The 113658-nt window shown below is 61.4% G+C and carries 111 protein-coding genes (2 of these 111 running past the window's edge); 77 read left to right on the forward strand and 34 right to left on the reverse strand.

Going from position 1 to position 113658, the window contains the following annotated elements; genetic code table 11:
* The 10 genes from regB to hslU all read left to right on the forward strand — a co-directional run.
* On the forward strand, window positions 1–1097 hold the 3' portion of the coding sequence (gene regB, locus ACP15N_RS11150; RefSeq protein WP_425092349.1) for a sensor histidine kinase RegB. The gene continues 295 nt to the left of window position 1, outside the view; 1097 of the gene's 1392 nt are visible here — the last part of the coding sequence; the start codon falls outside the window, past its left edge; the stop codon is at window positions 1095–1097.
* 78 nt (window positions 1098–1175) lie between these two features.
* Window positions 1176–2474 (forward strand): PAS-domain containing protein, encoded by a 1299-nt coding sequence (locus ACP15N_RS11155; protein ID WP_425092350.1) that lies wholly within the window; start codon window positions 1176–1178, stop codon window positions 2472–2474.
* Between the two features lie 63 nt (window positions 2475–2537).
* Window positions 2538–3038 carry a tRNA (adenosine(37)-N6)-threonylcarbamoyltransferase complex ATPase subunit type 1 TsaE gene (gene tsaE, locus ACP15N_RS11160; protein ID WP_425092351.1) on the forward strand — a complete coding sequence of 167 codons (501 nt, stop codon included), beginning with the start codon at window positions 2538–2540 and terminating at the stop codon, window positions 3036–3038.
* Window positions 3035–4030, forward strand: a complete 996-nt coding sequence (locus ACP15N_RS11165) for an aminoglycoside phosphotransferase family protein (protein ID WP_425092352.1) — start codon at window positions 3035–3037, stop codon at window positions 4028–4030. Before tsaE ends, ACP15N_RS11165 begins: the two co-directional genes overlap by 4 nt.
* The gene (locus tag ACP15N_RS11170) at window positions 4015–4698 is read left to right on the forward strand and encodes a nucleotidyltransferase family protein (RefSeq protein WP_425092353.1); all 684 of its coding nucleotides are present in this window, start codon (window positions 4015–4017) and stop codon (window positions 4696–4698) included. The genes ACP15N_RS11165 and ACP15N_RS11170 overlap by 16 nt, the downstream gene beginning before the upstream one ends.
* The gene (gene addB / locus ACP15N_RS11175; protein WP_425092354.1) at window positions 4689–7628 is read left to right on the forward strand and encodes a double-strand break repair protein AddB; all 2940 of its coding nucleotides are present in this window, start codon (window positions 4689–4691) and stop codon (window positions 7626–7628) included. Before ACP15N_RS11170 ends, addB begins: the two co-directional genes overlap by 10 nt.
* The gene (addA, locus tag ACP15N_RS11180; RefSeq protein ID WP_425092355.1) at window positions 7625–11017 is read left to right on the forward strand and encodes a double-strand break repair helicase AddA; all 3393 of its coding nucleotides are present in this window, start codon (window positions 7625–7627) and stop codon (window positions 11015–11017) included. Before addB ends, addA begins: the two co-directional genes overlap by 4 nt.
* Window positions 11018–11082: 65 nt before the next feature.
* A complete protein-coding gene (trxA, locus tag ACP15N_RS11185) occupies window positions 11083–11403 on the forward strand; it encodes a thioredoxin (RefSeq protein WP_425092356.1) in 321 nt (106 codons plus the stop codon).
* A gap of 119 nt (window positions 11404–11522) precedes the next feature.
* Window positions 11523–12080: an ATP-dependent protease subunit HslV gene (gene hslV / locus ACP15N_RS11190; RefSeq protein ID WP_425092357.1), complete on the forward strand. Its 558-nt coding sequence runs from the start codon at window positions 11523–11525 to the stop codon at window positions 12078–12080.
* A gap of 29 nt (window positions 12081–12109) precedes the next feature.
* A complete protein-coding gene (gene hslU / locus ACP15N_RS11195; protein WP_425092358.1) occupies window positions 12110–13432 on the forward strand; it encodes an ATP-dependent protease ATPase subunit HslU in 1323 nt (440 codons plus the stop codon).
* Here the strand turns inward: hslU and ACP15N_RS11200 are convergent.
* Genes ACP15N_RS11200 through ACP15N_RS11210 form a run of 3 tightly spaced genes read right to left on the reverse strand, consistent with a single transcriptional unit; the run spans window position 13429 to window position 15737 of the window.
* The gene (locus ACP15N_RS11200; RefSeq protein WP_425092359.1) at window positions 13429–14028 is read right to left on the reverse strand and encodes a Smr/MutS family protein; all 600 of its coding nucleotides are present in this window, start codon (window positions 14026–14028) and stop codon (window positions 13429–13431) included. The genes hslU and ACP15N_RS11200 overlap by 4 nt on opposite strands.
* A 3-nt stretch (window positions 14029–14031) precedes the next feature.
* Window positions 14032–15072: a murein transglycosylase A gene (locus tag ACP15N_RS11205; RefSeq protein ID WP_425092453.1), complete on the reverse strand. Its 1041-nt coding sequence runs from the start codon at window positions 15070–15072 to the stop codon at window positions 14032–14034.
* Between the two features lie 5 nt (window positions 15073–15077).
* Entirely contained in the window at window positions 15078–15737 is a 660-nt protein-coding gene (locus ACP15N_RS11210; RefSeq protein ID WP_425092360.1) for a Tim44/TimA family putative adaptor protein, read from the reverse strand.
* Window positions 15738–15839: 102 nt separating this feature from the next.
* Between ACP15N_RS11210 and ACP15N_RS11215 the strand changes: the two genes are divergently transcribed.
* Both ACP15N_RS11215 and secB read left to right on the forward strand, forming a co-directional pair.
* Complete coding sequence (locus ACP15N_RS11215) at window positions 15840–16325, forward strand: FxsA family protein (RefSeq protein WP_425092361.1); 486 nt, start codon at window positions 15840–15842, stop codon at window positions 16323–16325.
* A 74-nt stretch (window positions 16326–16399) separates the two neighbouring features.
* Window positions 16400–16903 (forward strand): protein-export chaperone SecB, encoded by a 504-nt coding sequence (gene secB, locus ACP15N_RS11220; protein ID WP_425092362.1) that lies wholly within the window; start codon window positions 16400–16402, stop codon window positions 16901–16903.
* Here the strand turns inward: secB and dnaQ are convergent.
* Genes dnaQ through ACP15N_RS11240 form a run of 4 tightly spaced genes read right to left on the reverse strand, consistent with a single transcriptional unit; the run spans window position 16894 to window position 19604 of the window.
* On the reverse strand, window positions 16894–17592 hold the full coding sequence (gene dnaQ / locus ACP15N_RS11225) for a DNA polymerase III subunit epsilon (protein WP_425092363.1): 699 nt from the start codon (window positions 17590–17592) through the stop codon (window positions 16894–16896). The two genes, secB and dnaQ, sit on opposite strands and share 10 nt — an antisense overlap.
* The gene (gene coaE, locus ACP15N_RS11230; protein ID WP_425092364.1) at window positions 17585–18175 is read right to left on the reverse strand and encodes a dephospho-CoA kinase; all 591 of its coding nucleotides are present in this window, start codon (window positions 18173–18175) and stop codon (window positions 17585–17587) included. Before coaE ends, dnaQ begins: the two co-directional genes overlap by 8 nt.
* Window positions 18172–19008 carry a shikimate dehydrogenase gene (locus ACP15N_RS11235; RefSeq protein ID WP_425092365.1) on the reverse strand — a complete coding sequence of 279 codons (837 nt, stop codon included), beginning with the start codon at window positions 19006–19008 and terminating at the stop codon, window positions 18172–18174. The genes coaE and ACP15N_RS11235 overlap by 4 nt, the downstream gene beginning before the upstream one ends.
* Window positions 19005–19604 carry a Maf family protein gene (locus tag ACP15N_RS11240; RefSeq protein ID WP_425092366.1) on the reverse strand — a complete coding sequence of 200 codons (600 nt, stop codon included), beginning with the start codon at window positions 19602–19604 and terminating at the stop codon, window positions 19005–19007. Before ACP15N_RS11240 ends, ACP15N_RS11235 begins: the two co-directional genes overlap by 4 nt.
* A 392-nt stretch (window positions 19605–19996) precedes the next feature.
* Here ACP15N_RS11240 and ACP15N_RS11245 point away from each other — a divergent pair, with 392 nt between their 5' ends.
* From ACP15N_RS11245 to ACP15N_RS11275, 7 genes are all read left to right on the forward strand, one after another.
* On the forward strand, window positions 19997–20437 hold the full coding sequence (locus tag ACP15N_RS11245; RefSeq protein ID WP_425092367.1) for a CopD family protein: 441 nt from the start codon (window positions 19997–19999) through the stop codon (window positions 20435–20437).
* 113 nt (window positions 20438–20550) lie between these two features.
* Window positions 20551–21822, forward strand: a complete 1272-nt coding sequence (rho, locus tag ACP15N_RS11250) for a transcription termination factor Rho (RefSeq protein WP_425092368.1) — start codon at window positions 20551–20553, stop codon at window positions 21820–21822.
* Window positions 21823–21828: 6 nt separating this feature from the next.
* Window positions 21829–23118 carry a tRNA uridine-5-carboxymethylaminomethyl(34) synthesis GTPase MnmE gene (mnmE, locus tag ACP15N_RS11255; protein WP_425092369.1) on the forward strand — a complete coding sequence of 430 codons (1290 nt, stop codon included), beginning with the start codon at window positions 21829–21831 and terminating at the stop codon, window positions 23116–23118.
* 4 nt (window positions 23119–23122) lie between these two features.
* On the forward strand, window positions 23123–24997 hold the full coding sequence (gene mnmG / locus ACP15N_RS11260) for a tRNA uridine-5-carboxymethylaminomethyl(34) synthesis enzyme MnmG (protein ID WP_425092454.1): 1875 nt from the start codon (window positions 23123–23125) through the stop codon (window positions 24995–24997).
* Window positions 24994–25611 (forward strand): 16S rRNA (guanine(527)-N(7))-methyltransferase RsmG, encoded by a 618-nt coding sequence (gene rsmG, locus ACP15N_RS11265; RefSeq protein ID WP_425092370.1) that lies wholly within the window; start codon window positions 24994–24996, stop codon window positions 25609–25611. The genes mnmG and rsmG overlap by 4 nt, the downstream gene beginning before the upstream one ends.
* Entirely contained in the window at window positions 25604–26419 is an 816-nt protein-coding gene (locus ACP15N_RS11270) for a ParA family protein (protein WP_425092371.1), read from the forward strand. Before rsmG ends, ACP15N_RS11270 begins: the two co-directional genes overlap by 8 nt.
* Window positions 26416–27321: a ParB/RepB/Spo0J family partition protein gene (locus tag ACP15N_RS11275; protein WP_425092372.1), complete on the forward strand. Its 906-nt coding sequence runs from the start codon at window positions 26416–26418 to the stop codon at window positions 27319–27321. The genes ACP15N_RS11270 and ACP15N_RS11275 overlap by 4 nt, the downstream gene beginning before the upstream one ends.
* Here ACP15N_RS11275 and ACP15N_RS11280 read toward each other — a convergent pair whose 3' ends face one another.
* The 5 genes from ACP15N_RS11280 to rph are packed head-to-tail and all read right to left on the reverse strand — an operon-like array spanning window position 27322 to window position 30545.
* Entirely contained in the window at window positions 27322–27675 is a 354-nt protein-coding gene (locus ACP15N_RS11280) for a YbaN family protein (protein ID WP_425092373.1), read from the reverse strand.
* Between the two features lies 1 nt (window position 27676).
* A complete protein-coding gene (gene hemW, locus ACP15N_RS11285) occupies window positions 27677–28834 on the reverse strand; it encodes a radical SAM family heme chaperone HemW (RefSeq protein ID WP_425092374.1) in 1158 nt (385 codons plus the stop codon).
* A 4-nt stretch (window positions 28835–28838) separates the two neighbouring features.
* Entirely contained in the window at window positions 28839–29222 is a 384-nt protein-coding gene (locus tag ACP15N_RS11290) for a RidA family protein (protein ID WP_425092375.1), read from the reverse strand.
* A gap of 1 nt (window position 29223) precedes the next feature.
* The gene (gene rdgB / locus ACP15N_RS11295) at window positions 29224–29832 is read right to left on the reverse strand and encodes an RdgB/HAM1 family non-canonical purine NTP pyrophosphatase (RefSeq protein ID WP_425092376.1); all 609 of its coding nucleotides are present in this window, start codon (window positions 29830–29832) and stop codon (window positions 29224–29226) included.
* Entirely contained in the window at window positions 29832–30545 is a 714-nt protein-coding gene (rph, locus tag ACP15N_RS11300; protein ID WP_425092377.1) for a ribonuclease PH, read from the reverse strand. The genes rdgB and rph overlap by 1 nt, the downstream gene beginning before the upstream one ends.
* 141 nt (window positions 30546–30686) lie before the next feature.
* Between rph and hrcA the strand changes: the two genes are divergently transcribed.
* Window positions 30687–31751, forward strand: a complete 1065-nt coding sequence (hrcA, locus tag ACP15N_RS11305; RefSeq protein ID WP_425092378.1) for a heat-inducible transcriptional repressor HrcA — start codon at window positions 30687–30689, stop codon at window positions 31749–31751.
* A gap of 14 nt (window positions 31752–31765) precedes the next feature.
* Window positions 31766–32365 (forward strand): nucleotide exchange factor GrpE, encoded by a 600-nt coding sequence (locus tag ACP15N_RS11310; protein ID WP_425092379.1) that lies wholly within the window; start codon window positions 31766–31768, stop codon window positions 32363–32365.
* Here ACP15N_RS11310 and mutS read toward each other — a convergent pair.
* Window positions 32349–34970 carry a DNA mismatch repair protein MutS gene (gene mutS / locus ACP15N_RS11315; RefSeq protein ID WP_425092455.1) on the reverse strand — a complete coding sequence of 874 codons (2622 nt, stop codon included), beginning with the start codon at window positions 34968–34970 and terminating at the stop codon, window positions 32349–32351. The genes ACP15N_RS11310 and mutS overlap by 17 nt on opposite strands.
* Before the next feature lie 154 nt (window positions 34971–35124).
* Here mutS and ACP15N_RS11320 point away from each other — a divergent pair, with 154 nt between their 5' ends.
* Entirely contained in the window at window positions 35125–37383 is a 2259-nt protein-coding gene (locus tag ACP15N_RS11320) for an NADP-dependent malic enzyme (protein ID WP_425092380.1), read from the forward strand.
* 59 nt (window positions 37384–37442) lie between these two features.
* Here ACP15N_RS11320 and msrA read toward each other — a convergent pair whose 3' ends face one another.
* Window positions 37443–38105 (reverse strand): peptide-methionine (S)-S-oxide reductase MsrA, encoded by a 663-nt coding sequence (gene msrA / locus ACP15N_RS11325; protein ID WP_425092381.1) that lies wholly within the window; start codon window positions 38103–38105, stop codon window positions 37443–37445.
* 183 nt (window positions 38106–38288) lie between these two features.
* The gene (locus ACP15N_RS11330; RefSeq protein ID WP_425092382.1) at window positions 38289–39509 is read right to left on the reverse strand and encodes an argininosuccinate synthase; all 1221 of its coding nucleotides are present in this window, start codon (window positions 39507–39509) and stop codon (window positions 38289–38291) included.
* A gap of 151 nt (window positions 39510–39660) precedes the next feature.
* Here ACP15N_RS11330 and ilvA point away from each other — a divergent pair, with 151 nt between their 5' ends.
* A complete protein-coding gene (ilvA, locus tag ACP15N_RS11335) occupies window positions 39661–40917 on the forward strand; it encodes a threonine ammonia-lyase IlvA (RefSeq protein ID WP_425092383.1) in 1257 nt (418 codons plus the stop codon).
* Here ilvA and ACP15N_RS11340 read toward each other — a convergent pair.
* Window positions 40914–41252, reverse strand: coding sequence for an Hpt domain-containing protein (locus tag ACP15N_RS11340; RefSeq protein WP_425092384.1), 339 nt, complete (start codon window positions 41250–41252; stop codon window positions 40914–40916). The genes ilvA and ACP15N_RS11340 overlap by 4 nt on opposite strands.
* Window positions 41253–41395: 143 nt before the next feature.
* On the opposite strand from ACP15N_RS11340, the gene ACP15N_RS11345 reads away from it, so the two are divergent.
* Window positions 41396–42679 carry a PP2C family protein-serine/threonine phosphatase gene (locus ACP15N_RS11345; protein ID WP_425092385.1) on the forward strand — a complete coding sequence of 428 codons (1284 nt, stop codon included), beginning with the start codon at window positions 41396–41398 and terminating at the stop codon, window positions 42677–42679.
* 14 nt (window positions 42680–42693) lie between these two features.
* On the opposite strand, the gene ACP15N_RS11350 is transcribed toward ACP15N_RS11345, so the two are convergent.
* Both ACP15N_RS11350 and ACP15N_RS11355 read right to left on the reverse strand, forming a co-directional pair.
* Window positions 42694–43800 carry an alpha/beta hydrolase gene (locus ACP15N_RS11350; RefSeq protein ID WP_425092386.1) on the reverse strand — a complete coding sequence of 369 codons (1107 nt, stop codon included), beginning with the start codon at window positions 43798–43800 and terminating at the stop codon, window positions 42694–42696.
* Window positions 43797–44246 carry an NUDIX hydrolase gene (locus tag ACP15N_RS11355; protein WP_425092387.1) on the reverse strand — a complete coding sequence of 150 codons (450 nt, stop codon included), beginning with the start codon at window positions 44244–44246 and terminating at the stop codon, window positions 43797–43799. The genes ACP15N_RS11350 and ACP15N_RS11355 overlap by 4 nt, the downstream gene beginning before the upstream one ends.
* A 124-nt stretch (window positions 44247–44370) precedes the next feature.
* On the opposite strand from ACP15N_RS11355, the gene ACP15N_RS11360 reads away from it, so the two are divergent.
* From ACP15N_RS11360 to ACP15N_RS11395, 8 genes are all read left to right on the forward strand, one after another.
* Window positions 44371–45369, forward strand: coding sequence for an Hsp33 family molecular chaperone HslO (locus tag ACP15N_RS11360; RefSeq protein ID WP_425092388.1), 999 nt, complete (start codon window positions 44371–44373; stop codon window positions 45367–45369).
* The gene (locus ACP15N_RS11365; RefSeq protein ID WP_425092389.1) at window positions 45356–45964 is read left to right on the forward strand and encodes an NUDIX hydrolase; all 609 of its coding nucleotides are present in this window, start codon (window positions 45356–45358) and stop codon (window positions 45962–45964) included. Before ACP15N_RS11360 ends, ACP15N_RS11365 begins: the two co-directional genes overlap by 14 nt.
* Complete coding sequence (locus tag ACP15N_RS11370; protein WP_425092390.1) at window positions 45961–47121, forward strand: CCA tRNA nucleotidyltransferase; 1161 nt, start codon at window positions 45961–45963, stop codon at window positions 47119–47121. The genes ACP15N_RS11365 and ACP15N_RS11370 overlap by 4 nt, the downstream gene beginning before the upstream one ends.
* Window positions 47122–47187: 66 nt before the next feature.
* Window positions 47188–49035, forward strand: coding sequence for an ABC transporter ATP-binding protein (locus ACP15N_RS11375; protein ID WP_425092391.1), 1848 nt, complete (start codon window positions 47188–47190; stop codon window positions 49033–49035).
* Window positions 49032–50864: an ABC transporter ATP-binding protein gene (locus ACP15N_RS11380; RefSeq protein WP_425092392.1), complete on the forward strand. Its 1833-nt coding sequence runs from the start codon at window positions 49032–49034 to the stop codon at window positions 50862–50864. Before ACP15N_RS11375 ends, ACP15N_RS11380 begins: the two co-directional genes overlap by 4 nt.
* A gap of 38 nt (window positions 50865–50902) precedes the next feature.
* Window positions 50903–52132, forward strand: coding sequence for a class I SAM-dependent RNA methyltransferase (locus ACP15N_RS11385; protein ID WP_425092393.1), 1230 nt, complete (start codon window positions 50903–50905; stop codon window positions 52130–52132).
* A gap of 17 nt (window positions 52133–52149) precedes the next feature.
* Window positions 52150–52944: an ion transporter gene (locus ACP15N_RS11390; protein WP_425092394.1), complete on the forward strand. Its 795-nt coding sequence runs from the start codon at window positions 52150–52152 to the stop codon at window positions 52942–52944.
* 94 nt (window positions 52945–53038) lie between these two features.
* Window positions 53039–53530 (forward strand): L,D-transpeptidase family protein, encoded by a 492-nt coding sequence (locus ACP15N_RS11395; RefSeq protein WP_425092395.1) that lies wholly within the window; start codon window positions 53039–53041, stop codon window positions 53528–53530.
* Window positions 53531–53537: 7 nt separating this feature from the next.
* Here ACP15N_RS11395 and ACP15N_RS11400 read toward each other — a convergent pair whose 3' ends face one another.
* Window positions 53538–54038 (reverse strand): CAP domain-containing protein, encoded by a 501-nt coding sequence (locus tag ACP15N_RS11400; RefSeq protein ID WP_425092456.1) that lies wholly within the window; start codon window positions 54036–54038, stop codon window positions 53538–53540.
* 218 nt (window positions 54039–54256) lie between these two features.
* On the opposite strand from ACP15N_RS11400, the gene ACP15N_RS11405 reads away from it, so the two are divergent.
* Both ACP15N_RS11405 and ACP15N_RS11410 read left to right on the forward strand, forming a co-directional pair.
* Window positions 54257–54865: a L,D-transpeptidase gene (locus tag ACP15N_RS11405; protein WP_425092396.1), complete on the forward strand. Its 609-nt coding sequence runs from the start codon at window positions 54257–54259 to the stop codon at window positions 54863–54865.
* 147 nt (window positions 54866–55012) lie between these two features.
* Entirely contained in the window at window positions 55013–55192 is a 180-nt protein-coding gene (locus ACP15N_RS11410) for a hypothetical protein (RefSeq protein WP_425092397.1), read from the forward strand.
* A gap of 82 nt (window positions 55193–55274) precedes the next feature.
* Here ACP15N_RS11410 and hemH read toward each other — a convergent pair whose 3' ends face one another.
* Window positions 55275–56339, reverse strand: coding sequence for a ferrochelatase (gene hemH, locus ACP15N_RS11415; protein WP_425092398.1), 1065 nt, complete (start codon window positions 56337–56339; stop codon window positions 55275–55277).
* Between the two features lie 23 nt (window positions 56340–56362).
* Complete coding sequence (locus ACP15N_RS11420) at window positions 56363–57223, reverse strand: methyltransferase domain-containing protein (protein WP_425092399.1); 861 nt, start codon at window positions 57221–57223, stop codon at window positions 56363–56365.
* A gap of 101 nt (window positions 57224–57324) precedes the next feature.
* Between ACP15N_RS11420 and ACP15N_RS11425 the strand changes: the two genes are divergently transcribed.
* The 5 genes from ACP15N_RS11425 to bchO all read left to right on the forward strand — a co-directional run bounded on the left by ACP15N_RS11425 (window position 57325) and on the right by bchO (window position 62424).
* Window positions 57325–58035 (forward strand): ComF family protein, encoded by a 711-nt coding sequence (locus ACP15N_RS11425; RefSeq protein ID WP_425092457.1) that lies wholly within the window; start codon window positions 57325–57327, stop codon window positions 58033–58035.
* Window positions 58036–58101: 66 nt separating this feature from the next.
* Window positions 58102–58827: a spheroidene monooxygenase gene (gene crtA / locus ACP15N_RS11430; protein ID WP_425092400.1), complete on the forward strand. Its 726-nt coding sequence runs from the start codon at window positions 58102–58104 to the stop codon at window positions 58825–58827.
* Window positions 58824–59828, forward strand: a complete 1005-nt coding sequence (bchI, locus tag ACP15N_RS11435) for a magnesium chelatase ATPase subunit I (RefSeq protein ID WP_425092401.1) — start codon at window positions 58824–58826, stop codon at window positions 59826–59828. The genes crtA and bchI overlap by 4 nt, the downstream gene beginning before the upstream one ends.
* A complete protein-coding gene (locus ACP15N_RS11440; protein WP_425092402.1) occupies window positions 59825–61543 on the forward strand; it encodes a magnesium chelatase subunit D in 1719 nt (572 codons plus the stop codon). The genes bchI and ACP15N_RS11440 overlap by 4 nt, the downstream gene beginning before the upstream one ends.
* Window positions 61540–62424, forward strand: a complete 885-nt coding sequence (gene bchO, locus ACP15N_RS11445; RefSeq protein ID WP_425092403.1) for an alpha/beta fold hydrolase BchO — start codon at window positions 61540–61542, stop codon at window positions 62422–62424. Before ACP15N_RS11440 ends, bchO begins: the two co-directional genes overlap by 4 nt.
* Here the strand turns inward: bchO and ACP15N_RS11450 are convergent, their stop codons facing one another.
* From ACP15N_RS11450 to grxC, 3 genes are read right to left on the reverse strand one after another with little or no spacing between them, the layout of a single operon-like run.
* Window positions 62425–62868 carry a MarR family winged helix-turn-helix transcriptional regulator gene (locus ACP15N_RS11450; RefSeq protein WP_425092404.1) on the reverse strand — a complete coding sequence of 148 codons (444 nt, stop codon included), beginning with the start codon at window positions 62866–62868 and terminating at the stop codon, window positions 62425–62427. It abuts the gene before it with no gap.
* Complete coding sequence (locus tag ACP15N_RS11455; protein WP_425092405.1) at window positions 62865–63698, reverse strand: carbon-nitrogen hydrolase family protein; 834 nt, start codon at window positions 63696–63698, stop codon at window positions 62865–62867. The genes ACP15N_RS11450 and ACP15N_RS11455 overlap by 4 nt, the downstream gene beginning before the upstream one ends.
* Window positions 63698–63955: a glutaredoxin 3 gene (grxC, locus tag ACP15N_RS11460; protein ID WP_425092406.1), complete on the reverse strand. Its 258-nt coding sequence runs from the start codon at window positions 63953–63955 to the stop codon at window positions 63698–63700. Before grxC ends, ACP15N_RS11455 begins: the two co-directional genes overlap by 1 nt.
* A gap of 144 nt (window positions 63956–64099) precedes the next feature.
* Here grxC and ACP15N_RS11465 point away from each other — a divergent pair, with 144 nt between their 5' ends.
* From ACP15N_RS11465 to tspO, 3 genes are read left to right on the forward strand one after another with little or no spacing between them, the layout of a single operon-like run.
* Window positions 64100–65647 (forward strand): phytoene desaturase, encoded by a 1548-nt coding sequence (locus tag ACP15N_RS11465; protein WP_425092407.1) that lies wholly within the window; start codon window positions 64100–64102, stop codon window positions 65645–65647.
* Window positions 65644–66690, forward strand: coding sequence for a 15-cis-phytoene synthase (gene crtB / locus ACP15N_RS11470; RefSeq protein WP_425092408.1), 1047 nt, complete (start codon window positions 65644–65646; stop codon window positions 66688–66690). The genes ACP15N_RS11465 and crtB overlap by 4 nt, the downstream gene beginning before the upstream one ends.
* A gap of 5 nt (window positions 66691–66695) precedes the next feature.
* On the forward strand, window positions 66696–67184 hold the full coding sequence (gene tspO / locus ACP15N_RS11475) for a tryptophan-rich sensory protein TspO (RefSeq protein WP_425092409.1): 489 nt from the start codon (window positions 66696–66698) through the stop codon (window positions 67182–67184).
* Here tspO and crtC read toward each other — a convergent pair.
* Together crtC and crtD are read right to left on the reverse strand one after the other, a co-directional pair.
* Window positions 67181–68047 carry a carotenoid 1,2-hydratase gene (gene crtC / locus ACP15N_RS11480; protein ID WP_425092458.1) on the reverse strand — a complete coding sequence of 289 codons (867 nt, stop codon included), beginning with the start codon at window positions 68045–68047 and terminating at the stop codon, window positions 67181–67183. The genes tspO and crtC overlap by 4 nt on opposite strands.
* Entirely contained in the window at window positions 68002–69585 is a 1584-nt protein-coding gene (gene crtD, locus ACP15N_RS11485; protein WP_425092410.1) for a 1-hydroxycarotenoid 3,4-desaturase CrtD, read from the reverse strand. Before crtD ends, crtC begins: the two co-directional genes overlap by 46 nt.
* A 109-nt stretch (window positions 69586–69694) precedes the next feature.
* Here crtD and ACP15N_RS11490 point away from each other — a divergent pair, with 109 nt between their 5' ends.
* The 14 genes from ACP15N_RS11490 to dxs all read left to right on the forward strand — a co-directional run bounded on the left by ACP15N_RS11490 (window position 69695) and on the right by dxs (window position 82891).
* Window positions 69695–70570, forward strand: a complete 876-nt coding sequence (locus ACP15N_RS11490) for a polyprenyl synthetase family protein (protein WP_425092411.1) — start codon at window positions 69695–69697, stop codon at window positions 70568–70570.
* Between the two features lie 10 nt (window positions 70571–70580).
* The gene (locus ACP15N_RS11495; protein WP_425092459.1) at window positions 70581–71702 is read left to right on the forward strand and encodes a methyltransferase; all 1122 of its coding nucleotides are present in this window, start codon (window positions 70581–70583) and stop codon (window positions 71700–71702) included.
* Window positions 71703–71824: 122 nt separating this feature from the next.
* Complete coding sequence (gene bchC / locus ACP15N_RS11500; protein ID WP_425092412.1) at window positions 71825–72763, forward strand: chlorophyll synthesis pathway protein BchC; 939 nt, start codon at window positions 71825–71827, stop codon at window positions 72761–72763.
* Entirely contained in the window at window positions 72760–73767 is a 1008-nt protein-coding gene (locus ACP15N_RS11505) for a chlorophyllide a reductase iron protein subunit X (RefSeq protein ID WP_425092413.1), read from the forward strand. Before bchC ends, ACP15N_RS11505 begins: the two co-directional genes overlap by 4 nt.
* Complete coding sequence (locus ACP15N_RS11510; protein WP_425092414.1) at window positions 73754–73951, forward strand: hypothetical protein; 198 nt, start codon at window positions 73754–73756, stop codon at window positions 73949–73951. The genes ACP15N_RS11505 and ACP15N_RS11510 overlap by 14 nt, the downstream gene beginning before the upstream one ends.
* Window positions 73952–73954: 3 nt before the next feature.
* Window positions 73955–75535: a chlorophyllide a reductase subunit Y gene (gene bchY, locus ACP15N_RS11515; protein ID WP_425092415.1), complete on the forward strand. Its 1581-nt coding sequence runs from the start codon at window positions 73955–73957 to the stop codon at window positions 75533–75535.
* Window positions 75535–77025 (forward strand): chlorophyllide a reductase subunit Z, encoded by a 1491-nt coding sequence (bchZ, locus tag ACP15N_RS11520; RefSeq protein WP_425092416.1) that lies wholly within the window; start codon window positions 75535–75537, stop codon window positions 77023–77025. Before bchY ends, bchZ begins: the two co-directional genes overlap by 1 nt.
* A complete protein-coding gene (gene pufQ, locus ACP15N_RS11525; RefSeq protein WP_425092417.1) occupies window positions 77022–77243 on the forward strand; it encodes a cytochrome PufQ in 222 nt (73 codons plus the stop codon). Before bchZ ends, pufQ begins: the two co-directional genes overlap by 4 nt.
* A gap of 127 nt (window positions 77244–77370) precedes the next feature.
* Window positions 77371–77520 carry a light-harvesting antenna LH1, beta subunit gene (gene pufB, locus ACP15N_RS11530; protein WP_012180177.1) on the forward strand — a complete coding sequence of 50 codons (150 nt, stop codon included), beginning with the start codon at window positions 77371–77373 and terminating at the stop codon, window positions 77518–77520.
* A gap of 13 nt (window positions 77521–77533) precedes the next feature.
* Window positions 77534–77692, forward strand: a complete 159-nt coding sequence (gene pufA / locus ACP15N_RS11535; RefSeq protein WP_425092418.1) for a light-harvesting antenna LH1, alpha subunit — start codon at window positions 77534–77536, stop codon at window positions 77690–77692.
* 147 nt (window positions 77693–77839) lie between these two features.
* Window positions 77840–78679, forward strand: coding sequence for a photosynthetic reaction center subunit L (gene pufL, locus ACP15N_RS11540; protein ID WP_425092419.1), 840 nt, complete (start codon window positions 77840–77842; stop codon window positions 78677–78679).
* A gap of 3 nt (window positions 78680–78682) precedes the next feature.
* Window positions 78683–79675: a photosynthetic reaction center subunit M gene (gene pufM, locus ACP15N_RS11545; protein WP_425092420.1), complete on the forward strand. Its 993-nt coding sequence runs from the start codon at window positions 78683–78685 to the stop codon at window positions 79673–79675.
* Window positions 79675–80781, forward strand: a complete 1107-nt coding sequence (gene pufC, locus ACP15N_RS11550; protein ID WP_425092421.1) for a photosynthetic reaction center cytochrome PufC — start codon at window positions 79675–79677, stop codon at window positions 80779–80781. The genes pufM and pufC overlap by 1 nt, the downstream gene beginning before the upstream one ends.
* Before the next feature lie 166 nt (window positions 80782–80947).
* Window positions 80948–82891 (forward strand): 1-deoxy-D-xylulose-5-phosphate synthase, encoded by a 1944-nt coding sequence (gene dxs, locus ACP15N_RS11555; protein WP_425092422.1) that lies wholly within the window; start codon window positions 80948–80950, stop codon window positions 82889–82891.
* 65 nt (window positions 82892–82956) lie between these two features.
* Here dxs and idi read toward each other — a convergent pair whose 3' ends face one another.
* The 6 genes from idi to ACP15N_RS11585 form a co-directional block, all read right to left on the reverse strand.
* Window positions 82957–83487: an isopentenyl-diphosphate Delta-isomerase gene (gene idi / locus ACP15N_RS11560; protein WP_425092460.1), complete on the reverse strand. Its 531-nt coding sequence runs from the start codon at window positions 83485–83487 to the stop codon at window positions 82957–82959.
* Complete coding sequence (locus tag ACP15N_RS11565) at window positions 83484–84665, reverse strand: geranylgeranyl diphosphate reductase (RefSeq protein ID WP_425092423.1); 1182 nt, start codon at window positions 84663–84665, stop codon at window positions 83484–83486. The genes idi and ACP15N_RS11565 overlap by 4 nt, the downstream gene beginning before the upstream one ends.
* 15 nt (window positions 84666–84680) lie before the next feature.
* The gene (locus ACP15N_RS11570; protein WP_425092424.1) at window positions 84681–85979 is read right to left on the reverse strand and encodes a BCD family MFS transporter; all 1299 of its coding nucleotides are present in this window, start codon (window positions 85977–85979) and stop codon (window positions 84681–84683) included.
* Window positions 85976–86881, reverse strand: a complete 906-nt coding sequence (chlG, locus tag ACP15N_RS11575; protein ID WP_425092425.1) for a chlorophyll synthase ChlG — start codon at window positions 86879–86881, stop codon at window positions 85976–85978. Before chlG ends, ACP15N_RS11570 begins: the two co-directional genes overlap by 4 nt.
* A 99-nt stretch (window positions 86882–86980) precedes the next feature.
* Entirely contained in the window at window positions 86981–88411 is a 1431-nt protein-coding gene (ppsR, locus tag ACP15N_RS11580) for a transcriptional regulator PpsR (RefSeq protein WP_425092426.1), read from the reverse strand.
* A 39-nt stretch (window positions 88412–88450) separates the two neighbouring features.
* On the reverse strand, window positions 88451–89251 hold the full coding sequence (locus ACP15N_RS11585; protein ID WP_425092427.1) for a cobalamin B12-binding domain-containing protein: 801 nt from the start codon (window positions 89249–89251) through the stop codon (window positions 88451–88453).
* A 281-nt stretch (window positions 89252–89532) separates the two neighbouring features.
* On the opposite strand from ACP15N_RS11585, the gene bchF reads away from it, so the two are divergent.
* The 16 genes from bchF (at window position 89533) to ACP15N_RS11665 (ending at window position 107118) form a co-directional block, all read left to right on the forward strand.
* Window positions 89533–90021 carry a 2-vinyl bacteriochlorophyllide hydratase gene (gene bchF / locus ACP15N_RS11590; RefSeq protein ID WP_425092428.1) on the forward strand — a complete coding sequence of 163 codons (489 nt, stop codon included), beginning with the start codon at window positions 89533–89535 and terminating at the stop codon, window positions 90019–90021.
* Window positions 90018–91301: a ferredoxin:protochlorophyllide reductase (ATP-dependent) subunit N gene (locus ACP15N_RS11595; RefSeq protein WP_425092429.1), complete on the forward strand. Its 1284-nt coding sequence runs from the start codon at window positions 90018–90020 to the stop codon at window positions 91299–91301. Before bchF ends, ACP15N_RS11595 begins: the two co-directional genes overlap by 4 nt.
* On the forward strand, window positions 91298–92869 hold the full coding sequence (gene bchB, locus ACP15N_RS11600; RefSeq protein WP_425092430.1) for a ferredoxin:protochlorophyllide reductase (ATP-dependent) subunit B: 1572 nt from the start codon (window positions 91298–91300) through the stop codon (window positions 92867–92869). Before ACP15N_RS11595 ends, bchB begins: the two co-directional genes overlap by 4 nt.
* Complete coding sequence (locus ACP15N_RS11605; protein ID WP_425092431.1) at window positions 92859–96443, forward strand: magnesium chelatase subunit H; 3585 nt, start codon at window positions 92859–92861, stop codon at window positions 96441–96443. The genes bchB and ACP15N_RS11605 overlap by 11 nt, the downstream gene beginning before the upstream one ends.
* A 34-nt stretch (window positions 96444–96477) precedes the next feature.
* Complete coding sequence (gene bchL / locus ACP15N_RS11610; protein WP_425092432.1) at window positions 96478–97377, forward strand: ferredoxin:protochlorophyllide reductase (ATP-dependent) iron-sulfur ATP-binding protein; 900 nt, start codon at window positions 96478–96480, stop codon at window positions 97375–97377.
* On the forward strand, window positions 97377–98060 hold the full coding sequence (gene bchM, locus ACP15N_RS11615) for a magnesium protoporphyrin IX methyltransferase (RefSeq protein WP_425092433.1): 684 nt from the start codon (window positions 97377–97379) through the stop codon (window positions 98058–98060). Before bchL ends, bchM begins: the two co-directional genes overlap by 1 nt.
* Window positions 98057–99505 carry a PucC family protein gene (locus ACP15N_RS11620; protein ID WP_425092434.1) on the forward strand — a complete coding sequence of 483 codons (1449 nt, stop codon included), beginning with the start codon at window positions 98057–98059 and terminating at the stop codon, window positions 99503–99505. Before bchM ends, ACP15N_RS11620 begins: the two co-directional genes overlap by 4 nt.
* A 23-nt stretch (window positions 99506–99528) precedes the next feature.
* Window positions 99529–100299, forward strand: coding sequence for a photosynthetic reaction center subunit H (gene puhA / locus ACP15N_RS11625; RefSeq protein WP_425092435.1), 771 nt, complete (start codon window positions 99529–99531; stop codon window positions 100297–100299).
* Window positions 100300–100325: 26 nt separating this feature from the next.
* Window positions 100326–101006, forward strand: a complete 681-nt coding sequence (puhB, locus tag ACP15N_RS11630) for a photosynthetic complex putative assembly protein PuhB (protein WP_425092436.1) — start codon at window positions 100326–100328, stop codon at window positions 101004–101006.
* A 13-nt stretch (window positions 101007–101019) separates the two neighbouring features.
* Window positions 101020–101502: a photosynthetic complex assembly protein PuhC gene (gene puhC / locus ACP15N_RS11635; RefSeq protein WP_425092437.1), complete on the forward strand. Its 483-nt coding sequence runs from the start codon at window positions 101020–101022 to the stop codon at window positions 101500–101502.
* A gap of 3 nt (window positions 101503–101505) precedes the next feature.
* Window positions 101506–101802: a hypothetical protein gene (locus ACP15N_RS11640; RefSeq protein ID WP_425092438.1), complete on the forward strand. Its 297-nt coding sequence runs from the start codon at window positions 101506–101508 to the stop codon at window positions 101800–101802.
* Window positions 101799–102923, forward strand: a complete 1125-nt coding sequence (gene acsF, locus ACP15N_RS11645) for a magnesium-protoporphyrin IX monomethyl ester (oxidative) cyclase (RefSeq protein ID WP_425092439.1) — start codon at window positions 101799–101801, stop codon at window positions 102921–102923. The genes ACP15N_RS11640 and acsF overlap by 4 nt, the downstream gene beginning before the upstream one ends.
* Window positions 102923–103708 carry a putative photosynthetic complex assembly protein PuhE gene (puhE, locus tag ACP15N_RS11650; RefSeq protein WP_425092440.1) on the forward strand — a complete coding sequence of 262 codons (786 nt, stop codon included), beginning with the start codon at window positions 102923–102925 and terminating at the stop codon, window positions 103706–103708. The genes acsF and puhE overlap by 1 nt, the downstream gene beginning before the upstream one ends.
* 279 nt (window positions 103709–103987) lie before the next feature.
* Entirely contained in the window at window positions 103988–105202 is a 1215-nt protein-coding gene (gene hemA / locus ACP15N_RS11655; RefSeq protein ID WP_425092441.1) for a 5-aminolevulinate synthase, read from the forward strand.
* A gap of 79 nt (window positions 105203–105281) precedes the next feature.
* A complete protein-coding gene (locus ACP15N_RS11660) occupies window positions 105282–105722 on the forward strand; it encodes a c-type cytochrome (protein WP_425092442.1) in 441 nt (146 codons plus the stop codon).
* A gap of 178 nt (window positions 105723–105900) precedes the next feature.
* Entirely contained in the window at window positions 105901–107118 is a 1218-nt protein-coding gene (locus tag ACP15N_RS11665) for a glycerophosphodiester phosphodiesterase family protein (RefSeq protein WP_425092443.1), read from the forward strand.
* Between the two features lie 58 nt (window positions 107119–107176).
* On the opposite strand, the gene ACP15N_RS11670 is transcribed toward ACP15N_RS11665, so the two are convergent.
* On the reverse strand, window positions 107177–107725 hold the full coding sequence (locus tag ACP15N_RS11670; protein ID WP_425092444.1) for a hypothetical protein: 549 nt from the start codon (window positions 107723–107725) through the stop codon (window positions 107177–107179).
* A 585-nt stretch (window positions 107726–108310) separates the two neighbouring features.
* Between ACP15N_RS11670 and ACP15N_RS11675 the strand changes: the two genes are divergently transcribed.
* Both ACP15N_RS11675 and ACP15N_RS11680 read left to right on the forward strand, forming a co-directional pair.
* Window positions 108311–108928, forward strand: coding sequence for a hypothetical protein (locus tag ACP15N_RS11675; RefSeq protein WP_425092445.1), 618 nt, complete (start codon window positions 108311–108313; stop codon window positions 108926–108928).
* Window positions 108918–109409, forward strand: a complete 492-nt coding sequence (locus tag ACP15N_RS11680) for a hypothetical protein (protein ID WP_425092446.1) — start codon at window positions 108918–108920, stop codon at window positions 109407–109409. The genes ACP15N_RS11675 and ACP15N_RS11680 overlap by 11 nt, the downstream gene beginning before the upstream one ends.
* A 475-nt stretch (window positions 109410–109884) precedes the next feature.
* Here ACP15N_RS11680 and ubiG read toward each other — a convergent pair whose 3' ends face one another.
* Window positions 109885–110634 (reverse strand): bifunctional 2-polyprenyl-6-hydroxyphenol methylase/3-demethylubiquinol 3-O-methyltransferase UbiG, encoded by a 750-nt coding sequence (gene ubiG, locus ACP15N_RS11685; RefSeq protein WP_425092447.1) that lies wholly within the window; start codon window positions 110632–110634, stop codon window positions 109885–109887.
* Window positions 110635–110697: 63 nt separating this feature from the next.
* Between ubiG and pip the strand changes: the two genes are divergently transcribed.
* From pip to acs, 3 genes are all read left to right on the forward strand, one after another.
* Window positions 110698–111690 carry a prolyl aminopeptidase gene (gene pip / locus ACP15N_RS11690; protein ID WP_425092448.1) on the forward strand — a complete coding sequence of 331 codons (993 nt, stop codon included), beginning with the start codon at window positions 110698–110700 and terminating at the stop codon, window positions 111688–111690.
* A 61-nt stretch (window positions 111691–111751) separates the two neighbouring features.
* A complete protein-coding gene (locus ACP15N_RS11695; RefSeq protein WP_425092449.1) occupies window positions 111752–113185 on the forward strand; it encodes an ABC transporter substrate-binding protein in 1434 nt (477 codons plus the stop codon).
* A gap of 383 nt (window positions 113186–113568) precedes the next feature.
* Window positions 113569–113658: the start of an acetate--CoA ligase gene (gene acs / locus ACP15N_RS11700; RefSeq protein ID WP_425092450.1), read on the forward strand. The gene runs 1887 nt beyond the window's last position; 90 of the gene's 1977 nt are visible here — the first part of the coding sequence; the start codon lies at window positions 113569–113571; its stop codon lies beyond the right edge, outside the window.

Genomic DNA, 113658 nt, shown 5'->3' on the forward strand with positions numbered 1-113658 from the left:
ACATGACGGGCGGCCTGAACAACCCGTTCGCGCTTCTGATCCTCGCGCCCGTCACGATCTCAGCCGCGACGCTTCGGCTGAAATCCACAATGATACTCGGGATCATGGCCCTTGCGCTGATCACGATTGTGGGGTTCTACCACGTGCCTCTACGCACGGCCGAAGGGTTCATTCTGCGCATGCCCGACATCCTGGCCTTCGGGTTCTGGATGGCCATTGTGATCGGGGTGCTGTTTCTGGGTGCCTATGCCTACCGTGTCACCGGCGAGACCCATTCCATGTCCGAAGCCCTCCTGGCAACGCAGATGGCGCTGGCACGCGAACAGAAACTGACCGACCTCGGCGGTGTGATCGCCGCCGCCGCGCACGAACTGGGAACGCCTTTGGCCACGATCAAACTGGTAAGCCAGGAGTTGTCAGAGGAGCTCGACGATCCGATCCTGCGCGAGGATGCGGAGCTTATCCGCGATCAGGCCGACCGGTGCCGCGATATCCTGCGCGACATGGGCCGCGCCGGCAAAGATGACTTGCACCTGAAAACCGCCCCCCTGTCCGCTATCGTGCGAGAGGCGGCAGACCCCCATTCCCAGCGCGGCAAGAGCCTGCATTTCGATATCTCGCCCGCGCCCGGCGGTGGCAATGAACAACCCACCATCCGCCGCCAGCCAGAGATCATTCACGGTCTGCGGAATTTCGTACAGAACGCGGTCGATTTCGCCGAGGCCAATGTCTGGATCGATGTGCATTGGACGGACGAGGTGATCCTGATCCGCATCATCGATGACGGCGAAGGCTACCCGACCCACCTGCTGGGGCGCATCGGCGATCCGTTCGTTCGCAAACGTCGCAGTCCCGCCGACCCGCGACGCCCGGGCTATGAAGGGATGGGATTGGGTCTGTTCATAGCCAAGACACTGCTTGAAAGGACCGGTGCCGAGTTGAGTTTTGCCAACGGGTCCGACCCCTTCCTTCCCAAGGAAGAACGCCCCGTCAGATCCGGTGCCATCGTGGAAGCGATCTGGCCCCGCGAGGGGATGGCCGAACCCCAGGAAGACCAGCGCCCCGCTTTGGGTGAGAACCAGAGGATCGAGGCTTAAGCCCGTTTTCATTAGATTTAACGGGCAATTAACCATTGTTGCGCAAGGTGCGCCGGTAATCTTTGAAAGGTGCCGGCGATGTTGGAACTGGATCTCACAGGATTTGCGACCCTGGTCGCCGTTTCTTTTCTGACCGCCGCAGCGGCACTCGCCGCGTTGCGCTTTCTCGGGCCGGACCCAGCCACGACGTCTCACTCCGACCAGGCCCTTGCCACACCCCCTGGCGCCGCAGTCAGCCCCGAAGTGTCCGCGGAACTTGATCGTTTGCGCGCCACGGTCGCCAACGTGCCTGTCCTTTTGTGGGTACAGTCCGAGGACGGCGCGATCAGCTGGGCCAACAAGGCCTATATCGACCGCGCCGATCAGTTGTTCCCCGACAAGGCGGGCACGTGGCCGCTGGCCCGGATCTTCAAGGCCACCTCGCTGGCGCACCCCGACACTGCCGGGTCGCGCCGCATCGCGGTGGAGGTGGAAACAGTCGAAAAGCATTGGTTCGATGTAGAAGGTTTCCGTGTCGGGGATGACTTTCTGTATTCCGCAACGCCGATTGACCTGACCATCAAGGCTGAACATAGCCTGCGCAGTTTCGTGCAGACCCTGACCAGTACCTTTGCGCATCTTCAGGTGGGTCTCGCGATTTTCGACAAGCGTCGCCAGCTTGTGCTGTTCAATCCCGCCCTGACCGACCTGACCACGCTGGAACCGGAATGGCTCAGCTCTCGCCCCTCGCTCGCAGAGGTGCTCGATCGCCTGCGCGACCGGAACATGTTGCCCGAACCCAAGGACTACAAGGAGTGGCGCAATCGTCTGACCTCGTTGGAGGCAGCAGCGAACCGGGGCGCATTCGAAGAAACCTGGGCCTTGTCCACCGGGCAGAACTTTCGCATTCGCGCCCGCCCGCACCATGACGGCGGCATCGCGATCACCATCGAGGATGTCTCCTCCGAGCTGTCCCTGACCCGGCGGTTCCGGTCCGAGATCGAGCTGGGACAGGGCGTGATCGACAGCGTGGCCCCCCCGCTTGCCGTGTTCAACGAAGGCGGCGTACTGGTCATGTCGAGCGCGGCCTATGACAGTTTCTTTTCCTATGAGTTCGGGCAGGAGTTGCGGCCGCAATCGGTCGTGGATGCAACAGCGCTCTGGCAGGAGGTGTTCGAACCCTCGCCTGTCTGGGGGGACATCCGCGACTTCGGCTGGACTGACCGCAGCCGGTCGCCTTGGGAAGACACGGTGTACCTGCGCGACGGGCACGTTCCCTACCGCTGTCGCATCTCGCCGCTCGCCGCGGGAATGACGATGGTTGCCTTCGACACGGTTGTGATCGAGCCGCGCAAGATCGCCCCCGTGGACTCGACGCCGCAAACCCTCGCCGGGTAATCGGAACAGAACGCCGAACGTGTCAGTGCTTGCGGCCCCGTCCTGCCCGGGTAAAACGGGGGTATGCAGCCACACCTGATCGGGCAAGTTCAGCTCTCCAGCACCGCGCAGTCCCAAGCTTTGGCCGCCGCCATGGCACCCCTGCTGCGCGCGGGCGACACGCTGCTGCTGGAGGGGGACATCGGCGCAGGCAAGAGCCTGATCTGCCGGGCGTTGATCCAGAACCGGCTCGCTGCCGAAAACCGGATGGAGGATGTCCCCTCCCCGACCTTCACGCTGGTCCAGGTTTACGCGCTGACGGATCTGGAGATCTGGCATTGCGATCTTTACCGCCTGACCACGCCGGACGAAGTCTTCGAGCTGGGACTGGACGACGCTTTCGACCACGCGATCTGCCTGATCGAATGGCCCGACAGGTTGGGCAGCACCGCGCCCCCGCGCGCACTGACACTGTCGCTGTCCATGGTGGAGGGTCAGGACGACGCCCGTAACCTTGTGCTGACGTCCGCGGACCCAAGTTGGAAAGATCGTCTTGCCCCACTGCTTGAGGACATTCTCACGTGACCGCATACGCCGCATTCCTGACGCGCGCCGGGTGGGACGGCGCAGCCTGTACGCCACTGGCCGGCGACGCATCCAACCGCCGCTACATGCGGGTGCGTCTTGGGAACAGACGGGCCGTCTTGATGGATGCCGCGCCGGAACGCGGCGAGGACACCGGTCCATTTCTGCAAATCGCAGCGCATCTACGGCACAGCGGTCTGCACGCACCCGAGGTGTACGCCACCGACCCCGAGCGCGGGATCGTCTTGCTCGAAGACCTCGGCGATGGGCTCTACGCCCGCGTTTTCGAAACCACGCCAGAGCTTCAAAACAGGCTCTATACAGCCGCAATTGACGTCCTGCTGCGCCTTCATGGAGCGCCTTTGCCGGGCACAGGCGTCCCCAATTATTCCGCAGAGCCGATGGCAGCGGCAGCAACCCTCGCCGCCACCTGGTATGCGAGCGCGCCTGACAGCGCGTCAAAGCTAAGCGCAGCGATGGGGTCTGCGCTCGCCACTCTGGACTGGAGCAATCCCGTTCTGGTCCTGCGCGACTACCATGCGGAGAACCTGATCTGGATGGACGGGTTCGAGGGGCTTGCGAAAGTAGGACTTCTGGATTTTCAGGACGCCGCACGCGGGCATCCTGTCTATGACGTGATCTCGCTGATGCAGGACGCACGCCGGGATGTGCCGGAGCCCGTGGCCGACGCGATGGCCACGCATTATTGCACGGCGTCGAACATGGATCGCGACCTTTTCACACGTGATGCCGCCGTTCTTGGGGCTCAGCGCGCTTTGCGCATCCTCGGCGTGTTTGCGCGCCTGTCTCTGCACTTCAACAAGCCCGACTACGTTGATCTGATCCCGCGGGTCTGGGCACAACTGGAGGCGAATCTGGCGCATCCGGCCTTGCAGGATTTGCACGCGGTGGCGCGAACCATCCTGCCGCCGCCCACGCCGGAATACCTGGACACCCTCCGGCAGAAAGCAGGAACATGCCCGACGCTGTGATGATCTTTGCGGCCGGGTTCGGAACTCGGATGGGCGCATTGACCCGGTCCTGCCCAAAGCCGCTCTTGCAGGTCGGGGGCCGCACGCTTCTGGATCATGCACTGGACCTCACCGACCACGCCCGGGTCACGCGCAGGGTAGTCAACGTGCATTACCGATCCGGCGATATCATGGCACATCTGGAACCCCGTACGGACATCGGGATCGCCGACGAATCCGATCGGATTCTCGATACGGGCGGCGGTCTGAAAGCCGCCAGAGCGGCGTTGAGCGCAGATCCTGTATTCACCCTGAATTCCGACGCGGTGTGGTCCGACCCGTCCGCTCTCGACACCCTGTCGCAGGCCTGGGACCCCGCGCGCATGGACGCTCTGTTGCTGACGGTTCCTCTGGACCGCGCCCATGGCCGCAACGCGCCGGGCGATTTTTCGCAGGCGGCCGATGGCGCGCTCTCGCGCGGTGGCGATCTGGTCTATACCGGTGCTCAAATCGTCTCCCTTGCGGGGCTGGATGGGATCGCGGCAGAGGTGTTCTCCCTCAACCTGCTTTGGAACCGGTATGCTGAAACCGGGCGTCTCTTCGGCGTGACCTATCCCGGGCATTGGGCCGATGTCGGCCATCCCGAAGGTCTGGTTCTGGCCAACAGACTCTGGGCCGAATGGCCGTGACCCCGCAGCTCTTTCACGAAGAAGGCACACCGCCCCGTGTCTATGCCCTGCCGCCAGGCGTGGATTTTCCGGCCGAGCTCGCGGCGGGTCTGGCGACCCGGCTTTCGGGACAGCCACCGGAGGCGATCGCGCGTGTCGAGCTGATCGTCAACACGACGCGGATGCGCCGCAGATTGCGCATGATCTATGCCCAGCGCGGTCCATGTTTCCTGCCACGAATCCGGCTCCTGACAGAGCTTGGGGTCAACGCTGGTCAACCCGCCCCCTCCAAACTCGCGCGACGGCTGGAGATCAGCCAACTGGTTCGCAGACTGATCCAACAGGAACAGACACTTGCCCCCCGCGCCGCCGTCTTCGATCTGGCCGCCAGCTTGCAGAAGCTGCTCGACGAGGTGGAGGGCGAGGGCGTTCCCCTGCACGTCATCGCCGATACCGATGTCGGTCACCTCTCCGCGCACTGGGCGCGCACACTCAAATTCATCAATATCATCGCCCCCTTCCTGTCGGGGGAGGAAAACCCGGGCCCGGAGGCCCAGCATCGCAACCGGGTTTTGTCGCTGATCGCCAGTTGGGTACAGCACCCGCCGCGTCACCCGGTGATCCTGGCTGGGTCCACAGGATCACGGGGAACAACTGCAGCATTGATGGAAGCGGTCGCGCTGCTGCCGCAAGGGGCGGTGGTCCTGCCCGGCTACGATTTCGACCAGCCCTCCGCGATCTGGGATGCGCTGCAGAACCCGCTCAAGGGCGAGGATCATCCGCAGTACCGTTTCGCAAAAACCCTCAAGGCGCTGGATCTCGACCCGTGCACGTTGCCACGCTGGACACAGGCACGCCCCCCCGCACCCGAGCGAAATGCGGTGCTGTCCCTCGCGCTGCGCCCTGCCCCCGTCACAGATCAATGGCTCACCGAAGGACCGCGTTTGGAGAACCTGCCGGACGCCTGCGCGGGCCTGACGCTGATAGAGGCGCCCTCGGCACGACAGGAGGCGCAGGCGATCGCCCTGACCCTGCGCAATGCGGCCGAGGCGGGGAAAACCGCCGCGCTGGTGACACCCGACCGCGTTCTTGCACGGCAGGTCACAGCGGCACTGGACCGGTGGCGGATCGTACCGGATGACAGCGCGGGAAAACCCTTGGCCTTGTCACCACCGGGTCGGCTGCTGCGGCAAGTGGCGCTGGCGCTTGGAACATCGATGCGCGCGGATGCCCTTATCGCGCTGCTCAAACACCCGCTGACCCATTCCGCCCCCGGAACCCGCGGACCGCACCTCCTGCTGACCCGCGACCTGGAACTCCATCTGCGCAAGACACGTGTCTCGCAGCCCGATCCGGACGCGATCAAGGCATGGGCCGCAGCGCGGTCGCAACCGGAGGCCCGAGCATGGGGTGCATGGCTCGCGTCCGTGTTGGTAGACCTGACTTCTGTCTGCTCCGGGCCTCTGGCAGAGCTTCTGGCGCAGCACCGGGCAGTGACCGAGACTGTTGCCGCAGGACCAGACCGGTCTGCGCAAAGCGGGCTATGGGACCTCGCCGCCGGGGAGGAGACCCTGAAAGTATTGGATGGTCTGGCCGAGGCTGCACCGTTTGGCGGCGCAGTGACCCTGGCCGAGTATGTGACGCTCCTCGATACACTTCTGGCCGAGAGCGAGGTGCGCGACCCCGCGAGATCCCATCCGAACGTGATGATCTGGGGCACGCTGGAAGCCCGAGTTCAGGGTGCGGACCTCGCCATTCTGGCCGGGCTGAATGACGGAACTTGGCCACCCCTGCCCGCCGCGGACCCGTGGATGAATCGCGCCATGCGCGCGCAGGCCGGATTACTGTTGCCCGAACGGCAGATCGGACTTTCGGCCCATGACTTTCAGCAGGCCATCGGCGCGCGGGAGGTGATCCTCAGCCGCGCCATTCGCGGGGATGAGGCGGAAACCGTGCCATCGCGCTGGCTCAACCGACTGACCAACCTCTTGTCGGGGCTCAGCGACGCAAGTGCATCCGAACTGGCGCAAATGCGCGCGCGGGGCGACGCGGTGCTGGCACAGGCCGCACGCCTTGATCTGCCCGCGTCGCCTGTACCCGCAGCGCCGCGCCCTGCCCCGCGCCCGCCGGAAAACGCGCGTCCATCACAACTGCCTGTCACGCGCATCGAAACCCTGGTCCGCGACCCCTATGCTGTTTATGCCCGGTCGATCTTGCGTCTGCGCCCGCTGCCCCTGCTGGGTCAGGATCCCGATGCCCGTGACCGCGGCAGCGTCTTTCACAAGGTGATGGAGGTATTCGTTCCAGGCGTTCTGAAAGGCACCCACACAGCAGATGCGGCCACGCTTGAGGCGATCACGGGCGATATCGTGAAGCAGACCGATTTTCCCGGTGCCATAACGGCCTTCTGGCGAGCGCATATGCGCCGGATCGCCCCTGATGTGGTGATGCGTGAGGGTCCGCGCCTTGCCCGCGCGGTACAGATCCTGTCCGAACAGGACGGCACCCGAACCACTGCGGACGGGTTCACGCTGACGTGTCGCGCAGACCGCCTCGATATCTGCCACGATGGGCAGTTACGGATCTACGACTACAAATCGACCCCACCTTCGAAGTCACAACTCAAGGTTTTTGATTTCCAGCTTCACCTCGAAGCTGCGATTGCAGCGGGCGGCGGGATCGCTGCCCTCGGACCACAACGCGTTGCGGAGATGGCCTACATCTCGCTCAGCACATCCGCACCAGACCTTGAGATCCCGTTCGACACCGCCGAGGCGGACGCGATCTGGGACCAGTTCGGGGGCCTGATCACGCACTGGCGGTCGCGCGGGGCCGGCTATACCGCACGCCGGATGATGAAAAACACCCACGATGCCAGCGACTACGATCACCTGAGCCGCCACGGGGAATGGGAGATTACCGACCCTGCCCAGCCGGAGGATGTCGGATGACCCAACCGGATGCCGCGACACGCGCGCAGCATGCGGCGGCTGACCCTGGCAGCTCGGTCTGGCTGTCGGCCAATGCAGGGTCCGGCAAGACGAAGGTTCTGACAGACCGCGTGGCCCGGCACCTGCTGCGCGGAGTCGATCCCGAACGCATCCTGTGTCTGACCTATACCAAAGCCGCCGCGAGCGAGATGCAGAACAGGCTCTTTGCGCGTCTCGGAGGCTGGGCCATGCTGCCCGATCCAGCCCTGCGCGATGCCTTGCACGCGCTTGGCGTGCCGGATCAGGATTTGACGCCATCCCTGATTTCAAAGGCACGCACATTGTTCGCCCGGGCGATCGAAACGCCGGGCGGTCTGAAAATCCAGACCATTCACTCCTTCTGCTCGGGGCTGCTGCGGCGGTTCCCGATGGAAGCCGGATTGCCCCCTCAGTTTCGGGAGCTGGACGAACCTGCCTCGCGCGACCTGCGCAAGGGTGTTCTGGCCGATCTGGCAAGCGGACCGCACCGGTCCGCACTCGAGGATATGGCCGGGATCGTTGCGGAGCCAAGTTTCGACGGCTTCCTTGCCGAAATGACCAGCCATGCCGAGGCCCTGCGCAATCCACACGCCGAAGATCACCTGTTGCGCACCCTGTCGCTGCCACCGGACACACGCCCCGAGACACTCCTCGGCCAAGTCGTCGTGCCCGGAAACCTCGATCTGCTCGGGCGTCTTTGCGATCTGTTGGCGACAGGCTCGAAAACAGACGCGAAACATGCAGAAACTCTCGCGGCCTTGTTGCAGACACCATCGAACCTTTCGTTTCTCGAAGGGTTGGAAGGCATCTTCCTGACGGGTGCCAGTTCGAGGAAACAGCCGCCCTTCTCAGCCAAGATTCCGGGTTTTCCGACAAATGCCACGCGCGCGAAACTCGGGCCTGAAGAAACAACTCTCGATGCCCTGATGCGTCGCGTCGAAGACACGCGCGATACGCGACTGGCGCTCGACCTGATGGACCGCACGCGAGTTCTCCTCCGGTTCGCGCGCGCGTATCTTGACCAGCTGGAAGCCACCAAGACAGCGCTTGGGGTGCTGGATTTCGACGACCTGATCCTGCAGGCCCGGGCCCTCCTGACAGATCGCGAGGTTGCGCAGTGGGTGCTGTTCCGTCTCGATGGCGGGATCGACCACGTGCTTGTTGACGAGGCACAGGACACAAGTCCCGCGCAATGGGATGTGATCCGGCTTCTTACGCAGGAATTCACGGCGGGTGACGGCGCAGGGGCCGACAGGGACAGAACGATCTTTGTCGTGGGCGACCCAAAGCAGTCGATCTACTCGTTTCAGGGTGCCGATCCCAAGGGCTTTGACCGGATGCGAGCCTATTTCGGCGACGCGCTCGGGCAAATCGGGGCGCCCTTCGGCGAGCATGCGCTTTTGCATTCCTTCCGATCCTCGCCCGGTATTCTCGGGTTCGTGGATCAGTGTTTCGAGACCACACAACACATGGGTCTCGGCCACCGGTCGGAGCATCGCGCCTTTCGCAGCGACCTTCCTGGGCGGGTGGATCTATGGCCACCTGTTCCGAAACCGGACATCCCTGAAAAACCCCCGTGGTATGATCCCGTCGATCTGGAAGACCCCAACGATCCCAAGCTGGAATTGGCGCGCAAGGTTGCGGAACAGGTCGACGAAATTCTGTCCAGTGGCACGCAGATCACGACAACCCGTGGCGACACGCGGCCCGTTCAGGCGCGGGATTTCCTGATCCTGGTGCAAAGCCGGTCTGCCATGTTCCACGAGATTATCCGAAGCTGCAAGGACAGGGGCATTCCGATTGCCGGGGCGGACCGCTTGCAGGTCGGGGCGGAGCTTGCAGTCAAGGACCTGATCGCATGCCTGTCATTTCTTGCCACACCGGAAGATGACCTTTCGCTGGCCTGCGTGCTGAAGTCACCGCTGTTCAACTGGTCGGAAAACGATCTTTACACCCTCGCCCAACCGCGCGGCGGGCAGTTCTTGTGGGCCGCACTCCGCGACGCCGCTGACCGGCACCCCGACACAGTCCGCATCCTGCAGGATTTGCGCGACGCGGCGGACTTCATGCGACCCTTCGAGGTTCTGGAACGCATCCTTACGCGCCACAACGGCCGCGCGAAGCTTCTGGCGCGTTTGGGGCATGAGGCCGAGGATGGTATCGACGCATTGCTGGCGCAGGCGCTCAGCTACGAGTTCACGAATGTTCCCAGCCTCACAGGATTCCTGACATGGTTTTTGTCTGACGATCTGACAATCAAACGGCAGATGGACAGCCAGCGAAACGAAGTGCGCGTGATGACCGTGCACGGCGCAAAAGGTCTGGAAGCACCGATCGTCATCCTGCCCGATTGCGGCAAGACCCGAGACCGAACGCATCAGAATACACTGCTTTCGATAGGTGATGCCCAATCGACGTTGCGGACATCCCGTGCTGTCGCCCCCCGGCCCTGCCTCACCGCGATAGAGGCCGAGCGCCAGGCAGCCGACGAAGAACGAATGCGTCTGTTTTATGTGGCCATGACCCGCGCAGAAAGCTGGCTGATCATCGCTGCAGCCGGGGAAACCGGCGCGGGTCTCGACAGTTGGCACGCAATCGCCGCCGCCGCGATGGACAATGCGACACCGCCCCCCGTCCCGCTTCTGTCGCCCGTAGGCGAAGGGCGGCGGATTTCCTTCGGCGTCTGGCCGGACCAGACAGAGAAACACGGCGCACCGGCGTCGGCGACCCGGACACCGCTGGTTCTGCCCGCGCTGAAGACACCGCCGACACAGCCCGACCCGGTTTCGCCATCGGATCTTGGGGGTGACAAGATCGTGGCGGGAGGCGGCGAGGGTCTGGATCGAGACAGCGCCATGGCCCGGGGTACGCATATTCACCTGCTGCTCGAACACCTGCCGGAGATGCCTCGTGCGAACTGGCCGGAACACGCGGACGGCCTGCTGCGCCCCTGGGTTGCGGATGCGCAAACGCGTGCCGCGATCTTTGCCGAAGCCGAAGCCGTACTGACGGCGCCCGCGCTCGTGCCCCTCTTCGCGCCGGATGCCTTGGCGGAAGTGGATATCACTGCCCATCTGCCGGAGTTGAGCCGCCAGATTACAGGCACGATCGACCGCCTGATCGTCACCGATCACGACGTGCTCGCGGTCGATTTCAAATCGAACGCCACCGTACCTGCCACGGCGGCGGAAACACCAGAGGGCATCCTGCGCCAGATGGGGGCCTATCAAGCCGCACTTGAACAGGTTTATCCCGACCGAGTCGTGACCGTAGCGATCATATGGACCCGCACAGCGACCCGCATGGACCTGCCCGCAGATCTGGTGCGTTCGGCGCTCGGGAACGCGGTCGTGACTGCGGGGGGTTCTTGACCTCCTCGCGCTGCGTTCCTACGTTGGCGGTCCGAGTTTGACGCCTGATATAGGAGGGCACACGAATGGCCACTGTTGCCGTGACTGACGATACGTTCGACGCCGAAGTGCGCAATTCCCAAGTCCCCGTCGTCGTGGATTTCTGGGCGGAGTGGTGCGGCCCCTGCAAGCAGATCGGCCCGGCGCTTGAAGAGTTGAGCGCCGAGTACGGCGACAAGATCAAGATCGCCAAGATCAACGTGGACGAGAACCCGAATTCCCCTGCCCAGATGGGTGTGCGCGGGATTCCCGCCCTGTTCCTGTTCAAGGATGGAGAGGTTGTCTCCAACAAGGTGGGCGCAGCCCCGAAAGCCGCGCTGCAAAGCTGGATCGACGGCGCCATCTAAGGCGGTTTGCCATTTGTTTCCAAGGGCGTCCCACGCGGGCGCCCTTGTCGTTTTCAACAAGCCCGCTTGTAGAGCCGCGGTCTGATCTTCATATATCTGGCAAGCGGACGGAGGCCCTGATGAGCGAGACTGAATTCCCCGGTTGGCATGGAACGACCATTATCGGCGTCAAGAAAGGCGGCAAGGTCGTTGTGGCTGGTGATGGCCAGGTCAGCCTCGGCCAGACCGTGATCAAGGGCACCGCCCGCAAGGTGCGGCGGTTGTCGCCGGGCGGGCACGAAGTGGTGGCGGGCTTTGCCGGATCGACGGCGGATGCCTTCACCCTGCTGGAACGGCTGGAGGCCAAGCTGGAGGCCACACCCGGCCAACTGTCACGTGCTGCGGTGGAACTGGCCAAGGACTGGCGCACCGACAAGTACCTGCAAAAACTCGAAGCGATGCTGATCGTGACAGATGGCGATGTTTTGCTCGTCATCACCGGGGCGGGCGACGTGCTGGAACCGGAACACAACATCGCTGCGATCGGTTCCGGCGGCAACTTCGCGTTGGCTGCCGCGCGGGGGCTATATGAGACCGAGACCGACGCGGAACCAATCGCCCGCAAGGCTATGGCCATCGCCGCCGACATCTGCGTTTACACCAATGGAAATCTGACGGTGGAGTCGATCAGCGGCTGATCCGCGATCCTCCCCGTGAAAGGACCCTCATGAGCGACCTGACCCCCCGCGAAATTGTCTCTGAACTCGACCGCTTCATCATCGGCCAGAAGGACGCCAAGCGCGCCGTCGCCGTCGCCCTGCGCAATCGCTGGCGCCGCAAGAAGCTGGGCGACGATCTGCGGGAAGAGGTCTATCCGAAGAATATCCTGATGATCGGACCCACCGGCGTCGGAAAAACCGAGATCTCGCGCCGCCTCGCCAAACTTGCCCGCGCGCCCTTCATCAAGGTCGAAGCAACGAAATTCACCGAAGTGGGCTATGTCGGCCGCGACGTGGAACAAATCATCCGCGATCTGGTGGAGGCCGCTATCACCCAGACCCGCGATTACATGCGCGAGGACGTCAAGGCCAAGGCCCATGCCGCCGCAGAAGAGCGCGTGATCGAGGCTATTGCCGGCGAAGGCGCGCGCGACGGCACACGGGAGATGTTTCGCAAGAAGCTGAAAGCAGGGGAGCTGGACGATACGATGATCGAGCTCGACCTCGCCGACACCTCGAATCCGATGAGCATGTTCGAGATCCCCGGCCAGCCCGGGATGGGCATGGGCGGGCCGATGGGCGGTGGCATGAACCTCGGCGATATCTTCGGCAAGGCCTTTGGCGGACGCACCGTGCGCAAGCGGATGACCGTTGCCGACAGCTACGATGTGCTGATCGGCGAAGAAGCGGACAAACTGCTAGACGATGAAACTGTCCAGAAAACCGCCATGAGCGCCGTCGAGGAGAACGGGATCGTGTTCCTCGACGAAATCGACAAGGTGTGCGCGCGGTCCGACGCCCGCGGTGCCGATGTCAGCCGCGAAGGCGTCCAGCGCGACCTGTTGCCCCTGATCGAAGGCACAACCGTTTCCACGAAGTACGGGCCGGTCAAGACTGACCACATCCTGTTCATCGCCTCTGGGGCGTTTCACATCGCCAAACCGTCTGATTTGCTGCCGGAATTGCAAGGCCGCCTGCCTATTCGCGTTGAACTGCGCGCGCTAACCGAAGGCGATTTCGTTCGTATCCTGACCGAAACGGACAACGCGCTGACCCGGCAGTACACAGCGCTTATGGCGACCGAGGAAGTAACTGTTTCCTTCACCGAGGATGGCATCGCCGCTCTGGCGAAAATCGCCGCAGACGTGAACCAGAGCGTCGAAAACATCGGCGCGCGCAGGCTCTACACCGTCATGGAACGCGTGTTCGAGGAACTCAGCTTCACCGCCCCCGAATGCGCCGGCGCGCAGATCGAGGTGAACGCAGGCTTTGTCGAGGAAAACCTTGGCGAATTGACCAAAAGCGCAGACTTGAGCCGTTACGTTCTCTAGCGCTTGCGCAGATAGACGTAATACGCCCCTGCCCCGCCATGGCGCAGATGCGCCGGGCTGACCTGCAGAACCGCCGCGCTCAGCGGCGGGATTTGCAGCCAATGCGGGACCTGATGGCGCAGAACGCCCAGTTTCTGCGGGATCGGCCCACCCTCGTCCCGGTCCTTGCCCTTGCCGGTGATCACCAGGACAAGCCGTTTTCCCTGCGCTTGTGCGCCCAGGATGAACCGGTTCAGCGCAGGATGCGCCTGGGCAAGCGTCATGCCGTGCAAATCCAATCGCGCTTCGGGTTTGAGCTTGCCGCGTTTGAGCTGCTGAAACGCCTTGCGGTCCATTTTAACCGGCGCGCGCGCGAGGCTTTCCTTCAAATCCGGGGCAAGATCATGGCGCGGCGCAGATTTGGTCTTGGACCCCACGCGAAATGGCTCCAACCCCGGCATCGGCATCACGGGATCGGTGCTGGGTGTTCGGCGCGGGGTCGGTTTCGGTTTCTCGATCGGGGCTGCGCGGGCATGCATCGGCTTGGCGTTTTCGATGACTTTCTGCCAAAGCGCCTCTTCCTCAGGGCGCAGCCCGCGTGACTTGCGCTTTGACATGGCTCATCCACTCTTCCGCACGGCATTGAGCGCCATCTCGACCGGCAGCAGGACGATCATCCGCCCGCCGTCGCGGATACGACCTGCGGCCTCTCCGGCCTCTGCCCCGGTTCCGTAGAAGACGTCCGCCCGCTGCGCGCCTTTGATCGCGGACCCTGTGTCCTGTGCCACCATCAGCCGACGGATCGGCGTGCGTCCGTCCTTTTCTACCCAGACCGGCGCGCCGAGCGGATTGTAATCGGGGTCAACAGCGATCGACCGGTGTGCGGTTATCGAACGGTTCATTGCGCCCAGCGGTCCCTTTTGCGGGGGCACGTGGTCGATCAGGCGGAAAAAGACAAAGGATGGGTTGTGATGAAGCATCCGGCGGCCCGCCTCGCCATTCGCGCGCACCCAGGCACGGATCGCCTGGGCGGACACCCGGTTTTCCGGAAGATGGCCCTGGCGGATCAACTCTCGTCCAACGGACCTATAGGAATGGCCATTCTTTGCATCGAACCCGATCCGCATCACATCACCATCGGGCAGACGCAACCGGCCAGACCCTTGAACTTGCAAGAAAAACAGGTCGACCGGATCAGCAGCAAAAGCTATCTCAAGCCCCTGCCCCGAAAGCGCCCCCTGATCGATTTGCGCCCGGGTCAGCCAAGGCTGTCCCCGCGGCAGGTTCGGCGGCGTGGCATATACCGGATACTGATAGGCCCCGCCGCGCGTGCGAGCAGCACGAATTTCCGGTTCGAAATACCCGGTGAAAAGCGGCTCGTTTCCATCCTCGATCAGAACGGGCAGAAACAGGGCCTCGAAAAAGCCGCGCGCGTCGGCGGTATCTTGTGCGATGGCACAGACCGGCGCCCATTCCGGGTCTTTCAGGTCGCCGCATGTTTCAAGGAACGCGCCCAAGGCCTCGTCATGCTGATCCAGCGTCCATCCGTCGAGATCGTCGAAAGACATGAGTGTCACGGAGGGGGCGCCATTCGCCCCTGCCCCATGGGCAAATACCGTCATCGCCGCAGCCGCAGCCAGCTTTCGCAGACCGCCCCGCACACGGATCACTCGCCGGTGGCTACAAGCCGCCAGTTCGGATCGTCGGACCCGAAAACGCGGGCAAAGGTCCAGACATCGCGCTGGCGTTTGATCTCGCCGGGGTTGCCCTCCACGACCTCGCCTTCGGCATTGCGCACCGCGAAGGCCAACTCGCCCACAAACCGCACAGTGACTTCTCCCTCTTTCGTGTCGCGGTTGAAGTCCGCATCCACAAGCGAGGTTTCCCGAACTCCGACAAACTCGGCCTCGACGGTCAGCCCGTCGGCAGCCCGGGCCTGAACCACGCTGTCCAATGCCTCGTAGACTTCATCCGACACGAAATCGCGGACCTCTTCCAACTCTCCGCGCTCGAACGCCATGAGGATCCACTCATAGGCACCACGCGCGCCGGTCAGAAACTCCGTTACGTTGAAGCCCGATTCGGTCATTTTCATCGCGCCGAGCGCCTTGGCGGCCGGCGTTCCGTCTTCCACGTGGTCGGTGATGTCCTTGTCCGGTCCACCTTCGATCACTTCGAAATCGCGGCGCGGAAGAGATTCGCGTTCGGACATCGGAATCGGCTTTTTCTCGAAACCTTCTCGCGTCCCCAACACGTTGCGCAGGCGCAAGATCAGAAAAACGGCCACCGCAAGCAGTACCAAAAGTTGGATAATGGGTTGGTTCATTCCGTCCTCGACGCGCGTGTTCATGGTATTTGACTGTTGACTGCATATGTAAGGTCGTGCCTGTGGCAAGTCCACCACCGGCACCAACAGGAGGGCAGGAAAGTGTGGCTGTTTGCGTTGTTCTTGGCGGTTCCGTTGATCGAAATCGCTTTGTTTATTCAGATCGGCGGGCTGATCGGACTATGGCCGACCCTGCTGATTGTTGTGCTGACCGCCCTTCTGGGCACGACATTGGTTCGCAGTCAGGGGCGCGAGGCGATAAACGGCCTGCGCCAGACCTTCTCCGACCTCGGCGACCCCACGGAACCCCTGGCACACGGTGCAATGATCCTGTTTTCCGGCGCTTTGTTGCTGACGCCCGGGTTTTTCACGGATGCTGTCGGCTTTGCCCTGCTGATCCCCGGCGTGCGCAGCGCGGTGTACCGCCATGTCCGCGCCCGGGTCACGGTCCAGCAGTTTTCTTACGGACCCGGGGGTCAGCGCAGCGCCCGAGATGTGATCGATGGCGAGTTCGAAGAGGTGGAAGAAGTCCCTCCGCGCCCGCGCACCGGCCCGTCGCGCTGGACAGACGACAAAAACACCCGCTGAGTTTGGTTGAGAGGGCCCGCGCTTCCTGTTAGGACGCCAGCAAAACCTGATCCGCAAGCAAAGAGACCTCATCAATGACCGATCAACCGCAAAACGGCGCTGCCGCCGAACCGCAGATGCCGCAGCTCAAGATCCTCGGCCAGTATATTCGCGACATGTCGTTCGAGAATATCGCCGCTCAGAAAGGGCTGGAAAACAACAGCCAGCCCGACATTCAGGTGCAGGTCAATCTGGATGCCAAGAAGCGCGCCGCGGAGAACCAGTATGAGGTCGCGACGAAGCTGAACATCACTGCCAAGACGAAAGAGGCAGGCGATGTGATCTTTGCGCTGGAGGTTGACTACGCAGGCGTGTTCCAGATCGAAAACATCGCCGACGAGCAGCTTCACCCGTTCCTGCTGATCGAATGCCCGCGCATGACCTTTCCGTTCCTGCGTCGGATCGTTTCGGACGTCACCCGCGACGGGGGCTTCCCACCGCTGAACCTCGACCTTATTGATTTCGTGGCACTTTACCGGCAGGAAATCGCACGTCGCGCCGCAGCCCAGCAAGCGGCGGCAGGCACGGCTCAGGCCTGATCCAGTTTCCGCCACAGGGCATCATCGCCCAGGGCATCGACAAACGCACGATGCGCAGTTTGTTCCGCCTCGGTTATCCGGGGCGGTAATTTCTTGGGCCGGATGCGCGCCGTTTTCTGCCCCATCGATCCGGCATCGCCCACCGGTGCGGAGGAAGCACCCAACATGAAGTCCGGCTGACGTCCCCCGATCAGTTCCAGATAGACCTCGGCGAGGATTTCGCTATCGAGCAGCGCACCGTGTTTTTCACGCGACGAGTTGTCGACACCGAACCGGCGGCACAGCGCATCCAGAGACGCCGGCGAGCCAGGAAATTTCTTGCGTGCAATCGCAAGTGTATCGATGGCCTGATCCCACGGGAGTTGCCGTTTCTTGACCCAGCCAAGCTCGGCGTTCAGGAATTTCATGTCGAACGCTGCATTGTGGATCACCAGATGCGCATCTCCGACGAAATCCAGAAACTCCTGCGCGATTGCGGCGAAAACCGGCTTGTCGGCGAGAAAGGCATCGCCCAGACCATGCACTTCGAATGCACCCTGGGGCATTGACCGTTCGGGATTGATATACTGGTGGTACACCCGACCCGTCGGCACGTGGTTGTGCAGTTCCACCGCACCGATCTCGACGATCCGATCCCCGGATTCGGGATCGAATCCCGTCGTCTCCGTATCCAGAACGATTTCACGCATCTGAAGCCTCCCTCAACGTGCTCAGGATGTGGTCCACACCACTGGCGGCACTCTCAAGTGTCGTCGTATCAATGACAAAATCGGCGCGCGCGCGTTTCTCTGCATCCGGGACCTGCTTGGACAGAATAAACTCGAAATGTGCGGCGTCCATATTTGGTCGGTCCAGAACACGCGCCTTTTGCCGCTCTGCGTCCGTTGAAACAACGGCGATCCGGTCCAGCCACGCGTCAGCACCGGTTTCAAACAGCAGTGGAATGTCGAACAGCACCACGTGCTCTTTGGAATTCGTGTTCACAAATGCCGCGCGTTCTGAGCGAAGCAGAGGATGGATCAGCCCCTCGATCCGTTTCAAAGCTTGCGGGTCCTCGGCGATGACGTCCCGCAGCACCGCGCGATCCACACCCTCGGGACCGACCGCCTCAGGATACACCGCTTCCAAAGCCCGGCTTCCTGCACCGTTGGCAGCGTACAGGTGATGGACCGCCGCATCGGCATCCCAAACCGGGACGTTCCGATCCCGAAACATCTGCGCCGTCGTTGATTTGCCCATACCGATGGAGCCGGTCAATCCAAGCTTGATCATTCCGCCAGAACAGCCGCGCGCAGGGCATCGGTCACCTTGGGCCGCGTGCCGAACCAGCGCGCAAAGCCCGGAACAGCCTGGTGCAGCAGCATGCCCAGGCCATCTACCGTCACATGCCCGCCGTCACGTGCCATCTGCAAAAGATGCGTTTCCAACGGGTTATAAACGATATCGGTCACGATCGCGTCTTTCGGCAACCCATCCAGCGCGATGGACAAGGGCGAATGCCCGCTCATCCCCAGTGACGTGGTGTTGACCAACAAGGCCGCCCCGTCCAGCGCATCCGGAATGCGATGCCAGTCGATCACCGTCACCTTCGGGCCAAAATCCGCGCGCAAGGCCTCTCCACGGACGCGCGTCCGGTTCGCGAGACGAATTTCAGGCGCACCAGCATCCAGCAGCGATGCCAAGACCCCCCGTGCTGCGCCACCTGCGCCCAGGACGACTGCGGGTCCAGTGGCGGCTGACCAATGCGGCGCGCCCGCACGTAGGTTTTCGATGAACCCTACGCCGTCAGTGTTATCCGCATGGATCGATCCGTCAGGCTGAAAGGTGATCGTGTTTGCCGCTCCGATCACAGCGGCCCGATCCGAGACCCGATCCGCGAGCGATAGCGCACGTTCCTTATGGGGCAGGGTGACATTTACGCCCTTGAAGCCAAGCCGGGGCAGGGTGGCAAAGGCCGCCTTCAGATTGTCGCTGGCCACATCCATCGGGATATAGTGCCCGGCAAGACCGTGTTCCGCCAACCAGTACCCATGGACCTTGGGGGACAAAGAATGCGCGACAGGCGATCCAATCACACCCGCCAGCGGAACCAGATCCGCACTCATCCTTCAATCTCCCCCCTCAGCGTCAGATAGCTGAGAATTTCCAACAACGGCAGGCCGAGCACAACGAAATAATCGCCATCAATCCGCGCAAACAGCCGGGCGCCCTCTTCCTCAAGCTTGTAGGCTCCGACGCTGTCCCGAATACTGTTCCAATTGCGCTCGATATAGGCATCCAGATATGCCTCCGATGGTTTCCGCATGGTCAGGCGCGCAACACCGACATGCCGCCACACCGGCTTGCCCTCATGATAGATGACAGCCGCGGAAAGCAGGCGGTGTGTGGATCGGGATAGCTGCGAAAGCTGGGCTTTTGCATCCTCCCGCGTGACCGGCTTTGACAACAAAACCCCCTTGTGATCCAGAACCTGGTCGCATCCGATCACCAGAGCTTCCGGGTACTTCACGCCGACCTTTTGCGCCTTCATCTCCGCGAGGGTATCGGCGATATCCTGAGGCGAGGCATCCTCCGCCAGAAGCGCGGCCTTGATCGCCTCCTCATCGATACGCGCGGGGTGCGCCTCGACAGCGACGCCCGCGTTGCGGAACAAATCCGCCCGAACCTGTGACTGCGACGCAAGAATGATCTGACTGGGCACGTGGATGATCCTGTGGACAAAACAGCCTGAACGCTGCGGGTTAATCTGGGGGCAACGTCCAGTGGCCGGGGCAGGGGTTACACTACGTGGAAAACCTGATCCTTCCAGAGGAAACTGTCCCGTGTTGAAAACTCCGCTAGAACGCCTGGGGCCTCGAACCTATCCTCAAGTTCTCGGAGTTTCCTGCAGATCTGTCCCCAGGGTTTAGCAGGTGTAAGTCTTTGATATATCACTTGAATATTTAATTTGTGCATAATGGATAAGATACCCACAAACCAGTCGGGATAAAGTTTGGAAAACAAAGAATTAGAGTTATCCCCAAGACCTACATCATCATCTCTTTTCTTTTCTTTAATTATTATTGATAGAAAGCAAAGAACGAGAAAGAACGCATGGCCGACCTGTACCCTTGGATCAAATCCCTGCATGTCATCTCCGTCATGGCGTGGATGGCGGGTCTGTTCTATCTGCCGCGGCTCTATGTCTACCATGTCGAACAGGATGCGGTACAAGGCCCGACTGAGGAAATGTTCCATACGATGGAACGTCGTCTTCTCAAGGCCATCATGAACCCCTCGATGATTGCTACATGGGTTTTTGGCCTCTGGCTGGCTCTAACCCCTGGAATTGTCGATTGGGGCGCTGTGTGGCCGTACACGAAGGCCGTGGCCATTATCGGCATGACGTGGTTCCACATGTGGCTTGCCAAGGAACGCAAGGCATTGTTGGCGGGCACATCCACTGTCACCGGCCGCGGGTTCCGGATCATGAACGAAGTACCAACGATCCTGATGATCGTGATCGTTGTCTCGGTGATCGCACGACCGTTCTGAGCAGAGATTGACTTTTCGCCTGCGATCACGATAATTGCGCACGAACCGCCGTCCGGCGGGGACTTTTCCAAACGAATGATATCGCGCCGTCCGGCGCCCCGGAGATCCCCTGAATGTCCCAAGAGCGTCTCGCTCTGGCTGACCTGAAAGCCATGAGTCCTGCCGATCTTCTGCCAATGGCGGAAGAGCTTGAAATCGAAAACGCGTCCACCATGCGCAAGGGCGACATGATGTTCGCCATCCTGAAGGAGCGCGCGGAAGAGGGATGGGAGATCTCCGGCGATGGCGTGCTGGAAGTGATGCAGGACGGTTTCGGGTTTCTCCGCTCGCCGGAGGCGAACTATCTTCCCGGTCCCGACGATATCTACGTGTCACCGGACATGATCAGACAACACAGTTTGCGCACCGGCGATACCGTCTCCGGCGTGATCCAGGCCCCACGCGAGAACGAGCGCTATTTTGCCCTGACCAAGGTCGTCGAGGTGAACTTCGAGGATCCGCAAAAGGCAAAGCACAAGGTCAGCTTCGATAACCTGACGCCGCTTTATCCTGATGAGCGGCTCAAGATGGAGATCGAAGATCCGACCATCAAGGATCGCTCGGCCCGGATTATCGACCTTGTTTCGCCAGTTGGGAAAGGCCAGCGGTCCTTGATCGTGGCGCCACCGCGGACGGGTAAAACCGTTCTGCTTCAGAACATCGCCCGCAGTATCGAAACGAACCACCCAGAGTGTTACCTCATGGTGCTTCTGATCGACGAACGCCCCGAAGAGGTGACGGACATGCAGCGCTCCGTGAAGGGAGAGGTCATTTCCTCGACCTTCGATGAACCCGCAACACGCCACGTTGCGGTCTCGGAAATGGTGATCGAGAAAGCGAAGCGTTTGGTGGAGCATAAACGAGATGTTGTGATTCTTCTCGATTCAATCACAAGACTTGGTAGAGCTTTCAACACTGTTGTTCCGTCTTCGGGTAAAGTTCTGACTGGGGGTGTGGATGCAAACGCCTTGCAGCGGCCCAAGCGTTTCTTTGGTGCGGCGCGGAACATCGAAGAGGGTGGATCGCTTACCATCATCGCGACGGCGTTGATCGATACAGGCTCCCGGATGGATGAAGTTATCTTCGAAGAGTTCAAGGGGACCGGTAACTCCGAGATTGTCCTGGACCGCAAGGTTGCCGACAAACGCGTTTTCCCGGCGATGGACATCCTCAAATCCGGTACCCGGAAGGAGGAGTTGTTGGTGGATGCCAAGGATCTTCAGAAAACATTCGTCTTGCGGCGCATCCTGAACCCCATGGGAACCACCGATGCGATCGAATTCCTGATCTCCAAACTCAAGCAGACGAAGACCAACTCGGAATTCTTCGACTCGATGAACACCTAAACGCTGATGGATACGATCTTTGCCCAGGCAACGGCGAAGGGAAAAGCGGGGGTCGCGGTCATTCGGATCAGCGGCCCTCGCGCTTTTTTCGCGGCGGAGCAACTGGCGGGTCGATTGCCCGCGCCGCGCATGGCAGGGTTGCGGACACTTCGAACGACAGATGGCGATCATCTCGACGAAGCCCTTGTCCTCGTTTTCCCCGAAGGAGCCAGCTTTACCGGCGAAGCGGTGGTCGAGCTACATCTGCATGGGTCCATCGCGGTGTTGCGCGCCGTGGAACGGGAACTCGGATCGCTCGAAGGTCTCAGACTGGCAGAGCCGGGGGAGTTTACGCGCCGCGCCCTTGAAAACAATCGCCTCGACCTCGCACAGGTCGAAGGCCTCGCGGATCTGGTTGAGGCGGAAACCGAAGCACAGCGCCGACAAGCACAGCTTGTGTTTTCCGGTGCACTCGGGGACCGGGTCGAGAACTGGCGTGCGGACCTGATCCGGGCCGCTGCCTTGCTGGAGGTGACCATCGACTTCGCCGACGAGGATGTTCCGGTGAATGTTACCCCGGAAGTCACTGATTTGGTTGAGCGCACGTACAGGGATCTCGGGGCAGAAATCTCCGGATCCTATGTGGCTGAGCGGCTGCGGGATGGATTCGAGATTGCAATCCTCGGTGCGCCGAATGCGGGGAAATCAACCTTGCTGAACGCACTTGCGGGGCGGGAGGCTGCCATCACATCCAAGACCGCAGGCACCACGCGGGATATTATCGAAGTCCGCCTGGATATGGACGGTATCCCTGTCACGGTTCTGGATACCGCCGGCTTGCGGTCATCGGATGACGAGATTGAGCAGATCGGCGTGTCCCGTGCCCTCAGTCGGGCGAAGAATGCGGATATGCGTATCGTGTTGACTGAGGACGGCGCTATTCCTTCGGAGCTGCGCGATCTTTCTATTGATCTGGTGATCAGGTCCAAGGTCGACCTGACGTCCGCGACGGAGGGGTTGGCCATCTCTGCGCAGACGGGGCAGGGGTTGGCGCGCTTGACGAATACGATCTCCGAAACCCTGGAGCACAAGATCAGCCATATTGGAACGGCGACTCACAAGCGTCACCGGGATGCGATGACCCTCGCCGTCGCACATCTTGAGACCGTGCTCGACCTTCTACCGAAGAACGCGCCGACCGAAGTGCTGGCAGAGGAATTGCGCTTTGCGATCCGGGCGCTTGACTCTCTTATCGGTCGTGTAGATGTAGAGGATCTTCTCGGGGAAATTTTCGCCAGCTTCTGCCTTGGCAAGTGATGGAGTGTTTCACGTGAAACATCTCGACTTCGATGTGATTGTTGTGGGTGGAGGCCATGCCGGAACTGAGGCGGCCCATGCGGCCGCACGGCTGGGCGTGCGGACAGCGCTTGTGACCTTGAACAAGTCGGGTATCGGCGTGATGTCGTGTAATCCGGCAATCGGCGGTCTCGGAAAAGGGCATCTTGTCCGAGAGATTGACGCTTTTGATGGTGTAATGGGGCGGGTTGCGGATGCAGCGGGCATCCAGTTTCGCTTGCTGAACCGGCGCAAGGGCCCAGCCGTACAAGGCCCGCGCGCGCAGCAAGACCGGGCGATTTATCAGAAAACGATGTTGGCGCTGATCGAGAACACGCCGAACCTCTCTATTCTGGAGGGCGAGGTGGCGGACCTCCAGCTTTCGAACGGGGCAGTCAAGGGCGTCGTTCTGGCGGATGACAGCCAGATCAAGGCGGCCGCCGTGGTGATTACGACCGGTACGTTCTTGCGTGGCGTGATCCACATAGGCGACGTCTCGCGGCCAGGAGGACGTGTGGGCGACGCGCCATCTGTCCGGTTGGCGCAGCGCCTGGATGGGTTTGGCCTGCCAATGGGTCGCCTGAAGACTGGCACGCCACCGCGCCTGGATGGGCGAACAATCGATTGGGATCGTCTGGAGCCACAGCCCGGCGATGAAACGCCGACGATGTTCTCATTCCTGTCGGACGGTCCCACCGCGCGCCAGATCTCCTGCGCGATCACCCACACCAACCTGGAAACGCATGACATTATCCGCAACAACCTCGGGCGATCTGCGATGTACGGGGGTCATATCGAGGGCACCGGACCGCGATACTGCCCTTCGATCGAGGACAAGATCGTTCGGTTTGCGGAGAAAACCTCGCATCAGATTTTCCTCGAACCGGAAAGTCTGACCGGCAACACCGTCTACCCCAATGGAATCTCGACATCCTTGCCAGTCGATGTTCAGGCCTCTTATGTGCGCAGCATCGTTGGGTTGGAGCAGGCGGACATTCAGCAGCCCGGCTATGCGATCGAATATGACTACGTTGACCCGCGTGCCTTGAACGCGGATCTTCAGTTGCGGGAGGTCCCTGGACTGTTCCTTGCCGGGCAGATTAACGGCACGACCGGCTATGAAGAGGCCGCAGCCCAAGGGTTGGTTGCCGGATTGAATGCAGCCCGGCTCTCGCGGGGGCAGGGGCCTTTCCTTCCATCGCGCCGGACAAGTTACATTGGTGTCATGATTGACGACCTTACGACACAAGGTGTTCTCGAACCTTATCGCATGTTCACATCGCGTGCGGAGTACCGACTGTCGCTGCGCGCGGATAATGCCGATCAACGTCTGACGCCGGAAGCCATAGCGCTCGGGTGTGTGTCACAAGCGCGCCGCGTGGCGTTTGAAACCAAGCGCGCGCGCTTGGAGGCGGCACGAGAGGGGCTCCAAGCACGTACAATCACACCGAACCAGGCCCACGCGCACGGTTTAAAAGTAAAGCACGATGGCAAGAAGCGCACGGCCTATGATCTTCTTGCCCTACCGGTTGTGAACTTCTCACAGCTACAAGAGATCTGGCCTGATCTTGATCTTGATCCGATGGCGGCCGCGCAGATGGAGAGAGAAGCGCTTTACGCGAACTATCTCGATCGTCAGAACGAGCAGGCGATAGCCTTGGAGAAGGATGAGGCGATACAGATCCCGACCGACTTCGAGTACGACAACATCTCCGGCCTTTCGAATGAGTTACGAACGAAACTCAACGCGGCGCGCCCTGGTTCTCTTGCGCAAGCAGCGCGTATTGACGGGATGACGCCTGCCGCGCTGACCTTGCTCCTTGCACTGATAAAGAAGGCCAACCTGCGGAAGGCTGTATGACTTTGCCATCCGAACTGGGGCTCGATGTTTCACGTGAAACAATGGACCGGTTGGAGGCGTATGTTGCGATATTGCAGAAGTGGAACCCCAAGATAAACCTTGTGGCCTCGAACACGCTTTCGGATGTCTGGGTGCGCCATATCTACGATTCGGCGCAAGTGTTCAAAGCTCTCCGCCCGACAACCCGACATTGGGTCGATCTGGGAAGTGGGGGCGGCTTCCCCGGTCTCGTGGTCGGACTCCTTGCTCACGAGGCTCATCCCGAACTTAACCTCACACTGATTGAGTCGGATCTTCGCAAAGCGACCTTTCTAAGGACAGTTATACGGGAGACCGGGATTTCCGCGCGCGTCCTGTCTGACCGCATAGAGGAAGCACCACCACAAGCGGCCGACGTTGTGTCGGCGCGGGCTTTAGCGCCGCTACCAAAGCTTCTGGGGTATGTCGCGCGCCACTTGGCGGAGGAGGGCGTTGCCGTACTTTTAAAAGGGGAAAACGCGAAATCAGAGGTGTCCGAGGCCCGGAAATACTGGCATTTTAGCTGTGAAGAAACGCCAAGTCTGACCGAGTCGCGGTCGGTTGTCTTGAAGCTCAGGGATCTCCGCAATGTCTGACCCCCAGAAACACCCCCCCAAGGTCATCGCGATCGCCAATCAGAAGGGGGGCGTTGGAAAAACGACAACGACGATCAACCTTGCCACAGCGCTGACAGCGCACGGAAAAAACGTGCTCATCCTTGATCTTGATCCTCAGGGCAACGCGTCGACCGGGCTCGGTATTTTTCCAGACAATCGCACCCGAACCACTTACGATGTGCTGATCGATGACGCGCCGCTCGTGGATGTTTCACGTGAAACAGCGGTCCCGGGGTTGATGATCGCGCCGGCCACCACGGACCTGAGCTCGGCGGATATGGAACTGGTGTCGAACAGTCGACGCGTTTTTCGGCTACGATCCGCTCTGACGCGCTTGCACCAGCTGCCAGTCGCGATGGACTACGTTCTGATCGACTGTCCGCCATCGCTCAACCTTCTCACGATCAACGCGATGGTTGCAGCAGATTCCGTGCTTGTACCGCTTCAGTCGGAGTTTTTCGCCCTCGAAGGATTGTCGCAGCTCATGCTGACCATCCGACAGGTGCGCGAAACGGCCAACCCGAAGCTCCGGATCGAAGGCGTGGTTCTGACAATGTATGACCGTCGCAACAATCTCTCGCGGCAGGTGGAGCAGGATGCCCGCGACACCCTCGGGGATCTGGTTTTCCACACCGTTATCCCGCGGAATGTACGGGTCAGCGAAGCACCGTCCTTTTCGATGCCGGTGTTGAAGTACGATCCGAATTCGCTTGGCTCGAAGGCCTACGTGAACCTGGCGGATGAAATCCTGAATAGGCACACATTGGTGGAGCAGGGGGCGACATGAACGATAAAAAAGGCAAGGACCGCAAGGGCTTGGGCCGTGGGCTGTCAGCCCTGATGGCGGATGTGAACATCTCGGCCCCTGATGTCACCGGAGAGGCACCAGCCCGCGCAACCGCTGAAACGGAACTCCCGATAGAGCTTTTGCGCGCCAACCCGGACCAGCCCCGTCGCCAGTTTGACGAAACACACCTCGAAAGCCTGACCGCCTCAGTCTCCGAGAAAGGCATTCTCCAACCCCTGATCGTCCGGCCGGACCCGAACTCTGCGGGTGAATACCAGATCGTTGCGGGGGAGCGGCGCTGGCGCGCGGCACAACGGGCGCGGCTCCATGCCGTTCCGGTCCTGATCCGCGAGTTGTCGGATACCGAGGTACTGGAGGTTGCGATCATCGAGAATATCCAGCGTGCTGACCTTAATCCGGTGGAAGAGGCGAGTGGATACCGCCAGCTCATGGATCGGTTCGGACACACGCAGGAACGTCTGGCCGAAGCGCTGGGCAAAAGCCGTAGCCATATCGCGAACATGATGCGCCTTCTGTCGCTCCCCGAAGCGGCGCTCAACTATCTGCGCGATGGCCAGTTGACAGCCGGGCATGCCCGCGCGCTGATCACGTCAGAGAACCCTGAAAAACTCGCCCAGAAGGTGGTTGCCGAAGGACTTTCTGTTCGGGAAACCGAACGCCTGGCCAAAGGACCGACCCCGTCAGCGGGCGCAACCGACACCCAGCGTTCCCCCGCGCCCGAAAAGGACGCGGACACGCGCGCGTTGGAGGCCGACTTGTCCGCAACCCTTGGTATGAAGGTCACGATTGATCACTCCAAGACTGGCCCAAAAGGGAAATTATCAATTGATTACAAAGATTTGGATCAGTTGGATGATTTGTGCAGATTGCTGAGCAGGTGATCACGCACTTGGGCGTGACCAGATGAAAACCGCAACCCCACCCAGAACCGCTCCTTGAACCGCCAGAATCACTGCTCCGAGCCCGAGCGCCAGCGACACGCTGAACGTCGCGATCAAGGATGCAGACGCCAGAAGCTTTGCCCGCATGCCGATGGCACCCCGTTCCGTCCAAGACACGATGGGTTCACCGAATCTTGGATGCGTGATCAGCCAGTCGTGCAAACGTTGCGACCCACGTGCGAAGCAGAACGCCGCGAGCAACAAGAACGGAACCGTCGGAAAGAGCGGGACGAAGATCCCGAAAATCCCGCACGCCAGGGCAAGGAACCCGCCTGTTATCCAAAGATACCGCATTTCAGTCTGCCAAAAGCTCGCTGATCACCGCGTTGAGCAGCAACCTGCCCTGCAAAGTGGTGCGCAGGATGTCATTTTCCACTTCAATCATCCCGAGGTCGGTCAGGTGTGTAACGGATGCGGGGTCCAGGCCGTGACCCGCAAGCGCCTCAAACCGCGACACCGATGTACCTTCGGACAGGCGCAAAGACATCATCAGGTATTCATTCGCTTGATCGGCGCGGGACAAAACCGCGCGTGGCCGCTCCCCGCTCCCGCCCTCCTGAACCGCTTTCAGCCAGGTTTCGGGGTGTTTGTGGGTGTCGGTGGCAAATCGCGTCCCGTTCAGCGTCAATCGCCCATGCGCACCGGGGCCGACGCCCGCGTAATCCCCCATGCGCCAGTAGATCAGGTTATGCGCACATTCCGCACCGGCCCGTGCGTGATTCGAAACCTCGTACGCCGGAAGCCCGTGCGCATCACACACGGATTGCGTCAGCTCGTACATGTCTGCGGAGAGGGTGTCTTCAGGCAAACCACGCAGCTTTCCTGCCGCAAACCTGTCCCCGAAAGCCGTATCGGGTTCGATGGTCAATTGGTACAAGGACAGGTGGTCGACAGCCATCGACACCGCCTCGGTCAACTCGGCGCGCCACTGCGCCAGCGTCTGGCACTGCCGCGCGTAGATCAGGTCAAAACTCACTGCGGAAAACGCCTTGCGGGCAATGTCGAATGCCCTTCTGGCATCGGCGGCCGAATGCAACCGACCCAATGCCCGCAGATCTGCGTCATTTAGGGCCTGAACTCCCAGCGATACCCGCGTCACACCCGCCTCTGCATAGGCGGCAAAGCGGCCCGCCTCTACCGAACCCGGATTCGCCTCCAGAGTGATTTCCAGATTATTGGCGGGCGTCCATCTGGTTCGGATCGTATCGATAATGTTTGCAACGGTCTCCGGCGGCATCAAGGACGGTGTGCCGCCACCGAAAAAGACAGAACTGACCAACCGGTCCGGTGTGTCATCAGCTAATCTATTGATTTCAAATAATAATACGTCATTCCAGGCTGTCTGATCAACCTTTGCGCGTACATGGCTGTTGAAATCGCAGTAAGGGCATTTCGAAGCACAGAAGGGCCAGTGCACATAGATGCCGAATCCGCCTTGCTGCCAGTTTTGCATGGGCTCAGGCGTCTTTCACGGCGATGGCTTCAACCTCCACCAGCATCTCGGGCTCCATAAGCCCCGCAATGATCATCGTGGCCGCGGGACGGATGGATCCAAGCACTTCGCCGAAGACCGACGTCGCGACGGGAACAAGGGCCCGATCGGGCAGGATGTAGGTCATCTTGACCAGATGATGCATCGTGAACCCGGCTTCCCCTAGAACATGCTCGATGGTGCGGAAGCAATTGCGCGTCTGAGTCTCGATATCGGCGGGCAATTTCATGGTCGTGTAGTCATAGCCGGTCACGCCGGACATAAAACACTGGTTGCCCACCACGACGGCGCGCGAATACCCGATCTCCCGTTCAAACAACGACCCGGTAGAGATCAGACGCCGGCCCAAATCAGCCCTCGAACGCCTGGGTCAGTTTGGCAAAGGCATCCGCCCGGTGGCTCATCTTGTTCTTTTCCCAGCGATCCATCTCGCCAAAGGTGATGTCATGGCCATCGGGAATGAACACCGGGTCATAGCCATGACCCTGATCGCCGCGCGGGGGCCAGGTCAGCCGCCCGACAATCTCGCCGGGGAACACCTCGTCATGCCCGTCCGGCCATGCCAGAACCAGGGTACAGCAGAACTTCGCGACCCAGGGCTCCGCCGCGCCCGTAGCCTGCAACGCATCGTTGACCTTGCGCATCGCCATGTCGAAGTCGCGGCCGTCCCCGGTTTCCGCCCAGTCCGCCGTATACACACCGGGGTCGCCGTTCAGTGCCGCCACCGACAGGCCGCTATCATCGGCAAGCGCGGGCAAACCCGTCTCTTTTGCTGCAAAATGGGCCTTGATCCGCGCGTTTCCGACGAAGGTCGTTTCGGTCTCTTCCGGCTCATCCAGCCCAAACTCTGACGCCGCCCGGACCTTGATCCCGAACGGTTCCAGCAGGTGCGCGATCTCTTCGATCTTGCCGGTGTTGTGACTGGCCACCAGGATTTCACTGCCCGAGAATGTTCGCATCAGCCCACAGCTGCCTTCTGTGCCGCGACCAATTCGCCAATCCCCGATTCTGCCAGATCCATCAACTCGCCAAACGCGGTGCGCGAAAACGGGGCGCCTTCGGCGCTGCCCTGCACCTCGATAATCCCGCCCGACCCGGTCATCACGAAGTTCGCATCTGTCCCGGCCTCGGAATCCTCGGCATAGTCCAGGTCGAGAACAGGCTGCCCGGCGTAAATCCCACAACTGACCGCCGCAACATGATCCATCAGCGGATCGCTGATCACGTCACCCGCCTTCATCAGTTTGTTCACCGCAAGCCGCAAGGCGACCCACGCGCCTGTAATCGACGCACAGCGCGTTCCGCCGTCGGCCTGGATCACATCGCAATCGATGGTAATCTGCCGCTCGCCCAGAGCGACCCGGTCCACGCCTGCACGCAGGGACCGCCCGATCAGGCGCTGGATTTCCTGCGTCCGCCCCGATTGCTTGCCCGCCGCCGCCTCTCGCCGCCCGCGCGTGTGCGTGGCCCCCGGAAGCATCCCGTATTCCGCCGTCACCCAGCCAAGGCCGGAATTGCGCATGAACGGCGGCACGCGCTCCTCGACAGAGGCCGTGCACAGCACCCGCGTATCCCCCATGGAGATCAGAACCGACCCCGCCGCGTGTTTGGTGAAGCCGGTTTCGATCGTCACCGGGCGCATTTGGCTCTTTTCTCTGCCAGAGGGTCGCATAATCGTCCTTTCCGTGTTTGCGCCAGATAGGCGCGCACATATGTGTTTGGCAAGCCGTTGACGCGGCCGGTGCAGGCGAAATAATGATCTACGCCGGATCGACCGCGACCAAAGAAGCCCTATTCCACAGGTCCCTACCCGATGACCAAAGACAGTGCGCAATTGATATCCGAGATGAACGACCGCTCGCGCGAGGTGTTTCGCCGTGTCGTCGAAGGATATCTGAGCTCTGGCGACCCGGTGGGCAGCCGCACCCTGACCCGCAGCATGACGGAAAAGGTCTCGGCTGCCACCATCCGCAACGTGATGCAGGACCTCGAATTTCTGGGCCTTCTCGATTCGCCTCATATCTCCGCCGGTCGCATCCCCACACAGCTTGGCCTGCGGCTCTTTGTCGATGGCCTGTTGGAAGTACCGAACCTGTCCGATCAGGACCGCGAACAGATCGAGTTTTCGGCGCAGGATACATCGGATGTGGACGGGATGCTCAGCCGTGTCGGCTCCGCACTTTCGGGCATCACGCAAGGTGCGAGCCTCGTGCTTGCCCCAAAGTACGAAGCCCCGATCAAGCATATCGAGTTCGTCAGCCTTGATCCGGACCGCGCACTCGTCGTGCTTGTCTTTGCCGACGGCCATGTGGAGAATCGCGTTTTCAACCCGCCAAAGGGGCAGACCCCGTCGTCGATGCGGGAAGCTGCGAATTTCCTCAACGCCGTGGCCGAGGGCCGAACGCTGTCGGAACTTGGTCAGGCTATCCAGGTGGAGATTGAAAGCCGCCGCCAGGAACTGGACACGCTGGCGCGCGCGCTGGTCGAAACGGGGGCCGCGATCTGGGACAATCAGGGCGACAAGAGCGAGCGGTTGATCGTGCGCGGCCGCGCGAATCTGCTGGGCGAGGGGCCCGATCCCGCGGATCTGGAACGCGTGCGGGAGCTCTTCGATGACCTTGAACGCAAGCGCGACATCGCAGAGTTCCTCTCGCTCGCCGAAGATGGCGAGGGCGTGCGCATTTTTATCGGTTCCGAGAACAAGCTTTTTTCACTTTCGGGTTCCTCTCTGGTGGTCAGTCCTTATATGAACGCAGATCGAAAGATCATCGGCGCCGTTGGCGTGATCGGGCCGACGAGGCTCAATTACGGGCGTGTGGTCCCGGTGGTGGAATACACGGCACAGCTGATGGGAAAGCTGATTGCGGATCGGGCATGAAGGAAAGACAGAACATGAGCGACCCCAAAACCGAAGAGGATATCTTCGCCGAAGTCGATGCGGAGATTGCAGCCGAGGAAGAAGCGGCAGCTGCCGAGATGGACGAGCCTATTGGCCCCAGCGACAGCGCGGTCGATGGCCCCGGAGCGGGTGTTGACGCACTCGTGGCGGAACGTGACGAACTTCAGGATCGTTTGATGCGCGCCCTGGCGGAAGCGGAAAACATCCGTAAACGCGGGGAACGCGACCGTCGCGAGGCGGAACAGTACGGTGGCTCGAAGCTGGCGCGCGACATGCTGCCGGTGTTCGACAACCTGCGCCGGGCCCTGGACGCAATCGATGAACCCAGCCGCGACGTGGCAGGCGGTGTGATCGAGGGCGTGGAACTGACCCTGCGCGAGCTGCTCAACGTGTTCGGCAAGCACGGCATCCGCCCCATCGCGCCCGAAGTCGGTGACGTGTTCGACCCGCAGTTGCATCAGGCGATGTTTGAAGCACCGGTTCCTAACGTCCCCAAAGGGTGCATTGTTCAGGTTATGGTCGAAGGGTTCGAACTTCACGATCGGCTGCTGCGCCCGGCGCAGGTCGGCGTATCGTCTACCCCTGCGAGCTGAGACCCTTCAGCTTGTAGATCAGCTCCAAAGCTTCGCGCGGGCTCAACTCGTCCGGGCTGATTGCGCGCAACGCCTCTGAAACAGGGTCTTTTTCGGGGATTTTGGGGGCAGGGGCTTCAGCGGGTGCGGTGGCGAACAAGGGCAGATCGTCCAGAAGTTCCGCCGTTGCCGCCTTCCCCTGCCGATCGCCTTTCTCCAGCATGTCCAGAACGACCCGTGCCCGCGCGACCACGGCGGGCGGCAATCCGGCCAGCTTGGCAACCTGCACGCCGTAGGACCGATCCGCAGCACCTTGTCGGACCTCGTGCAGAAAGATGACGTCGCCGTCCCACTCCTTCACCGCGACGGTGGCGTTATCCACCCCGGGTAATTGCCCCGCCAGCGCCGTCAGTTCATGGTAATGCGTGGCAAACAGCGCCCTGCACCGATTGGCGCCGTGCAGGTGCTCCAATGTGGCCCACGCGATGGACAGTCCGTCATAGGTGGATGTTCCTCGTCCGATTTCGTCCAGAATGACAAGCGCACGGTCATCGGCCTGGTTAAGGATCGCGGCGGTCTCCACCATCTCGACCATGAAGGTAGACCGCCCTCGCGCCAGATCATCAGATGCGCCAACGCGCGAAAAAACCTGACTTACCAAGCCGATCTTCGCGGATGTCGCCGGAACGAAACTGCCCGCCTGCGCCAATACGGCGATCAGGGCGTTCTGGCGCAGAAAGGTCGACTTGCCGGCCATGTTCGGTCCGGTCAGCAACCAGATCGGTGCGGCCTCTTCGGACAGGTCGCAGCCATTGGCGACAAACGGGCTGCCGCTAACCTTCAGCGCAGCCTCCACCACCGGGTGCCGCCCACCCGTGACCGCGAAGTCCCGCGATGTGTCGATCTGCGGGCGGGTCCAGTCCTCGCGCCGCGCGACATGGGCAAGCGCGGTATAGAGATCAAGCTGCGACAGCGCCCGTGCGCAGCTGCCAATTTCTGCTGCACGGTCCAGAATGACCTTGCGCAGCCTTTCGAAGAGCCGCTTTTCAAGCTCCAGCGCCCCACCACCCGCGTTCAGGATCTTGGTTTCCATCTCCGACAGCTCAACGGTCGTGAACCGGATCGCGTTGGCGGTGGTCTGACGATGAATGAATCGATCTGCCAGCGGCGGCGCGAGCATCCTTTCGGCATGCGTGGCTGTCGTCTCGATGAAGTAGCCCAGCACGTTGTTGTGTTTGACCTTCAGTGACGCGATCCCGGTCTCTTCGGCATATTGCGTTTGCAGCCCGGCAATGACCCCACGACCCTCGTCCCGCAGCTTTCGCAGGTCATCGAGTTCCGCGTCGTATCCGGTCGCGATGAAGCCGCCATCGCGCGCCAACAAGGGCGGCTCGGCCTCCAGCGCATCCTGCAGCACCCCGCAAACTTGCGCATGTCCTTGCAAGGCCTGTCGCGCATCAGTCCACAAGTTCGGCAATTCTTGTCCAGACAGGCTCTCTGCAAGGGTTTCGGCCTGTTCCAGCCCCGCCCGGATCGCTGTCAGATCCCGCGGACCGCCACGATCCAGCGCCAACCGTGACAGCGCGCGGTCCAGATCAGGCACCTGTTTCAGCGCGGCCCGCACGGCTTCGCACAAATCCACGTCTGTCACCGCCCGGTCCACCGCATCAAGCCGCGCGGTCACATCCTCCAGATCGGCGCTGGGCGAACTGATCCGCCGTTCCAACAGGCGCGCACCCCCGGCCGTCACCGTCTGATCGATCACCGACAGCAACGCATTGTCCCGCCCCCCTGCCAGATTGCGCGTCAGTTCCAGATTGCGCCGCGTGGCGGCATCGATCTGCACCAACCGCGCGCCGCTTTCCCGCACCGGTGGCCGCAACAGCGGCAGTTTGCCCTTCTGCGTCAGCTCCAGATAGTCGACGATCGCGCCCATCGCTGACAGGTCCGCGCGTCCGAAACTTCCAAACGCCTCCAGATCTGCAACCTTGTAGAGGGTCTGCAACCGCTCCGCCCCTGCGGTGCTGTCAAAGCTAGCGCGCGCCAGCGGGGCCACGACCGCGCCCAGTTCTTCGACCATTTCCCGAAACTCTTCGGCCTGTGCCTCGGGCAATAGTATTTCGCGCGGGGTCAGCCGCGCCAGTTCCGGGGCCAGCCGCGCCCGCGCACACGGCATCACCCGAAACTCGCCCGTGGAAATATCCACCCAGGCCAACGCGCCCTCGTCCCGCACTTCGGCAAAGGCGGCTAGAAAGTTGTGCCGCCGCGCATCGAGCAGGCTTTCCTCGGTCAGGGTTCCGGGGGTCACGATCCGCACGACGTCACGCTTCACGACCGCCTTGGAACCGCGCTTCTTCGCCTCCGCCGGGTCTTCCAGCTGTTCGCAGACACCGACGCGAAACCCCTTGCGGATCAGGGTCAGAAGGTAGCCTTCGGCCGCATGTACCGGCACGCCGCACATCGGGATATCGGCCCCCTGATGCTTGCCACGCTTGGTCAGCGCGATGTCCAGCGCCGCCGCTGCCTCCACCGCGTCATCGAAAAACATCTCGTAGAAATCGCCCATCCGATAGAACAGCAGGGCATCCGGATGCGCGGCCTTGATCTCCAGATACTGCGCCATCATCGGCGTGATTTTGTCGCCTGCCACGAAACCCCCCACGGATCGGTGCACTTACCTTAAACACCCGCGATTCTGCCGGAAAGTCGGAAATCCGCTTGGTTGAGGCGCGCCGCCCCGTCCGCTAGAACCGTCCGAACCAGACCTCAAGGGCGCAGCCATGACATCCAATTCCAAGATCACCCGTGAAGAGGCGCTCGCCTATCACCTCGAACCTTCCCCCGGCAAGCTGGACGTGTCCGCCTCCACCGCGATGAGCACCCAGCGCGACCTCAGCCTCGCCTATTCGCCGGGCGTGGCCGTGCCGTGCGAGGCCATCGCCGAAAACCCCGAAACCGCCTATGACTACACGACCAAAGGCAACATGGTCGCCGTGGTGTCCAACGGCACGGCGGTGCTGGGGCTCGGCAATCTCGGCGCGCTGGCCTCCAAACCGGTGATGGAGGGGAAATCGGTCCTCTTCAAACGGTTCGCGGATGTGAATTCCATCGATATCGAGCTCGATACCGAAGACCCTGACGCGATCATTCAGGCCGTCAAGCTCATGGCCCCCACCTTCGGCGGCATCAACCTTGAGGATATCAAGGCGCCTGAGTGTTTCATCATCGAGCAGACGCTCAAGGAAGAGCTCGACATCCCCGTCTTCCACGATGACCAGCACGGCACAGCGGTGATCACGGCGGCGGGGCTGGTCAACGCGCTTTTCCTGACCGGCAAGAAGATCGAAGACGTGCGGATCGTGCTGAACGGGGCCGGGGCGGCGGGCATCGCCTGCATCGAATTGCTCAAGGCGATGGGCGCAAAACCCGACAACTGCCTTGTCTGTGACACCAAGGGCGTCATCTATCAGGGCCGGACCGAGGGGATGAACCAGTGGAAATCGGCCCACGCCGCCCGCACCGACCGCCGCACGCTGGAGGAGGCGATGAAGGGCGCGGACGTGTTCCTCGGCGTCTCGGTCAAGGGGGCAGTGACGCAACCCATGCTCGAATCCATGGCCGACGATCCGGTGATCTTCGCCATGGCCAACCCCGATCCTGAAATCACCCCCGAAGAAGCCCACGCCATCCGCCCCGATGCGATCGTCGCCACGGGCCGGTCGGACTACCCCAACCAGGTCAATAACGTGCTGGGCTTTCCCTACCTCTTTCGCGGGGCACTCGACATTCGCGCGCGCGCCATCAATGACGAGATGAAGATCGCCTGCGCCAATGCCCTGGCAGAGCTTGCGCGCGAGGATGTGCCGGATGAGGTCGCGCTGGCCTATGGGCGCAAGCTGTCTTTCGGGCGCGATTACATCATCCCCACGCCGTTCGATCCGCGCCTGATCCACACCGTGCCACCCGCCGTCGCCAAGGCCGGGATGGACACGGGCGTGTCGCGCAAACCCATCGTGGACATGGACGGGTATGAACAGAGCCTGCGCGCACGGATGGACCCGACGGCATCCATGTTGCAGGGCATGTTCGCGCGCGCCAAGGGCACGCAGGCTCGGATGATCTTTGCCGAGGGCGATGACACGCGCGTGCTGCGCGCCGCGGTCAGCTACCAGCGCTCGGGCCTTGGCAAGGCGCTGGTCGTAGGGCGCGAGGATGACGTGAAAACCAAGCTGGAAGCCGCCGGGATCGGCGATGCCTTCCGCGAGTTGGAGATCGTGAACGCCCGCAACACCCGCCACTTGGACACCTATAAGGACTTTCTCTACAGCCGGTTGCAGCGCAAGGGCTATGACAGCCACGACATCACCCGTCTGGCCCAACGCGACCGGCACGTGTTTTCGGCCCTGATGCTGGCCCATGGTCATGGCGATGGCCTGGTGACGGGGGCGACCCGGAAATCCGCGCATGTGCTGGGCCTGATCAACACCGTGTTCGACGCCAGCGCTGCCGATGGGGCCGTGGGGGTGACCGCGTTGCTGGTCAAGGGCCGGATCATCCTGATCGCCGATACCTTGGTGCATGAATGGCCGAATGAAGAGGATCTGGCCGACATCGCCACCCGCGCCGCGGGAACCGCCCGGTCGCTGGGCCTTGAGCCGCGCGTGGCCTTTGTCAGCTTCTCAACCTTTGGGTATCCGGTCTCCGAACGGGCCACCAAGATGCACGTGGCGCCCAAGGTCCTCGACAAGCGCGGGGTTGATTTCGAGTACGATGGGGAAATGACCGTCGACGTTGCCATCAACCGGGATGTGATGAGCCAGTATCCGTTCTGTCGTCTGTCCGGTCCGGCCAATGTGTTGGTCGTTCCGGCGCGTCACTCCGCCTCGATCAGCGTCAAGCTGTTGCAGGAACTGGGCGGAGCGACCGTGATCGGACCGATCCTGTCAGGCGTGGGAAAGCCGATCCAGCTTTGCTCTGCGACTTCGACGGCAAACGACATTCTGAACATGGCCGTGCTGGCCGCCTGCCGCGTCGGCTAGGTCAGCCAAATGGAAAAAGGCCCCGCGGGGGCCTTTTGTTTGATGCATGGGTGCCCGGTTCAACTGCCGGCAAAGGGGGCGGCCGCGCCCCAGATGGCGCGGACGCGCTTGTCCCGGCCACAGGCGGATCGGTAGCGCTTGTAGGCTTCAGCCTTGGTTTTCGCGCCGAACCGGGTCAGGACGCGGGTCTGCGACTTGTAGTAATCCTGATGGTAGTCTTCGGCCGCGTAAAATGGCGCGGGATCTCGGATGGGGGTAACGATCTGGCGCCCCAGTGCGGCTTCGGCGCGGGCGACGGCAGCCTCGGCATCGGCGCGTTGTGTGCTGTCGGCGAATATCGCGGTGGTGTAGTGAAACCCGCGATCGCAGAACTGGCCGCCATCATCAAACACATCGACGGAGCGCAGGAACTTGTCGAGGATCTCCGCGCGGGACACTTCGCTCGGGTCGAACTCGATCGCGGCTACTTCAAGATGCCCTGTGTTGCCGCGGCTGACGTCCTTGTAGGTCGGGTTTTTCGTCGAGCCACCGGCATACCCCGACGTCACCTCGACCACGCCGGGCACCTTTTCGAAGTCAGATTCGACGCACCAGAAGCAGCCCCCGGCGACAACGAGCGTTTCGGTGCCTGCGGCTTTTGCCTGGCTGCATTCGGCCATGACGCCGAGGATAATCGCAGCGCCAAGCATCATGGCTTTGGTGTCCGTAAAGGTTCTGAGCATGTGTCTGCCTCCGGGTTGATGACGACAGCATGCGGAGGTTGCCGAAGGTGCTCAAGTCACCCGTGCGTGAAATCACACAGTGGTGAAAAAAGCAGAGCCATTGTTACAGAGTGCACGGGGAAGGTTTGCTACATTTTGTAAACCGGCGGGTTTTCCTCTGCTACAAAATGTAAAGAACCGGGGTCAGCCGCCGATGCGCCGGTTCCGCGCCGCGAGGAGTTTGAGCCGCAGAGCATTGAGCTGGATGAAGCCCGCAGCATCCTGTTGGTCATAGGCGCCCGCGTCATCTTCGAACGTGACGTGCGCTTCCGAATAGAGGCTGTGGTCCGACCAGCGCCCAACACAGGTTGCCGAGCCCTTATAGAGCTTCAGGCGTACGGTTCCTGTCACGTGCTCCTGGCTCTTGTCGATGGCAGCTTGCAACATTTCCCGCTCCGGGGAGAACCAGAACCCGTTATAGATAAGCTCCGCATAGCGCGGCATCAGGCTGTCTTTCAGATGCCCGGCGCCCGAATCCAGCGTGATCTGTTCGATCCCGCGATGGGCCTCCAACAACACCGTGCCGCCCGGGGTTTCGTAGATGCCTCGCGATTTCATGCCGACGAAGCGGTTTTCCACGAAATCCAGCCGTCCGATGCCGTGCTTGCCGCCCAATTCGTTCAGCGTTGTCAGGATCGTCGCGGGTGACAGGGCGGTGCCGTCGATCGACACCGCATCGCCGGCTTCGAACCCGATCTCGACATACTCTGCCTGATCCGGTGCATCCTCCGGCGCGACGGTTCTCTGGTACACATAGTCCGGCGCCATATCTGCCGGGTCTTCCAGAACCTTGCCTTCAGAAGATGTGTGCAGCAGGTTCGCATCGACCGAGAACGGCGCTTCTCCGCGTTTGTCCTTCGCAATGGGAATCTGATTTTTTTCTGCAAAGTCAATGAGTTTTGTGCGAGACGTCAAATCCCATTCGCGCCATGGCGCGATCACCTTGATATCGGGATTCAATGCATACGCGCTGAGTTCGAACCGCACCTGGTCGTTGCCCTTGCCGGTTGCACCGTGTGCGACCGCGTCTGCCCCGGTCTCTGCCGCGATCTCCACAAGACGCTTGGAAATCAGCGGGCGCGCGATGGAGGTCCCCAACAGGTACAGGCCTTCGTAAACCGCATTGGCGCGGAACATCGGAAACACGAAATCGCGTACGAACTCCTCTCGGAGGTCTTCGATGTAAATCTCGGACACGCCCATCATCTCGGCCTTGGCGCGTGCCGGTTCCAGTTCTTCGCCCTGTCCGAGATCCGCGGTAAAGGTCACGACTTCGCACCCGTATTCGGTCTGCAGCCATTTCAGGATGATCGACGTATCCAGACCACCGGAATAGGCCAGCACGACTTTTTTGGGTGCAGACATGGGAAGCTCCTTCATCGCTGCGCGGGGCGGTTTCGGGGGCGATACCTAAGTTTGCAATGCAGGACAAGGTGCGTGGCCGACCACGCTGGTTTTGATTGGCCTCCGAACCACCAGGGCGTAAACGAGAAGAACCAAGACAAAGCAGGTTACAATGCCCGAAGATAACGCCCCTTCATTTGTCGATGCCGCGCGTCGGGCGGAGGCATCGATGCGGCCTTTGTTTCCGGCAACACCATTGCAGCGCAACGCTCACCTGTCAGACCGTTTCGGCGCGGATATCCTTCTCAAGCGCGAGGACCTCTCGCCGGTGCGGTCCTACAAGATCAGGGGCGCATTCAACGCGATATCCAAGCGTGTGGCCGAAGGTCAGGTGCATTTTGCCTGCGCGAGTGCGGGAAACCACGCGCAGGGCGTGGCTTATGCGTGCCAGCATTTCGGTGTGCACGGCGTCATATTCATGCCTGTCACGACGCCCAAGCAAAAGATCGACAAGACAAAGACTTTCGGGATGAAGGCGGTCGATATCAAACTCGTCGGGGACTATTTCGACGATACGTTGGCGGCGGCCAAGGCGTATTGTGAGGATGCCGGCGCGCACTTTCTGTCGCCCTTTGATGATGTCGACGTGATCGAAGGTCAGAGCACGGTTGCGGTCGAGGTACTGGACCAGTTGGGCACCCCACCGGATCTGGTGATTTTGCCGGTCGGTGGTGGTGGTTTGTCCGCGGGAATGCGTCGATATCTGTCTCAGACTGCGCCAGAGTGCGCGTTTCGTTTTGTGGAGCCCTCGGGCGGAACGAGTTTGCAAGCGGCCTTGCGCGCAGGTGGACCGATTACCCTCCCAAAGGTGGACAACTTCGTTGATGGCGCGGCGGTGGCACGGATCGGGGACCGGACGTTCGAAGCCCTGCGTGATACGCCGATCGATCATGTCCTGGCCGCGCCAGAGGATCGGATTTGCCAGACCATGCTTGAAATGCTGAATGTCGAAGGGATTGTTCTTGAACCCGCGGGGGCCTTGGCTGTGGACGTGCTCGGCACCCTCACGAGCGAGATCAAGGGCAGAACAGTGGTATGTGTGACGTCGGGCGGTAATTTCGACTTCGAGCGGTTGCCTGAGGTGAAAGAGCGCGCGTTGCGATATGCCGGGCTGAAGAAGTACTTCATTCTCAGGCTTCCCCAGAGACCGGGTGCGCTCAAGGATTTTCTCGGGCTGCTTGGGCCGGACGATGATATCGCGCGCTTCGAATACCTCAAGAAATCGGCACGGAACTTCGGATCCGTTCTGATCGGTATCGAGACCAGTGAAAAAGAGGCCTTCGATCGCCTGTTTTCCCGACTCGACGAAGGTGGATTCCCTTACCGCGACATCACGGCTGACGCGCTTTTGGCGGAGTTTCTGATTTAAGCGGCCGGCGCAGTGATGGATCGTGCAACAAGGCCGTCAATGAAGGCCGCGCGGGACGTCGCATAAGTCGTTTGAAGATGGGCCGCTGTGGCGGTTGACAACGGGTCGCCCAGATCCTCTTGCGCCGCGCAGATCTTTCCAAGCTCTGCAAACCCAAGATTCCAGGCGCATCCCTTTACCAGATGCAGTGTCTGCTGCGTTGCTTCGACGTTGCCACCCGCGACAAGGTCACCCATCGCGGCGTCGACTTCTTCTAGAAACAGCTCCACGACCTCCCCGAAGTCTTCCGAGCCGATCTCTGAAATCAATTCCTCTACGCGTTCCCAGTCAATCATTCCACACCTCTTATGTCCGCACGCGATTGGCATACCTGTGCCCGGTTAAGAATTTCTCGCCGTGTCTGCAGAAATGCAGAGAAGTTTAGCTTTTACCTCGCCTTAAATTGCTGTGTTGCAAGAACGAGCCTGCATCAGATGGTATGAGTCGCATGACAGTCGAAAGCCGACAAATCGAACCTGCGCCCGAACTGGCGACACGCACGGGCGCGGGCTTAAGGGTCTTGCTGGTTGACGACAGCCGTCTTCAGCGGCGTCTGCTGTCCATGGCGCTGCGCAAACGAAATTTCGAAGTGATCGAAGCTGAGTCGGCCGAAGAAGGTTTCGCGATTTTTCAGGCACAAGAGATTGATATCGTCATTAGTGACTGGGTCATGCCCGGCATGAGCGGGCCGGACTTCTGCAAAGTGCTCAGGACCCATAGTGAAGACCGTTACATCTACATCATCTTGTTAACTGCAAAGACGGCTTCGTCCGAGATCACCGAAGGGTTTGATGCCGGCGCAGATGATTTCCTGTCAAAGCCCGTGAATGCGTTGGAGCTTGCGGCGCGGATGGGTGCCGGACAGCGCATCCTGCACTTCGAACGCGAATTGAAACGCGCGAACGGACTTTTGTCCGACACGCTGGGCGAGTTGCGAACACTGTATCATGCCCTGGACTCCGACCTGGCCGAAGCACGAAAGCTGCAGCAATCACTGGTGCGCGAGAAATACGGACGTTTCGGCTCGACCGAGATTGCGATCTTCCTCGAATCAAGTGGCCACGTCGGTGGTGACCTGGTCGGGTTCTTCCCCATCAGCGAGACCGAAGTTTGCGCCTACGCCATCGATGTATCGGGCCACGGGGTCAGCTCGGCCCTGATGACAGCCCGGCTCGCAGGTGTGTTTTCAGGCCAAAGCCCCGGCAAGAACGTTGCCATCCGTTTGAACGACGCCGGGGAGGTCGAGGGCAGAGACCCGGCCGATATCGCCTTCGATCTCAACAAGCTGCTTCTGGAAGAGATGGAGACAGAGCACTACTTCACGCTGTTTCTTTGTATCTTGAACCTCGACACCGGGTTGCTGCGGTACGTGCAGGCAGGCCACCCCCATGCCGTCCTGATGAAACCGGATGACAGCTGGCAGCATCTGGGAAGCGGCGGTTTTCCGATTGGTATGTTGGATTTCGCCGAGTACCAGAGCGAGGCCACGGTTATATCGAAGGGCGACCGTGTCTTGCTGTCTTCAGACGGCATGACGGAGTGTACGAATCTCGCCGGTGACATGCTCGACGAAGATGGGCTGGCGGAAATGGCAATTTCCCTCGAACCATCGGCGCCCGAAACCTATTTGCACGATCTTTATGCCACATTGGAAAGCTTCGCCGGACGCACGCAGTTCGACGACGATGTTTCCGCAGTTTTGCTGTCCTACGAAGCAGGATAGAGACACAAGTCGCTTCAGGGCTGGAGAGTGATCTCGATGGTCCGGTTGAACGTTTGGACCACGTGCGATCCAGCGGCCTCCTGGGCGTCCTCATCCAAAAAATCACTGAAGGCTGCCAGCGCGCGGATGCGCTCGATCTGAACAGCCGACTCTATCGCACCCAAATGGTTCAAGGACCGGATTTCGGCCAAGGCTGTGATATCGACAAGAGTGATCTCGAATTCTGAAAGTCGCCGGGGATCCTCAAGAGTCCCGAGCCGGTTGCTTTGCTGAGACAGCTGGCTCGACACGCGAAGCGCCCGATCTGCTTCCGACAGGATGACGACGAAGGGTTGCGGCAGATCACCAATCGCGCGGGCCTGGCTCTCGAAAACATCGACCGAAATGTCCGGCGACATGAGAACCACTTCGGAGATCCTGCTCAGCGCAGACCTGTCCCCCGAGATTGCAATTTCCCTTAGCGCCTCCATTAACAGGAAAGTGCCCATCGAATGGGCAATCACGGCGATCTTCCGGGCGCCAGATCCGTGCACGGTTTTCAACAACTCGACCAACGCATTGCGGGCGACCAGCGTGCTGTCACGATCGTACAGGTAACCGACAGTCGACGCGCTGGATCCCCACGAGAAAAGAATTGGAATATCCGCGCTTCGGTAGTCATGGTGTGCCTGCGTGAAGCGATACAAGGCTTCGGCAAAATTGGTATTGTACCCGTGTACGAATATAACGGCGTTCCGCTCTGCCGCCGGGCGTTCCCGAAGCGACCTGTCCAGACTGCGGTCAAATGCCGTCGCACTTGTCAAACGATCCGCCTTCTCGACGAAGAAATCAGTTTCGGGGTTTGGGGTCCGGGTTGGCCAGTTAATGGATCCCAGTTCACGTGCTGGCGGCACGGACACGAGAAAACGGGAAAACAACGTCTCGTCGCCCCGTTCATTCGCATAAACTTGCCCGTTATCGGTTTCTGCGCGGGTTGTGGCGACCAGAACTTCGTGCACTGTCGCGCCGTCCGCCGAAGACCGGCCGGGTGGTAGGGTGGTCAATTGACCGCGCGGCGCACAGCCGAGGCAGATCGCGGCAATCAGGCCACCGAAGAGGCATCTGAGAATGGCTTGGCTCATGGGTGATTTCCATCACACAACGCCCGTACGAAGCGCCGATCCCCCTCGTTTCCGAGCCGCGACATCGCCTCTTGCATGGGCAGGAAAACGGCCATGTGGTCGGGTTCAGTCGGTTCACCGACGCGAAGCGTCGGGCGGCCGAGATAGACATGGCAGATTTTCTCAGCCCAGAGGTCGTATTCCGGCATATAGGTAAACCTGCGAAAGGCTCCGAGACGACGGTCAATCCGGACCTTCCACCCAGTTTCTTCGCGGATCTCGCGATGCAGGGCCGGCAGGGGCGCTTCACCCGCATCGATTCCGCCGCCGGGCAATTGAAAATCCGGTTTGTCTGCAAACTGAACCGTGATCAGCAGGTCGTCGCCATCTCGCAGAATGGCATAGGCCCCGGGGCGTCGTCGATAAACACGCCCCGCATGCACGGTTTCTCCCAGTCTTGGTATCATCTCTTGCCTCTTGGCAAAGTCCACGGGGTGCCCCGGGCTTGGACCGGCGCATCGCAGCCTCTATATGGCTCGGTAAGCTGTCAGTGGATCATGCCGCTGATCTCTGCGTTCAGGAAGGCCCCCAATGAGCATTGCAACGAAAATCGCCTGGGACGACACAGTTTTGCCGTTCCAGCTGGACCGCTCGGACATCCGCGGCCGCGTCGCCCGACTAGATGGCGCGCTCGATGAAATCCTCGGTCAACACGAGTATCCGCCAGCCATCGAGGCATTGGTGGCCGAAGCTGCGGTCTTGACGGCCCTGATTGGCCAAACGATCAAGCTGCGCTGGAAACTTTCGCTGCAAATCCGAGGGGATGGACCAGCGCGTCTGATTGCAACGGATTACTATGGCCCCACGGAGGAGGGCGCGCCCGCCCGCATCCGCGCCTATGCCAGCTATGATGCAGACCGGCTGCAAGCGGGAGGCCCGGCATTTCCGCAGATCGGAAAGGGGTATTTCGCCATCCTGATCGACCAGGGTCAGGACATGGTACCCTATCAGGGCATCACGCCGATAGCCGGCGGCAGCCTGAGAGCCTGTGCAGAGACTTATTTTGCCCAGTCTGAGCAGTTGCCAACCCGGTTCGCCCTCAGCTTCGGTCGGTCCCGCGAACCGGGTCAACCAGAAAGCTGGCGCGCGGGCGGTATCATGCTGCAGCATATGCCCGAAGCTTCCCCATCCGTGGCAGGAGAGGCAACCGGCGAAGGTGGACTGCTCAGCCATTCGGACATTCTGGACGGTGACGCGCAAGAGAACTGGACACGCGCCAACGTGCTGCTCGACACTGTAGAGGAGTTGGAGCTTGTCGGACCGTCATTGGCGCCGTCGGAATTGCTCGTGCGGCTGTTCCACGAGGAAGCACCACGCGTTTTTGATGCGCAGACCGTGAAGTTCGGCTGTACCTGTTCAACAGACCGGGTCAGGCAAAGCCTGTCGATCTATTCAGCGCGCGACATAAGCCACATGACAACGGACGATGGGATCGTTACAGCGGACTGTCAGTTTTGCGGCGCACATTACGAGCTCGACCCGGCAACACTTGGATTTGAGGCGGAGGATCACTCCGATGCGGCTGAATGAGCTTGAGCTGAGGCTGAAAGAGGCGTTGGCACGTCCCGCACCCGCGTCCTCGGATTTTGATCTGAACAAGGATTTCACACCACCGCCGGGTCGCAAGTTGCGCCCCGCGGCGGTGTTGATCCCGCTGATCGAGGGGATGGACGGGGTAGAAGTCGTGTTGACCAAGCGCTCCTCCCGGCTAAAGCATCATCCGGGTCAGATCGCGTTCCCGGGGGGGAAGGTGGATCCGACCGACGCCACGCCCGAAGCAGCGGCACACCGAGAGGCATGGGAGGAAATAGGGCTTCCCATCGGTGCGGCGCGTGTGATCGGCGCACTTCCAACGCATGAGACGGTTACATCGTTTACAATGACCTCTTTCGTCGGTGCGGTAGAGACACCGTTCGTTCCGAAGCCCGAGGTCGGCGAAGTGGCCGAGGTTTTTTCCGTGCCCTTCGAGCACGTCATTAACCCGGCACGTTTTCGCGTGGAGCGCCGCCGGTGGCAGGGCCGTTGGCGGCACTATTACACCATCCCTTTCGGCCCGTACTACATCTGGGGCGCGACAGCGCGTATTCTGCGCAGCATGTCCGAACTGATGCAAAACGCGCGATGACTGCGCAGCTTCCCCTGAAGTCGATCAGTGACCCCGCCGCGCAGCGGGTCTTGGCCTTGCTCTCCGATGCCGGATACCAGGCCTTGTTCGTGGGTGGCACGGTTCGCAACGCATTGCTGGGCACCGCCGTCACTGATTTCGACATCGCGACCGATGCCTTGCCGACTGAGGTTCTGGCGTTGGCCGAGGATGCCGGAATGCGTTCGGTTCCCACTGGTGTTGCCCACGGCACGGTGACACTGGTTGTGAATAGCGCTCCGTTCGAGGTGACCACGTTCAGGCGGGATATCGAAACCGACGGCCGCCACGCCAAGGTGACGTTTTCAAAGGATGTTGCCGAAGATGCCCGGCGCCGCGACTTCACCATGAACGCGCTTTACGCCGACGCGACCGGGGCTGTCATTGACCCTTTGGGCGGCCTGATTGACCTCAGAGCGCGTCGTGTCCGCTTTGTTGGTGTGCCGGAGGACCGCATCCGCGAAGATTACCTGCGCATCCTGAGGTTCTTTCGGTTCAGCGCGCAGTATGCAGATCCGGCAGGTGGTATGGACGCCGACGGATTGGCAGGATGTGCTGCGCATCTTGATGGTCTGGCACGATTGTCCGCGGAGCGGGTTTGGTCCGAGTTGAAAAAGCTTCTCGGTGCGGCGGACCCGGCTTGGGTTGTCGGGGCGATGGATGCATCAGGTGTCCTTGGGGCGTGTTTGCCCGGAACGTCTGCTGAGGGGCTTGCGCCGCTCATACACGCCGAGGCAGAGCTTGGTCTGGCGCCCGATCCGCTCAGGAGGTTTGTGGCGCTGGGCGGCGAGACGCCCGAGGCGAAGCTGCGCATATCGCGCAGTGAAGCGCGATACTTCGAACACATGCGGAGCGCCGTCGCATCGGCGGACGGACCTCTGGCGCTTGGATATACACTTGGCTCGGCAGCGGCGCGGGATGTGCTTGCGTTGCGATTTGCCCTTTTGCAGAGCCGGTTTTCGCAAAGCGATCTGGCAAAGATCGACCAAGGCGCGCGGGCGGTTTTCCCGGTTCGCGCGGTGGATCTTCGCGATGGTCTGCAGGGGCCGCAAATCGGTGAAGCCCTTGAAAAGCTCAAGACGATCTGGCTTGCCGAGGGATGCGCGCCGGACAAGGCCACTCTTCTGCGCCGCCTCTGACACCACATCGCGCGTGGCTTTGGTACGAAGACTGCCTATATCCCAAGGGTAGCCCGAGGACGTCCCATGTTCCGCTTCTTCGAAAATCTGGTCGATCCGTATGTTGCCTATGCGGAAACCGATCGGCCGCCGACCCGGTTGTGGCCGTTCCTGAAGGAATGGTCCAAGCCGTTTCGCGGGGTGTTCATCGTGGCAGGTCTCATGTCCATCGTCGTGGCCGGGGTCGAGATCGCGCTGATCTATTACATGGGCCGGGTCGTAGACTTGCTGTCCACGACCTCTCCGGCGGAAATCTGGTCCGAGCATGGTGTGGAGTTGATCGGGGTTGCCCTGTTCTTGTTGATCCTGCGCCCACTGCTACAGACCTTGGACGTGCTGCTGCTGAACAACGCGATTCTTCCGAATTACGGGACACTCTTTCGCTGGCGTGCGCATCGCCAGGTGCTGCGCCAATCGGTTGGCTGGTTCGAGAATGACTTCGCCGGGCGCATCGCAAACCGTATCATGCAGACGCCCCCCGCCGCCGGAGATGCCGTGTTTCAGGTGTTCGATGCGCTCAGCTTTGCGCTGGCCTATCTGATCGGGGCAGCCTTGCTTCTGTCGCAGGCCGACCCTCGGCTGGCGGTCCCGCTGGTGATCTGGTTCGGGCTGTATCTTTGGCTGGTTCGTTGGACCATCGCGCGTGTTGGTCCGGCGTCGCAGGCGTCCTCCGAGGCACGCTCGGAGGTGACCGGCCGCGTCGTGGACGCCTACACGAACATCCACGCGGTCAAGATGTTCGCCCATCACGACCGTGAGCTGGCATACGCCCGCGATGCGATAGAAGACACCCGTATCACCTTCAGTCGCGAGATGCGGATCTTCACTCTGATGGATGTTGCGCTGGTCATCCTTAACGGGCTGCTCATCGTCGGGGTCGTCGGATGGGCCGTGATCCTGTGGTCCCAAGGTACGGCAAGTGTCGGGGTCGTGGCCGCGGCAACGGCCCTCACACTCAGGCTGAACGCGATGACCGGCTGGATCATGTGGGCTGTGTCGACGTTCTTCCGGTCGTTGGGTGTCATCCGCGAGGGGATGGAAACGATAGCCCAGCCGATCATGCTGACAGATGCCAAGGATGCAAAGCCGCTGGAATTCTCCAAAGGGGAAATCACGCTTCACGATGTGGCGCATCACTACGGGCAAGGGGCAGGGGGCCTTGAAAAAATCGATCTGACCCTGAAACCGGGCGAGCGTGTTGGTCTCGTCGGGCGCTCCGGCGCGGGAAAATCGACCCTCGTGAAGCTGCTTTTGCGCTTTTATGACGCCGATGGGGGGCGGATCGAGATCGATGGTCAGGACATTTCCCGCGTCACGCAGGACAGCCTGCGCGCGCAGATAGGGATGGTGCAGCAAGACAGCTCTCTGCTTCATCGTTCGGTCCGCGACAATATCCTTTATGGCCGACCCGACGCGACAGAGGCAGAGGTGATCGCCGCCGCACAACGCGCGGAGGCGCACGACTTCATCCTCGATCTACGCGATCCGCAGGGTCGAACCGGCTATGATGCGCAGGTTGGCGAACGCGGTGTGAAACTGTCCGGCGGGCAACGGCAGCGCGTGGCCCTTGCGCGCGTCATCCTCAAGGATGCGCCGATCCTGGTTCTGGATGAGGCGACGTCCGCCCTCGATTCCGAGGTCGAGGCGGCCATTCAAGACACGCTCTACGGTGTGATGGAGGGTAAGACCGTTATCGCGATTGCGCACCGATTATCGACGATCGCCCATATGGATCGCATTCTCGTGCTGGATCAGGGCCGCATTGTCGAAGATGGGACGCATGACGCCTTGTTGGCGAGGAACGGCATCTATGCCGGGTTCTGGGCACGCCAGTCCGGCGGCTTTATCGGCACGGCACCGGAGGCTGCGGAATGAAGATCGCTGATCTGATCAACGCGTTCGAGCCCGCCGAAGGCGCGCCGCCGCAAACGCTTGGTGCCTTTTTCAGATGGTGTTTGCACGGGTCTTTGCCAGTCCTTTTCGGAGCCGCCGCTCTATCGGCTCTGGCCGGTACGCTGGAGGTTTTCAGCGCACTTCTTCTTGGATTTGTCATCGATACAGCGCTGGAGGCCGGGGCGAGCGGCTTCTTTGCAGAACACTGGCCGGTGTTTCTGGCGGTGGCGGCTTTTTTCGTTTTGCTGCGGCCTGCCATCTTCGGCCTCAGTTCTGCCGCCAATGCGATTGTGGTGCAGCCCAATATCAACCCGCTGGTCCTGTCGCGCCTGAACCGTTGGACGATGGGACAGTCCGTGACGTTCTTCGACAACGACTTTGCCGGGCGCATCGCCCAGAAACAGATGCAAACCGCACGCGCGGTTACGGATGTTACCTCCGAACTGATCAACGTTGTTGCCTTTGCGCTGGCATCGATCGTTGGCTCGGCGATCTTGCTGGTCTCTATCGATTTGCGCGTTGCGCTCGCGCTGGCGGTCTGGTTTGCGGGCTATCTTGCCTTGATCCGGTTCTTTCTGCCGCGCGTGCGCAAGCGATCTGCTGCGCGCGCCGGCGCTCGGGCGATGGTTTCGGGTCAGGTCGTGGATACGGTGACTAACATCAAGACCGTCAAGCTGTTCGGCCACTCGGAGTTCGAGGATCAGGCTGCCCTTGATGCCATGCGCACATTTCGGGGCAAAGCCCTTCAATTCGGGGTGGTTGCTTCAAGCTTTCGGTTCTGGCTGATGGCCGTGGCCGGTGTCTTGCCGGTTCTTCTGATCGGGGGGACCTTGGCGCTGTGGGCACAGGGCGCGGCGACGCCGGGTGATATTGCTGCGGCCGGAGCGATTTCCATCCGGATTGCCCAGATGACCGGCTGGGTCAGTTTCACGCTCATGGCCATCTACGCGAATGTTGGCGAGATCGAGGATGGCATGCGAACCCTGACCGTTCCGCACACGCTGACCGATGCCGAAAACGCGACGCCGCTGCAGGCTGCCGAAGGCGATGTACGGTTTGAGAACGTCTCTTTCATGTATGGGCGTGGAGCCGGAGGTGTCACGGATATCGTGCTGGACGTGCCGGCCGGACAAAAGCTGGGTCTGGTTGGTGCATCCGGCGCGGGCAAGTCGACGCTCACGGGGCTGCTTCTTAGGTTGCATGATGCCGAAGCCGGGCGCGTTCTGGTCGACGGAGCGGATGTCCGCGATCTGACGCAGGACAGTTTGCGCCGACAGATCGCGATGGTCACGCAGGAGACAGCGATGTTCAACCGCTCGGCGCGCGAGAACATCCTGTACGGGAAGCCGGACGCGACCGAAGCGGAAATGATCGAAGCTGCAAAGCGCGCCGAAGCGCACGAGTTCATACTGGGGCTCAAGGATCATATGGGCCGCGAAGGCTATGACGCGCATCTGGGTGAGCGCGGCGTGAAACTGTCGGGGGGCCAGCGCCAGCGGATCGCCCTCGCCCGTGCCATCCTCAAAGACGCTCCGATCCTCGTCCTGGACGAGGCGACGTCAGCGCTCGACTCCGAAGTCGAGGCCGCGATTCAAGATGCGTTGGATTGCGTGATGGAAGGCAAGACGGTCATCGCCATCGCACACAGGCTATCGACAATTGCGCGGATGGACCGGATCGTTGTTCTGGATGAGGGTCGCGTTGTCGAGGATGGCACACATGAGGCGCTACTGAAGGCAGGTGGCCTTTATGCGCGTTATTGGCAACGCCAATCGGGCGGGTTCATCGGCTTGATGGAAGCGGCTGAGTAGTTGCAGCGGTCCAAGCTCGCCGCTAAAGCCCGCCCATGATGACGAAAGTGCGCATAGACCGGCTTGGCCTGCACGGCGATGGTATCGCGCCCGGGCCCGTTTATGTTGCACGGACCCTGCCATCCGAAGTCGTGGAAGGCGTAATCGATCAAGACCGTATCGCTGCGCCGCGGATCCTCATGCCCTCTGCGGATCGGGTAAAGGCGCCATGCGCACAGTATGCTCGGTGCGGGGGGTGCGCCTTGCAACATGCACGCGATGACTTTGTGGCGGAATGGAAGCAAGGGGTTGTGGAACAAGCGCTCCGTGCGCAAGGGATCGAAGCCCGGTTCCGGCCAGTCAAGACATCCCCGGCCCGCAGCCGCCGTCGCGTGACATTTGCCGGACGTCGCCTCAAGAAGGGGGCTTCGATCGGCTTTCACACGCGGGCGAGCGACACGGTCGTGGATGTCCCGGATTGTCGGGTCATCGCACCGGAGCTTGCCGCGTTGCGCGAGGGGTTGGCTGGGTTTGTTACTGTCCTGGGGTCTCGAAAGGCGGAGGTGAGCTTTTCGGCCACCTTGTCCGAAGCCGGTGTCGATCTGGATATCCGAGGCGGCAAACCGCTCGAACCGGCGATGTTCCCTGCGTTGACGAGGTTGGCGCATGAACTCGATCTTGCGCGCCTGAGTGTCGAGGGCGACGTGCAGGTCACATTGCGTCCCCCCTTTCAGATGTTCGGGACAGCGCAAGTCATCCCGCCGCCCGGGGCGTTCCTGCAAGCCACGCGCGAAGGCGAGGCGGCACTTGCGCAAGCTGTGGTGGACGCGGTCGGACATGCGAAACGTGTGGCGGATCTGTTTTCCGGATGCGGAACCTTTGCGTTGCCCCTGGCCCGACAAAGCGAAGTACACGCCGTCGAAGGCGAAGCCGCGATGCTGGAAGCCCTCGATGGTGGGTGGCGCAAGGCCCCGGGTCTGGCACGCGTTACGCATGAGGTGCGCGATCTCTTCCGGCGTCCCCTCCTGCCGGACGACCTGCGCATGTTCGATGCTGTGGTCATCGACCCGCCACGCGCCGGAGCAGAGGCTCAGACCGCGGAACTGGCAAAGGCAAGGCCGCCGGTGATTGCTGCGGTGTCTTGCAACCCAATCACCTTTGCGCGGGATGCAAAGACACTTGTTAACGCAGGGTACACGCTCGACTGGGTACAGGTTGTGGATCAATTTCGCTGGTCGCCCCATGTGGAGCTTGCCGCGCGCCTGTCGCTTGCCCATATCCCAAACTAAAGACGGGAATCACACCTATGACTGCCCTGCGTGCGCGCCTCGCCGACTGGATCGAAAGCCCACGGGTCCGGTTCACCATAATTGGTGTCATCATCCTGAACGCCATTCTTCTGGGCATGGAAACCTCGCCCGGCCTGATGGCGTCCTATGGCGATCTGTTGATGGCGCTGGATCAGGCGTGTCTGGCGATTTTCGTGTGCGAGCTTGCGATCAAGCTGTTCGCGCTTGGCCCACGTTTTTTCAGGTCTGGCTGGAACATCTTCGATTTCCTGATCGTCGGGATCGCGTTGGTGCCGGCGGCTCAGGGTTTTTCGGTCTTGCGGGCACTGCGCATCCTCCGTGTGTTGCGCGTGATCTCCGTTGCCCCGCGGCTGCGGCGGGTGGTCGAAGGGTTCATCACCGCGCTGCCCGGCATGGGGTCCGTTTTTCTGTTGATGGCGATCATCTTCTACATCGGCGCAGTCATGGCCACGAAGCTTTTCGGCACCAGCTTTCCCGAGTGGTTCGGTGATCTCGGGCGGTCAGCCTATTCGCTGTTCCAGATCATGACGCTCGAATCATGGTCCATGGGCATCGTCCGCCCGGTGATGGAGGTGTACCCCTACGCATGGGTCTTTTTTGTCCCGTTCATCATGGTCACGACCTTTGCAGTGGTGAACCTGTTGGTTGGTCTGATCGTGAATTCGATGCAGGACGCCCACGCCGAGGAATCGAACGCCGCGACGGATGCCTATCGGGACGAGGTGCTGGCGCGTCTCACATCGATCGAGGCCTACATTCACCGATCCGAGGATCCGTCTGCAAAAAAGTGATCAGGATACACTCTTTTGCAGGCTTTCGGGCTGCAAGGTGATCTGGCACACTGATGCCAAGCCGCAAAGGCGACCAGACAAGGCGATTGAGCAGATGAACCGCCGAACATTGATACTGGCTGCGCTGATCGCGCCCTTGGCGGCGTGTTCCAGCAAGTTCCGGTCCTATGACGGGCCGGAGGTGACGCGCATTGTCGTAATGAAGTCCGACCGCCGCATGTATCTGCTCAACAACAAGAACATCCTGCGGGGGTTCGATATAGAGCTTGGGTTTGCGCCCGTGGGCCACAAGCAAGTCGAAGGTGACGGAAAAACGCCTGAGGGACGGTATTTCATCGACCGACGCAACCCGAACAGCTCTTTTCATCTGTCGTTGGGAATTTCATATCCAAACGCGCGGGACATCGAAGTGGCGCGTCAACTGGGCCAAAGCCCTGGAGGCGACATTTTTATCCATGGAGAGACGACGGGACCGCGGCGCGGGACGGAAAACTGGACGGCTGGTTGCATTGCCGTCACTGACCGAGAGATGGAAGATATCTACGCGATGGTGCGCAACGGGACGCCGATCGACATCTTTCCCTGACCTCTGGTCAATTCACCAGCGCAGTGTCTGTAACCGGGCGTGATGCGCCTGTGACAAGGGTCCACCAAAGCTTGCCATTTGGCTCCTGATACCACGCAAACCCCATATCTTCGGCGGTAGGGTCCAGAATGACATCACGGCTGCCGGGCTCCTCCATCCAGGCGCTCAGGGTCTCGAGTTCGGTCTCGTAGGTCTCGGACACCAATTCCCCGCGCAATCCACCCGGGTAGCCGGCGCGCGTGACACGCTCGATCGGGCTCGATCCATCCGATCCGAAATGCCACGGACGGTTTTGAACGGCCATATCCCGTGAATGGGTCGCGGCGGCGGCGGTCAGCTCCGAATTAAGCTGCAAAGGGGCGGTACCAGCGGCCTGACGCAACGCATTTACAGAGTCGAGGATGGTGAAAGGAATGCGGGCCTCGTCACGGCTGGTGATTTTGTACACCCTCGGCAATGGCTTGCCATCTGGGCCGATCGTCGGCGCGGATGGAGTCGTGCAGGCCATCAGAATTGCGGGCAAGAGCCACAGAATCAGGTGCTTGAGGTGTCCGGCCATTGTGCTCTCCTTCACACGGTGCGAGTACCCCTATCCGGGAAAGCCCGCCTGTCCAAGCACCCCCCGAGCAAACGGAGTTGACATCTGTTTGATTTGTGCAACGCAGATATGGCAAATAAAGTTTTGGCGCTGTCGCAACCAACTCACGTATGTGGAGAGTTTTTCCCATGTCCAAGCTGACGACCCCTTTTCTGAGCCGCCGCGCATTCTTGCTTTCGGCAAGTGCCGCGGGCGTTGCCGGGTCTCCTGCTTTTGCGCAGTCGGACCCGAACTCCGGCACGACCGAAGTTGAAGCCGACATTACCGAGACCGTACGTCGCAACATTTCGAGCTTTCGCGCGCTCGACTGGCGTCCGTATTTCTCGAACACCAAGAACGGTGCGATCCTTGTCGATATCCAGTCGCGGGCCTTGCATTGGTGGTCTGAGGATCAGACGCAGTACAAGCTGTATCCGACATCGGTTCCGATTACAGAGGACCTGACCCGCACCGGGCGCACCCGGATCACGCGCAAGGTCGAAGGCCCAAGCTGGGCGCCGACCCCGGCGATGAAACGGCGCAATCCGGAGTGGCCGGACTTCATCGGGCCCGGGCCGGATAACCCGATGGGCACGCACGCGATGCACTTGACGTGGAAATACTACCGCATTCACGGAACGCACGACACGCGCAAGATCGGGCGCCGTTCTTCCAATGGTTGCATCGGCTTGTTCAACGAGGATATCGCGGACCTTTTCGAACGCTCGAACGTCGGCACACAAGTGTTGCTTATTTGACGACATTTTGCCGACGAACCCTTTGATGGTCGCCAGTGGATTGAAAAACCAAAAGGTTGCTGGTTAAAAATCATCACGAGGTACAATCCGGAGCGCGCAGTGCGTTTATCGGTGTGTCTAGGAAAGAGCATCTCTTTGGAGGGAACTATGAAAAAACTCGCTCTCGCTGCAGTCGTCTCGATCGCTGCAACCTCCGCTTTCGCAGGCGGTATGGAAGAACCCATCGTCGAAATGCCCGTTGTGGTTGAAGAAGACGCAGCAACCACCGGCACCGGCTGGGTTGTTCCCCTTCTTCTGATCGCGGTCATCGCGGCAGCTGCAAGCTAAGCTTCGGCAGGTTTGAGATTAGGGAAAAGGCGGCCGTCTTGGCCGCCTTTTTTCATGTCCGGTTGATTCGATCGCACACGGATCAGTCTTTTGGAGTGATCCAGCCGCCCAGATTCTCTTCAACAACCTGAGCCAGCGCAGAGATATGCGCGTCGTCATCATTCAGGCAGGGAATGTAGGTGAACTCTTCGCCGCCAGCCTCCTCGAAGCTCTCGTTGATCTCTTCGTTGATCTCTTCAAGTGTTTCGATGCAATCTGCTGAAAACGCGGGAGCTACAACAGCGATCCGTTTCTTACCAGCCTCTGCAAGCCGCGCGACCTCTTCCACAGTGTAGGGTTTCAGCCATTCTTCGGGGCCGAAGCGGCTTTGGAAGGTCGTTACGATCTCCGTTTCGGGCCAGCCGAGCCGCTCGCGCAGGAGGCGCGAGGTCTTCTGGCACTGGCAATGATACGGATCACCCTCCATCAGGTAGCGCTTTGGCACTCCGTGGTAGGAGGCCACCAGCACGTCCGGTCGGGTCTCGATGTTCGCATAAGCCCGTTCGACCGATTGCGCGAGTGCCTCGATATACATCGGATGCTCGAAATACGGCTCGACCGTACGGACGATGGGTTGCCACTTGATATGCTCCAGAGAGCGAAAGAACTCATCGCAGGCCGTGGCGGACGTGGCGCCTGCGTATTGCGGGTACAGCGGGAAGAACAGGATTTTCTGACATCCTTGCGCTTGCAGCGCCTCGACCTTCGACTTTGTCGAGGGGTTGCCGTAGCGCATGCAGAAATCCACCACGACCCGGTCGCCGTAGCGTGCCTGCATCTCTGCGGCCATCTTGGCAGTCTGATCCTTCGTGATGGTCATCAGCGGACTTTCGCCAGCTTCTTCATTCCAGATCGATTTGTATGCCGCACCTGAGCTGAACGGACGCTTGGTCAGGATCACCAATTGCAAAAGCGGCTGCCAGATCCACGGGCTGTAGTCGATGACGCGTTTGTCCGACAGGAACTCGTTCAGGTACCGACGCATCGACCAGTAGTCATAGTTGTCCGGCGTGCCGAGATTGGCCAGCAGGATACCCACCTTGCCGAACTTGACCTGTGGGTGGTCGGCAGGGGCATGGGACATGGACGTCGCGGACATCATATTCATCTTCGTCGGAACCTCTTTGGCGGTCACGGTTTATCCCGAGGCGTCGGGGCAGTTACTGGGTTCATATCCCGGTCGTATTCCACTGTTCCCAACGCTTCTGCAAGGCGATGGGACGCAGATCCGGGGCGCATCGGTCGGGGTTGGTCGCGCGAAGGCGCCCATCCTGTCAGAAACACAAATTCGAACGTAGCGCGCACCCGGCCTTTGTCGCCCGGAAATTCACGCCCGTAGATGTCACAGGCCAGGTCCAGCACGGCACGGGGCAGCGGCGCGCGGTGACGCTGGGCCAGTGCATTGCCCTCGCCCATGTGCCGAAGGTCTTTCATGAGATGTAATGCACTGCTGTATTCAACCGATCGTCTGGAGATATCGGCAACCGGTAGCGCAAGGCCCGCGCGCTGCAAAAGTGCGCCAAGATCGCGAACCTCTCCCATTGGAGCGATCCGGGGACTCAGACCTCCGGTCAAGGCGGTTTCCGCCTCCGCCAGGGCAACCCGCAACTCATGCAGGGTCTGCCCCCCAAACAGCACTGCCAGAAAAAGGCCGTCCGGGCGCAACGCGTTCCGGCTCTGTACAAGCTGGCCCACGGGATCGTCCGCCCAGTGCAAGGCCAATGCGTGGATCACAAGATCGAACGACCGAGGTGCAACGTCCAACTCGGCTTCGTCCGGGACGATGAGCGCGTTGGGAAACGCCGCTGCCCAGAATTCGCGGTGCCCGGTGACAACTGCGATGTCGGTAAACTGCCTGTTAACCTCGTTCAGTCTTTCCTCGACTTCGACAAGTGCCTCCTGGTGCAAGAACTCCACCGGCCCCTGCAAACGCGCACGGGACCGCTGCGCGATCAAGGCAGGTCGATCTGTCAGCGTTGGGGGGACTTGCATCAGTGTTCCTTTTCGAAAGGGCTATGTAAGTGTTTCAAGGCCAATTGCAAAGCGCATTGCGCACGCTCTATCCGCCGGTTTGCGTTTCCTGTGCGGCGCCCGTGGCCAGTGATTTCGGGTTGTGCGGTAGCTGTCTGCCTGACGTGCCGTTCATTTCTGGTGGCTTGTGCGACGGGTGCGGCGTGCCGCTCGCGGGACTGCCCGAAGGCCAGCTGGACACCTGCGATCAGTGTCTCGAAATTCCGCGCCCCTGGACCCAAGGACGCGCGGCTATGCTCTATGCGGACCTCGGTCGGACATTGGTGCTGCAACTCAAGCACGCGGACCGCACCGATCTGGCCCGACCGGGTGGGGCGTGGATGGCCCGGGCTGGCAGGTCACTGATCCGGGCGGATACGCTGCTGGTGCCGGTGCCGATGCATCGCACGCGTCTGCTGCGCCGAAAGTACAATCAGGCGGTGTTGCTTGCCCGCCAAGTCTCGCGGCATCTGGAACGACCGATGTGCCCTGACCTTTTACACCGAGGTCGCAAAACGCCGATGCAGGATCATCGGGGGCGGGATGAAAGGTTCGCCAACCTCGATGGTGCAATCACCGTGGTCGGCCCGAGAGCGCGCAACTACAGGCTGGAGGGGCGGCACATTCTGTTGATCGATGATGTCATGACCAGCGGCGCGACGCTCGGGGTCTGCGCGGAAGCGTGCTTGGCCGGCGGTGCATCCCGGGTCGACGTCCTCGTTCTCGCCCGCACGCCGCAGGATGAGTTTGTCACATCCTATCTTGCTGACACCACGGAGGATGAAATCGAATAGGGCTTCCGCTCTGACAGTAAATGTGTCAGACTTAGTTGACACATGAGGTGTCTCCGAGTCCCGGGAGTGAGTCCGATTCAGACCGTCAGTCTCAGCCTGTTCCGTTTTGACCGCTGGCGCGACCGGCTCTGGGCGCTTGCCCAGATGGGCGCTGCCCGCTTTTCCCTGCCACGTACGCCCGATATCGGGTTCTGGAAACTGTGTGGGTCCGGTACCGGCGAGGGGTTCACACCTCTGCCGAACACCGGCGTCTACGGTATTCTTGCGACCTGGCCCGATCACCGGACGGCACAGGCGCGCATCGCTCACAGCCCCGTATGGAAGCGGTACCGCGACCGCGCAGCGGAAGACTGGACCGTGTTTCTGGCCACCACATCGGCGCGGGGAGAGTGGTCGGGAGAACGCCCGTTTACGCCCGTGTCAGAAACGCCGGACGGACCCTTGGCAGCTTTGACCCGCGCCACGGTGAAGCCCGCTGCGGCGTTCAAGTTCTGGAAGCACGAGCCGGCCATCAGCGCGATGATCGGCAAGGACCCCAACGTGATTTTCAAAATCGGCATTGGCGAGTTCCCTCTTGTGCAGCAAGTCACCTTTTCCATCTGGCCGGATGCAGACAGCATGGCCAATTTTGCGCGGCGGGACGGACCCCACGCCGCGGCGATCCGCGATGTGCGGGATCGAAACCTCTTTGCCGAGGAACTTTACGCGCGGTTTCAGGTGCTTGGCGATGCCGGGCGCTGGAACGGGGCGTCACCCTTGGCGGATCTTAGTGACGGAAAGCGACCGCAATGACCCACCCCTTCCCTTTCTCAGCCATCGTCGGTCAGGACGAGATGAAGCAAGCGATGATCCTCACGGCCATTGACCCCGGGATCGGCGGGGTGCTGGTCTTTGGAGACCGGGGGACCGGCAAATCGACATCCGTACGCGCGCTCGCCGCATTGCTGCCGCCGATCATGGCCGTGGAAGGGTGCCCATGCAACTCCGCCAGTCCAGACCTCGTGCCAGACTGGGCAGAGGGGGCTGGTACGGCGTTGGTTGAGAAACCGACACCGGTCATTGACCTGCCGCTTGGGGCCACCGAAGACCGTGTTGTCGGCGCGCTGGACATTGAACGCGCATTGACCCGCGGCGAGAAAGCCTTCGAACCCGGCCTTCTGGCCCGTGCAAATCGCGGATACCTCTACATCGACGAAGTGAACCTGTTGGAGGATCACATCGTCGACCTTCTGTTGGACGTGGCCGTTTCGGGCGAGAACGTCATCGAACGCGAGGGTCTGTCGATCCGCCACGCGGCGCGGTTTGTCCTCGTCGGCTCGGGCAATCCCGAAGAAGGCGAATTGCGCCCCCAGCTCCTGGATCGGTTCGGACTGAGCGTGGAGGTGGCATCGCCCACCGATATCGAAGACCGGATCGAAGTGATCAGGCGCCGCGATGCCTATGAGACCGATCATGAAAGCTTCATGGATCATTGGCAGGGGCAGGACGCGACCCTGCGCACCCGAATTCTGAAAGGACGCGCGGCACTGCGTGGCATCGAAACGCCCGACGACACGTTGCGCGATTGTGCGCGGCTCTGCATCGAACTGGGTGCCGACGGGTTGCGCGGAGAGCTGACATTACTGCGGGCGGCCCGTGCCGTGGCCGCTTACGCAGGTGCGCCCGCGGTCACGCGGGATCATCTGCGTCAGATCGCACCGTCCGCACTGCGCCACCGATTGCGGCGCGATCCACTCGACGAAGCCGGATCGACTACCCGTGTGATCCGCGCGTTGGAAAGTGTGCTGAAGTGAAAGACCTGATCGACACTGATCGCGACCTGACCTGGGTTCGCGCTGCGACAGCTGTTGCGGTCTTGTCGGTCGATCCAGCTGCCTTGGGCGGGCTTTGGCTGCGCGCTCGATCCGGTCCGGTCCGGGAGCGCTTGCTGGCAGCTTTGCGCGCGGCTCTGCCCGACATGAAACGAATGCCGCCGAATATTGGCGACGATCACCTATTTGGCGGAATTGACCTGTCTGCGACGCTATCCGCAGGGCGTCTTGTCAGAACCACCGGGTTACTCGGCGGTGGCCGGACGACCCTGCTTGTGCCAATGGCCGAGCGAATGACCCCGGCCCTTGCCGCGCGCCTGTCGCAAACCCTCGACGCCTCGATCGGCCATGCGGTCATCGCACTCGATGAAGGGGCCGAACCGGACGAGCAGATTCCCTCATCGCTGGTGGACAGGTTGGGCCTCCATCTCGATCTTGAGGCCATGCCGCAGGCCGATTGCCCGGAATTGACCCATAACCCACGCATGTCCGCGACCGCCCGCGCGCGCCTGCCGCGCGTGACCCTGCCCGCCGATGCGATCACCTCCTTGGCGCGCGTTGCCATGCAATTGGGTGTCGACAGCCCACGAGCGCCTGTGTTTGCGTTGCGCGCTGCTCGTGCGCTCGCCGCGCTCGATGGGCGAGAGGTCGTGGAAGAAGATGACCTGATCAGTGCAACTGAACTGGTTCTGGCGCCACGTGCGACCCGATTTCCACCGCAGGAGCCAGAGGACACAGTCGAAGACGATCCGCCCGAGGCACAGCCCGACGCGCCGCAAGACTCTTCGGAGGGCGATACGGATCACGAGCAGACGCAGCGTCTCCCTGAAGAAATCCTGTTGCAAGCGGCGAAAGCGATGTTGCCGCCTGACCTGCTTGCCCGTCTGGCGGCGCAGAAGGCTCCGAGGCGCGCGGGTGCACATGCCGGGGCAGGGGCATCCCGCAAGGGGAACCGCCGTGGGCGTCCGCTGCCATCCCGCTCAGGTCGGCTTGACGGACAGTCTCGTATCGATCTTGTCGCCACCCTGCGGGCAGCTGCCCCTTGGCAGAAGGTGCGCCGCGCTCTGACCCCGGACGCGCCCCAGAAGGTGCTGGTTCGCGCCGAAGACCTTCGTCTGCGCCGGTTCGAGGAAAAGAGCGACCGACTTTTGATTTTTGCCGTTGACGCGTCCGGCTCGGCCGCCTTGGCGCGTCTTGCGGAGGCCAAGGGGGCGGTCGAGTTGCTTCTGGCGGAAGCCTATGCCCGCCGCGATCACGTGGCACTGGTCGCCTTTCGCGGAACGCAGGCGGATTTGCTGCTGCCTCCGACTAGATCCCTTGTTCAGACCAAGCGCCGCCTTGGCGCGTTGCCGGGCGGGGGCGGAACACCGCTGGCTTCAGGTTTGAAAAGTGCGTTGGAATTGTCGCACCAGTCTGCGGGCCGGGGCATGTCGCCGACCATTGCCTTGTTGACCGATGGCCGCGCGAATATCGCCCTCGATGGAGCGCCGGACCGTGCGGCGGCGGCTGCGGACGCGCACAGCATGGCCCGCGCACTCCGGGCGCAATCCACGCCGGCTGTGGTGATCGACATGGGCAATCGCCCACAGCCGCAGTTGCGAAGTCTGGCCGAGGAAATGGCCGCACCATATATCCCGCTACCGCGTGCGGACAGCCACCGGTTGTCGGCGGCCGTCGGAGCCGCGATTGGCACATGAACTGGGATCTTGAGAAGGCCCACTGGCCGCATGCGCAGTACAGCCGTTTCGTGCGGGTCAGGCCCCATCAATGGCACGTGCAGCGTCAGGGGAGTGGTCCGGGATTGCTGCTGCTGCATGGTGCGGCGGCGTCCTTGCATTCCTTTGCCGATCTGATCCCACGATTGACAGATCGCTACGACGTGATGGCTGTCGATCTGCCGGGCCATGGCTTTACCACCAAGGGGAGCGCAATGCGGTCGAGTCTGACGTCGGTGTCCAGTGACCTTGCGACGCTGCTCGACCATGAGGGGTTTTCACCACAGTGCATCGTCGGACATTCCGCCGGTGCTGCGGTTGCGCTGGACCTTAGCCTACGTTTGCCCGATCCACCGAAGGCGGTGGTCGCAATAAACGGGGCGTTTGCGGAGTTTGACGGGGTAGCAGGCTGGCTGTTTCCTATGCTGGCCAAGTTACTCGCGTTGAACCCATTCACGAGCCTTTTCTTTGCCAGCACGACGACCCCCAGGAATGTATCGCAGTTGATCGCTGCGACTGGCAGCGAGTTGTCTGACGTGCAATTGCGGCTCTATTACAGGCTCATCCGGGATCGCGCCCACGTCGCCGGGGCGCTGGCTATGATGGCGCAATGGGACTTGCGCCCACTGATTGCGCGTCTTGGCGATTTCGATATCCCGACCCTGTTGCTGACCGGTGACCGCGACAAGGCCGTTGCCCCCGCTGTGTCCCGCGATGCAGCGGCGCGGATGCCAAACGCACTTTGGAAGTCCATGCCGGCCTTGGGTCATCTCATGCACGAAGAACGCCCCGACCTTGTTGCAGAGGTTATTCTGGATTTTCTGGCCGATCCGATTTCCGCGCAAACACAGGGTGCTGCGTGATCAGGAATCGCTTTCCAGCCGGATTCGCAGGGCTCGCAGGATCGGCAACGCTGCCCGAACCTTGTCCGTCCCCAGCGTAGAGGCCAGTTCCGAGATCATCGGCGTGATGGCCTGGAGTGCATTGTCCCGCGCCGCGCGACCCGATGGGCTGACGGCGACAAGCTTTCGCCGGGCATCGTCCCAATCCGGTCGGATATGGATATGCCCTGCGGTTTCCAGCTTGCTGAGCGTATTCGTCATCGCGCCTTTCGTGACATGAAACGTTTTGGCCAACTGCGCTGGCGTCCGCTCCGATGCGGTGTTGGCGAGGTGATTGAGGACCGAGAAATGACTCAACTCCATCCCTTTCGGCAGCGCTTTGGACAGCCGTGCTCGGGCAAGCTGGTTCGTCGTGATCAGCTCGCTCAGCAGAGAGATCGAAAGGGCGTCGTTCACATTCGTCATGTCGGCCCAGAATAAGAGACACCTGCCTGAAGGGAAGGGATCTTGCGACGTGCATCTGACACTTGCGCAAGATCGAGCGTGAATGTCACAATCCCGGGCGCGGTGCCTGCATCCGCGACAACTTCGCCCCATGGGTTGACCGCCAGACTATGCCCGTGGGTTTGCCGCGTGGGGCCTTCGCGTGTGGGGTGCGTCCCGGTTTGCGCCGCGGCCACGATCCATGTTCCGGTCTCGATCGCACGGGCACGCAACAGCGGTTCCCAGTGCGCAGCGCCCGTCACCGGCGAGAAAGCCGCTGGTACCAGGATCACCTCTGCCCCGGCTTTCGCAAGGTCGCGGAATAGGCCCGGAAAACGCAGGTCATAACAGATGGTCAGGCCGATCTTGGCAAAAGGCGTACCCGCCAGTACCGCGACCTCTCCGGGACGGTAGTTTGCGCTTTCGCGATAGGTCTCAGTCTTTGACACCGCAACATCAAACATATGCAGCTTGTCATATCTCGCGGCAATTTCCCCGTCGGGGGAGATCAGAAAACTGCGATTGGCAAAACGCCCGTCAGAAGCGGTCGTTTTCAGGGCAAGCGATCCGATCGACAACCAGACGCCGCGTCGCGCCGCGAAGTCCTGCAGGCTGGCCAGTGTCGGGTCGTTTTCCTCGTGGCGCAGAACTTCGACCTGTCGCGCGCGGCTGGATGTCAGGCAGTTCGACACCTCTGGGGTCAGAAGGAATTCTGCTCCGTCGGCAACGGCATCCTCGGCGAGACCGAGGATATGTGACAAGTTCTCAGCCGGCTCGTCCGAGCTGGTGATCTGCAGCAGGCTCGTGCGCATCACCCCGCCAGAAGCGGATCGAGTTTTCCGGCGCGTTCGAGTGCAAAGAGGTCGTCGCACCCCCCGACATGCGTCGCGCCGATGAAGATTTGCGGAACAGAGGTGCGCCCGCCCGCGCGCTGGATCATCTCGGGCTTTCTTGCCGGGTTTTGCAAGACGTCAACCTCGGAGAACGCAACCTCCTTCTGGGTCAGCAGTCTTTTGGCGGCGTGGCAAAAACCGCAGAGCGGGGAGGTATAGATCTCGACAGGTTGCATGGGGCAGGCTCCGTTTCCGTTTGCAGTGATATAAGTCCATGCGGCAATGCAGAAAAGAGGCAGTGCATTGACATGAGAGTTGTCAACTGAACTAGACAGTACTATCGTTCAGATATCATGACACGAGTCGACCGGAACCGTTCTATGACTATGCAAAGTAGCGACCCACGCCCCACCGCTGTGGTGATTGGCGCAGGTCTGGGTGGTCTGTCCGCCGCAATGCGCCTCGGGGCCAAGGGGTACGCCGTGACGGTTCTGGACCGTTTGGACAAACCTGGCGGGCGCGGGTCGTCCATCACGCAGGCGGGCCACCGATTCGATCTGGGGCCAACTATCGTGACGGTGCCGCAGGTTTACGAAAAGCTGTGGGCTGCGTGCGGGCGAAACTTTCACGATGATGTCGATCTACGCCCGCTTGACCCGTTCTACGAGATCCGCTGGCCGGATGGCACAGTCTTCACTGCCAGACAGGACACCGCAGCGATGGAGGCGGAGATCACCCGTCTGAGCCCCGGGGACCTGAAAGGCTACCGCAAGTTCCTCAAGGATGCGCATCGTCGTTACGTTGTGGGGTTCGAGGGCATGGTGGCGGAACCAATGCACAGGCTGTGGGACACGCTCAAGGTCATTCCCGAGTTTGCGGTTCTGCGCGCAGACCAATCCATTCTCAAGCTTGCCCAGAAACGCGTGAAGAACCCCTATCTGCGCATGGCGCTGAGCTTTCATCCGTTGTTCATCGGCGGCGATCCGATGCACGTCACGTCGATGTATGCGCTGGTCAGCCACCTCGAAAAGGAGTTTGGCGTCCACTACGCGATGGGCGGTGTTCAGGCGATCGCGCAGGCCATGGCGAACGTGGTTGCAGATCAGGGCGGGCGCGTGCGCTACGGCGAAACGGTGGATGAAATCCTTGTTGCCGACGGCAAGGCACGCGGTGTTCGGATGGAAAGCCGCGAGGTGCTGCATGCAGATATCGTGGTCTCCAATGCAGACGCCGGTCACACCTATCAGACCCTTTTGCGCAAGACGCCGCGGAAACGCTGGACCGATGCCAAGCTGAAAAAGGCGAGTTGGTCCATGGGCCTTTATGTCTGGTATTTCGGCACACGGGGCACCCGTGACATGTGGGGTGACGTCGGTCATCACACGATCCTGTCCGGCCCGCGGTACGAGGGGCTCCTGCGGGACGTCTTCATAAATGGCCGGCTCTCGGAGGATATGAGCCTTTACCTCCATCGCCCGGCGGTCACCGACCCCAGCGTGGCACCCAGGGGCGACGACACGTTCTACGTACTGTCCCCTGTTCCACATCTTGGACATGACAACCCGGTGGATTGGGAGGTGGAGAAAGCCGCCTATACCGACAAGGTCGCAGCCGTGCTGGAAAACACCCTGCCCGGGTTCCGAAAGCGGATCACGACCGACCTGATCTTCACGCCGGATACGTTCAAGGACAGGTACCTTTCGCCGCTTGGCGCCGGGTTCTCGATTGAGCCGCGCATTCTCCAATCCGCTTGGTTCCGACCGCATAACAACCCGACCGAGATCGCCAACCTTTACCTGACAGGCGCCGGAACGCACCCAGGTGCGGGTGTACCGGGCGTCGTGTCGTCGGCCGAGGTGATGGCGAAGATGATCCCCGACGCGCCGGTCGTTCCTGCAACCATGCCCTACGCGCAGGCCGCGGAATGATTGCGGCTGCCGATCTCGACCATTGCAAGGAAGCGATCCGTCACGGATCGCTTTCGTTCCACGCAGCGTCCAAGCTCTTGCCTTCCAGAATGCGCGATCCGGCACTTGCACTCTATGCGTTTTGCAGGCTGGCGGATGATGCGGTGGACCTTCATCACGAAAAACCGGCAGCTGTTCTTGGACTGCGGGACCGTCTTGATCTGGTCTATGCCGGAACGCCGCGCAACGCACCTGCCGACCGGGCGTTCGCAGCCATGGTCGAGGATCATGAGATGCCCCGCGCGTTGCCCGAAGCCCTGATCGAAGGGTTTGCCTGGGATGCGATGGAGCGCCAGTACGATACCCTCTCTGATGTCAGGGCGTACTCTGCCCGTGTTGCTGCCGCAGTCGGCGCGATGATGACTGTGCTCATGGGCGTCCGCGATGGCGACGCCTTGGCGCGCGCATGCGACCTTGGCGTTGCGATGCAACTGACCAATATCTGCCGGGATGTCGGCGAAGATGCTATTGAGGGCCGTTTGTACTTGCCGCGTGACTTGATGCGCGCGGAGGGGATCGAGCCGGAGGCATTCCTTGCCGACCCCAGGCCCAGTGCCGATTTGGCGCGGGTCACCAAGCGGCTTCTGGCCGAAGCGCAGCGCCTGTATTTCCGGGCCGAGGCGGGCATCGGGGTACTGCCACTGACCGCGCGCCCGGGCATCTACGCGGCGCGCTTCATCTACGCTGCGATCGGATCGAAGGTGGCACAGGCAGGTTATGACAACATCAACCACCGCGCGCACACGTCGAAGCTGCACAAGCTGGCGCTTGTCGGCCAGTCGACCCTGCAAACCGGTGTCAGCATGGTGATGCCGCGTTCAGCGGTTCTGCACGCCAGCCCACTGGACGAGTGCGCGTTTCTTGTCGACGCAGCAGCGCGGAACGCCGACCGTTCCCCCTGGGGGGAAGGACGCTCGGGAACATTGCTGGGGCTGTTTGCCCAGCTGGAGGAACGCGACCGCGAAATGCGCGGCATGGACGGGTTCAAAGGTCGTCCTATCTGACCTTCATGGAATTTGATTGGGCTGTCTTCACGATATTTCTTGGCGCGTGCTCTGCTGCCGCGGCGACGGGATCAATGTTCCCGCCCGGGCGGTGGTATGACGCGCTGCAAAAGCCGAGCTGGAACCCGCCGAAATGGGTATTTCCCGTTGTGTGGAGCGTCCTGTACCTTGCGATCGCGGTTTCAGCCGCGCGCGTCGCCGACGCCCCGGGCAGCGCGATGGCGATGGCATTCTGGGCATTTCAGATCGCGTTGAACACGCTTTGGACACCGGTTTTCTTTGGTCTTCGGCGGATCAAGGCTGGAATGGTCGTGATTGGCCTGTTGTGGGTGTCAGTGCTTGGGACAGTCGTTTTCACTTTTCAGGTCGAACCATTTTCAGGGCTGCTGCTTCTCCCCTATCTCGCTTGGGTTACAATCGCCGCCGCCCTGAATGCAGCGGTCTGGCGCCTGAACCCCGAAGAGGCGAACACCCCGCGAGAAATCGAAGCCTAGAAGTCCCATTTGGGGCGTCGTGGTACCCGGACCGCCAGCATGGGCATAAGCCACGGCCCCCGAAACCGGTTCAGATCAAGCGCTTCGTGCACGCCCTGCACCCGTTCCCCGTGGATGGTTGTCTCGACCCCGGCCCGGCAGTAAAACGGCGCATCGAGCATGGATTTGAAATGCTTCGGCGTTGTGCCCGGATCGGCGCGTGTTTCACGGCGCACTGTCCACAAAGACCGCGAGAACCGTGTCTTCGGCGGTGCCTCCATCGTCGAAACCCCCCCTTGCTCATCGAATTTCAGAGCGACGGACAAGTCCGAGCCGTCGCGTCTGGCGACATCATAGAACGAGGCCGTGCCTGCCGACGTCGGATAGCGCCCCCAGGTCCAATAGCCGAAATCTGCCTCCAGCGCCCGGGTCCCGAAGTTCGCGTCGAAATAGCCGTGCCCTGACCAGGTCCACCCCTCGCGGTTCATGTCGACCTCGATATCCGAGCTGGGGGCGAAGGGCCGCCAGACGTGACTGCCGTCCTCGGTCAGCGGTATTTCCTTGTCGGTCAAACCATGAGGATGAATTTTCACGGTGCCCTTGACGCGGTCGCACCACGGCGTCGAAACCTCGTTGATGTCCACGGTCAGTGTCGTGCCGTCCCAGTGCAGGTGACTGGGCCCGACCGTGAACGTGTCGTTTGTCTGGCGTAGTGCGTCGCGGCCCCGGTCTGTCATGGTCCAGCGCCCGCCGGGTCCGTAGGTGGCCACGTTGATGCACACATGGTTGTCCGGGCTCTTGCGGCCCGACCAGCGATACCAGGGTGAAAAAACCGACCCTATGAAGGCGATGATGGAGATGGCGCGGCTGCCATCGTCCGAGATCCCGTCGAGGTACCACCAAGCGTAGCCGTCGCTGGGAACATCGAGGTTGAAGTTAGGTCCTTGAGTATCGCCGCGGCCGCGTGCTTGCCGGAAAGGGTTGCCATCGGAATCCCCGCCCCCGGATGGGCCCCGCCCCCCGCCAGATACAGTCCCGGCAGCGCTGTGCGGGCCCGCGGCCTTTGGAACGCTGCCATCAGACCATGCGGGCTCCGCCCGTAGAGGGATCCTGCCGACCCGGGAAACAGGGTCGCGAAGTCCCTTGGCAGGGTCAGGCTGTCCCGACCGGGAGTTTCCGAAAAGCGTAAACCCATCTGCGCCAACCGCGGGAAAGTTGTGCTCTGACATTGGGAAAACTCCTCTTCGTCGCTCTGCGCAGGGCCGGTCTGGGGCACCGGTGGCGCATTTATGATGATTTCAAACCGCTCGGGTCCGGCGGGCGTTTTGCCGGCGCCCCGATCTTCGGCACAGACGTACAGCGTGGCATCTTTCGGCTGATGTCCCTGCGACAGCGGATCAAACTCGGCCTGTGGGTCATCGGCAAAAAACACGTTGTGGTGGACAAGATCGCGACCTTCGGGAACTGCGGCGAATGACCAGACCTGCGCGGACAGCGATCGTGGTTTCAGCCCGCCATCGGATACACTGGCGCGGGGTGCTTGGCCAAGTTTACCCAACGCCAGTGCCCGGGGGTCGCCGTTGAATACAACGGCATCCGTCAGGATCCGGGTGCCATCGGCAAGGTGCACGCCGGCGGCGCGGCCGTTCTGACTGTCGATCCTCGCAACGGCGGTACCGTATTGAAACCGCGCGCCGAGCTTGATCGCGAGGCTTTCCAGCCCGCGCGCCAACTGGTGCATGCCCCCATCCACGCGCCAGACGCCCTGCGCCTCTGCGTGCCATATCAGCCCGAGCACCGCAGGCGATGCATAGGGCGAGCCGCCGACATACGTGGCGTACCGCCCGAATAACTGGCGCAGGCGCTGGTCGCTGAACCGCCGCGCCAGGCAGGAGGCCAGCGTGCTGAGCGGACCCATCGCCGCAATCAGCGATGGTGTTTTTAGGACATGCTTGGTCAGGCTCCCGAGCGCCGGGTCCGGGGCCTGCATCATCGGTCCTTCGAAGGCTTCGAACAGCGCGCGGGCCTGCGCGGCAAACCCCTTGAACTCTTTGGCAGCCTGTCCCCCTGCGAAGGCGTGCACTGCGGCCTCAGATTCGGCGGGGTCGGCAAAGAGATCGAGTGTGCTGCCATCCGACCACCAGTGCCGGGCCAGAACGGTTTCCTTGTGCAGCACGACGTAATCCGCAAGATGTGCGCCCACGTCTTCGAAAAGTTCGTCGAAGATTGGTTTCAGCGTCATCACGGTCGGGCCCGCGTCCACCGGTCCGGCGCGGCTGGGCAAGGTGCGCATCTTCCCGCCCGGAGCGTCCGCTGCCTCCAGGACTGTGACGTCGCATCCGGCATGGGCAAGGCGAATGGCCGAGGCCAGACCGCCCATTCCCGCCCCGATCACGACAACACGATGCGATTTTTGTGCCATCCGGCGCTCTCCTTACCGTCAATGATTGTTGACAGATTACCGCGCACTGTCCAGAATAATTTACAGTATGCTGTCATTTGAGAATGACACACCGAACAGGAGCGGCCCTATGAACCTCAAACGTATTGAGACAGCCCTTGATGTGGCGCTGATCCGCAGTCGTGCGGGGTCGTGCCCTCCGAAACTCGCAGCGGCACTGGAATACTCGGTCAAGCCGGGCGGTGCGCGAATTCGCCCGACCATTTGCTTGAGCGTTGCAATGGCGTGTGGCGACGACCAGCCGCGCCTGACGGATGCCGCCTGCACGGCGATTGAGTTGATCCACTGCGGCAGCTTGGTTCATGACGACTTGCCTGCCTTCGACAACGCGGACACGCGCCGGGGAAAACCGTCTGTTCACAAGGCATATTCGGAACCGCTCGCGGTCTTGTCGGGCGATACGCTGATCATCATGGCGTTCGAACAGCTGGCCGTGGCCGCCGCGGCTGATCCGGAACGTGCTGCGCTCCTGATCCGTGAACTCGCCCGGTTCAGCGGTATGCCCCACGGCATCTGTGCCGGGCAGGGATGGGAGAGCGAGGCGGTTGTCGACCTGTCCGCCTATCACCGGGCGAAGACAGGTGCGCTGTTTACGGCGGCAACCCGTATGGGTGCCGCAGCGGCGGGCGAGGATCCCGAAGCCTGGACCGAGCTTGGCGCGCGAATCGGGGAGGCTTTTCAGGTCGCGGACGATCTTCGCGACGCGCTCTACGATGAACAGACGCTTGGTAAGCCGGCCGGACAGGATGCGGTCAACAACCGTCCCAATGCGGTTTCCGAACTTGGCGTCCAAGGTGCGATCAAACGACTGGACGACATCCTGTCCGGCGCAATCTCGTCCATTCCGTCCTGTCCGGGGGAGGCGATGTTGGCCGAGATGGTTCGCAAGCAGGCCGAACGGCTGACGCCGGTTCTCCCGAACATCGCTGGCATCAAGACGGCCTGATACGATGAGCATGTCCTCCGGCAGCTATTGGCGACCGCGTTTCTGGCCCGAAAAGCATGCGTTCTACCGGCGATGGGTCAAACTTGCCGGGGCCCCCGCGTTTCAGAGCTGGGCCAGCGCGATGCCAGGGGCGCGGCGCCTTGCCAAGCGCGACGGGCAAGCCTTGTTCGATCTGGTGTCCGGGTTCGTCTACAGCCAGATCCTGCATGCGTTCGTACAGCTCGATATGCCGGGGCTCTTGCAGAAAGAGCCGCTTCCGGCATGGCGTCTGGCGGCTCGCACACGGCTTGATCCGCGTCGGATGGAGGTGCTGTGCCAGGGGGCGGTGGCCGTTGGGTTGCTCAAACGCTCCAGGCAAGGGGAATACCGGTTGTCCCGTCTTGGCGCGGCTTTGCCCGGTGTCCCGGGCCTGTGCGAGATGATCCAGCACCACGATGTCTTGTACCGCGATCTCGAGGATCCGGTCTCGTTTCTGCGCGGCGAAGGGGAAACCGAACTCGCCCGGTTCTGGCCCTACGTGTTTGGCCAGTCCGGGACGAATGATCCTGATCTTGCCGCGCGCTATTCCAAGCTGATGTCCGACAGCCAGGCACTGGTTGCCGAGGAAACCTTGCGGGTGGTCAAGCTGGAAGATGCCCATCGGTTGATGGATGTCGGCGGCGGCACGGGCGCGTTCCTGCGCGCCGTGGATGCGGCATACCCGCAGCTGCGCCTGCGCCTGTTCGAACTGCCCACGGTGCTGGAGCATGCCGACCTGCCGCCGCGTGCCGACTGTGTTGGCGGGTCTTTCCGTGAAGACCCCTTACCCAAGGGTGCAGACGTGATTTCGCTGGTTCGTGTGCTCTACGATCACGCGGACGAGACTGTGAAGGCACTTCTGGCGAAGGTGTATGACGCCCTGCCGCCCGGGGGACGCGTGGTCATTTCAGAACCCATGGCAGGTGGTGCAACCCCGACCCGCGCCGGGGATGCGTATTTCGCGTTCTACACGATGGCGATGCAAACCGGGTGTGCTCGATCGGCGGCGCAAGTGTCCGATCTCCTTGTGCAGGCTGGGTTTTCAGCAGTGGAAACCATTCCAACGTACCGCGAATTCGTCACTGGCGTCGTTGTCGCACGAAAGCCGGGCTGAACCTGACAACAAAACTGTCTATAATAGTTGACACCCTGCTATGTAAGCGTAAGATTACATTCAAGGGTTTGCTGCGACATTGAGTCTCTTCTTGAGTCGCGGCCCAACAAGGGGAAATTGCCATGCACGCGACAGCTGTTGTCCTGAACGGTCCTAAGGATCTGGGATTGCGGGATGTTGTTCTGGCCGACCCGACAGCGACCGACCTTGTTATCCAGATCGATCACTCGGGCATCTCGACCGGGACCGAAAAACTTATCTGGTCCGGTGACATGCCGCCCTTTCCGGGTTTCGGATTCCCGCTGGTGCCCGGATACGAATCCGCAGGCACCGTGGTCGAGGCCGGGGCAGAGACAAGCTACAAGCCAGGCGATCGCGTATTCGTCCCCGGCGCGAACTGCTACGGCGATGTGCGCGGGCTCTTCGGTGGCGCCTCGAACCTGCTGGTCTCTGACGCGGCACGCGTCACGCGCATTGATCCGGCACTGAAGGCCGAAGGGGCCTTGCTCGCGCTGGCCGCCACAGCACGCCACGCCATGGCCGGTCTGAACAAATCTGTCCCCGATCTGATCGTCGGCCACGGTGTTCTGGGGCGGCTTCTTGCGCGTCTCACCATCGCGGCGGGCGCCCCCGCGCCGACGGTTTGGGAAATCTCGGACGGACGCATGTCCGGCGCAATGTGGTACGAGGTTGTTCACCCCGATGACGACCCAAAACGCGACTACCGTTCAATTTACGATGCGTCGGGCAGTGCCGACCTGATCGCCAGCCTGATCATGCGCATCCAGAAGGGCGGAGAGATCGTTCTGGCCGGATTCTACGACCAGATCAGTTTCCCCTTCCCGCCCGCATTCATGAAAGAAGCCCGCCTGCGCATCGCCGCAGAGTGGGACCGCGACGACCTCGTCGCAACCCGCGCCCTGATTGAGTCCGGGGCGCTGTCTCTTGAGGGACTGATTACTCACACGGCCCAGGCAGCAGACTGCGAGAGCGCTTACCAGACGGCGTTCGACGATCCGGCCTGCCTGAAAATGATACTGGATTGGAGCGCGACCGCATGACACTTGATGTCCCAAACCTGAGCAACGACTACGACCAGCGCCTGCGTGATGAGGCTGCCGAAGACCCGACTTTGGAGGTTCCCCAGGGAGAGCCGACATCGAAGTGTCAGATCATCGCGATCTATGGCAAAGGCGGTATCGGCAAGTCGTTCACACTCGCCAACCTGAGCCACATGATGGCCGAGCAGGGCAAACGCGTCCTGCTGATCGGGTGCGACCCGAAATCGGATACCACGTCTCTGCTGTTCGGTGGCAAGGCCTGCCCGACCATCATCGAGACCTCGACCCAGAAAAAGCTCGCCGGAGAAGAGGTCGCCATCGGCGACGTCTGCTTCAAACGCAACGGCGTGTTCGCCATGGAGCTTGGCGGACCCGAAGTGGGCCGCGGCTGCGGCGGACGGGGGATCATTCATGGCTTCGAACTGCTGGAAAAACTCGGGTTCCACGATTGGGACTTTGACTATGTGCTCCTGGATTTCCTCGGAGATGTTGTCTGCGGCGGCTTCGGCCTGCCTATCGCTCGGGATATGGCCCAGAAGGTCATCCTGGTAGGGTCGAACGACCTTCAGTCCCTCTATGTGGCGAACAACGTCTGCTCGGCTGTGGAATACTTCCGTAAGCTTGGCGGCAATGTCGGTGTGGCCGGTCTGGTCATCAACAAGGATGACGGCACCGGGGAGGCGCAGGCCTTTGCCAAGGCCGTCGACATTCCTGTTCTGGCCTCGATCCCGGCGGATGACGACCTGCGCAAGAAGTCCGCGAATTACCAGATCGTCGGAACGGCGGCCGAACACTGGGGCGGTCTGTTCGCCGCGCTTGGCGAGAACGTCGCCGACGCCCCGCCGCTGCGCCCCACTGCGCTGACGCAGGACGAGTTGATCGGATTGTTTGACGGCAAGGACACGGGCGCAGGTGTCGTGCTGGAACCTGCCACGATGGAAGACATGCGTGGCAAGAACTACGAACCCAAAGCTTCTCTGGAGGTCGTGTATGACGATGTTTGATCCGACCTCCTCCCCGGTTGCGGGTGCGGTCGGGTCAACCTCCGTACCGCTCCATATGGAACTCGCCGAGCGCCTTGCTGAGACCCAATCGGTTCTCAGCTTCGCGCGTCTTCTGCCGGTTCAGACGTCGTTGACCCGTGGAGCACCCAGCAATCTGGTGCCCTTCCCCGGATCGGAGGACTGAGCGATGGATCGTACAGACCTCGAATCCCGGTATGACGACGCAGATGCCACCCCGATCGAAGAGGGGTCCGCCCGAGAGGCCGCGCCCGAGGGTATGACCACGCAACCGGACGGTATGGGATGCCACGCCCCGGGCGAACAGATGGAAGCCGCGGCGCGGGCCGCTGGCATGTCCGAAATTCTGGACCAATACGCTGCGGACTATCCGCAGGGACCCCATGACAAACCGCAATCCATGTGCCCGGCCTTTGGCTCGCTGCGCGTGGGGCTGAGGATGCGTCGGGTGGGCACGATGCTGTCAGGCTCGGCCTGCTGTGTTTATGGCCTGACCTTCGTGTCACATTTTTACGGGGCGCGCCGATCCGTCGGCTACGTCCCTTTCAATTCCGAGACGCTTGTGACCGGCAAGTTGTTCGAGGATATCCGGGACGCCGTCCACAAGATGGCGGATCCCGATCAATACGATGCCATCGTTGTCACAAACCTCTGCGTTCCGACCGCGTCAGGGGTTCCTCTGCGGCTGCTGCCGTCAGAGATCAACGGGGTGCGTATCGTGGGCATAGATGTGCCCGGCTTTGGTGTGCCAACGCATGCCGAGGCCAAAGACATCCTTGCGGGCGCAATGCTGAATTACGCCCGTGCCGAGATCGAGGCTGGCCCTGTCCAGGCGCCGGTTTCGGGCAAGGCGGATCGTCCCACTGTGGCTTTGCTCGGTGAGATGTTCCCGGCTGATCCCATCGGGATTGGCCAACTGCTCGCGCCACTCGGTCTGGCGGCAGGTCCGGTCGTTCCCTGCCGTGAGTGGCGCGAGCTTTACTCTGCTTTGGATTGCGGCGTCGTCGCGGCGATCCACCCGTTCTACACCGCCGCCGTGCGCGAGTTTGAGGCCGCAGGCCGCAAGATCGTCGGTTCGGCGCCTGTGGGCCATGACGGCACGGCAGCTTGGCTCGCAGCAATTGGCGATGCGTACGGCGTTGCCGCGGACAAGGTGGCAGAAGCGCAAAATGCCTTCCTGCCTGCGATCAAGGGCGCGCTGTCAGCATCCCCCATCAACGGAACCGTCACGCTTTCGGGCTACGAAGGGTCCGAACTCCTGGTGGCGCGCCTCTTGATCGAAAGCGGTGCGGAGGTGCCTTACGTCGGCACCGCCTGCCAGCGCACGCCCTGGTCCGACCCGGACCGCGAATGGCTCGAAGCGCGCGGGGTGAAGATCAAGTATCGCGCCTCGCTCGAGGATGACTGCGCCGCGATGGAGGCGATCAAACCCGATCTCGCCATCGGCACCACGCCGGTCGTTCAGAAGGGCAAGGAAATGGGTATTCCGTCGCTCTACTTCACGAACCTCATCTCGGCGCGTCCGCTGATGGGGCCTGCGGGTGCGGGGAGCCTCGCGCAGGTGGTGAATGCCGCCATGGCCAACAAGGACCGCATGGACCACATGCGCGCGTTCTTCGAAGGCGTGGGCGAGGGTGACACCGCCGGCATCTGGGAAGGGTCGCCGAATTTGCGGCCGGACTTCCGCGCGATGCAACAGAAGAAACTCGACAAGGCGGCCCGCGTCGCCAAAGCGCAGGAGATGATCTGATGCTCGTTCAGGATCATGACCGCGCAGGCGGATACTGGGGCGCGGTCTACGCGTTTTGCGCTGTGAAGGGCCTTCAGGTCGTCATCGATGGCCCTGTGGGCTGCGAAAACCTGCCTGTCACCTCGGTATTGCACTACACCGACGCTCTGCCACCGCATGAGTTGCCCATCGTCACGACCGGCCTTGGCGAAGAAGAACTTGGGCGCGATGGGACCGAAGGCGCGATGAAACGCGCCTGGAAAACGCTCGACCCTGCCTTGCCCGCCGTGGTGGTCACAGGCTCCATCGCCGAGATGATCGGCGGCGGCGTGACCCCGCAGGGCACCAACATTCAACGCTTTCTTCCCCGCACGATCGACGAAGATCAGTGGGAAGCGGCCGACCGTGCCATGACGTGGATCTTCACGGAGTTTGGCATGACAAAGGGCCGGATGCCGAAGGAAAAACCGCGCGACGAAGGCGCGAAACCTCGGGTCAACATCCTCGGTCCGATGTACGGCACGTTCAACATGCCCTCTGACCTTGCCGAGATCCGGCGTCTGGTCGAAGGCATCGGCGCCGAAGTCAACATGGTGCACCCGCTTGGCGCGCACCTTGCCGAGATGCGCAACCTGGTGAATGCGGATGTAAACATCTGCATGTACCGCGAGTTTGGCCGCGGCCTGTGTGAGGTGCTGGACAAGCCCTATCTGCAAGCGCCGATCGGTGTGGAAAGCACAACGAAGTTCCTGCGCAAACTGGGCGAGTTGCTGGATCTCGATCCCGAGCCCTTCATCGCGCAAGAGAAGCATTCCACGATCAAGCCGATCTGGGACCTGTGGCGCTCGGTGACGCAGGATTTCTTTGCAACGGCGTCCTTTGGGATCGTGGCGAACGAAACCTATGCGCGCGGCATCAAGAACTTTCTTGAGACAGACATGGGTCTTCCCTGTGCCTTCGCGGTTGGTCGCGTGGCGGGCAAGAAGCCCGACAATGATCTGGTGCGCGAACTCATGCACACCAAGCGGCCTCTCGTCGTGATGGGCTCGATCAACGAGAAAATGTACATGGCCGAGATGGCAGGCGGGTTCGGTCCCAAGCCCGCATTCATTCCGGCCTCGTTCCCCGGGGCGGCGATCCGGCGGGCCACGGGCACGCCGATGATGGGCTATGCCGGGGCGACCTACCTTATTCAGGAAGTGTGCAACGCACTCTTTGATGCGCTTTTCCATATTCTGCCGCTCGGGTCCGAAATGGACAGTGCAGCCGCAACGCCAACAACCTTGCGCCGCGACTTCCCATGGGATGCCGACGCACAGCGCCTGCTCGACCGGATCGTGGCCGAGCACCCCATTCTGACACGTATTTCCGCCGCCAAAACCCTGCGGGACGAAGCCGAAAAAGCGGCTCTGCAACAGGGGGATGAACGCGTGGTGATCGAAACCGTCCGGGCACTCCAGCCCGCGGGATTTACTGACGAAGATTTCTCACGAGGGAGGGAGAACGCATGACGGATCAAACCACAGACGCCCCGGTCGTCCGGTCGCACAAACCGCCAAAGGCCGAGTTCTATACCTATTTCGGGATCATTTTTGTGGCCGCCGTTCCGGTTGCCGCGCTCAGCTGGGCGCTGGCATCGGTAAAGGCGGGCCGCTTTCAGAAGAAAGGGCCAATTGCGCGCGCCTGGACCCAGGCCCGCATCATCACGCCCATGATCTTTTCCGCCTGACCGGACGGTTGAGTGACGAGTTTCGGTTCGCCTTCGGGCGGAACGATTTGCCGGCAGGGGATGAGCCCTTGTCGGGGCCCGGCCGCGGGGTTCGCGGTATCAGCAACAACTTTCCGGAGGAATGCACATGGCTGATAAATCCGACCTGTCCTTTACAGGTCTAACCGACGAGCAGGCTCAAGAGCTGCATTCGGTTTACATGAGCGGGCTCTGGCTGTTTTCGGCCGTTGCCGTTGTCGCTCACCTCGCCACGTTCATCTGGCGTCCGTGGTTCTAAGGAGCACTGAAAAATGGCAAAATTCTACAAGATTTGGCTCATCTTCGACCCGCGCCGCGTTTTCGTGGCCCAGGGTGTGTTCCTGTTCCTGCTGGCGGCGATGATCCACCTCGTCCTGCTCAGCACAGAGCACTTCAACTGGTTTGAATTGGCGGCTCAAAGCGCCAACTGATGCGGTCCCGTGTAACGCGGGACAGGCATCAGACCGATACACCTGCTGCGGGCGGACCCCGGGATCGGCCGCAGCATACTGATCACACTAATGACAACTGACGGCTGGTCTCGGAACACGTACCGCCGCCACTTGCGGAGACAGACGATGGCTTTGCTCAGCTTCGAGAGAAAGTATCGCGTCCGTGGAGGGACGCTGATCGGCGGCGATCTGTTCGACTTCTGGGTGGGCCCGTTCTACGTGGGCTTCTTCGGGGTCACGACCGTCTTTTTTGCCTTGTTAGGCACTGTATTGATCTTTTGGGGCGCGTCCCAGCAGGGCACCTTCAATCCCTGGCTGATCAACATCGCACCCCCTGACCTGAGCTACGGACTCGGGATGGCTCCGCTGATGGAGGGCGGTCTGTGGCAGATCATCACCTTCTGTGCGATCGGTGCCTTTGTCAGTTGGGCCCTGCGCGAGGTCGAGATCTGCCGCAAACTCGGGATGGGGTATCACGTACCCATCGCGTTCAGCTTTGCGATCTTCGCCTATGTAACGCTGGTGGTCTTCCGCCCGCTGTTGCTGGGTGCCTGGGGGCACGGGTTCCCGTACGGGATCTTCAGCCATCTCGACTGGGTGTCGAACACCGGCTACGCCTATCTGCACTTCCACTACAACCCTGCGCATATGATCGCGGTGACGTTCTTCTTCACCACGACACTGGCGCTTGCGCTGCACGGCGCGCTGGTTTTGTCCGCCGCAAACCCGGCCAAGGGCGAGGAAGCGAAAGGCCCCGACAACGAAGACACGTTCTTCCGTGATTTCATCGGCTACTCCATCGGAACGCTTGGTATTCACCGCGTCGGGCTGCTGCTCGCGCTGAATGCCGGGTTCTGGTCGGCTGTCTGCATCATCATCTCCGGCCCGGTCTGGACCAAGGGCTGGCCCGAGTGGTGGAACTGGTGGCTCGAACTTCCGATCTGGCCATCGCAAGCGGGGTTCTAAGCCATGCCTGAGTATTACAACATCTTCACCCAAGTTCAGGTCCAGGGCCCCGCCGAAATGGGCACGGACAACGAGAACAACATCGGTGAGGAGCGGACCTCCGGGACCAGCTTCTCGACCCTGATCGGCTGGATCGGCAACGCCCAGCTGGGCCCGATCTACCTCGGCTGGTTCGGTGTCATCAGCCTCGCCACCGGCACGCTGTGGTTCAACATCGTTGGCTTCAACATGCTGGCGCAGGTGGGCTACAACATTCCGGAGTTCATCCGGCAGCTGTTCTGGCTGGCGCTGGAGCCGCCCAGCCCCGAGTATGGGTTGCGCATGCCGCCGCTCAACGATGGCGGCTGGTACATCATCTCCAGCTTCTTCCTGCTGGTGTCGGTGATGTCCTGGTGGGCGCGGTCGTATTGGCTGGCGGAACAGCACAAGATGGGCAAGCACATTGCGTGGGCCTTCCTGGCTGCGATCTGGCTGTTCCTCGTGCTGGGCCTGTTCCGTCCCATCCTGATGGGATCCTGGTCCGAGGCGGTGCCCTACGGCATCTTCCCGCACCTTGACTGGACCACGGCCTTCTCGATCCGGTACGGCAACCTTTACTACAACCCGTTCCACTGCCTCTCGATCGTGTTCCTCTATGGCTCCGTTCTGCTGTTCGCAATGCACGGGGCCACCATTCTTGCCGTGACCCGCTTTGGCGGCGACCGCGAGTTGGAGCAGATCTATGACCGGGGTACCGCGTCCGAACGGGCTGGCCTCTTCTGGCGCTGGACCATGGGGTTCAACGCCACGATGGAGGGGATTCACCGGTGGGCCTGGTGGTTCGCGGTTCTCACCCCGATCACGGGCGGGATCGGCATTCTGCTGACGGGCACGGTTGTGGACAACTGGTTCCTGTGGGCGGTCGAGCATAACTTCGCGCCCGACTACACCCAGGACTACGGCTACGAAGCCTACAACTCCTACGAAGGCTTCATCGGTCAAGGGGAGGGGAACTGATGCTACCCAAATGGTTTACTGACTGGAACCGGGAAAACCCCGTCGACATCTACAAGCCGGCGATCATCATCGGTGTCCTCGGGTCGGCGGTCTTTGCCACAGCGCTGCTGGTGACCTGGGGGCAACCCCTGGCCACCGACAGCCTGCAAACCGGTCCGCGCGGAACAGGCATGAAAGTCGCCAAGTTCGAAAACGAGCTTGCCGTGCCTGATCCGACGATTGTGGACTACTACACGGACGAACCCTTCATCCCCGAAGCGGGCGAAGACCTTGCCGGTGATATCTACGAGAACGTGCAAGTTCTCGGCGGTCTCACGGATGCCAACTTCAACCGTCTGATGAACGCAATGACCCAGTGGGTCGCGCCAGAGCAAGGGTGCGCTTACTGTCATGCAGGGGCGGATGAGGGCAATTATGCGGATGACGATCTTTATACCAAGGTCGTTGCCCGCAGCATGATCCAGATGACGCAGAACATCAACGAAAGCTGGGACGGGCATGTCAACGCGGCCGAGGTGGTCGGGGTGAACTGCTATACCTGTCACAGGGGTCAGAATGTACCGTCAGAGATCTGGTTCCGCATCGATCCTGTGACCGAGTCCACCGCGGGCTGGTCGTCCAACCAGAACCGGACCACGTCACAGTCGCAGTTTACATCGCTGCCGTCGGATGCGTTGCAGAAGTACCTGCTGGAGTACGAGCAGATCAACGTGCACGACCTCGACAGCCGTGTGGACACCCAGCCGGGCGATCCGACCTGGCAGAATACCGAGCGGACGTTCAGCCTGATGAACTACTTCTCGAATTCGCTGGGGCGCAACTGCGTGTTCTGTCACAACTCCCGGGCCTTCTACGACCCTGTGCAGCATACCCCGCAATGGGGAACCGCCATGCTGGGTATCTCGATGGTCCAGGAGATGAACAACGATTACCTCGTGCCCCTCGAAGGCGTCTATCCGCCCGAGCGTCTTGGTCCGGTCTACGCGGATGCGCCCAAGGCCGCGTGCAAGACGTGCCACAAGGGGTATCAGCGCCCGTTGCAAGGCCTGAACGTGATCAGCGATTGGCCCGAGTTGGCCACGACGGAAGCGCCCGTCTACGAATAAGGCGCAAGCCTTCTTACCGGGTCCCGTCGCAACGGGGCCCGGACCCCGGACCCGCTGGCCCAGCCGCCGGTCCACCTCCGGCCCGACCCGCGCTGCTTGACCGGCAAGGCGCAAACAGGACCGGATCGCGCGACCCGACATCGCGCAATGTTCGCACCAGACCGCGATGGAGGAGACGACAATGACCCAACCCCGCCCAGAAACCCCGACCCTTGACCGTGTCGCCTGTCCGGCTGACCTCAAGGCCCTCAGTGACCCGGAACTGGCGACGTTGGCCGATGAGCTTCGCGCTGAAACGATCAGCGCCGTGTCGGAAACCGGGGGCCATTTAGGCTCTTCGCTTGGGGTTGTCGAGCTGACCGTGGCGATCCACGCCGTGTTCAACACACCCTTTGACAAGCTGATCTGGGATGTCGGCCACCAGTGCTATCCACACAAGATCCTGACCGAGCGCCGGGGCCGCATTCGCACGCTGCGCCAGAAGGGCGGGTTGAGCGGGTTCACAAAACGCAGCGAGTCCGAATACGACCCGTTCGGGGCGGCGCATAGTTCGACCTCGATCTCCGCTGCGCTTGGCTTTGCCACCGCGCGCGATCTGGGGGCGGCCACGGGCGATGCGATCGCCGTGATCGGCGACGGATCCATCAGTGCCGGCATGGCATATGAAGCGCTCAACAACGCGGGGTCCGAAAAACGCCGCCTGTTCGTCATTCTGAACGACAACGAGATGTCGATTGCGCCGCCCACGGGCGCGATGTCGACATATCTCAGCGAGTTGGCGTCAACCGGGCCTCTGCATGCGCTCAAAGACCTTGCTGAAGGGTTCGAGAAAGCCTTGCCCGGCCCGCTGCGCGAAGGGGCTCAACGCGCCCGGCATCTGGTGACGGGGGAACATGGGTCGTCGGGCACGCTGTTCGAAGAGCTTGGGTTCGACTATATCGGCCCGATTGACGGGCATGATGTTCCGCAGCTTCTGCAAATTCTGCGCGCGGCCCGGACAAAGGCGACAGGCCCCGTGCTGATCCATGCCTGCACGGTCAAGGGCAAGGGGTATTCACCGGCGGAGTTGTCGGATGACTGCTATCACGGGGTGGCGAAGTTCGATATTTCCACCGGCAAGCAGCAGAAGTCCGCGCCCAACGCGCCTCAATACACCAAGGTCTTCGGGCAGACGCTCACCAAGCTTGCCGAGAGTGACAGTCGTATCTGCGGGGTCACGGCCGCGATGCCGGGTGGAACGGGCCTGAATATCATGGGGGACCGGTTCCCGGGGCGCGTTTTTGACGTTGGCATCGCCGAGCAGCACGCAGTGACCTTTGCTGCCGGGTTGGCCGCCAGCGGTATGCGGCCCTTCTGCGCGATTTATTCCAGCTTCCTGCAACGGGGCTACGACCAGGTGGCACACGATGTGGCGTTGCAAAAGCTGCCGGTGCGCTTTGCCATTGACCGGGCCGGGCTGGTGGGTGCGGACGGTCCGACCCATGCGGGCGCTTTCGACATCGGGTTCATGGGCAGCCTGCCGAACATGACCGTGATGGCAGCCGCCGACGAGGCGGAGCTGGTCCATATGGTCACCACTGCCGCCGCGTTTGACGAAGGGCCCATTGCGTTCCGCTATCCGCGCGGCGAAGGCGTCGGAACGGACATGCCCGACACTGGACGGGTGCTGGAGATCGGCAAAGGCCGTGTCGTCCGCGAAGGTACGCGGCTTGCCCTCGTCTCGCTCGGGGCGCATCTGTCCGAATGCCTGTCGGCTGCCGAGGAGCTTGAGGCGCGTGGCGTGTCCGTGACCGTGGCCGATGCCCGCTTTGCCAAGCCGCTTGATACCGATCTGATCGGTCGCCTTGCCGACAACCACGAGGCTGTCATCACCGTCGAGCAAGGGGCCCAGGGCGGATTTGGTGCCTTTGTCCTGCATTGGCTGGCCAGCACTGGCCGATTGGATGGCACGCTCAAGGTGCGCACCATGACCCTCCCTGACAGGTTCATCGATCAGGCCGGCCCTGCCGACATGTATGCCGACGCCCGGCTGACCGCGCAGGACATCGTGACCACGGGTCTGCACGTTCTGGGTGTGGAAACGGCGCTGTTGTCCGCAACACGCGGATAACTTTGTCGCAGCAAGCAAGCAAAAAGGGGCCGCAAGGCCCCTTTGTATTTTTTTGCAGGGTCGCGTCAGACCCGCAGAAGCGTTCCGAAGATACGATCTGCGTGTTCCTGAAGGTAGATCCGCAGCCACGGCGTGTACCGCTCCGGGCGGCGCTTGATCTCGGCCGTCAGGTCGTAAAGGTCGATCCACTGCACGTCTGAAACCTCGTCCGGGTTCGGGACGACCTTCAGCTTGCTGTCCGCCTGCGCGATGAAGATATCGACCACCTCATGCTCAATCAGCCCGTTGCCCACATCGGCGCGGTATTCCACTTGGTCGCGATGGGTCGGGTGCAGGCCGGTGATACCCAGCTCTTCATCGAGTCGCCGCATGGCGCAGTCGACGGGCTTTTCGTTCCACAAGGGATGCGTGCAGCAGGTGTTCGCCCAGAGGCCGGGGGTGTGGTACTTGCCTGACGCCCGCTTCTGGATCAGCACCTCGTTGCCGCGCATGACGAAGACGGAGACAGCCTTGTGCCGCAGGCCGCGCTGATGCGCTTCCAGCTTTTCAACGGGCGTCAGCTTCCCGTTGACCCAGGTTGGGACCATATCCATCAGACCGATACCGGCGAGATGATGCCCGATAGATGCGCAAGGTTCTTCACGCCGATCTTCAGATGCGCCAAGGGCCGCGCCTTGACCAGTTTCTTGTTCATGTAGGCCTCAAACGTCAGACGCTGCACATCCTGATCGTGGCAGAGCGATACGAACCTCTCCCGCCGCTCGTCGGACTTGTAATAGGCGTCCTGCATGGCCCCGAGAATGCGAAATACTGACCCATGCTGCTTGAGGAACCCCTTACGCGCCCGCGCCAGATCCTTGGCCTTTCCGGACTTGAGGCAGGCCAGCGTGGCAAGCCCTGCCTGACGCCCGCATTCCATCGCATAATAGATGCCCTCTCCGGAGGAGGGGGCAACAACACCCGCGGCATCTCCCGCCAGTACGACATCCCTGCCGTTGTCCCACTTGTCCAAAGGCTTCAGGGGTATCGGCGCGCCTTCCTTGCGGATGGTCTCACACTCCGTCAGGCCCGAGCTTTCCCGCAGTAGCCGCGTGGCTTCCTTCAGGTCCGTGCCGTCGATGCCGGTGCCCATGCCCACGCTGGCATGCGCGCCGTGCGGAAAGACCCAGCCGTAGAAATCGGGGGAGATGACCCCATCATAGATCACGTCGCACCGCGTGGGGTCGTACTTTGACGGCCCTTCAGGCGCCTTGATGATCTCGTGATAGGCAATCACGTAGGGGATCGTATCGCCACCGGGCACCTCGGCGCGGGCGACATCGGACCGCGCGCCATCCGCGCCGATGATCAGTTTCGTCTTCAGGGACACCTCTTCGCGGGTGGCCTTGTCGCGATAGACAACGGACGGGCCGCTCTCGTCCCGGTCGATCCGCAGGAAGGTGCCCGTGTGCCGGTCAGCGCCGGCCTTTGCCGCGCGAACCCGCAGGAATTCGTCGAAGAACTCCCGGTCGACCATGCCGACAAAGCCGTTCTCGATCGGGATATCGACCGAGCGCGCGGTAGGCGACACCATGCGCGCGGTGTTGATCTTGGCGACCAATTGGCTGTCGGGGATGTCGAAATCCTCGATCAGGCGCGGCGGGATGGCCCCGCCACAAGGCTTGATGCGCCCCGCCCGGTCGATCATCGCAACTTTCCGGCCAGCCCGGGCCAGATCCTCGGCGGCAGTTGCGCCACAGGGGCCTCCGCCAACCACAATCACGTCATAGGTCATTCAGTCCACTCCCTCTCATTCTCCGGGCACCAGCGTCGCGTTTGGCGCCAGCGGGTCGCGGCGCGCTTCGATCACCCGAAGCGCCAACAGTGCGGACACCACGAACAGCGCCGCCTCAAATAGAAAAACCGCTCCGAAAGCGGATGCATCGGTGTCGATCACCCGGCGCAGGATGTCGGCGCTTGCCGCGCCGACCAGGCCGCCGAAACCGGCCGCGATCGCCTGGGCCGCGCCCCAAAGCCCCATGCGGGTGCCTTCGCGCGCGTCGCGGCCTTCACCAGCGAGCTGCATCATCGAACCGATGGCGGCCACGGCAAAGGCCCCATTGGCAAAGCCGAGGAATACGACCGCAGGCACAAGCGGTGCGCCGGGACCCATCTGGCCAAGCAACGTGACAATGCTGAGCGCAGCGGCGGAGGCCAAGCACCCACCGATCACCCAGCTTTTCAAGCTGCCGAGCTTCAAGCCGGTCGCGCAGATGCCAACCGTGACCATCCCCAGGAAAACACCGCCATTCTGGGCCCCGCTGAGCGAGGTGGATTGACCCGGGGTGAACTGGAAGACGAGCCCAGCATAGGGTTCGAGAATAAGCTCCTGCATGAAGTATGCGGTCATCGACAGGAAAACGAAGATCGTGAAATTGCGGGCCTTGCGTTCGGACCAAACCTCTTTCAGGCCATCCAGGAACGGAAGCTTGTCTTCCTTGGGCGCAGGGCAAGTCACCCGCGCCTCGATCCCCCAGACGGCGAGGGCGGTCAGCAGGACGGCGCCCGCACAGACACTCGCGACGATCTTCAGCAGCAATGCAGGGGAATAGGGGTCAAGGAAGCTTCCAACCGTGGCAGCGGTGATTGCGATACCTGCGATCATCATCAACCACGTGATCGTGGCCGCCGCTGCACGACGGCGGGGTTCCGTCGCTGTCGCCAGCAGCGCCAGCAAGGACGTGCCGGATGCACCCACACCAACCCCGATTAGAGCGTAGGCGAGGATCGAAAGGGCCAGTCCGGCGCTGAAATGTGTCTCCATCCGGACAACGCCATAGGCTGCCATCAGGCCCCCAAGCGCGAGAACAGCCATGCCGCCAACGATCCAGCGTGTGCGCTTGCCCCCCGTGTCCGATCTGTATCCCCATTGCGGGCGCGTGATCTGGATCGCGTAATGCAGACCGACCAGCAGGCCCGGCAAGACCGCGGGTAGGGCCAATTCGACCACCATCAGGCGATTCAGCGTCGAGGTTGTCAGTACGACAATCGACCCAAGGCACATCTGCACCATTCCGAACCGCACAATGGACAGCCAACTCAGCATCACAGCGCCTCCAGTCCGCGCAGTGCGAAGGCGGTGACCATCATGCCCGAGACGTAAAACAGCACGCCCGTGCCGTTGTACCACGGCGCGCGCGCCTTGGGGTCTTCAAGCATTTCGCGCATCGCCCAGAACTGCAGGACCAGCAGGCCGGTGACGACAAGCGCGCGGTCCGACAGACCCCAGGCAAACAGCAGCGCGATCACGGCCATTTGCGGGATGGCCATCACGATACAGGCCAGTTGACCCGCCCGCTCCGGACCCAGTGTGACGGGAAGGGAGTTCACGCCCATCTGGCGATCCCCTTCGAGCGCCTTGAAATCGTTCAGCGTCATGATGCCGTGCGCGCCGATCCCGTACAGTATGGCGACAAGGACGATCCGCCAGTCAGGCGCGGCCAGCGTCATCACGGCGACACCCGTGATCCACGGCAGGCTTTCGTAGGACAGGCCCACAAGCCCCGGTCCCCACCATCCCGATTTTTTCAACCGGACCGGCTCGACCGAGTACGCCCAGGCGGCGGCCACGGCCACCACCGTCGCGGCAAAGCCCCAGATCCCCAGCGCCGTCCCGACCAGCAAGGCGAAACCCGACATCGCGAGCGCGATCCAAAGGCCCCAACGCCCCGGCACACGGCCAGACGGGATCGGCCGGTGCGGCTCGTTGATCGCGTCCACATGCCGGTCACACCAGTCGTTCGCGGCCTGGCTCATGCCACAGACGATCGGCCCCGCAAGGATGATCCCCAGCAAAAGCCGCCCCCAGTTTTCAGAGACAGGCACGCCGGAGGCAATCACGCCACAGGAATACGCCCACATCGGTGGGAACCACGTAATCGGTTTGATCAGCTCCAAAGCGGCAGAAGGGTCTGGGGTGGAGCGGGGCTGTAAGTCTAGGCTGACACTCATGTGTCAATTGAACACTACATAGCGAGTCGCAGCAAGACCCGACACGATGTCCAGACAAGTTTACAGTACGTTTTTTTGCGCTGAGGCGCAGGTGTTGCGCTAGTCCTCGCCAGCCTTGTTCAAAAGGCCGTACTTGCGCAGCTTCACATACAGGCTCTGCCGGCTCAGACCGAGCATCTCGGCCGCGGCGACTCGGTTGTTCCGGGTCAGATCGACTGCTGTTTCGATGCACATCTTCTCGACCACATCCGTTGTGGCCGAAACGATGTCCTTCAACGGTGCGGAGCCGACAAGCCCCATGACATTCTGCATCGCCTCGTTCGATACCGGCCCGCTGGTGACCGGCGCATCGCGCACCACATCCATCCGCGACGCGTCCCGAACAACGAAGGCAAATCCGCCATTGGTCCGCGCTTCGACATGGGTGGCTGAAATCTCGACAGAGATTTTTGACCCATAGGCGCTGTCCAGCCGTGTGGAATACACCGGCATCGTGCCGTTACGGGCTGCGTTGTCCAGAAGCACCTTCAGGTCAACGCTGCCGCGCGACAGGTAGTCGGCAAAGGATTTGCCCTTGATGTCGGACAGCTGCCCGACCTCGGTCAGGTTCAGAAATGCCTCATTGGCGCTGCGAATGGTGCCGGTGCGGTCGGTAAAGACAATCGCGTCCGCCCCCTCTCGGTAGAGGATCGTAAGCACTTCGGCCAACTCCTCGGCAAAGACCTCCGGGGTTTCCGGGCCTTCAAGCCTGCACAGGAACGTTTTCTCGCCGCCCGCTCGGAACAAGCGGGGGTGAATTGCAATTTCCTTGCCGGTGCGGCGGATCTTCACCGTCACGGGCGCGCTGGTTTCGGCACTGACACTGGCGCTCAGCTGATCCAGGAGCTCGCCGCGCTTGATCCCCTCGATCTCGTTTCCGAACTGGGACCCGGCAAGGGCATCCGGTTCGGCGCCCAGAACCCCTCCGGCTGCCGCGTTCAGGTCATTGATCCGGCCCGACGCCGCATCGACCAGCACCAGTGCATCGCGGGTCGTGTCCATGATGACCCGATACCGGGTCTGGAAATCGCGATGAGTTTCATAGTCCTTCTCCAGCGCAAGTTGCGCCTTCACCAGCCGGTGCTGCAGCTCCGCCACCGGGCGCAGATCGCGCCCCAGCATCAGGATCATGTCCTTGTCGCCGGTGCGGTGCAGGGTGTAGCGGATCGGGAATTCCCAGTTCGCGTTGTCGAAATGGTTCACTTCGATCGAGTCGCTCGCAGGGACCTCGCCCTTGCTATAGGCCGCCAGCTGTTTTTCCAGTTTCGGCAGGCTGTCTTCGGCCAGGAAATCGCGGATGTTCCGCTTTTCCCAGTGGTCCAGACGCCCGATCGTGGGGTTCAGAGGATTAACGACGAGAGATTGGATCGTACCCTTCAGGTCCAGCACAATGGCCAGATCCGCCGCGGTTGCGACGATTTCATTGAACTGCTCCGGATCAATCCTGGGGGCTGAGCCATCATCCCAGAAATCTCTTTCGCGCGTGTTCATATCACGGCTCCTGTAATGCCACCCGAGGCGGCGATGCGGCTACGAATACTCTGCCACTGTTTTGGTCGTTTCTATGCCACATAAGCTCAATGCCTCTCGGGCATCTGAAGTCGCGTGGTCGGCCCCGGTATAGGCCTTGATATCCATCTCCAAGTCCAAGGCGGGTCCGCCTACGACTATCGGTGTCACACGCAAAATGCCGCTCTTGATTGTTTTGACCAAATCGCGTGTGGATGCAAGCGTCCTGCGGGACGATGCGGAGATACCCACGAGAGCAAAGTTGTGCTTGCGGATCAGACGCAAGATCTCTGCGGGATTGTTGCCAAGGGTCAGGTGTACCAGCACCCCAAGGCGACGGAATTGTTCTGCCGCCACGAAAACACCCAAGGTATGCTGCTCGATCCGCGGAACGATCAGCAGGATCGCCGGGTTTTCCGTGTCTGGCGGCACCATGTCATTGCGTTTGCCGATGGACCGGACAGTTTCCTGCAAACGGGCCGTGCCAATGGTGACATCGGCGAAGCTGAGCTTGTCATGCGCCCACAGTTCACCCATGTACCGGGCGGTGTCGGGAACGACGCTGTCGATCATGTCTTCCGGCGTGACCCCCTTGGACATCACACGGGCCAGGGCATCGTGTCTGCGTACCTCATCACTGTGCAGATAGGCTTCGGTCAACGAAAACAAGCGTGCCATGGGTGTGGAGGCGTTCACGCCCTCGAGTCCGGATGACAAGACCGCAAGCGCCTTGGAGGCGAGAAACTCAACCTCCGAATAGGACAGGTGCACATTCGACCTGTCCGGCGTGGGGCCTTGATCGCGCACTGTACCCTCGCTCACCGCCGTTTCAGGCGGACCCGCTTCTCCCCGAGTCGAAGTGTCCTCCAACCAGTCGCTGTTGTCAAATTTTCTAGACACAAGCTCCCGGAAAGCCGCCAACTCCGCGGCCAGCGACGATTCGTTCACCGAATTCCCTTTGTTTGTAAGATCTTTCACGGCAATCGAGCCCCATATATCCCCATCTCTCTGTCAACTTTCATTGTGTAAGTTTTAGTTGACACTTTCAAGCTCCGAAATGTAGCCTTGGCAAAAGAACTCAGAAATCGGGAGGGAGTCGCGGGATGTCAGACGGTCCGCATGCTCCGAATACTCAAGGCGGCCTCTATACGCCGGAACAACGAAAACGCCGGGACGAAACCATCTGGACGCTGATCCAGGGTGTTTTGGCCCCGCTGCAATTCGTGGCCTTCGCCGTGTCGATCGTCCTTGTGGTGCGATACATGGCAACGGGCGAGGGCTACCTTGCCGCGACCGTGTCCATTCTTGTCAAAACAGCGTTTCTCTACGCCATCATGGTAACTGGCGCGATTTGGGAGAAAGTCGTTTTCGGTCAGTACCTTCTGGCCCCGGCGTTCTTCTGGGAAGACATGATCAGCTTCATCGTGATCGCCCTGCACACCGCCTATATCTGGGCGTTGCTTAGCGGCTCGGTCGGCCCGGAGGGCCAGATGATCATCGCATTGGCGGCCTATGTGACCTACGTCATCAACGCCGGCCAGTTCATCTTGAAATTGCGCCAGGCGCGCCTGCAATCGGAGGCGCCCGCATGAACAAGCCCGCCCAGATCGCATCCTCCGGATGCCGCGAAACCCCGGTCCTCAAGCAACGCGGTCAGCGCGAAGTGTTTTGCGGCCTGACCGGAATCATCTGGCTGCACCGGAAAATGCAAGACGCCTTCTTTCTGGTGGTCGGATCCCGCACATGTGCGCATCTTCTGCAATCGGCCGCCGGTGTGATGATCTTTGCCGAGCCCCGCTTCGGCACCGCCATTCTCGAAGAACAGGATCTGGCAGGGCTTGCCGATGCGCAGGACGAGATTGACCGCGAGGTGGATCGCCTGTTGTCCCGGCGTCCCGATATCAAGCAGCTTTTTCTTGTCGGCTCGTGCCCGTCGGAGGTCATCAAGCTTGACCTCAGTCGTGCCGCAGAGCGTCTGACCCAGAAATACGCGCCCCATGTCCGCGTTTTGAACTATTCCGGCTCGGGCATCGAGACGACCTTCACCCAAGGCGAGGATGCCTGCCTTGAGTCGATGGTGCCCATCCTGCCGGAGACCGAGGCGCGCGAGTTGCTTCTGGTGGGCGCGCTGCCTGACGTTGTGGAAGATCAGGCACTTGATCTGCTGGAAAAGATGGGTGTTGGCCCTGTCCGGGTTTTACCGGCCCCGCGCGCCGATGGCACGCCCGGTGTCGGGCCGAATACAAGGTACGCCGTGTTGCAGCCCTTCCTCGGCGAGACCTGTTCCGCCCTGGATCGGCGCGGCGCGCAACGCATCGACGCGCCCTTCCCCTTCGGCGAAGAGGGCACAACCGCCTGGCTCTGGGCCATCGCCGAGGAGTTCGGCGTGGACCGCGCCACCTTTGATGAGGTGACAGCCGCCCCGCGCGCCCGGGCGCGCAAGGCTGTCGCTGCCGCGGCGGAAACCCTGAACGGAAAGTCGATCTTCTTCTTTCCCGACAGCCAGCTCGAGATACCGCTCGCCCGTTTCCTGACCCGCGAATGCGGCATGCAGGCCGTCGAAATCGGTGCACCCTACATTCACAAGGGTCTCGTTGGCGCGGATCTGGACCTGATCCCCGAAGGGCCGACCATTTCCGAAGGGCAGGATGTCGACCTGCAACTCGACCGCTGCCGCGCTGCGCGTCCTGATATCACAGTGTGTGGGCTTGGCCTTGCCAACCCGCTGGAGGCCGAGGGGCTGACGACCAAGTGGGCGATCGAGCTCGTCTTCACGCCGGTCCATTTTTATGAACAGGCAGGCGATCTTGCCGGGCTCTTTGCCCGGCCGATCCGCCGCCGCGCGCTGCTCAAGACGGAGGTTCCGGCATGAAACTCACCGTCTGGACATACGAAGGCCCTCCGCATGTCGGCGCAATGCGTGTCGCGACGGGAATGAAGGGGCTGCACTATGTGCTCCACGCCCCCCAGGGCGATACCTATGCCGACCTCCTGTTCACGATGATCGAACGGCGCAACCACCGCCCGCCCGTGACCTACACGACCTTTCAGGCGCGCGATCTCGGGTCCGACACGGCGCATCTCTTCAAGGAGGCCTGCCAGGACGCCTATGACCGGTTTCAGCCCGAGGCGCTGATCGTTGGCGCGTCTTGCACTGCTGAACTGATCCAGGACGATCCCGGCGGCCTTGCCGAGACGATGGGGTTGCCCGTGCCGGTCATTCCGCTGGAACTGCCGAGCTATCAACGCAAGGAATACTTCGGCTGTGACGAGACGTTCTTCCAGATCGTGCGCGCGCTTGCCCGCCCTGTGGAAAAGACTGCCCGCATCACGGCCAACATCCTCGGCCCCACCGGGCTTGGTTTCCGGCATCGCGACGATGTGGAGGAACTGACCGGCCTGCTGTCCGAAATCGGAGTCGATGTGAATGTGGTGGCCCCGATGGGCGCAACCCCGACAGACATCACCAAGCTCGGCGCGGCCCATTTCAACGTGATGCTCTACCCGGAGACCTGTGAGGCAGCGTGCCGGTACCTCGAGCGTGAGCTGGACATGCCATACACCAAGGTCGTGCCCATCGGCGTCGGTGCGACCCGTGATTTCATCGCTGAGGTGCAGGCCCTAACTGGTTTGACCGGCCAGCCGGATGAAAGCCGCCTCCGCCTGCCGTGGTGGTCGGCCTCCGTCGACAGCACCTACCTGACCGGCAAGAGAGTCTTCCTCTTTGGCGACGCGACCCATGTCAAAACGTCGGCCCGCATTGCACGGGACGAGATGGGGTTCGAGGTGGTGGGCCTTGGCTGCTACAACCGCGAGTTTGCCCGCGATATCCGTGCCCTCGGCAAGGAATATGGCGTCCCGGCGCTGATCACCGACGACTACCTCGAGGTCGAAAAGGCCATCGAGGAGGCCGCGCCCGAGATGATCCTCGGAACGCAGATGGAACGCCATATCGGCAAGCGTCTGGGCATTCCCTGTGCCGTGATCTCCGCGCCCGTGCATGTGCAGGACTTCCCTGCACGCTACTCACCGCAAGTGGGGTTCGAGGGCGCGAACGTGATCTTCGATACATGGATCCATCCGCTCGTGATGGGGCTGGAGGAACACCTGCTGGCAATGTTCCGCGAGGATTTCGAGTTCCACGACGCCGCCGGTCCCTCGCACCACGGCGGTCACGCGCCCAAACCCCTGGAGGACGCGCCCGCGACGCCAGTCGCCGCCGTGGCCGAGGGCTCGATGCCCGAGGAACCGGCCGCTCCCCTGCCAGCCGACAGCGATGTCGCGGTCTGGCTCGCGGATGCGGAAAAGGAACTCAAGAAGATCCCGTTCTTCGTGCGCGGCAAGGCCAAGCGCAACACCGAGAAATACGCGCTCGAACAAGGCGTCACCGAAATTTCCGTCGACACGCTCTATGAGGCGAAAGCGCACTATGCTCGATAGTACGAACATCTCCGGGCAGGGGCCTTCGCCCCAGCCATACCGGTTCGTGATTATCACGCTGGACAGCCATGTGCTGGGTCCGGCATCCCGGGTGAATGCGGCGCTTGCGGCGGATTTTCCAGGCCTTCAGGTGTCGGTGCACGCGGCAGGCGAGTGGAGCGAGAATCCCGCCAGCCTCGAGGCCGCAAAGGCCGCTGTGGCGCAGGGCGATATCATCGTCGTGAACCTGTTGTTCCTCGACGACCAGATCAAGGCGATCCTGCCAGCTTTGCAGGCCCGTCGCGAGGCTTGCGACGCCATGGTCTGCGTGATTGCCGACCAGCTTTTGGTGAACCTCACCAGGATGGGCGATGTCGACCTGTCCAAGCCCGCCTCCGGCGCGATGGCGATGCTGAAAAAGCTCAAGCCAAAGACCAAGAAGAAATCGGCGTCCGAATCCCAGATGAAGGTGCTGCGCCGACTGCCGAAGATCCTGAAATTCCTGCCGGGCAAGGCCCAGGATCTGCGCAACTATTTCCTCACCATGCAGTATTGGCTCGACGGGTCGGACGAAAACACCGAACAGATGCTGCGCATGCTGATCTCGGCCTATGCCGGGCGCGAAGGCTGGTCGGATATCAAGGCCCTGCCACCGGTCGAGTACCCCGAGGTGGGCCTGTTCCACCCCGGCCACCCCGACAGGGTATTCACTGACCTCGCCGAGGTTCCCGGCCCCAAAACACCCGTCGCCACAGTCGGCCTCCTGATGATGCGCAGCTACGTGCTGAGCCGCGATTGCGCGCATTACGAGGCGGTGATCGATGCGTTCGAGGCCAAGGGCATCCGCGTTGTGCCTGCCTTCGCAGGCGGGCTCGACGGGCGGCCGGCCATTTCGCGGTATTTCCGCGATGCGCACGGCGCGACGGTGGATGCGATGGTCTCGCTGACAGGATTCAGTCTCGTGGGCGGCCCCGCCTATAACGACAGTGACGCCGCGATCGAGGTACTCGAAGGGCTGGACGTTCCCTACCTTGCCGCACACCCGCTGGAGTTTCAGACGCTCGGCCAGTGGGCGAACGCCGCGGGTGGTCTCGGCCCGGTCGAAACCACCATGCTCATCGCGCTGCCCGAGATCGACGGGGCGACGAACCCGACCGTATTCGCAGGCCGGCATGGGCAGGACCGGTGCACCGGATGTCAGTATATGTGCGAAGCGCCCGGTGACACGAAGGCGATGTCGCCCTGCATGGAACGCGTCGATGTGCTGGTCGAAAAGGCCCTGCGCCTTGCCAGATTGCGCCGCAAGCAGAACGCTCAGAAGAAGGTCGCGGTGGTCCTGTTCGGCTTCCCGCCCAACGCCGGTGCCGTTGGCACGGCCGCCTATCTGAGCGTGTTCGAGAGCCTGTTCAACACGCTGACACGGATGAAATCCGAAGGTTACGCCATCGACCTGCCCGCTGATGTCGATGCCCTGCGTGCTGCCGTCCTCGAAGGCAATGCCAAGCAATATGGGCAGGAGGCCAACGTCGCCGCCCACGTTACCGCAGATCACATCGTCGCAAACACACCGCCGCTGGCAATCATCGAACAGGCCTGGGGTCCGGCACCCGGCAAGATCCAGTCCGACGGGCGCGGCGTGTTCGTGCTGGGTCACCAGTTCGGCAACGTCTTTGTCGGCGTGCAGCCGACAATGGGTTACGAAGGCGACCCGATGCGCCTGCTCTTCGAGCGTGGCTTTGCCCCGACGCATGCCTTCGCGCAGTTTTATCTGTGGCTCAAGAACACCTATGCGGCGGACGTCGTCCTGCATTTCGGGATGCATGGCGCGCTTGAGTTCATGCCCGGCAAGCAGGCGGGCCTTGGCGCGCGCGACTGGCCGGATCGGCTGATCGGTGAGATGCCGAATGTCTACCTCTATGCCTCCAACAACCCGTCCGAGGCGACGCTGGCCAAGCGCCGCGCCAATGCCATCACGATTACCCATGTGACCCCGCCCCTTGCCACATCGGGTCTCTACAAGGGGTTGGCGGAGCTGAAGGACAGCGTCTCGCGCTACCGCGGTCTTGAGCCCCACGCCGAAGAGCGCGCGGAACTGGGCGCGCTGATCGCCCAGCAGGCCGAAGCGGTCGATATGGACGGGTCCGACCCGGACACGCTCTGGCTCAAGCTGCTGGAAACCGAAGACGCACTGATCCCGGACGGTCTGCATGTGGTTGGCCGCGCGCCCACCGATGCCGAGATCGAAGAGCACCTGAACGTCATGCCCGACCAGACGCCTGAGTCCCGGGCACGGATCGCGGCCCTTCTGAAACAGGACGGCGAGCTTCAGGGCCTGATGAAGGCTCTGTCTGGGCGCTATATCGCGCCGGTGCCCGGCGGCGATCTGATCCGGTCGCCGGAGGTTCTACCTGCGGGCAGAAACATTCATGCGTTCGACCCGTTTCGGATGCCCACGGCCTTCGCGATGCAGGATGGCGCGAAGCAGGCGGAGTTGCTGCTGGCGACCCATGACACCCTGCCGCGCACCGTTGCCCTGGTGCTGTGGGGGTCGGACAACATCAAATCCGATGGCGGCCCGATCGCGCAGGCGCTGGCGCTCATGGGCGCGCGCCCCCGGTTTGACGGCTATGGGCGCTTGTCCGGGGCAGAGCTCGTTCCCCTCCCCGAACTTGGCCGCCCGCGCATCGACGTCATCATGACCCTGTCCGGCATCTTTCGGGATCTGCTTCCTTTGCAAACCAAGATGCTGGCCGAGGCCGCCTATCTGTGTGCGACGGCCGATGAGCCCGCGACGCAGAATTTTCTGCGGGCCCATGCGCTGGCCTACGCCGCGGAAATGGGTTGCGATCTGGAAACCGCCGCGCTGCGGGTCTTCTCCAATGCGGAAGGGGCCTATGGGTCCAACGTCAACGCGCTGGTCGACAGTTCTGCCTTCGGCGAGGAAGACGAACTGGCCGATGCCTACGAGGCGCGCAAGAGCTTCGCCTACGGCCGCTCCGGCAAGTCCGCTGCGAACCCGGAACTTCTGCAAAAGACCCTGCGTGACGTCGATATCGCTTACCAGAACCTGGAGTCCGTGGAACTGGGCGTCACCACGGTCGATCACTACTTCGACACGCTGGGCGGCATTGCCCGTGCGGTGAAGCGCGCCAAAGGGGGCGAAGAGCCGTCCGTCTACATCGGCGACCAGACCCGCGGCAGCGCCAAGGTGCGCACGCTCAAGGACCAGGTGGCACTTGAAACCCGCTCGCGCAGCCTGAACCCCAAGTGGTTCGAGAGCATGCTCAAGCATGGCCACGAAGGCGTGCGCCAGATCGAGGCCCAAGTCACCAACACACTGGGCTGGTCGGCGACCACCGGGCAGGTCGACCCATGGGTCTACCAGCGCCTCAGCGAGACCTTCGTTCTGGACGACGAGATGCGCAAACGCCTTGCGGACCTGAACCCGCAGGCCAGCGCCCGCATGGCGAACCGCCTGATCGAAGCATTCGAACGAGACTACTGGCAACCCGACGCGGACACGCTCGCTGCGCTGCAAGATGCAGCAGACGAGATCGAGGACGCGCTCGAAGGCATCAACATCGCGGCGGAATGACCTCCGGGCCGCGCGCAAGACAAAGGAACATGACATGAGCCCACTCGACAGAGCTCCCCCCGTCCTCAAGGGCGAAGATGGTGAAGGCTCCGTACAGGTGCATCAGGATGCCTCGATGAAAATTGAAGGCGCCAAGGTTTTCTCCGTCTACGGCAAGGGCGGCATCGGCAAGTCGACGACAAGTTCGAACCTGTCCGCCGCGTTTTCCAAGCTGGGCAAGCGGGTGTTGCAGATTGGCTGCGATCCCAAGCATGACAGCACGTTTACTCTGACAGGCAGTCTGGTCCCCACGGTGATCGACATCCTGAAGGAGGTCGACTTCCACGCAGAGGAGCTGAGACCCGAAGATTTCGTCTTCGAGGGCTATAACGGCGTCATGTGTGTGGAAGCAGGGGGGCCGCCCGCAGGTACAGGCTGCGGAGGGTACGTTGTGGGGCAGACGGTGAAGCTTCTGAAGCAACACCATCTGTTGGAGGACACCGACGTGGTGATCTTCGACGTCCTGGGAGACGTGGTCTGCGGCGGATTTGCGGCCCCTCTGCAACATGCTGATCGTGCGTTGATCGTCACGGCGAACGATTTCGACAGTATCTACGCGATGAACCGGATCATCGCTGCCGTTCAGGCCAAGTCCAAGAACTACTCCGTGCGTCTGGCAGGGTGCGTCGCCAACCGCTCGCACCAGACCGACGAGGTGGACCGCTACTGCGATACCGTTGGCTTCACGCGGCTCGCGCACATGCCCGACCTCGACGCCATTCGTCGCTCCCGTCTTAAGAAGAAGACCCTGTTCGAGATGGAGGATGCCGAGGACGTCGTCCAGGTCCGCAAGGAATACGTCCGTCTCGCCGAGGCGCTCTGGAACGGGACAGAACCGCTGGCCCCCGCGCCGCTGCCAGACCGCGAAATCTTCGAGTTGCTGGGGTTCGATTGATGCCGGCCTATGACCAAACCCTGACCCGGGTCGAAGACTATTTCGACCGCACGGCGACCAAGACATGGGAGCGTCTGACCTCCGATGCGCCGGTCAGTCGTGTGCGCGCCACCGTGCGCGCCGGCAGGGACAGGATGCGCGACATCATGCTGGGTCAGTTGCCCGATGACCTGACCGGCAAGCGCGTCCTCGACGCGGGCTGCGGGGCCGGCCAGATGACGGCCGAGCTCGCCGCCCGCGGCGCAAACGTCGTGGCGATCGACATCTCGCCCAGCCTGGTGGAAATCGCGTCCAAGCGCCTCCCCGAGGCCCATGCACCGCAGGTGACATTCACATCCGGCGATATGCATGACGTGCGTCTGGGTGATTTCGATCATGTCGTCGCGATGGACAGCCTGATATATTACGAAGCCGGGGATATCGGCGCGTCGCTCGCCCGGTTTTGCCCCAGGGTCAGCGGGTCCGTGGTGTTCACCGTCGCCCCGCGCACCCCGTTCCTGATGACCTTCTGGAGCATGGGCAAACTCTTTCCGCGCAGCGACCGCTCGCCGGTCATGATCCCGCATGCGCCGGGCAAGCTGGCCCGCGCGGCGACCGATGCCGGGGCCAGAGGCCGCGTGCAGGAGGTCGAGCGGGTCACGAGCGGTTTCTACATCTCCACCTGTCTGGAGTATCGCCAATGATCGTCACCAAGGCCCAGACCAAACGGCTCGCGCAGCGGTTCCTGCCCTTTGCAGATGCCGCCAGCGATCAGTTGCCGCTTGGGCAGTTGCTGCGTCTGAGCCTGTTCCAGGTTTCGGTCGGCATGGCGACGGTCATGCTGCTGGGCACTCTGAACCGCGTGATGATCGTGGAACTCAGCGTGCCCGCGATGCTGGTCGCGATCATGATCGCGATCCCGGTGCTGGTGGCCCCGTTCCGCGCGCTTCTGGGGTTCCGGTCAGACACCCACAAATCCGCCATCGGATGGAAGCGCGTGCCGTATATGTGGTTCGGCACGCTGTGGCAGTTCGGCGGGCTGGCGATCATGCCATCCTGCTTGCTGGTGCTGGGCGGCGATGTCTATCACGAGGTGCCGTTTGCAGGCGAAGTTCTGGCGGCGCTGGCCTTCCTGATGACCGGTCTTGGGCTTCACATGACGCAGACCGCCGGTCTGGCGCTGGCTTCGGATCGGGCCACGGATGAAACCCGTCCGCGCGTTGTTGCGCTTCTCTACGTGATGTTCCTCGTGGGCATGGGCGTGTCGGCGATCATCATCGGCTGGCTCTTGCGCGATTTCACCGCCATCAAGCTTATCCAGGTGGTGCAAGCCACTGCCGGCGCGACCCTGATCCTGAACCTCATCGCGCTCTGGAAACAGGAGATCGCGCTGCCGATGTCCGCCGAAGAGCGCGCACAACCGCGCCCGTCCTTTCAGGCCGCCTGGAGCGATTTTGCCGCCGGTGGGCAGGCGGGCCGCCTGCTGGTCGTGGTGTTCCTCGGCACGCTCGGGTTCAACATGCAGGACGTGTTGCTGGAACCCTATGGCGGCGAGATCCTCGGGCTGTCCGTGTCGGCTACAACGTTTCTGACCGCCATGTGGGCCGCGGGTGCGCTGATCGGTTTTGCGGTCGCGGCGCGCTGGCTGAAGGACAATCTGAACCCCTACCGCATGTGCGGACGCGGGCTGCTTGTGGGTCTTGCGGCCTTCTCGGCTGTGATCTTTGCCGCGCCCATGAATTCCAACGCGATCTTCTTCGCCGGTGCCGGACTGATCGGCCTTGGCGGGGGACTCTTTGCCGTGGCCACCCTGACGGCGGCGATGACCATGCCGGCCCAGGGTTTTGCCGGTCGCGGTCTTGCCCTTGGTGCCTGGGGCGCGGCCCAGGCCACGGCAGCAGGCGTGGGCGTCGCCCTTGGCGGCACCCTGCGCGATGCGATCAACGCCGCAGTTTCAACCGGAGCATGGGGACAGGCCCTCAACGATCCGGCGACAGGCTACTCGGTAGTCTACCACCTGGAGATCGCGCTGATCTTCGCAACCCTCATCGTGCTTGGACCGCTTGTGCGGATTCGGGCGATGCAACGTAACGACCGACACGAAACAGGGGAGACCGGCAAGATCGGGCTCGCCGATTTCCCGACCTGACGCCGACCAAGAAAGGATACTCCATGGAAGAGACATTCTTCGGCAATTTTGACCTCGCCAGCCTCACGCTCTGGCTGTTTTACGGGTTCTTTGCCCTGCTGATCTACTACCTGCAGACAGAGAACATGCGCGAAGGGTACCCCCTTGAGGATGACGACGGCGAAACCGCCGCCAACCAGGGACCCTTCCCGCTTCCCAAGGAAAAGACTTTCAAACTTCCCCATGGCCGGGGCGAGGTGACTGTCCCCGGACCGGATGTGCAGGCCCGCAAGGATCTGGCGCTCGAGAAGACGGCGGCAGGCAACGGCTTCCCGTTCGAGCCCACAGGCGACCCTATGGTCGACGGGGTTGGCCCGGCCTCCTGGGCGGCGCGGCGCGACGTGCCCGAACTGGACAGCAAGGGGCATCCGAAAATCGTGCCGATGTCGGCGGCCGAAGGCTTTGGCGTTTCAGCGGGCAGAGACCCCCGTGGTCTGCCGGTCATGGCGGGTGACGGCGAGGTTGTCGGCATGATCTCCGATCTGTGGATCGACGAGCCGGAGCAACTGGTTCGGTTCCTTGAAATCGAACTCGACGCTGAATGGGGCAAGGGCAAATGCCTCGTGCCGCGCGAATTTGTGCGCATCGGATCAGACCGCGTGAAGATCAAGTCGATCTACGGCAAGCACTTCAAGAACGTGCCGAAAACCAAGTCCCCGAACCAGGTCACGCTGCTCGAGGAAGAAAAGATCATGGGCTACTATGGCGGCGGTACGCTGTATGCGGACGCCTCCCGCCTTGAGCCTCAATTGTAACGACTACCAAGGAAGGGAGCGGCGCGATGACAGACCATCACGACGATTTCCACGTAGAACCCGTCGCCGGACTGCCGGAACTGCCCCCGGAGGGCGAGACGATCCTGTGGCAGGGCAAACCGAACTGGTGGGCCCTCGCCAAGGAAAGCCTCGCGCTGAAGTGGGTGATGGCGTATTTCGCCTTTCTCGGCGCATGGCGCTCGGTCGCGCTGATGGCCGAGTATGATGTTCTGACATCTCTCAAGGGGGCCGTTCCCTTCCTGATCCTCGGCTTGATTGTCTGCGCGGTCCTGACCGCGATCGCGTGGACCCAGGCCGTGACCACCGTCTACACCGTCACCAATCGCCGCGTGGCCATGCGGATCGGGGCGGCACTGACCATCACCTACAATTTTCCGTACCGCTGGATCGGGGCGGCGCATCTCGACCTGCGCAAGTCCGGGACCGGCACCATCGCCCTCGAACTGATGGGCGAAACGCGGATGAGCTACCTCAACTGCTGGCCGCACATTCGCCCCTGGCACATTCGCGACCCCCAGCCAGCGCTGCGCTGCATTCCTGACGCCGAACGGGTGGCAGAGATCATCGCCGAAGCGGCCCAGACACAAATCGCCCGGCAGGACGCTCCAGACCGCGCCCGCGCCCAAACCATAACCCAATCTGGCGGCCAGACCCCGCCAGCCGCCGCGCCGATGCCGGCTGAATAAGGAGGATGCCAGAATGAACGGCCCTGCAGTCCACGAGTTGATCGAACGAGACAAGGAGATGATCCCGCGCGTTTTGCTGCGCGCGATGCTTGCCCTCGTTCTGATCTGTCTCGCGATCGTCGCTGCCGCGCGACTGACGGACCGGCCCCTGGAGGCTCAGTTTCCAGACATGCCGATCCTCGAAGAGCGTTCGATCCAGATCTTCGGCAAGATGGACGGCTCAGCGGTCGTCTCGTTTGCCGATGGCGCCCCCGACCTTGTGCTGAGCGCGCAGGAGGGCGGCTTTGTCTCGGGCATGACCCGGGCACTTGGCCATGAACGCGGCCTGTCCGGCATCGCCGCGACCGAACCCGTGCGCCTTGTGCGCTACGCCGACGGACGGCTCGCCTTGATCGACGATCTCACCGGCTGGGAAGCCCAGATCATCGGCTTTGGCAAAGACAACACAGCCGCGTTCGAGCGGTTGATGAAAACCCCGGTAACCAGAGGAGAATGACCCATGGGCCTCTTTACCCGTACACGTGAAACCGCCCCTTGCACGGTGAGCATCAGCCACCGTTTCGAGGAACTCAGCGCCCATGTGCGCTTCAACAACGGCGCCGTCGTCTATCCCGGCGACGAGGTGCTCGTGCAGGGCCCCGAGATCATGGCGCCCTACGGCGAAGTGGTCTCCGAAGACCGCACCGCTGTCATCACCCGCGCCAGTGGCCTGGAGCGTCTGTGGACGCGCATGACCGGCGATCTTGAGTTCATTGAACTCTGCGAATTTTCCTTCTCCGAGGAGGTCACCCTATGAACGTCCAGACCAACCCTGAAAAACTCAACGGCCACCCCTCGGCAGTATCGAACCACGGCGTTGTCGATGACAGGATGACATCGGAAAAGGCCACGGATGTGGCCATGCAGGACACGCTGCTGACGCCGCGCTTCTACACCACCGATTTCGACGAAATGGACGCGATCTCGGTGGAGTCGATCCGCGACGAATGGGATCCGCTGATTGCGGAAATGGTCGCCGACCCGAACAAGGGCCACTTCAAGAAGAACGAAGATTGGGACCACGTCGACTGGGACGGGATGGAGCCGGAACTGAAGAAGGAGTTCATCGACTTCCTCATCTCCTCCTGCACCGCCGAGTTCTCTGGCTGCGTGCTCTACAAGGAAATGAAGCGCCGCGGCACCAACAAGGACATCACGCAGCTCTTCCAGCTGATGGCCCGGGATGAGGCGCGCCACGCGGGCTTCATCAACGACGCCCTGCGCGAGGCGGGCATCGCCGTGAACCTCGGTTTCCTGACCCAGCAGAAGAAGTACACCTACTTCCGCCCGAAGTTCATCTACTACGCGACCTACCTTAGCGAAAAGATCGGCTACGCGCGCTACATCACCATCTTCCGCCACCTGCAGGAGAACCCCGACAAGCGGTTCCACCCGATCTTCAAGTGGTTCGAAGAGTGGTGCAATGACGAGTTCCGCCATGGCGAGGCCTTCGCACTTCTGATGAAGAGCGACCCGAGCCTGACACGCGGCAAGAACGTGCTGTGGATCAAGTTCTTCCTGACGGCGGTCTACGGCACCATGTATGTCCGCGACCACCAGCGTCCTGCCTTCCACGAAGCACTGGGTGTGGATACCGACTGGTATGAGCAGGAGGTGTTCCGCAAGACCTCCGAGATTTCCAAGCAGATTTACCCGATCACGCTGGATATCGATCACCCGCGCTGGATGCCGACGCTCAAGAAGCTTGAAAAAGCCTCCCGCGATATGGCGGCGGCCAAGGAAAAGGGCGGTCTGGGCGGGATGCTCGGCAAGGCGTCGGCGGGCGCGCGCGCCGGTCTTGCCTTCCTGTCGCTCTACACGATTCCGGCCATCAAGCATGACGTGCCGACCGAGACGCGTCTGGAGCCTGCCTACTGATGCTCGAAAGCCCGTGGATCGTTGCGCTTTGTGCCATGTTTGTCTGGTGGTTCGCCACCGGCGCGATCCTGTGCATCGTCAAGAACGCGGACCGCCGGGGGCCGAAAGCCCACCTGCGGTCGGTGGTCCTGACCGCACCTTTCGGGCTTCTGGGCGTCTATGGGTTCTCGGCCTCTCTCGGGGCCGAGACTACGGGTACGGTCTGGATGGCCTTTGCCTCGGCCCTGTTGATCTGGGGGTGGATCGAACACGCGTTTCTTGCGGGCATCATCACCGGGCCCAACACATATGACTGCCCACCGGGCTGCTCCGAGTTTGAGCGGTTTTTCCGCGCCTGGGGCACGATTGCCTATCACGAGATGCTTTTGCTGACGGTCGTGCTGCTGATGGCATTTACCGCGTGGGAGGCCCCAAACCAGTTTGGTCTGTGGACCTTCTCTTTGCTGTTCGTGGCGCGGATCAGCGCCAAGCTGAACCTGTTTCTGGGGGTTCGCAAGATCAATACGGAATTTCTGCCCCGTCCGCTTGCGCACCTGCCCAGTCACTTCCACCGCGCCGCGATCAACTGGCTGTTTCCCTACTCGGTGACGGCGCTGACCTTTGCCATGACCTGCTGGTTCGAACGGCTTTATGCGGCGGAGACGGCGGCGCATACCGTCGGCTTCACCTTGCTGGCGGTGTTCACCGGCCTTGCCCTGCTGGAACACTGGCTGATGGTCGTGTCCCTGCCGGATGAAAAGCTTTGGCGCTGGCTGATGCCGGCCGCCAAGGAAAAGCAGGGCTGACCCCCAAGAACTTACGTCCAAACGCCCACGCGCTGGCCTGACGATTCGGGCCGCGCTGGCGGCTGCACCCCAACGCTCGGACGACGCTGCCATAACGATGGCCGCGTTACACCCCCCGTGTCAGGACCGGGGACAATTCGGCGTGGATTTTCATTGCTTTGCCCCGATCCACCGACCAGAGCGCAGCGGAAAAGTGTCAACTTTGCTTATGTAAGTTTTAATTGACACTTTCGGCATCCGAAATGTAACATCTTCTGAGAAGACCAAGTGAGGACGCCCATGAATTTTGACGCCCTTTTCCAGGCCCAGCTCGACACGCTGAAGGCCGAAGGAAATTACCGTATTTTCGCAGAGCTCGAGCGTGAATGCGGCCAGCATCCCAAAGCACAATGCCACGGCGCAGACGGCAAGCGACAGATCACTGTCTGGTGCTCGAACGACTATCTGGGCATGGGCCAGCACCCCAAGGTGACCGGTCGGATGACCGAGGTTATCGAACAATGCGGTGCGGGCGCGGGCGGTACTCGGAACATTTCGGGCACCAACCATCACCACCGTCTTCTCGAAGAAGAACTTGCCGACCTGCACGGCAAGGAATCCGCGCTTCTTTTCACATCCGGTTACGTGTCGAACTGGGCAGCGCTGAGCACGCTGGGCGCGCGTTTGCCGGATGCAATCATTCTGAGTGACGAGCTGAACCACGCCTCCATGATCGAAGGTATGCGCCACTCACGGGCCAAGGTCGTCATCTGGAAGCATAACGACCCCGAGGATCTGGACCGCAAGCTGGCCGCCTTGCCTGCGAACGCACCGAAGATCGTCGCGTTCGAATCGGTCTATTCCATGGATGGCGATGTCGCCCCGATCGCCGAGATTTGCGATGTCGCCGACAAGTACGGCGCGATGACATATCTCGACGAGGTGCACGCCGTCGGCATGTACGGTCCGCGCGGTGGCGGCATCGCCGAACGCGACGGGGTGATGGACCGCATCACCCTGATCGAAGGCACGCTTGGCAAGGCCTTTGGCGTGGTCGGCGGCTACATCACCGGGTCGGAGGCCTTGTGTGATTTCATCCGGTCCTTTGCGTCGGGCTTCATCTTCACAACTGCACTGCCACCGGCCGTGGCGGCTGCGGCGCAAACCTCGATCAAGCACCTCAAAACCAGCTCGATCGAGCGTGAAACCCAGCAGCTGCGCGTCCGTCAGCTTCGCGAGATGCTCAATTCCGCAGGCATCCCGCATCTCGACAACCCCAGCCATATCATCCCGGTGATGATCAAGGACCCGGTCAAATGCCGGATGCTGTCGGATTACCTGATGGACGAGTTCGGCATCTACGTCCAACCGATCAACTACCCGACCGTGCCCAAGGGCACTGAACGGCTGCGGTTCACACCCTCTCCCAACCACTCGGTCGAGGACCTTCAACACCTTGTGACAGCGCTTTCCGTCCTTTGGAAACAGTGCGCTGTCGCCCACGCGGTCGCGTAATCCGAAAGCACTGTTGAACTTATCGTCGGTTTCATGCGTATTACCCCAGCAACCGGTAACCAACCCGTGGGAGAGGAACATGAAACTAACGATGATTGCCGCGGCCGCCGCAGCTCTGTTGGCCGCCCCGGCCTTTGCTGATGGCCACACAGCCGCATCCGGCGACGCAGCCGCTGGCGAAAAGGCGTTCCGCCAGTGCCAGTCCTGCCATGTCGTCCAGAACGAAGCAGGTGATGTGCTCGCAGGCCGTGCCGCGAAAACCGGCCCGAACCTGTACAACATCGCTGGCGCAACTGCTGGTCAGGTCGAAGGGTTCAACTATTCTGACGGTCTCGTCGCCGCAGGCGAAGCCGGCATGGTCTATGACGAAGCGACCTTCGTCGCCTACGTGCAGGACCCGACCGGCAAAATCCGCGAAGCGACCGGCGATGACGGTGCACGCGGCAAGATGAGCTTCCGCGTCCGCAAGGAAGAGGATGCCGTCAACCTCTACGCCTATATCAAGAGCCTGGCCGAGTAATCCCGGGCCTCTTGCACCACATCGGCGCGTCCCTCCGGGGCGCGCCTTTTTTGTGGCGCGCGCGGATCGGCATGACGCCGCGCACGTGCAGGTTGTTTAGAAACATGTCAAGGAACGGTCATCAGAGTGTCATGCAGCCCCCCCTTACTCGCGGCATTGCGAGACAAAGGGGGTTTTCATGCTTCGCACTGTTACCGTTCTGTCAGCTTGTCTGACGGCTCTACCCGCATTGGCGCAGGCTGCCGATGTCGTCGAATTGGGCCCACGCCCGTTTTACCTGATTGACCGCATGGACGAGGGTCCGCTGAAGGACAAGCTGATGTCCTGCATGGGGCAGGAGGCGAAACCGTCCCTGTTTTCCATCGGGCACCGCGGGGCACCGATGCAGTTCCCGGAACACACCGTCGAATCGAACATCGCCGCCGCGCGCATGGGCGCAGGCATTCTCGAATGCGACGTGACCTTCACGCAGGATCTGGAACTGGTCTGCCGCCATGCGCAGAACGACCTGCACACGACCACGAACATCCTCGCCACGGACCTCGCCGATACCTGCGTGACCCCGTTCACCCCGGCTTCCGGCGATGCCGAGGCAACGGCGGAGTGCCGCACATCCGAGATCACGCTGGCCCAGTACCGCACCCTGACACCCAAGATGGACGCCGCCGACAAAACCGCCACCACGGTGGAGGCGTATCTGGGCGGCACCGCCGACTGGCGCACGGACCTCTACTCCGCGGAACCCGCGACGATCATGACCCACGCGGAATCGATCGAGCTCTTCAAGTCCCTCGGCGCCAAGTTCACGCCGGAACTGAAGACCCCGTCCGTCGACATGCCGTTCAACGGCTTCAGCCAAGAGGACTATGCCCAGAAGCTCGTCGACGAATACAAGGCCGCGGGCATCCCGGCCTCGGATGTCTGGCTGCAATCCTTCAACCTCGAAGACGTGCTCTACTGGATCGAGGCAGAGCCAGATTTCGGCGCGCAGGCCGTCTACCTGATGGATGAGTACAATATCGAAGGCTACTCGCCGATGGACCCGTCCACATGGCCCCACACGATGGAAGAGCTGAAGGCCATGGGCGTGAACTACATCGCCCCGCCGACCTGGATGCTCGTCACCACCTCCGAGGATGACGGGATCGTTCCCTCGGAACTGGCCACTGCCGCCAAGGCCGCCGATCTTGAGATCATCACCTGGACCATCGAACGCTCCGGCCCGCTCGTGCGCGGGGGCGGCTGGTACTACCAGTCCATCGCGGAACTGACTGACAGCGACGGCATCATGTACGAATACATCGATGCGCTGGCACAGGACGTAGGCGTCGCGGGCATCTTCTCCGACTGGCCCGCCACGATCACCTACTACGCCAACTGCATGGGCCTCGAATAAGGCAGATTGCACCATGCACCCCGCCACCGTAACCCGTGGCGGGGTGTCCCGCTGACGCTCAGGGCTTGATCGGCTGCACCGGCTCAGCCTGCGCCATCATCATGGCTTCCGCCTCATCCAGCCCGATCGTGGCGACCGTTTCGCCGTCTGGCCCCAGAAACTCGTAAATCAGCCCGTCCGTGACCGTGTTGCTGAACCATGCGATCACATCCACATCGCCGCCGCCCTCCGTATGCGGGGCACCCCCGCCCGGGCGCCGGACATAGCTCGCCGTGGGCCGGATCTCGGTCAGCGTCCCCTCCGCATCGTAGAGCCGAAGCTCGCCCTGGATGATGAAGGTGCTGTAATCGGCGTGATGCTTGTGCAGCAGGATGCGCTCATTGGCCGAGAACTTCGCCAGCAGGTCCACGACGCCAAGCTCCCGATCCACGTTCAGGATGTGATACCAGAGATGGTCGAACCCCTCGATACTGTTCCAGTTGATGTTGCTCTCATCGAAAGCAGCAGCCGCTTCGGTGGCCGCCTCCGTGGCGTTGGCCCCCAGTGCCACGGCAGCGACCGCCGTCCCCATGGTTGCGAGCCCTTCGCGGCGTGTCAGCTTCGTCATGGTGTCCTCCTCAGTGACATGTGTCGGCTAGAAATTGCCCCGGAGAGAGAACCACGCCGCCTCAGCGCATTTGCGAGATTTGCGCAAGTTTTTCGCAAGGGAATCGCAAAATCGGTTGTGAACGTACGCCACGCGCGCCGACCCCAAACGCCCGTCACGCTCATGTGCCACGCATATGCAGACTTGGGCTCACTACGAGTGGCAATCAGATTAAGTGGGCGGCTTTGCGGACTTTGCCGCCATTCGGAGGTGGCACTTCGCTTACGCGGCATCCGGTCGCAGACGCGACCCCATTTGTGCGGCACTACAGCATTTGTAGTCACAACAGCCGTTCAAACGGCGTACCGATGGCCTGCTCCAAGTCGTATTCTTGCCTCGCGATCTGTGGACAAGTCTGACGCGGGCGATCTCGCCGCTTTTGCTGACGGAGCAATCACTTGCTCGTTCCGCACGACTATCAAGATCAGCAAAGAAATGCGGTAAGGCTTTGGGGCTTATTGGAGCTCCGGGTTGACGGTTGCACAGCGAGTTCTTTCGAGCCAATGTCACTCTATAGGACAAGCGAGAAAGTGAGGCTTAGCGATTTTGAGCGGCGGAGCAGTTCTTTTTTTTTGGGTATTGGCAATATGCTACTGTGTGCAGTTGGCACTAGTCGTCGCTAAGGCCAACGAAGTGTCGACCGGCAGCGATACTTCCCTTGCGGCCCGCATGTTCGCAGACGGAACGGCTCGACGAAAAACTACTGTGACAGTTCTCTTTGTCTTTGTTATCCCGGTGATGATCTCTTGGTGCGCTAGTATTGCAAACCTTTTCAATGTGATAGAGGTGCCTGGGGCCGTTTACTTTGGTTGTCTATCCATGCTGTTCGTGTTGATAACGCTAGAATTTGGTCTACTCAACTCGCTCACTGGAGGGCCCAGAAAAACTTGGACTGAACTTGTGTCTTTTGCGCTTATTCTCGATTTGCTCTCAGTCATCCTCTTGCTAGCTGTTATTAATCCGATCGCCTTTGCTCCAGTCGGTGGTGTACCAGTGAAGGTAGGAAATTGGACGGGCCTGAACATCTATTTATACGTAATTGCTGCAGCGGCCTTCTTCTCTAGCTTCACAGTTGTGCTTTTCTCGATGGCGGCAGAAAGAGAAGACTCCACAAACCCTCTACGAAGTGGAACGGCAGGTAGCGGAGGCCATGATGGCGGATAGCAACTTTTCCCCGGCAAGGATCATTCAGCTTGCCTCGTTGTTTTCTGCCGCCTTCGTTTCGGCCTTGGCAGTCTACTTGATAGTCACTCAGGATCAACGCTCCGAGGACCAAGTGTTAGCCGCTCGCGCGTTCGTTTTGGAGCAGGCAGATGGCCTTGACATAGTGCTGACGCGTTCCCGCGTGTACATAGACTGCCTTTGTGGAACAACCCAATGCGATGCGGAGTTGGCCTCCCTGAAGAATGGAATTGATGAAGCTAGAGAGCAAAGTATCAGCAGTAGTATCCAAAGTTATCAGCTTTTTGGCTCCGATAAGTTTTGGCAGGAAAGGCAAAAAATGATATCTACTCTCGAGGACGAATTGTTTGAGCCACGGCTACATGGCAACCAACTGCTTCAAAGCCAATGCGCAAATCTCCGAGACGTGCTCGACAACTTCGAAAGCTCTGCATTTGCGCTCGCCGCCTCGTTCAGTCCGTAGTGCTTCGTTTCCATAACACGTCGTGACGACATCTGGTAATGATGAACCAGAGTATTTTTGCAACGGCGGTCCAATGGCAAACTTTGTTGGTGATGTATGACTATGCAACAGGTGGCGAACCTTAAGCGGCAGTAGCGCGCTCTTCTGCTATGTAAGCAAAGCGGCTCTGCCCATAACTTGTGAATTGCCGCCTCTCTCCTCGCTGCGGGGAGTTTGAAGGGCTGGTTTTCCCGCAGCGCGGCGGCGCAACTCAGAGCACACCTTCACGCGTCGGATTCGCACTGCGTGCTCGCGCAGCACATTTTTGCAACTTCGCCTAAGGGCTCAAAGCCGTCTTTCGTTGCGCTCGCGTTAACGAATGGTAGAACTCATCTTCCGAGCCTCTGGAACGCCCGTAAACCCGGCCAAGAAATTTTGCTACATTTTGCAAAACAGGCCAAAAACCTCTGCTACAAAATGTACAAAACCCCCGAAATCACGCCGCTGGGCGGATTGCGGCGGTGACGTAGTTGACGCTCAGGTCGCGGTCCGAGATCGCCCATTGCCACGACACCGGGTTGAACACGAACCCCTTGCGATCCACCGGGTCGAGCCCTGCATTGCGCAGCAACTCGAAAAGCTCATCGGGCGTGATGAACTTGTTCCATTCATGCGTGCCTTTGGGCAGCCATTTCATCACGTATTCCGCCCCGACAATTGCCAGCGCGAAGCTCTTGGGGTTCCGGTTGATGGTGGAGGTGCACATGATCCCGTCCGGTTTCAGCAAGTCTTTACAGGCGGTTAGGTAAGCCAGCGGGTCGGCAACATGCTCCACCACCTCCATGTTCAGCACCGCGTCGAACTGCTCCCCATCGGCGGCCATCGCCTCCGCCGTGGTGTGGCGATAGTCGATCTCCAGCCCGGATTGCTCCGCGTGGATGCGCGCCACGGGGATGTTCCGCTCTGCCGCGTCCGCGCCAACCACCGTTGCGCCCAGACGGGCCATGGGTTCGGACAGAAGACCCCCGCCGCACCCGATGTCGAGAATGCGTAAGCCCTTGAAAGCTAGCGGTTCTGTCAGGTCACGCCCATACTCCGCCGCGATCTGACGCGTGATGTAGTCCAGCCGCACCGGGTTCATCAGGTGCAGCGGTTTAAACTTGCCCGTCGGATCCCACCATTCGGCGGCCATCGCCTCAAACTTGGCAATTTCGGTCGGGTCGACGGTGGTGCGCGCGGTTGTCATGGACTCTCTCCCTACAACTTGCCATGGATGGGGCGTGGGGTTCCAACGACATATAGGGCAGCAATGAACCGGGCCGCGAGCCAAAAACGCGCATCCGACTACCTCTATCCGCCAATCGACCCGTTCGATCAGCGGATCCTGCCTGTATCCGATGGACACCGCATCTACGTAGAGCAGTGCGGTAACCCCGACGGTATTCCCGTTGTCGTGCTGCATGGTGGACCTGGGGGCGGATGTAGCCCCGCGATGCGCCGGTATTTCGACCCCAACACGTATCGTGTCATCCTGTTTGACCAACGCGGGTGCGGTCGGTCGCGCCCGCACGCCTCGGTCATGCAGAACACGACCTGGCACCTCGTCGATGATATCGAGGCCATTCGGAACACCTTGGATATTGCGACCTGGGATGTCTTTGGTGGCAGTTGGGGCGCGACGCTGGCACTGATTTACGCGGAAACGCACCCCGAGGCGGTCAGCAACCTGATCCTGCGCGGGGTCTTTCTGATGACGCAGGCGGAGCTGGATTGGTTCTACGGCGGCGGTGCAGCACAGTTCTGGCCAGATGTCTGGGCGCGTTTCGTGAACATGATCCCCGAGGAGGAGCGCGACGACCTGATCGGGGCTTACGCGAAACGCCTCTTTTCCGGAAACATGATGGAAGAAACGCGGTTCGCCCGCGCCTGGTCGGCGTGGGAAAACGGTTTGGCGTCCATATATTCCGAGGGTACCAGCGGCGAAAGCCCGGCCGAATATGCCCGTGCCTTCGCTCGTCTGGAAAACCACTACTTCAAGAACAAGGGTTTTCTGGAAGTGGATGGCCAAATTCTGAGGGACGCCGACAAGATCGCTGACATTCCGACCACGATCGTGCAGGGGCGCTTTGACATGATCTGCCCGCCAGCTTCCGCACACAAGTTGGCGGCGGCGCTTCCACGAAGTGATCTGAGGATGATCCCTCTCGCAGGCCATGCCCTGTCAGAGGCGGGAATTAGCGCGGAACTCGTGCGGGTGATGGACAAGCTGCGCTACGGGCGAAGCGCGGCAGCGCCGGCCTAAAGGCGCCCTGGTTGGAAAATCGTGCTATGTTGCATCGTCAGAAAGGTCTGAGGTCCGCGGCGTGAATCTGAAAAGCCGACGCAAATTGCTCCAAACCGGTGTTGCCGCGGCGTTGTTTGCGGCCAGCGGGGTGCCGGTGGCCGCGCAACAACGTGGCCACGGCGGGCGTTTGCGTGTGGGTGTCGCGGATGGCGGGCCACGTGACGCATGGGGTCACACCGCAGGCGGGTCGGCCTTTATGGCGCTTGCCGGTCAGGGCGCGGTATTCGACACGTTGACAGAAGCTTCGGAGGATGGCTCCCTTCGGGGCGAACTTGCACTCGATTGGGTCCCGTCAGAGGACGCATCCGTCTGGAGACTGTTCCTACGCGACGGCGTTCGGTTCCATGACGGCTCCACGTTCACGTCGTCCGATGTCGTGCGGTCTTTTGCGCACCATCAAGAACAGCCCTTTTCGGCCCCGATCTTGCAAACGATCCACAGCGCAATCGCTGTTTCCAGCAATGAAGTCCGGTTTGTACTGGAGGCCGGAAATCCGGATTTTCCCTGGTTCCTGAGCGATCCATCCTTGATCATTCACTCCGAGCGCCATCTTGCGGGTGGCGGACCGCAAGGCGTGGGCACCGGCCTGTTTCGGGTGGACTCCTTCGCTCCCGGCCAGCGACTGCTTGCCAGACGCGTTTCGACACATTTCAAGGATTCTCGCGCCGGGTGGTTCGACGAGGTGGAGTTGCTTGCGCTTCCAGACGAAACCCACCGCTTGCAGGCGCTGGTTTCGGGGCGCGTCGACGTCGTTAACGGCTTGATGGGACAGACCCTTGCGCGCCTGAAGTCAGATGACCGTTTTGCAGTGCAGACTGTACCGGATGCTGAGTATATTGCCCTTGAATGCACTGGTCCGGACGGGCTTGAGATGCGCGCGACCCTTGCCGCGCTGCTGAATCGCCCCCGGCTTGTTGGCGACGCTTTGGGAGAGCTTGGCCGCGTTGGCCATGACGTGCCGATCCCCGGGGCAAGTCAGGCGTACTCCGAGGCGACCGCGAAGCCAGTGCCGCAGGAGTTACCCATTGTTCTGGAGCGCAGCGTGGGTTTGGCTGGTGCGCGCATTGTCACGGCCCTCGCGGGACAGATGCGGGAGCATGGAATTGTCTTCCGGCTCGCTTTGCCCGATGAGCCTGCGGCCGTGATTGTGCGGCGCTTGCCGGTCCGGCCCCTCGCCGATTGGGCGTGGTCCGATTGGGCGGCGATCAGCGACACTTCAAGGCTGTTGGTGCAAGACCACTTGCTGGCCGCACGCGCTGAGCTCGACCCGACCGCGCGCGCGGGAATCTACAGTGACATCGCCGCGCTGGTCCGTGATTGCTCATCCTTGTTGATCCCATGTTTCGTGGCGAACACACTGGCGTACCGGCGAAACTTGAGGCTGTCAGGGTCTACGAGACATCTGCTGGACCTCGACGGTGCGCGGATCGCCGAGCGCTGGTGGCGCGCCTGATATCGACTTTCGTCGCAGATTCGACGTAATGCGCGAATTCCTGACGCTGAGTGCATCATTTCCTCTTTTGCTCGGAAGATCGCGCATGTGTGGCGCTGGACGGTGTGCGACTTAATCGCCCGCAGCAGCAGTTGAAGCTGCGGCAACGCACCTCATTTCGCCACAATGCTGCAAAGAATTAGCCTGAATTAATTTTCTGACAAGTCTTTATTTTTGCAGACGAAAACGTCCCCAGTCAAAAAAATTTACAAACGTTTCTTCTGCAACGGAATTTCTTCACAGAAAAAAGGCGCAAAATCAGGGCTTTGTTGCGGGCTTCACAAACCATGGTAACTCTTTCGCAGGATTTTGCGACTTTCAGGCCTCAGGAGGGGATGAGCCACATGACAGATCAAAAACCGATCAGCCAAGAAGAGATTGTTAAGCCGGTACCCGAAGACTTCGCGGCGACCGCGCATATTGATGCGGATCGT

This window comes from Tropicimonas sp. S265A (genome assembly GCF_049800835.1).
In the GTDB taxonomy this organism is placed as follows: domain Bacteria; phylum Pseudomonadota; class Alphaproteobacteria; order Rhodobacterales; family Rhodobacteraceae; genus Dinoroseobacter.

Excerpts from the sequence above, each read along its gene's own strand:
- ACP15N_RS11375 (WP_425092391.1), top strand. The coding sequence starts at position 47,188 with ATGTTCCGCTTCTTCGAAAATCTGGTCGATCCGTATGTTGCCTATGCG.
- hslV (WP_425092357.1), top strand. The coding sequence starts at position 11,523 with ATGAGCGAGACTGAATTCCCCGGTTGGCATGGAACGACCATTATCGGC.
- ACP15N_RS11680 (WP_425092446.1), top strand. The coding sequence starts at position 108,918 with ATGGCGGATAGCAACTTTTCCCCGGCAAGGATCATTCAGCTTGCCTCG.
- ACP15N_RS11455 (WP_425092405.1), bottom strand. The coding sequence starts at position 63,698 with ATGCGCACGAGCCTGCTGCAGATCACCAGCTCGGACGAGCCGGCTGAG.
- ACP15N_RS11330 (WP_425092382.1), bottom strand. The coding sequence starts at position 39,509 with ATGTCTGCACCCAAAAAAGTCGTGCTGGCCTATTCCGGTGGTCTGGAT.
- ACP15N_RS11405 (WP_425092396.1), top strand. The coding sequence starts at position 54,257 with ATGTCCAAGCTGACGACCCCTTTTCTGAGCCGCCGCGCATTCTTGCTT.
- ACP15N_RS11505 (WP_425092413.1), top strand. The coding sequence starts at position 72,760 with ATGACACTTGATGTCCCAAACCTGAGCAACGACTACGACCAGCGCCTG.
- pufB (WP_012180177.1), top strand. The coding sequence starts at position 77,371 with ATGGCTGATAAATCCGACCTGTCCTTTACAGGTCTAACCGACGAGCAG.
- tsaE (WP_425092351.1), top strand. The coding sequence starts at position 2,538 with ATGCAGCCACACCTGATCGGGCAAGTTCAGCTCTCCAGCACCGCGCAG.
- ACP15N_RS11450 (WP_425092404.1), bottom strand. The coding sequence starts at position 62,868 with ATGACGAATGTGAACGACGCCCTTTCGATCTCTCTGCTGAGCGAGCTG.
- ACP15N_RS11280 (WP_425092373.1), bottom strand. The coding sequence starts at position 27,675 with ATGCGGTATCTTTGGATAACAGGCGGGTTCCTTGCCCTGGCGTGCGGG.
- puhB (WP_425092436.1), top strand. The coding sequence starts at position 100,326 with ATGACAGACCATCACGACGATTTCCACGTAGAACCCGTCGCCGGACTG.
- pufL (WP_425092419.1), top strand. The coding sequence starts at position 77,840 with ATGGCTTTGCTCAGCTTCGAGAGAAAGTATCGCGTCCGTGGAGGGACG.
- ACP15N_RS11170 (WP_425092353.1), top strand. The coding sequence starts at position 4,015 with ATGCCCGACGCTGTGATGATCTTTGCGGCCGGGTTCGGAACTCGGATG.
- pufC (WP_425092421.1), top strand. The coding sequence starts at position 79,675 with ATGCTACCCAAATGGTTTACTGACTGGAACCGGGAAAACCCCGTCGAC.
- ACP15N_RS11595 (WP_425092429.1), top strand. The coding sequence starts at position 90,018 with ATGAACAAGCCCGCCCAGATCGCATCCTCCGGATGCCGCGAAACCCCG.
- puhC (WP_425092437.1), top strand. The coding sequence starts at position 101,020 with ATGAACGGCCCTGCAGTCCACGAGTTGATCGAACGAGACAAGGAGATG.
- msrA (WP_425092381.1), bottom strand. The coding sequence starts at position 38,105 with ATGCTCAGAACCTTTACGGACACCAAAGCCATGATGCTTGGCGCTGCG.
- ACP15N_RS11270 (WP_425092371.1), top strand. The coding sequence starts at position 25,604 with ATGTCTGACCCCCAGAAACACCCCCCCAAGGTCATCGCGATCGCCAAT.
- ACP15N_RS11320 (WP_425092380.1), top strand. The coding sequence starts at position 35,125 with ATGACATCCAATTCCAAGATCACCCGTGAAGAGGCGCTCGCCTATCAC.
- bchM (WP_425092433.1), top strand. The coding sequence starts at position 97,377 with ATGCCGGCCTATGACCAAACCCTGACCCGGGTCGAAGACTATTTCGAC.
- ACP15N_RS11245 (WP_425092367.1), top strand. The coding sequence starts at position 19,997 with ATGGCCGACCTGTACCCTTGGATCAAATCCCTGCATGTCATCTCCGTC.
- ACP15N_RS11495 (WP_425092459.1), top strand. The coding sequence starts at position 70,581 with ATGTCCTCCGGCAGCTATTGGCGACCGCGTTTCTGGCCCGAAAAGCAT.
- bchI (WP_425092401.1), top strand. The coding sequence starts at position 58,824 with ATGACCCACCCCTTCCCTTTCTCAGCCATCGTCGGTCAGGACGAGATG.
- pufQ (WP_425092417.1), top strand. The coding sequence starts at position 77,022 with ATGACGGATCAAACCACAGACGCCCCGGTCGTCCGGTCGCACAAACCG.
- ACP15N_RS11200 (WP_425092359.1), bottom strand. The coding sequence starts at position 14,028 with ATGTCAAAGCGCAAGTCACGCGGGCTGCGCCCTGAGGAAGAGGCGCTT.
- ACP15N_RS11155 (WP_425092350.1), top strand. The coding sequence starts at position 1,176 with ATGTTGGAACTGGATCTCACAGGATTTGCGACCCTGGTCGCCGTTTCT.
- ACP15N_RS11490 (WP_425092411.1), top strand. The coding sequence starts at position 69,695 with ATGAACCTCAAACGTATTGAGACAGCCCTTGATGTGGCGCTGATCCGC.
- crtD (WP_425092410.1), bottom strand. The coding sequence starts at position 69,585 with ATGGCACAAAAATCGCATCGTGTTGTCGTGATCGGGGCGGGAATGGGC.
- ACP15N_RS11380 (WP_425092392.1), top strand. The coding sequence starts at position 49,032 with ATGAAGATCGCTGATCTGATCAACGCGTTCGAGCCCGCCGAAGGCGCG.
- hemH (WP_425092398.1), bottom strand. The coding sequence starts at position 56,339 with ATGAATATGATGTCCGCGACGTCCATGTCCCATGCCCCTGCCGACCAC.
- ACP15N_RS11360 (WP_425092388.1), top strand. The coding sequence starts at position 44,371 with ATGAGCATTGCAACGAAAATCGCCTGGGACGACACAGTTTTGCCGTTC.
- bchZ (WP_425092416.1), top strand. The coding sequence starts at position 75,535 with ATGCTCGTTCAGGATCATGACCGCGCAGGCGGATACTGGGGCGCGGTC.
- ACP15N_RS11385 (WP_425092393.1), top strand. The coding sequence starts at position 50,903 with ATGACGAAAGTGCGCATAGACCGGCTTGGCCTGCACGGCGATGGTATC.
- trxA (WP_425092356.1), top strand. The coding sequence starts at position 11,083 with ATGGCCACTGTTGCCGTGACTGACGATACGTTCGACGCCGAAGTGCGC.
- hemA (WP_425092441.1), top strand. The coding sequence starts at position 103,988 with ATGAATTTTGACGCCCTTTTCCAGGCCCAGCTCGACACGCTGAAGGCC.
- hemW (WP_425092374.1), bottom strand. The coding sequence starts at position 28,834 with ATGCAAAACTGGCAGCAAGGCGGATTCGGCATCTATGTGCACTGGCCC.
- ubiG (WP_425092447.1), bottom strand. The coding sequence starts at position 110,634 with ATGACAACCGCGCGCACCACCGTCGACCCGACCGAAATTGCCAAGTTT.
- secB (WP_425092362.1), top strand. The coding sequence starts at position 16,400 with ATGACCGATCAACCGCAAAACGGCGCTGCCGCCGAACCGCAGATGCCG.
- puhE (WP_425092440.1), top strand. The coding sequence starts at position 102,923 with ATGCTCGAAAGCCCGTGGATCGTTGCGCTTTGTGCCATGTTTGTCTGG.
- ACP15N_RS11410 (WP_425092397.1), top strand. The coding sequence starts at position 55,013 with ATGAAAAAACTCGCTCTCGCTGCAGTCGTCTCGATCGCTGCAACCTCC.
- ACP15N_RS11395 (WP_425092395.1), top strand. The coding sequence starts at position 53,039 with ATGAACCGCCGAACATTGATACTGGCTGCGCTGATCGCGCCCTTGGCG.
- ACP15N_RS11390 (WP_425092394.1), top strand. The coding sequence starts at position 52,150 with ATGACTGCCCTGCGTGCGCGCCTCGCCGACTGGATCGAAAGCCCACGG.
- ACP15N_RS11670 (WP_425092444.1), bottom strand. The coding sequence starts at position 107,725 with ATGACGAAGCTGACACGCCGCGAAGGGCTCGCAACCATGGGGACGGCG.
- ACP15N_RS11355 (WP_425092387.1), bottom strand. The coding sequence starts at position 44,246 with ATGATACCAAGACTGGGAGAAACCGTGCATGCGGGGCGTGTTTATCGA.
- ACP15N_RS11370 (WP_425092390.1), top strand. The coding sequence starts at position 45,961 with ATGACTGCGCAGCTTCCCCTGAAGTCGATCAGTGACCCCGCCGCGCAG.
- ACP15N_RS11310 (WP_425092379.1), top strand. The coding sequence starts at position 31,766 with ATGAGCGACCCCAAAACCGAAGAGGATATCTTCGCCGAAGTCGATGCG.
- bchB (WP_425092430.1), top strand. The coding sequence starts at position 91,298 with ATGAAACTCACCGTCTGGACATACGAAGGCCCTCCGCATGTCGGCGCA.
- ACP15N_RS11605 (WP_425092431.1), top strand. The coding sequence starts at position 92,859 with ATGCTCGATAGTACGAACATCTCCGGGCAGGGGCCTTCGCCCCAGCCA.
- crtB (WP_425092408.1), top strand. The coding sequence starts at position 65,644 with ATGATTGCGGCTGCCGATCTCGACCATTGCAAGGAAGCGATCCGTCAC.
- ACP15N_RS11640 (WP_425092438.1), top strand. The coding sequence starts at position 101,506 with ATGGGCCTCTTTACCCGTACACGTGAAACCGCCCCTTGCACGGTGAGC.
- grxC (WP_425092406.1), bottom strand. The coding sequence starts at position 63,955 with ATGCAACCTGTCGAGATCTATACCTCCCCGCTCTGCGGTTTTTGCCAC.
- ilvA (WP_425092383.1), top strand. The coding sequence starts at position 39,661 with ATGCCCGAAGATAACGCCCCTTCATTTGTCGATGCCGCGCGTCGGGCG.
- mutS (WP_425092455.1), bottom strand. The coding sequence starts at position 34,970 with ATGATGGCGCAGTATCTGGAGATCAAGGCCGCGCATCCGGATGCCCTG.
- ACP15N_RS11350 (WP_425092386.1), bottom strand. The coding sequence starts at position 43,800 with ATGAGCCAAGCCATTCTCAGATGCCTCTTCGGTGGCCTGATTGCCGCG.
- ACP15N_RS11420 (WP_425092399.1), bottom strand. The coding sequence starts at position 57,223 with ATGCAAGTCCCCCCAACGCTGACAGATCGACCTGCCTTGATCGCGCAG.
- rho (WP_425092368.1), top strand. The coding sequence starts at position 20,551 with ATGTCCCAAGAGCGTCTCGCTCTGGCTGACCTGAAAGCCATGAGTCCT.
- bchC (WP_425092412.1), top strand. The coding sequence starts at position 71,825 with ATGCACGCGACAGCTGTTGTCCTGAACGGTCCTAAGGATCTGGGATTG.
- ACP15N_RS11235 (WP_425092365.1), bottom strand. The coding sequence starts at position 19,008 with ATGAGTGCGGATCTGGTTCCGCTGGCGGGTGTGATTGGATCGCCTGTC.
- addB (WP_425092354.1), top strand. The coding sequence starts at position 4,689 with ATGGCCGTGACCCCGCAGCTCTTTCACGAAGAAGGCACACCGCCCCGT.
- tspO (WP_425092409.1), top strand. The coding sequence starts at position 66,696 with ATGGAATTTGATTGGGCTGTCTTCACGATATTTCTTGGCGCGTGCTCT.
- bchY (WP_425092415.1), top strand. The coding sequence starts at position 73,955 with ATGGATCGTACAGACCTCGAATCCCGGTATGACGACGCAGATGCCACC.
- mnmE (WP_425092369.1), top strand. The coding sequence starts at position 21,829 with ATGGATACGATCTTTGCCCAGGCAACGGCGAAGGGAAAAGCGGGGGTC.
- coaE (WP_425092364.1), bottom strand. The coding sequence starts at position 18,175 with ATGATCAAGCTTGGATTGACCGGCTCCATCGGTATGGGCAAATCAACG.
- dnaQ (WP_425092363.1), bottom strand. The coding sequence starts at position 17,592 with ATGCGTGAAATCGTTCTGGATACGGAGACGACGGGATTCGATCCCGAA.
- ACP15N_RS11665 (WP_425092443.1), top strand. The coding sequence starts at position 105,901 with ATGCTTCGCACTGTTACCGTTCTGTCAGCTTGTCTGACGGCTCTACCC.
- pufM (WP_425092420.1), top strand. The coding sequence starts at position 78,683 with ATGCCTGAGTATTACAACATCTTCACCCAAGTTCAGGTCCAGGGCCCC.
- ACP15N_RS11340 (WP_425092384.1), bottom strand. The coding sequence starts at position 41,252 with ATGATTGACTGGGAACGCGTAGAGGAATTGATTTCAGAGATCGGCTCG.
- bchF (WP_425092428.1), top strand. The coding sequence starts at position 89,533 with ATGTCAGACGGTCCGCATGCTCCGAATACTCAAGGCGGCCTCTATACG.
- rdgB (WP_425092376.1), bottom strand. The coding sequence starts at position 29,832 with ATGCGAACATTCTCGGGCAGTGAAATCCTGGTGGCCAGTCACAACACC.
- hslU (WP_425092358.1), top strand. The coding sequence starts at position 12,110 with ATGAGCGACCTGACCCCCCGCGAAATTGTCTCTGAACTCGACCGCTTC.
- ACP15N_RS11345 (WP_425092385.1), top strand. The coding sequence starts at position 41,396 with ATGAGTCGCATGACAGTCGAAAGCCGACAAATCGAACCTGCGCCCGAA.
- ACP15N_RS11275 (WP_425092372.1), top strand. The coding sequence starts at position 26,416 with ATGAACGATAAAAAAGGCAAGGACCGCAAGGGCTTGGGCCGTGGGCTG.
- acsF (WP_425092439.1), top strand. The coding sequence starts at position 101,799 with ATGAACGTCCAGACCAACCCTGAAAAACTCAACGGCCACCCCTCGGCA.
- pip (WP_425092448.1), top strand. The coding sequence starts at position 110,698 with ATGAACCGGGCCGCGAGCCAAAAACGCGCATCCGACTACCTCTATCCG.
- dxs (WP_425092422.1), top strand. The coding sequence starts at position 80,948 with ATGGAGGAGACGACAATGACCCAACCCCGCCCAGAAACCCCGACCCTT.
- addA (WP_425092355.1), top strand. The coding sequence starts at position 7,625 with ATGACCCAACCGGATGCCGCGACACGCGCGCAGCATGCGGCGGCTGAC.
- ACP15N_RS11400 (WP_425092456.1), bottom strand. The coding sequence starts at position 54,038 with ATGGCCTGCACGACTCCATCCGCGCCGACGATCGGCCCAGATGGCAAG.
- ACP15N_RS11465 (WP_425092407.1), top strand. The coding sequence starts at position 64,100 with ATGACTATGCAAAGTAGCGACCCACGCCCCACCGCTGTGGTGATTGGC.
- bchO (WP_425092403.1), top strand. The coding sequence starts at position 61,540 with ATGAACTGGGATCTTGAGAAGGCCCACTGGCCGCATGCGCAGTACAGC.
- rph (WP_425092377.1), bottom strand. The coding sequence starts at position 30,545 with ATGCGACCCTCTGGCAGAGAAAAGAGCCAAATGCGCCCGGTGACGATC.
- puhA (WP_425092435.1), top strand. The coding sequence starts at position 99,529 with ATGGAAGAGACATTCTTCGGCAATTTTGACCTCGCCAGCCTCACGCTC.
- ACP15N_RS11620 (WP_425092434.1), top strand. The coding sequence starts at position 98,057 with ATGATCGTCACCAAGGCCCAGACCAAACGGCTCGCGCAGCGGTTCCTG.
- ACP15N_RS11510 (WP_425092414.1), top strand. The coding sequence starts at position 73,754 with ATGACGATGTTTGATCCGACCTCCTCCCCGGTTGCGGGTGCGGTCGGG.
- rsmG (WP_425092370.1), top strand. The coding sequence starts at position 24,994 with ATGACTTTGCCATCCGAACTGGGGCTCGATGTTTCACGTGAAACAATG.
- ACP15N_RS11660 (WP_425092442.1), top strand. The coding sequence starts at position 105,282 with ATGAAACTAACGATGATTGCCGCGGCCGCCGCAGCTCTGTTGGCCGCC.
- ppsR (WP_425092426.1), bottom strand. The coding sequence starts at position 88,411 with ATGAACACGCGCGAAAGAGATTTCTGGGATGATGGCTCAGCCCCCAGG.
- bchL (WP_425092432.1), top strand. The coding sequence starts at position 96,478 with ATGAGCCCACTCGACAGAGCTCCCCCCGTCCTCAAGGGCGAAGATGGT.
- ACP15N_RS11365 (WP_425092389.1), top strand. The coding sequence starts at position 45,356 with ATGCGGCTGAATGAGCTTGAGCTGAGGCTGAAAGAGGCGTTGGCACGT.
- ACP15N_RS11565 (WP_425092423.1), bottom strand. The coding sequence starts at position 84,665 with ATGACCTATGACGTGATTGTGGTTGGCGGAGGCCCCTGTGGCGCAACT.
- hrcA (WP_425092378.1), top strand. The coding sequence starts at position 30,687 with ATGACCAAAGACAGTGCGCAATTGATATCCGAGATGAACGACCGCTCG.
- pufA (WP_425092418.1), top strand. The coding sequence starts at position 77,534 with ATGGCAAAATTCTACAAGATTTGGCTCATCTTCGACCCGCGCCGCGTT.
- chlG (WP_425092425.1), bottom strand. The coding sequence starts at position 86,881 with ATGAGTGTCAGCCTAGACTTACAGCCCCGCTCCACCCCAGACCCTTCT.
- ACP15N_RS11210 (WP_425092360.1), bottom strand. The coding sequence starts at position 15,737 with ATGAACCAACCCATTATCCAACTTTTGGTACTGCTTGCGGTGGCCGTT.